Below are 115,343 nucleotides of genomic sequence, written 5' to 3'. Positions count from 1 at the left end.
GGAATGCCCGTCGTGCTCCGTGGAGACCGGGGTGGTGGCGGGGCGCCATTGTTCGCGCCGGCCACGCGTTGATCACCGGCTTGCGGGCCACTGGCGAGCAGACACAGAATCGCATCTGATTGGCACTTCTGATGCGATTCTGTGTCTGCTCGCCGGGCCGGAACCTAGTTGATCAGCGGGTCGCGTGGCATGCCGAGAATCCGCTCGGCAATCTGGTTGCGCGTCACTTCCGAGGTACCACCCGCGATCGCCATGCCGCGGGCGCCCATGACCATCCGGCCGACCGCTACGCCGGGCCCGTCGAGCACCGCGATCTCCGGCCCCAACGAGGCCGCCGAGATGGCCGCCCCCTCCACCATGTGCTCGGCCAGTTTGAGCTTGGTGACGTTGCCTTCCGGACCCGGGCCCGCTCCCTCGACACTGCGCGCGGCACGACGCAGGTTCAGCAGCCGCAACGCGTGATCTTCGGCCAGAAATGCACCAACCCGGATCTCGGCCCCGGCCAACCGGCCCGCTCCCCGTTGCGCCAGCTGCACCAGCCTGGCGGCCAGACCCTCGTAGTAACCTCCACTGCCGCCGATGCTGACTCGCTCGTTGCCCAGCGTCGCCCGCGCGACCGTCCACCCGGAGTTGGGCGCGCCGACGACGTCTTCGTCGGGCACGAACACATCGTTGAAGAACACCTCGTTGAATTCCGAGCCGCCGGTGATCTGCCGCAGCGGCCGTACCTCCACTCCGGGCGACTTCATGTCGATGATCACGGTGGTGATGCCGGCGTGTTTAGGGACGTCGGGATCGGTACGCACGGTGGCCAGCCCGCGGGCACAGTACTGCGCGCCGCTGGTCCATACCTTCTGCCCGTTGATCTTCCAGCCGCCGTCCACCCGAGTGGCCCGGGTCTTCACCGACGCCGCATCCGACCCGGCCTCCGGCTCGGAGAACAGCTGGCACCAAACCTCCTCCTGACGCAGCGCCTTCTCCACGAATCTTTCTATTTGCCACGGAGTTCCATGCTGAATTAGCGTCAAGATCACCCAGCCGGTGATCGAGTAGTCCGGGCGCTTGATACCGGCCTTGCGGAACTCCTCCTCAATCACCAACTGCTCCACCGCATCCGCGGCGCGACCCCACGGTTTGGGCCAGTGCGGCGTCACGTAGCCGGTCTCGATCAACTTGTCCAGCTGGGCGTTCTTGTCCAAGGCGGCGATCTCGACGGCGTCGGCCCGGATCCCGATGCGTAACTCTTCGGCCTCGGCGGGCAGGTCTAGGCTGTTCTCCCGGGTCGCACCCGCGGCGGTGCGCTCGAAGACATCACGCGCCGGTGCGTCACCACCCAACAAGGCCGCATCCACCAGCGCCCGCCGAAGATGCAGATGTGCATCATGCTCCCAGGTGAATCCGATGCCCCCGTGCACCTGGATGTTGAGCTCGGCATTGCGCGCATAGGCCGGGAACGCCAGGATCGCCGCCACCGCTGCGATGAGGCGGAACTGTTCCTCATCCTCGGCTGCCGCGCGCGAGGCATCCCACACAGCGGCGATGCCCGACTCCGCGGCCACCAGCATGTTGGCGCAATGATGTTTCACCGCTTGGAACGTGGCGATGGTACGGCCGAATTGTTGACGCACCTTGGCGTAAGCGACGGCGGCGTCGAGGCAGTCGGTCGCACCACCGACCGCTTCGGCGGCCAACAATGTGCGTGCGCGCGCCAACGCCGACGGTCGCGCCCCGGGCAAGAGGTCACCGGTGGTGACTTTCACGTTGTGCAACCGCACGCGCCCGGACCGCCGGGTGGGATCGAGGTTGTCCGGTACGTCAACCGACAAACCCTCGCGGCCGCGGTCCAACACCAGCACGTCATCCCCGGCGGTGACCAAAAGCAGCTCGGCCAGACCGGCGCCCAATACGATCCCGGCGTCGCCGTTGGCGACACCATCGGCGACCTGAACCTGGCCGTCGAGGCCGATGCCCGCGGTGATCGTCCCGTCGATCAGGCCCGGCAGCAGCCGCGCCTGCTGTTCGTCGCCGCCCTCCTTGACAATCACCGACGAAGCGATAACGGTCGGCACAAATGGTCCGGGGGCCACCGCACGGCCGAGCTCCTCGATCACCACCACCAGTTCGGGCAACCCATAGCCAGAGCCGCCGTGCTCTTCGTCGATGTGCAGACCGAGCCAGCCGAGTTCCACCAGGTCCTGCCAGAACGGCGGCCGCTGCTCATCGGACGCATCGAGCAGCGACCGTGCCGCCCAACGCGCCTTCTGGGTGGTCAAAAACGCGCGGGCCACCTCGGCAAGTTCGCGATGGTCGTCAGTCAGTGCGATACCCATCAGGGCCCTCCTCGCGGCACTGCCCAGCCCACACCGTCGCGGACTTGGCTGATTATCTAAAGAGTGTACTCAAATGGTCGAGGGGTAGTTGGCGGGGTCGACACTTTGGGCGTCATTTGGGCGCGAACCTCTGCCCCGCGTCCAGCCGGAGGCACTGGCCGTTGAGCATCGGGTTGTCCACGATGGCCGCTGCCAGCTTGGCGTACTCGATCGGGCGGCCCATCCGCTTCGGGAAGGCCGCGTCTTTGACCAGTTGGACCGCCATCTCGTCGGGAACCATGGCGGTCAGCCCGGTCAGGAACAGGCTCGGCGCGATGGCCAGAACGCGAATTCCCATCGATCCCAGATCACGGGCCATGGTCAGACACATGCCGGCAATCGCGGCCTTGGCAGCCGTATAGGCGACCTGCCCAATCTGGCCCTCGAAGGCCGCGATCGAGGCGGTGTTGATGATGACGCCGCGTTCTTCATCTTCGGGCTCGTTGTTGGCCATGTGCGCGGCCGCCAACCGGCTGATGTTGAACGTGGCGATCAGGTTGAGGTCGATGACGGATTGGAAGGATTGCAGGTCGTGCGGACCGGACTTGGTCAAGGTCCGCTTGGCGATACCGCCGCCCGCGGTAGTCACCGTGACATGCAGGCCATCGAGGTTGTCGACCGCGCGCTGCAGGGTCTCTTCGGTGCCGGCGAAGTCGGTGACGTCAACCGGATAGAACGCACCACCCACCCCTTCGGCAACGACTTTGCCATCGGAGTTCTCGCGATCGAGCACGGCGACGTGCGCGCCACGTTGCGCCAACAACTCCGCCGTGGCACGACCCATCCCCGACGCACCGCCGATGACGACGACCTTCTTCCCGCTGATCTCCATCCGGACCTCCCTACGTTGTCCTGTGTCGGCTTGTCAGAATCCCAACAATTTGTAACGTTATGTACGCACGCTAGCGTGTCCGCTCGGCGAAGGTGTCGGCGAGTCGTGCCAAGCTGAGGAACCGTGCTCCTTAATGACGTAGCAAACACTTCGCTCAACGTGGGCGGCACCTCGTCGCGCCTGACCAAGGTGGCGTGCATCGCCGACCTGCTACACCGCGCCGCCCCCGACCCCCAGCTCGTCGCCATCATCGTGTCGTGGCTGTCCGGCGAGCTGCGCCAGCGTCAAATCGGGGTTGGCTGGGCGTCGCTGCGGTCGCTACCGCCGCCGGCGGCGCACCCCTCGTTGGCCGTCACCGCTGTAGACACCACCTTCGGCGAGATCGGCGCCGTGTCGGGCAAGGGTTCCCAGTCGCGCCGCGCCGAGCTTCTCTCGGGATTGTTCTCCGCTGCAACCGAAACCGAGCAAGTTTTCCTGGTACGGCTGCTTGGCGGCGAACTCCGCCAGGGCGCGCTGGCCGGAATCATGACCGACGCCGTCGCCAAGGCAGCCGCCATTCCCGCCACCGCGGTGCAACGCGCCGCGATGCTGGGTGGTGACCTACCCGCCGTCGCGGCAGCAGGTCTGTCCGGTGGCGCGGCGGCCCTGGCAGAGTTCACCCTGCGGGTGGGTCGGCCAGTCGGCCCGATGCTGGCCCAGACGGCGGCCAACGTGGCCGATGCACTCGAACGCCACGGTGGTACAACAATTTTCGAAGCGAAGCTGGACGGCGCTCGGGTGCAGATTCACCGGCTCGGCGAGGAAGTCACCGTCTATACCCGAAGCCTCGACGATGTCACCGCACGACTGCCCGAGGTCGTGGCCGCGACCTTGGCCCTGCCGGTGCGCCAACTGGTCGCCGACGGTGAAGCGATCGCCCTACGGCCGGACAACCGACCGCACCGCTTTCAGGTCACCGCGTCGCGGTTCGGCCGATCGGTCGATGTCGCGACCGCTCGTGCCACGCAGCCGCTTTCGGTGTTTTTCTTCGACATATTGCACTGCGACGGTCAAAACCTGCTCGACGCACCCACCACCGAGCGGTTGGCCGCCCTGGATGGGCTGGTGCCGCGGGGCCAGCGAGTCGATCGGCTGATCACCGCCGACGAGGCGGCCGCTGCGAGCTTTCTGGACACGACCTTGGCCGCCGGTCACGAAGGGGTGATGGCCAAGGCGCCGGACGCGCCCTACCAGGCGGGCCGTCGCGGCGCGGGATGGCTGAAGGTCAAGCCGGTCCACACGCTGGACCTGGTGGTGCTCGCCGTGGAATGGGGCTCGGGACGGCGACGCGGCAAGCTATCCAACATCCACCTGGGTGCCCGCGATCCGGCGACCGGCGGGTTCGTGATGCTGGGCAAGACGTTCAAGGGCATGACCGACGCGATGTTGGATTGGCAGACTGCCCGATTTAGCGAACTCGCCATCGGCGGCACCGACGGGTATGTCGTTCGGGTGCGACCGGAGCAGGTGGTCGAAATCGCGTTCGACGGCGTGCAGGCGTCGTCCCGCTACCCCGGCGGACTCGCGTTGCGGTTTGCCCGAGTGGTGCGTTACCGCGATGACAAGGCGCCGACCGAGGCCGACACCATCGACACCGTGCGCGCGCTGTACTGACCACACCATGGGCCGACAGCTCGTCGGCATCGTCACGCAAACGCTGGGTTTGGGCACATCCGCGTCGTGGTGCAAGGATCACCGGGAACGCAGACCATGCGTCAGTAAGGGAGGCGCCGGTGGCCCAGCCGTCCGGAAGTGTCAGCTACATCCGAACCGACGCCGACCTGCCGCCCGTGGCGATCGTCGATCGCTCCCCGATCACCCTGCGACACAGGATCCTTTTCGCTGTGGTTGCGCTGATCGGCGCGATCGCCTGGGCGATCATCGCGGTCATCCGCGGCGAGACCGTCAATGCGGTCTGGCTCGTGGTGGCGGCGGGCTGCACCTATGTCATCGCCTTCCGGTTCTATGCGCGGCTGGTCGAAATGAAGATCGTTCAGCCTCGCGATGATCACGCCACTCCTGCCGAATTTCTTGAAGACGGTATGGATTACGTGCCGACCGATCGGCGAGTGGTGTTCGGACATCACTTCGCCGCGATCGCAGGAGCCGGCCCGCTCGTGGGACCGGTGCTGGCCACGCAGATGGGTTACCTGCCCTGCACGATGTGGATCGTGCTGGGCGCGGTGTTCGCCGGCTGTGTGCACGACTACCTGGTGTTGTGGATCTCCACCCGGCGCCGGGGGCGGTCCCTGGGGCAGATGGTTCGCGACGAGCTGAGCGCCACCGCCGGCGCGGCCGCGCTCATTGGCATCCCGGCCATCATCACCATTGTTATCGCGGTGCTGGCGCTGGTGGTGGTGCGCGCCCTGGCGCAAAGTCCCTGGGGAGTGTTCTCAATCGCCATGACCATCCCCATCGCCGTGTTCATGGGCTTCTACCTGAGATTCCTGCGGCCGGGCCGGGTTGCCGAAGTGTCACTGATCGGCGTGGCATTGTTGTTGCTCGCGGTCGTCTCTGGCGGCTGGGTCGCTGAAACATCATGGGGCGAAAGCTGGTTCAGCCTGTCTCCGGTGGCTCTGTCTTGGCTGCTCATCATCTACGGTTTCGCGGCGTCGGTGCTGCCGGTGTGGTTGCTGCTCGCACCGCGTGATTACCTGTCTACCTTCATGAAGGTCGGCACCATCGGGCTGCTCGCCATCGGGGCGCTCATCGCCCAACCGGTCGTAGTCGCACCGGCCGTCTCGCGGTTCGCCGGTGCCGGCGACGGGCCGGTGTTCGCGGGTTCGTTGTTTCCGTTTCTGTTCATCACCATTGCGTGCGGTGCGCTGTCGGGATTCCACGCGCTGATCTCCTCGGGAACGACGCCGAAAATGCTTGAGAAGGAAGGCCAGATGCGCCTGATCGGCTACGGCGGCATGCTCACCGAGTCGTTTGTGGCAGTCATCGCGCTGCTCACCGCGTCGATTCTGGATCAGCATCTCTATTTCGTCCTCAACGCCCCGGCAGCGCGGACCGGCGGCACCGCCGCCACTGCCGCACAGTACGTCAACGGACTGCGACTGGGGGGCGCCCCGGCCACCGCGGAACAGATCGGCCAGGCCGCTGCCAGCGTGGGCGAGCGCTCCATCGTGTCGCGCACCGGCGGCGCCCCGACGCTGGCCTTTGGCATGTCCGAAATAATGGACCGAGCGTTCGCCGACGTTGGCCTCAAATCATTCTGGTACCACTTCGCGATCATGTTCGAAGCGCTGTTCATCCTGACCACCGTGGACGCCGGGACCCGTGCGGCCCGCTTCATGGTGGCCGACGCGCTGAGCAACCTCGGCGGCCCACTGCGCAAGCTGGAGAATCCGAGTTGGCGCCCGGGCGCCTGGATGTGCAGCTTCGTCGTGGTCGCGGCCTGGGGCAGCACCCTGCTGCTGGGTGTCACCGATCCGCTGGGCGGTATCAACACACTGTTTCCGCTGTTTGGCATTGCCAACCAGCTGCTTGCCGGGATCTCGCTGACGGTCATCACCGTCGTCGTCATCAAAAAAGGCCACCTCAAGTGGGCGTGGATCCCGGGCGTCCCGCTGCTGTGGGACCTCGTGGTCACGCTGACCGCGTCGTGGCAGAAAATTTTTTCCGCCGACCCTGCCGTCGGTTACTGGGCCGAGCACGCGCGCTACCGGGCGGCCCAGGAGGCGGGCAAAACCGCGTTTGGTTCGGCCACCAATGCCGATCAGCTCAACGATGTTATCCGCAATACCCTGGTCCAGGGCTCTCTATCCATTGTCTTCGCCGCCGTCGTCCTCATCGTGTTCGCCGCTGGGATAGTCATGTCCTACAAAGCAATTCGAGGACGCGGCAGTCCCTTGACCGAAGACTCCCCGGTGGCATCGACATTGTTTGCCCCCTCGGGCTTGGTCCCGTCGGCAGTGGAGCGGCGGGTGCAAAGGCAGTGGTCCGCACTACGGGGGTAGCAACCACGGCGCGCCGGGTAAGCAGATGATGCCGAACCACCTTGCACCGCACTAGAATTGTGCGGAATGAAAGTCGGTATCGACTTCGGCACCACCCACACGGTGGCGGCGGTCGTCGACAGAGGCAACTACCCCGTCGTGTCCTTCGACGGAGTGGATGCCTGGCCATCGGTCATCGCGGCGAACGGGTCCGGAGAGTTGCGCTTCGGCGCGGACGCCGTCGCCGTGCGACGCGAACCGGGATGGTCGGTACTGCGCTCGTTCAAACGTCTGCTCAACGACGCCGGACCGCACACCGAAGTACATCTGGCCGGACGCAATTATCGGTTGGCCGAGCTGCTCACCCGGTTTCTCGTTGCGCTCAAAGACGAGCTCATGCACCGCTCGAATGCCGGCCTGACGGCGGGTGAAACTGTCGAGGCCGCGATCAGCGTGCCGGCCAACGCGTCGAGCGCCCAGCGTTTCCTGACGCTGGACGCCTTTGTTGCTGCGGGTTTCCACGTGGTCGCGCTGCTCAACGAACCGTCTGCCGCCAGCCTTGAATACGCCCATCGGTATCGCTCCACCATCACCACCACACGCGAACATGTCCTGATCTATGACCTCGGTGGCGGCACGTTCGACGGTTCCCTCCTGAAAATGACCGGCCACGTCAACGACGTCGTCACCAGTGAGGGCATTCAGCGCCTCGGCGGCGACGATTTCGACGAGGCCATCCTCGAACTGATCGCGTCCCGGATGCCCGCCGTCGCACACGCCGATGCCACTACATACGACGTGCTGCGCGAGGAATGCGCAGCCCGCAAGGAGGCGGTCGGGCCGCAGACCCGCCGCTTCCTGATGGACTTGACGGCCGTGGACCGGCCACCCTTTTCCTGCGATATCGACGAGGTCTATACCGCATGCGCCCCGCTGGTCGACAAGACCATCGAGGTGCTCGCTCGCATCCTGCGCGATCCGACCGCGGCCGGCGGCGGGGTGGCGTGGTCCAAGGTCGCGGGCATCTACCTGGTGGGCGGGACGGGGAGCTTCCCACTCATCTCCCGAATGCTGCGCACGACCTTCGGCGACAAGCGAGTGAAACGCTCGCCGCACCCGTTCGCGGCAACGGCCATCGGGTTGGCGGTCTACCTCAACAACGAAGCGGATTTCGAATTGTCGGAACAGTTCTCGCGCCACTTTGGGGTTTTCCGCGAGGCGCAGGCCGGCGCCGACGTCGTCTTCGATCCGATCGTGCCCAAGGACGTCGCGCTGCCCGCCGACGGGCTTACTCCGCTGATCGTCAAACGAACCTACCGAGCGGCCCACAACATCGGGCATTTCCGATTCGTGGAGTGCAGCCGTCTGGTCAATGGTCGACCCGATGGTGACGTAACCCCCTACGATCCGGTGTATTTTCCTTTCGACCCGGAGCTTTGCGACCGAGGGGACCTCAGACGTCAACCCGTGGGGCGATGCGACGAAGGACCGGACGTCGAGGAGAGCTACGTCGTCGCCCCCAGCGGAGCGGTGGAAGTGACGCTGACGACCCAGCCGAGCGGGTTTAATCGCACGTTCCGGCTCGAACGGCGCGCCGGCACGGTGGTGAGGCAGCGACATGGAGCTCTATGACGTCATGCGAACGACGTTCGCCGCACGTGACTTCACCGACGAAACATTGCCCGACGATGTGCTGCGACGCATTTTCGACAACGCGCGCTTTGCCCCCAGCGGCGGAAACCGGCAGGGGGCCCACATCATCGTGGTGCGTGACCCCACCGTTCGTGGCCGGCTCGCCGAACTCGGCGTGCCAGCCGTCCGTCGCTATATGGCCCAGCTCAAAGCCGGTGAAAGCCCTTGGAATCCAACGCATCCCAGTAAAGTTCCGCAGGACGTCGTCGATGAGACACACGTTCCCGAGCCATTCATTGCGGCCCTGACGCAGGCGTCGGTCGTCCTGGTTGTGTCGGTGGACTTGAGCGTGGTGGCCGCGCTGGATCAAGAGCTGGGGCGCACCGGTGTTGCTAGTGGCGCATCGGTGTACCCGCTGGTGTGGAACATCCTGCTGGCCGCGCGAAACGAGGGTTATGGCGGCACGATCACCACCATGGCGATCGCGCGGGAGGAGCAAGTGCGCCAATTGCTGGGCATCCCCGACACGCACGCGGTAGCCGCGATTGTGCCGCTGGGCAAGCCCGTGCGGCAGCTGACCACGCTGCGCCGTCGCCCGGTCGCCGACTTCGTGACCCGCGGAAGGTTCGACGGCCCGGCGTTTTGAGTGTTGACGCGGTTCGGCAAGGCCAGCGATCCGAAGCAGACTCCGCCATGCCCAGTTGGCCTATCACGGGTTGTTCGACCGGGCTGGGCTCAGCGATCCGGCCGAGGCGGGCGCGGCACCACTACATCGCCTCGCGGCACGCGAGCGCGATGGCCCAATGGGAAAGGTTCACCGCCGGTACCAGCTTCGACCCGAAGGACGCCGTCCCGCGGGCCTCTTGTCACGTTCGGCCGCGACGCCGCCGGGCGTCGAGCGCATACCTACCCGGTCCAGCGAAGACCAACAGGAAGAACCCGAAGCAAAACAGGATGGCCAGAGCTCCACCATTGCCTTCCGGGGGATCACCGATAGGCCAGAGCGTGCGTGGTTGATGGATCCAGAAATACGCGACCGCCATCACTCCGGAGGCAAGAAACGCCGCGGCGCGGGTACACAGGCCGACCGCGACGAGCAATCCGGTGACGAGTTCGATCACACCCGAATACCAAGTCGGCCAGGATCCGGCCGAGACCGGATGCGGCAGGTGGGTGGGCCAGCCGAAGAGGATCGTCGAGCCGAACCCCGCGAACAGCAACCCGTAGACGAACCGAAACAGACTCAGCACGGCCGGCGAATACCGAGCCAGACGGTCGCTGAGATTCGTCGTCATGCCAACCTCCCGGTGTCGCCGATGTGGTCCAGTGTCTCCTATCCCACACCTCGGCCCAGCCGCGCCGGTAGGCCGAGGCGCGCCAGTGATGTACATTTGTACATGTACATTTGTACACATAGGAGGAGTCGTGGCTTATCTGTTGCTGTTGTGCGCAATCTCTGCCGAGGTGGCCGCCACCAGCCTGCTGAAGAGTACCGAGGGCTTCGCTCGGCTATGGCCGACCCTGATCTGCCTGGTCGGCTACGGCATCTCCTTTGCACTGCTCGCCTTGTCGATCGCACGCGGCATGCAGACCGACGTCGCCTATGCCCTGTGGTCCGCGATCGGCACGGCCGCGATCGTGCTGATTGCCGTGCTGTTCCTCGGCTCGTCGATGTCGGTGACCAAGGTCGTCGGGGTGGGCCTGATCGTCGGCGGGGTTCTCACCTTGAACTTTGCCGGTGCCCATTGACCGGGGAGGCCGAGCGCCGTCCCCGCGACCCGGCCGGTCGGCGGCAGGCCATCATCGAGGCGGCCGGACGCCTGATCGCCCGGCATGGCCTCGGCGAACTCACGCACCGCCGGGTCGCGGCGGAGGCCGACGTGCCGGTCGGCTCGACGACCTATTACTTCAGTGACCTTGATGCGCTGCGGGAAGCCGCTCTCGCACACGTCGCGACGAGCACCACCGACTGGTTAGAACAGTGGCGGCGCGAACTCGACCGGAGCGCCGACCTACCGGCCACCCTGGCCCGACTCAGCGCCGAGTACCTGACGGACTTGGACAGCTATCGCACGCTCAACGAGCTGTACGTCGCGGCAAGCCATCGACCGGAGTTGCAATCCCTGGCCCAGTTGTGGTCGCAGGGCCTCATCTCGCTGCTGGAACCACACATCGGCCCACGGGCCGCCCAGGCCGTCACCATATTCCTCGACGGTGCCACGGTGCACGCGCTGATCACCGATACCCCGTTGAGCATCGATGCGCTCATCGATGCTATAGCCAGGCTGTCCGCCGACGCCGGGCCGACCCAACCCACGTAGGCGCGGGTCGGCGCGTAGGCGCGCCCCACAACGACCCGCAGCCGCCACGCCCGAGCCCCGGCCGTGCTATCACCATACATTAGTCTATATATATGTATGTTGATGTCGGTTTCGTCGCTGCCTACTCCTGGTGCCGTCCGCGAAGGCGCCGCCTGAGAGCTCATTTTCCGGCCCAACGAGAAGATTCCCGTCCGGTCGGATCGGGAACTCCTAGGACATGAGCACGCCACGTGAAGTTAGTGAACTCATCGATGCGCTCGCCTACGACGTGTACGACATCTATTACGGCATCGAGCACTCCGGCCCGCGGTATGACCGCGAGCAGGGGGTGGTAGCGGCACGTTACCTGGCCCGCAGGCTACTGCGGCGGGGCTGGCGGAAAACCGACCGAGCCCCGCTTCCCCGCTGCCCGCACGGGACGGTGACTTGCTACGACCCCGAGCCCCACGAACGCTGCGAAATGTAACGCGCACAAATCGCGAACGGCCGAAGTCAGCGCCCAGATCGCTCGCTGCTAGGTGGGCGTGAATTGGGCCAGATCGTATATGCCCAGCGTCTTTTCGATGTCGGCGACTTGATCAACCACATCGTCAAATCCGCGCGCGCCAAATCGCCTGTGCTCTTCCTCTTCGAAAGTCTCGGCCATCGCCCAAAGCTCCGGTGCGGCCACCACAGCGCGTAGGGCAGGAAAGACGACCGTGTCTTCGCGAGCTTCGTGCGGCTCATACATTCGGACGAACGCCATCATGTCTTGCACCGAGTCTTGTAATGCACGCCGATTGAGCGCCGACGCTCCGGTCGCGGAAAGGATCCGATCGGTGAGCGCACGGCCGCGCTGATGCTGAGTGCGCAATACCGCGGTGATATCGGCCAGCTTGCCCACCTTTTCGAGCGTGGGAAACACGTATTGTTCCTCGAGGCCTTCGTGATAGTCCTCGATGAAGCTTCGAATGATGCCGGCGGCGGCGTTCAGCGCTGGAGCCGACCCTTGATCGCCTGCCTGCAGGCGGCCGATCCCCTCGCGGTAGACCAGCAAAACCCGCTTGAGCACCCCGTGCTCGCGCATCAAGTCTTCCGGCGGCGTGACTGGCACTTCCTGCTCCTGCGCGCCCGTCCCACCCGGCTGATGGGGTGCCGGCTTGGACCCCGCACATGCCGACAGGACCAACCCGCCGACGGCCGCGGCCGACATCGCCAAGAGCTGACGTCGTCCCCCGGCGAGCACCACCCGTTCGGTCACGGTCACCGCCTCCTTCGGGCAAAGCAGCTCGGCTTGACGATCAAGTCAACGAACGTGTTCGAACGATATTGCCAGCTATTGGAAGGTAAGACCATGGCACTGCTCGCCGATCCGACTTGTCTGACCACCGCTGGCCCACCGGTCGCATTCCGCGCTGAAATATTCTCTGCCCTGATCCCACTTGGTTTGCGGCACAACGGTTCACTATTGATGTCCGGTGCGCTGGAAGGATGTCTCCAATGAGGATTGACCACACCCCGATCCACAACGCCTCGGGGGCTCGCCTGGGCCCGTCGCACCGGCGGCCAGTTCGGATGGCGCCGTTCGCCTCGTAAACCCGCGGGAAGGCCACCGGGCGGATTGCGCGGTATCGTCATCGCCTGGATCCGTTGTAACGGGAACGCCGGTCCAGGACCCACACCGTTGCCAGCGTGAGGACAACGGCAAACGACGCCAGCGCAACGAGATTCGGGCCGGTGCCGCCGGTGAATGACTCGCGGTAGACGGAGATGGCCGGCAGCGCGGCAGCAAACCGGTCTAGATCCAGGTCGCGCCCCAGTGCTTCGAAGGCGTGGCGGTTGGCGAGGCCAAGACTGATCAACCGTCCCGGGAAAGCCATCTTGTCAACGGGGACGATGGCGCCACCGAACAAGACCTGCGGGAAGCAAAGCATGGGCAGAGCCAGGGCGGCCTGGGCGGCGTTGTGCACGGCGGCCGAGGCGAGCAGGCCCAGCGCCAGCGCCGAGGTCGCTTCGATGACCATCGTGGCGAACAGCAAAGCATAGACGTGCCAACCGGCCGCGGGCAGCCGGCCGAGCACCCGCAACACCGCGAGCAACACCGCATTCATCGCGGCCAGCACCGGAAGCAGGGCGGTGATCTTGGACGCCACGTAGGCGCCCACGCCGAGCCCGGCCAGACGCTCCCGCCGGAAGACGGCGATCTCTCCGACGATCTGGAGTAGACCGTAGGTAAGGCCGAAGAAAAAGCCGTCGAACGCGACCCAGAAAACCATTTGGGCCGGGCCGATGTCGGCAGCGCCACCCGGATCGAACGCGCCGCGTTCGAACAGCGTCGCCATCATCGCCGTGACCAGCACCGGCGAACCGAGCAGGACGGCCACAGTCAGCCGGTTGCGGCACAGCACATCAACATTGCGGCGGGTGAGCAACCACCACTGCCGCACCATGCCGGTGCGCTGGACGCGCGACCGGGTGACTCGGGCTGCCGGGCGCGGCGGCGCCGCGTCGGGCTGGTGTCGTGCCGAACTGATCGCAAATCGCTCCGCCCAGATGACCGGGGTGTGCTCACCAGCCAGCCGCTCGTACACGCCCGCGAGGGTGTCCACACCGAAGTAGCGCCGGGCCTCGGCCGGGCTTCCGCTGAATGCCAGGTGGCCGTCGCGCGCCAGGAACACCACTCGGTCACACCGATCGATGCCCTCCGGTTCGTGCGTGGTGAGCACGACAGTGACCCCGCGCTCGCTAAGCCTGCGCAGCAACCGCATCACATCGGCCGCGGTCGATGGGTCCAGCCCGGAGGTGGGTTCGTCGAGGAAGAAGAGCCGCGGCCGGGTGAGTAGTTCGACGGCGATGCTGGCGCGCTTGCGCTGGCCGCCGGACAGTTCCCTAATGGGAGCCTCGGCCCGATCAGCTAGATCGAGGTCACGCATGGTCTCTTCGACCACACGATCGGCCTCGGCCGCAGATGTGCCGGCGGGGAGCCGTAGCCGGGCCGCGTAACGCAGCGTGCGACGCAGGGGCATTTCGAGGTGGATGATGTCGTCCTGTGGCACAAAGCCGATACGGGTATCCGCATCCGCTCGGGCACCAATAGCGATGCCATGGTGCCGAACCTTCCCGGCCGACGGTGGCTGCAATCCCGCCAGGATCTCCAGCAATGTGGTTTTCCCGGCGCCACTGCCGCCAGCTACTGCAACCAACTCGCCCGGTTCTATCGAGAGTGACAGCGGGTGCACGATCTGCCGCCCACCGACCCGCCGGCTCACGTTGACTGCATCGACCCGCCCGCTGACTGGCGCTGCGGGCAGGCCCGACGACATCGCCGCGAAGTTCTCGATTGCCGGTGGGTGAACCACCAATTCGGTCATGTGGGTAACCCTCCGTGATTCCTGAATCGCGTTGTCAGGACCTGATCATCGGTCGGTGGCCGCACTGATTGCATGAGGCGTTTGCCTCAAAGTCGCGGGCGCCACATGTCTTAGCGCGCGGCAGTCGGCGGGTAAGGCTTTGCTGCGCGTCAGCGGACCGCCTCCGCGTTGACCGGAAAGCCTGCCAAACCCCGATCGATAGCCGCGAGACTGGCCTGCGTGCGGTTGTTGACGCCCAACTTCGCATAGACGCGCTCGATGTGGTTGCGCGCTGTCTTCTCGGCGATAAATAACTCAGCGGCGATGTCACGGTTCGACCGGCCCTGCGCGACAAGTCGGAGGACTTCGACCTCCCGGGCGGTGAGCCCAGCTGACCAGGACATTCGCCTCGCCGGATGCCCAGCCGCCGCCAAGACGGCTTCCACCGACTCGGCGTCGAGGCGTCCGTCACGCGCCTCGCGGCGCAGCTGATCGGCGGCCTGGCGCGGATCGAGAACGGTCCGTTGTGGATGCTGCTCGAGAAGTTGGCGATAGGCCACCGCCGCGGCAAGCAAGCGGTCGTGCGCAGTCAATTCGGCCCCGGCGAGCCCCCGGGGAAACCCGGACCCATCGATGCGCTCCTCCTGCTTAGTAGCGACGGACACCACCGACTCCAGACCATCGACGCCGCTCAGTATTCGTCCGGTCAGATAGGGGTATATCCGTACCCGCTCCCATTCAGCGGGACTGAGCGGCCCCTTCTTCTCCCAGATCTGAGTGGATACGCCTAGCCGGCCGAGGCCGTGGACCAGGCCCGCGCGATACAAACAGTCAATGTCCGCCGAGGGCATACCCCGGCGTCGGGCCGCGGCGGCCGCCAAGTCCGCTATGCTCCTCGAGTAGCCCGGCGAACACGGACACTTGAGATCAACGAAATCCGCTATTGCCCTGAGCAACTCGTCGATCTCATCGCCGACGAGAGTACGGTCGCGATCCGGCGCCTGCGCCAAAGCCGCAGTCCAAACATCAATGTCGAGCAGCCCCTCGACGATTGCGGCGGCATCGCGTTCGAACACGTCGACCACGGCCGGGCTGAACTGCGTGCCACGCCGGGACCGGGCGACCTCGACCGCCTGCGCCAGGCCACCCGTCCGCAGGTGCACCTCGATGACGTCGGACAGGTGAACGATGTGGATTTCGATCGGAATATCCTCTCCGCGAGCGCCATTCGGCATCCCCCGGCCGTCCCAGCGCTCGAAGATATACGCCAATGCCTTTCCGACCTGTTCGGCCAGACCGATCCGATCGGATAGCACCCCGGCAGAAGCGCAATGCGAGCTGATGAGGTTGGCAACCTGGTTGCGTGCGGTGAGCACAAAGGCCGCCGAACGCATGCCGCGCTGCCAACCCGGCAATCCACGCCCCACGTGACTGACCATGAGACGCAGGAACGGCAGCCCGGCCATATCCACCCCGTAGGTGTCGGCGCGGAAGGCGATATCGTCGCCGAACAGTGCCGAAAGCTCGTGGGAATCGGCATGACATCCGATCCATCCCACCAGGTTGGCGTAGTACACCGTTGCGCACTGTGCCGCGTCCAGACCCATCTTCTCGGCGATGCGAGTCGCGATCAGGGAAGACCGAAGCATGTGTTCCATCGGTTGGCCAAGACCGAGGTCGATCGCCAGCGATATGGCCGCCAGCAACTCGGCTTTGCGCAGGCCCTTTTTCGAACCGTGCGGCGTCCGGGTCGGGTGCACGCAATCATTCTGCACCCATGCATGACGCTGTTGAGCCGAATGGCAGCTTGCCGGTAAAACCACGAGGCAAAACGACTGGGCCTCAACGACCGTCTATCGGTGGGTACAGGCGGCGGCGTACCGGGCGGGCGGCAAGTGGCCAAGTACCGCATGACGTCGGTGGTGGTTGTAATGGTGTTTCCAGTCGTTGATGGCCATCCGGGCCTGGTTCAGCGACCAGAAGCTGTTGACGCTGAGGCACTCGTCGCGAACGCGGGAGTTGAACCATTCGACGTAGCCATCGCGCCAGGGCTGACCAGGCGAGATGAAATGCATACCTTTATGTTGGCCAGCCCACTCGGCCATTGCCAGCCGGGCTAATTCAGGTCCGTTGTGACAACGCAACACCGCCGGATAGGTTCCGCGGCCAGCGGCAAGTCTTTCGAGTACCGTGATGAGGCCTTCGGCGGTGACACTGCGGACAATCAGTCCGCCCAGGCATTCGCGGGTGTGCTCATCGACAATAGACATGATCTTGATCGGCCGGCCGTCGATAGTGATGCAGGACAGGAACCCCGCCGCCCACACCCGGTTGGGTCGGTCGGCCGCGGTCCAACGGGGTGCCGTCGAGTTGGAGTGCCGATCGAGACGCCGCCGTTGCGGCACCCGCAGGCCTTCCTCGCGCCAGAGTCGTTGAATCTTCTTGTGGTTGACCATCCAACCCTCAGCAACCGCGTCGCGATAGGCCGGCCGGAACCCGCGTCCGGGATGATCCTTCGCGTAGTCGCGCAGCCAGGCCCGCAACGTCGCATCGGAGTCGGATGTGGTGGCCGTGGGTTGGTGTCGCTGAGTAGAACGGGGCTGCCCGGTAACCCGGCAGGCGAACCGCTCACTGACCCCCAGCACCTGCTGGAGATGACGGACGGCCGCCCGCCGGCGTTCCGGGCTTAGAAGTTTCCCTTCCCGATCTCCTTCAGCGCGATCTTCTCCAATTCGGCGTCGGCCAACAATCGCTTGAGCCTGGCGTTTTCCCGCTCGAGGTTCTTGAGCCGTTTGGCATCATCAGACTTCAAACCACCAAACTGGTTGCGCCATCGGTGATATGTCGCCTGCGAGACACCCAGCTCCCGGCACACCGCCGCCGTGTCCTTACCCTCAGCCAGCAGCCGATCAGCCGTCACCAACTTGTGCACAACCTGCTCGGGACTGTGCCGCTTCCTGGTCGCCACGATCCTATCGAGCCTCCACGCGGGCGGGCTGCTACTGGCCTGACCCCAATCGACTGAGCTAGGGTTTATTTGAGATTCTTGACCCACGATGCACACCATCCAATCGAGAACTGTCAGCCACGGCCGGCGTCGCGAATGCGCTGCCGGATGACTGGTGGTTCGGCTGTGTTGTCGGTGAGGCGCGCCCAGATGTGCCAGCCTGTGAGGGCAGCCTCGACGCCTTGGAGATTCACCCGGGCGGGGAGGTTGTTGGGTTGCCATTCGGTAACGACGGCGATGTTGACCGGCGTTGGCACAGTGGGTGTTTCGACTGAACCGTAGCCGGTAGGGCCGACCCGTCGTGGTAAAGCAAGGCCACAATCAGTGCAAAGTCGAGGTCCATGGTGCGCCTGTCAGATGTCAGCGGTTGACGGCCTTGGCCCATCGGGTGCGGTGAAGCCGGATGCCGTCGATGACGCTTTCGATCGCCGTCCCGATGCGTGCGCTGTCACCGGTTGCAAGAAGGTCGAATTGAAGTCCGCGCATTTGGGCAAGCAACAGCGTTGCGAAGGTACCGGCCTCGTCGCTGGGGCACCCAGCTTCCACAGCATGGTGGCGAATGACTTCGACCCAGCCGCTGACAATCCGGTCAAGGAAAGCGCGGTACTCCTCTGGGTTGCGCACTGCTTGCCCGTAGGCCTCGAAGACCAGTCGAGCCCGGCGGTCAGTCTGTGGCTCGGTCCATCGCTGCCACATCTGCCGAACTAGCGCCTCGACATCGTCAGCGGCGAGGTGATCAGGGATCTGCGCCCGCGACCCGATCGCGCCAAAGATTTCGACTAACAGTTCGTCCTTGGTGCCGAAGTGGTGGCGCAACGTGACGTGCGAAACGCCCACTGCCGCCGCAAGTGTGCGAAACGACATCCCGTTGATCCCGTGATCCAACAAATGGGCCATGACCGCGTCGAGGATTTCGCCGCGCCTGTTCTGATACCGCAGCCGCCGCCCATCCACGCGTTGACCTCTGCGCTCGTTGGACGCCATCGCGTTTGTCCTCACTTCCACGTACCGGCCGGTTCCAATTTAGATCTACCATCTGGTAGGCCAATATTGCTGGAGTTAGGCGTACCAGGTGGTAGATCAATCTGTCAATCGGCCGGCGGCACACCGGGGCCGATCGGGTCTCGGCGCGACTGGTCATGTCGCTATTGCGTCGTTTTGGCCGGTAACCGTCGAAGCACACCGGGAGCTGCCGTCGTCCCCAACGAAGTGGTTGAAAGCCCGATTGGGACCGCGCCGATCCCGACGGTACAGCTCGGGCCACTTCCCCCATGGGCACACAACCCCGTAGGACGGCTCCAACTTCTCCTGGGGAAGCTGGCCGACTGATGCGTGCTAACGCTCGCGACGCTCATCGGGGTCACAGCCGTCAACCGGATAGTCAACCGGGCGCCGTACCACCGAATGCCCGCGACAAGCACGCCGAAAATCTGCCCAGCGCCGGTCAACGAGTTTTACCTGGTGGAGCTAAGGGGACTCGAACCCCTGACCCCCACACTGCCAGTGTGGTGCGCTACCAGCTGCGCCATAGCCCCGAGAAGTTGTGCTCATCGAAGCTACACCACTGGCAAGACCGGTTCAAAGCCGCCGGTCGTAGCCACTACCCAATGACCTGGTTGACGACTTCCCGCGCGGTCTGTTGCACCTCGGCTAGATGCTGGGGCCCTCGGAAGGATTCGGCATAGATCTTGTACACGTCCTCGGTGCCGGATGGACGAGCGGCGAACCAGGCGTTGGCCGTGGTCACCTTGAGCCCACCCAGCGGCGCACCATTTCCCGGCGCTTGGGTCAACTTCGCCACAATCGGCTCCCCCGCGAGCTCGGTGGCGCTGACCTGGTCCGCGGACAACCGAGACAGCCGGGCCTTCTGCTCCCGGTTAGCCGGTGCGTCCACCCGGGCGTAGGTGGGCGCACCGTATTTGTCGGCCAGCGCGTGATACCGCTGCGAGGGTGTGGCTCCGGTGACCGCCAGGATCTCAGCGGCCAGCAACGCCATGATGATGCCGTCTTTGTCGGTGGTCCACACCGATCCGTCGCGCCGCAAGAACGACGCCCCCGCGGACTCCTCGCCGCCGAAGCCGATGGTGCCATCGATCAGACCGTCGACGAACCACTTGAAGCCGACCGGCACCTCGACAAGTTGACGTCCGATACCGGCTACCACCCGGTCGATGATCGACGAGCTGACCGCGGTCTTGCCCACCGCGATGCCCGCCGGCCAGGACGGCCGATGGGTATAGAGGTAGTCGATGGCCACCGCCAGATAGTGATTGGGATTCAGCAGCCCCATGTCGGGCGTGACAATGCCGTGCCGGTCGGCGTCGGCGTCGTTGCCGGTGGCGATCTGATAGCGGTTCGGGTCGCCCTCCATCGTCCGGATGAGCCCAGCCATCGCGTCCGGCGAACTGCAATCCATCCGAATCTTGCCGTCGTGGTCTAGCGTCATAAACCGCCACGTCGCGTCGACCAACGGATTGACCACGGTCAGATCCAGGCTGTGCCGCTGCGCGATCTCGCCCCAGTAGTCCACGCTGGCCCCGCCGAGCGGGTCGGCGCCGACCCGTACGTCGGCCTGTCGGATCGCGGCGACATCGACGACGTTCGGCAAGTCGTCGACGTAGTTGCCCAGGTAATCGTGGCGCTGGGTGGTGCGCAGCGCACGGGCAAGGGGAATGCGTCGCACCGCCGAGGCGTCACGCAGAATTTCGTTGGCCCGCTGGGCTATCACGTTGGTCACGTCGGTGTCGGCGGGCCCGCCGTTGGGCGGGTTGTACTTGAAGCCGCCGTCGGATGGCGGGTTGTGCGACGGCGTCACGACGATACCGTCGGCCAACGCCGCGGTGCGGCCACGGTTGTAAGTCAGGATGGCGTGACTGATCGCCGGGGTCGGCGTGTAGCGGTTGGCAGCGTCGATCATGGCAACCACGTCATTGGCGGCCAGGACTTCCAGCGCCGAGACCCAGGCCGGCTCCGAAAGTCCGTGCGTGTCACGACCAACGAACAACGGTCCGGTGATCCCCCGCGCACGCCGATATTCGACGATGGCCTGTGTGATCGCCAGAATATGGGCCTCGTTAAAGGCGCCGGTCAGCGCCGAGCCCCGGTGTCCCGACGTGCCGAACACCACCTGTTGGGCGATGTCGTCGGGATCAGGGGCTATCGAGTAATACGCCGTCACCAAATGGGGCAGATCGACAAGGTCCTCTGGCTGGGCCAGCTGGCCGGCTCGGGGGTTGACCATGGTTACCAATTCTGCCCTCACCCCACCGCCTCAGAACTTCCCAGGTACCGCCCAGGGTTTACCACCGGAAAGTCCCGCCCTAGGCTGCAAACGCACACCAAGTCGTATGCGGGAGGGATTCGATCAGTGGCACGCCGCGACTACCGGGAGCTGACCGCGATCTTCGCCGGTGGAGCGTTGGGCGCCCTGGCTCGCGCCACCCTGGGTACGCTGGCCGTTCCCGATCCGGCTCGTTGGCCATGGCCAACATTCACCGTCAACATCGTGGGCGCGTTCCTGGTGGGTTACTTCACCACGCGACTGCTGGAGCGGTTGCCCTTGTCGAGCTATCGACGACCGCTGCTTGGCACCGGATTATGTGGCGGGCTAACGACTTTCTCGACAATGCAAGTGGAAACGCTGAAAATGATCGAGCATGGCCATTGGGCTTTGGCGACGCTCTACACGATCGTCAGCATTGCGCTCGGGCTGCTGGCGGTACACCTGGCCACGGTCATGGTCCGCCGTGTGCGGGTGCGCGGATGACGGCGGGCACGGCGGCTGTCTGGGTGGGCGTCATGCTCGTCGGGGGTGTCGGCTCGGTGCTGCGCTTTCTGGTGGATCGCGCCATTGGGCGCCGGATGGCCCGGACATTCCCGCTTGGCACATTGACGGTAAACGTCAGCGGCGCAGCGCTACTGGGGTTCGTCGCGGGCCTGGCGCTGCCGCGAGACGCTGCTCTATTGGCCGGCACCGCGTTCGTTGGTGCTTACACCACCTTTTCCACCTGGATGCTGGAAACCCAGCGGCTCGGTGAAGAACGTCAGCTGGCGACCGCATTCGTCAATATTGCCCTCAGCGTGACGCTCGGGATGGGGGCGGCACTCCTGGGGCAATGGATCGCCGAGCAACTATGAACGACCAAAGCTTGAAGTTGACCGCGTATTTTGGCGAGCGCCAACTCGCGTTGGGCAGCAAGCGGTTTCTGGCCGATGCGATGTTGGATCTGTTCGGCGATCGCGGCGTTGCCACCAGCGTAATGATGCGTGGAACCACCGGTTTTGGGCCCAGTCATCAACTGCGCTGCGACCGTTCTCTGAGCTTGTCCGAGGACCCGCCGGCGGTTATTGCGGCCGTCGACGTCGAGTCCAAGATCCGAGCACTGGTGGATGACGCGACGGCAATGACCTGTCAGGGGCTATTGACACTAGAGCGCGCTCGGTTGGTTACCCGTCACAACGCCAGCGACGCTTTGAGCACCATCGACAACGGCATCGAAGACGCCGCAAAGCTGACCGTGTACACCGGCCGCCAGGCGCGGATCGGTGGAGTCCCGGCCGAACGCGCTGTCTGCGAGATCGTACGCGCACACGGATTCGATGGGACCACAGCATTTCTCGGCGTCGACGGCACCGCATACGGTGAGCGTTTTCGAGCCCGGTTTTTCGGTCGCAACGTCAACGTTCCGCTGATGATCATCGCTGTCGGGTCGGCTCCGCGGGTTTCCGCCGCTGCTGCCGAACTGACCACCTTGTTGCGCAACCCGCTGCTGACCGTCGAGCGGGTGCGGCTGTGCAAACGCGACGGTGTGTTGCTCGGCCGCCCCCACCGGCTACCGGCTACCGACGGCCAGGGCCGAAACCTGTGGCAGAAACTGATGGTGCATACCGACGAAGCAGCCCACTTTGACGGAGTCCCGATACATCGCGTACTGGTGCACCGATTGATGCAATCCGAGGCTGCCCGCGGCGCGACGGCGCTACGCGGCATCTGGGGATTTCGCGGCGATCGTAAACCCCATGGGGACAAGCTGTTTCAGATCGCACGCGGGGTGCCAGTAACCACGATTATTGTGGACACGCCCGAAGCCATCGCCCGCAGCTTCGACATCGTCGACGAGCTGACCACCAGACACGGCCTGGTAACCAGCGAAATGGTGCCTGCGGCAATGGCATTCACCGAGTTTCAGGACGGGCGGCAAGGCACGAGCGAAACCCCGCTGGCGCAGTACAATTATTGATCCGCCGCCGGCTAGGTCTCGCGCACACCGGGCACGTCGTCGAGCGTCCGTGGCAGTACGTAAAGTGCTACCCGCCGATTTGCCACATCGTGCTCGCCGAGAAAGACGCAACCGACGTTGTCGAAAAACTGCCTGGTGCCCTTGCTTCGATGATCGGGGGCGAAAATGATTCGGCGACATTGCGACTCGGCATTCAGCACGCTGGCTACAAAGTGCGGTAGGAGCAGCTGAGCGATTCCCATGTTGATGATGTCCGGGTCGGCGTTTGCGGCGTGGATGCCTAGATCAAAAGGATCCGACTCGTATCGGGTAGAGATGACATCCCTTGCAGCCCGGTATAATTCGAGGTAACCGTGATATTGGCCGTGCAGGCCGCCGACGTACGGTCGCGAGTAGTTGCCGTCAAGCTGAGCCTGCAGGTATCGACGCCATCGCGATGCCGGCCATGCAGATTCCCATGCTCGGGCCAGATGCGGCCTTCTCATCCACTCGGCGATCATCTCAACGTCGGCGCCCGGATCGGCCAGACGAAACGCATACGGGCTGGGCACCTCTGGCGTTGGCGGCGGTGGCACGTTACGGACCTCGTCGCTGAGGTCGGTCAGTTCCCGTGGAAACAGCACGTCGGCGTCACTCATGTCAGCTGGGACCTTACCTAACCTGCACCGCGGGCAACCAGTAATCGGCCAGTGCCGAAGCCCAGTGCGCTACCGCGTCGGCATCCTCCGGCGGCGACTCGACCAGTACCAACTCGTCAACGCCGAGATTGGCCAGCACCGCGACATCACTGGCCTGCGGGTTCCGCAGAGCCACTGACAGCCGTAGCTCCTGACGATCGCGCCCCGATTCGGCACACAAACGTTCCAGCGTGCCGACCCGTTCGCACACCCCGGCGACACCGTCTAGGTTGAACCCGTACCACCCGTCTCCCCAGGCCGCCACTCTCGCCAACGCCGCATCGCTGTTGCCCCCGACCATGACCGGCAGGTGACGATCGCGCACCGGCTTCGGGTTGACGCGCACGGAGTCGAACGCGACGAACTTTCCGGTGAAGGAGGCGACGTCCTCACGCCACAACGTGCGCATCGCGGCGACATACTCGGTGGTGCGCGCGGCGCGCTGCTCGAATGGCACCCCCAGCGCCGCAAATTCTTCCCTGGCCCACCCAATGCCCACACCGAGGGTCAAGCGCCCACCACTGAGCCGATCCAGACTCGCTGACTGCTTGGCCACCACCACCGGGTTGTGTTCGGGCAGCAGTAAGACGCCGGTCGCCACCTCGATCCGGGACGATGCTGCGGCGGCGAAACCCAGCGTGATCATTGGATCCAGCCAATCGGCGTCAGCCGGAACCGCGATGGCGCCGTCGTCGGAGTACGGGTACCGCGAAGTCGGACGATCCACCATCACCACATGTTCGCCCGCCCACAGGGTGGCAAAACCGGCCTCGTCGGCGGCGGATGCGACCGCATCGATCACCGCCCGATCGGCGCCGACTCCGATTCCAAGCGCATGCAATCCCAGTTGCACCCGACGATCGTCTCACGCCGCCGCACCACCGGATCGGTGATGCTCAGCGACGTGCCAGCAGGTTCGCCAGCACCGCGACATGGCTGCCTGCCACTTCGCGGGTGGCGGTGACCAGGGTGACGACACCGCGCTTGGCCTGCGTACGCAGTTCGGCTAGCTCTGGGCTGCCGCAGAGCTCCGCCTCGTAGCGTGCCGCGAATTCGTCGAAGCGCTCGGGTTGGTGTTGATACCACTGACGTAATTCCGTCGATGGTGCGACACCCTTGCACCAGGTGCCCACCCGCGGGTCGTCCTTGCGGATGCCGCGCGGCCAGATGCGGTCGACCAGAACGCGCTGGCCTTCGTCTGGGTCGATGTCGTCATAGACCCGAGCCATCCGGATCCCCGTTGTGCGGCTCATACCGCGAGGGTATCGCCGAGCCCGCTCGCCGAGATGGACGTTTTGCAGGTCTGCTCTCGCACTTTGTCTGCAAAACGTCAATCTGGCCGTACAGGTCGGCAGGTACCGTTCGACCCGGTTACCGGTTCAGTAGTGGTAGGTGTCCGACGGAGCGGGCGAGTGCACCGGCTCGTCCTCGAAGTCCGACGCTTCAATCCCGTAGGAGCGGGCCAGATCGAGGATCTTGGTGGCCCGGGCGATCCGTGGCAAGTCGGACCCGTTGCGGATCTGTCCCCCGTCACGTTCGAACTCAGCGAAAAACTCCTTGGCCCAGCCGATTTCGTCCTGTGAGGGCGACAGTCCTTCGTTGACCACCGAACACTGTTCCGGGGAAAGGCAGATCTTTCCGGTCATGCCGAACTCGACGGAGACCGCGGTGGCCTCGATGAGTTTCAGCGGGTTGGAGCCAATGGTGGGGCCGTCGATCGCGCTGGGCAGGCCAGCCGCCTTGGCAGCGATGGTAAAGCGTGACCGCGCATAGGCCAGGGTGGTGGGATCCTCGCCGAATCCGGTGTCCCGGCGAAAGTCGCCGATCCCGAACGCGAGCCGGAAGGTGCCTTTGGCCGCGGCGATCTCGGTGATGCGCTCCAGCCCTCGCGCCGTCTCCACCAGCGCCACGATCGGCACGTTGGGCAGGCGTCGCGCGGTCTCGGTGACATGGTCCACCGATTCGACCATCGCCAGCATCACCCCACCGACCGATCCCCCGGCCAGGGTGGCAATGTCATCGGCCCACCACGGGGTGCCGAAGCCATTGATACGAACCCAGTCGTTGTTGCCGCCACCGAGCCAACGCATCACGTTGTCGCGGGCGCTGGCCTTGTCTTTGGGCGCCACCGCATCTTCGATGTCGAGGACCACGATGTCGGCGCGCGAATGCGACGCGGCCTCGAACCGGTCGGCATGCGTGCCATTGACCAGCAACCAGCTACGAGCCAGCACCGGATCGATACGCGAGCCAATCTCCGCGGGATCCACGGTGTCGGAGTTGACGTGGTCATACATTGCGTACTCGGCCGCCTGTTCATTGCCGTAGGAGCTAGTAGTGCTTAACGGTAGCGACACCGCAAGGCCGGTGATCAGGCCGCCTGCCCTTTCTTGCTGTCGCTACCGCGCAAAGCGACCGGGCCCATCGGCGGTGGCCGGTGGCGACGCATCCGGTTGCCGGCCATCATCGCGATATCCGCCAGAGGGCAGTAGGGCCGGCCCCACCTGCGCCGATATCGGCGGGCGCTAACCCAATAACCGCGACCGCATCATAAAGCTGCGCGTCATGGTGTTGGATGGCGGAGTGGCAGACATCAGCCGCAGCCGGACCATAGCCGCCCAGCCGCGGGAGATCTGGGACATCCTTGCCGACTTCGGAGCCTTGAGTTCGTGGGCGGACGGCGTCGACCACTCGTGCGTGTTGAACCATGGCCCCAACGGTGCGCTCCTAGGCACCACCCGCCGCGTGCAAGTAGGCGGCAACGCGCTAATCGAACGCATCACCGAGTTCGACGCACCCACCACTTTGGCCTACGACATCGAGGGTCTACCGACACGGCTACGCAACGTAGCCAATCGCTGGACATTGCAGCCCGACGGCGACGCCACGGTGGTGCGTTTGACCAGCACAATCGAGGTCGGCACCGGCCGGCCGGCGCAGATGCTGCAGTGGGTGGCCCTGCGTGCCCTGGCCAAACAGTCCGACGCGATGCTCGCGGGACTGGCGAACCGATTGGAGCAGACACATGCCTGAGCGCCCCGACATCGTCATTGTGATGACCGACGAGGAGCGGGCGGTGCCGCCCTATGAGTCGGCCGGTGTCTTGGCCTGGAGGCAGCGCACCCTGACCGGCCGACGGTGGTTCGACGAGCATGGAGTGAGTTTCACCCGGCATTACACCGGTTCGTTGGCGTGCGTGCCCAGCCGCCCGACGATATTTACCGGTCAATATCCGGACCTGCACGGAGTTACCCAGACCGATGGCATCGGCAAAAGGTACGACGATTCGCGATTGCGCTGGCTACGCCCCGGCGAGGTGCCGACGCTGGGTAACTGGTTTCGCGCGGCGGGCTACGACACCCACTACGACGGCAAGTGGCACATCTCGCATGCCGACCTCGAGGACCCGGCGACGGGTGGCTCACTGGCCACCAACGACGATGACGGCATCATCGACCCGGCCGCTGTGCAGCGCTACCTCGACGCCGATCCGCTGGATTCCTATGGTTTTTCGGGCTGGGTGGGCCCGGAACCACATGGCGCGGGTATGGCCAATTGCGGTCTGCGCCGCGATCCGCTAGTCGCCGACCGGGTGGTGGCGTGGTTGACAGACCGCTATGCCCGTCGTCGCGCCGGTGACCAGGCGGCAATGCGCCCCTTCCTGCTGGTGGCCAGCTTCGTCAACCCGCACGACGTCGTGCTGTTCCCCGCATGGGTCCGACGCAATCCGCTACGACCTTCTCCGCTGGACCCGCCGCATGTGCCTGCCCCACCTACCGCCGACGAAAATCTGGCGACTAAGCCGGCCGCACAGATCGCCTTCCGAGAGTCGTACTACTCGGGGTACGGTCCGGCCCGCCTTATCCGACGCACCTACGAACGCAACGAGCAGCGTTACCGCGACCTCTATTACCGCCTGCACGCCGAGGTCGACGGACCGATCGACCGGGTGCGCCGGGCCGTCACCGAAGGCGGATCCGACAACGCGATCTTGGTCCGCACCTCGGACCACGGCGATCTACTCGGGGCGCACGGCGGGCTGCATCAGAAGTGGTTCAACCTGTACGACGAGGCCACCCGGGTGCCTTTTGTCATCGCCCGGATTGGCGACAACGCCACCACGGCCCGTACCGTTTCCGCGCCGACATCACATGTCGACCTGGTGCCGACGCTGCTCGGCGCGGCCGGCATAGATGTGGATGGTGTGGCCGCAGCCCTCGCGAGGTCGTTCACCGAGGTGCATCCGCTGCCCGGCCGCGACCTGATGCCGGTGGTGGACGGGGCTTCGGCCGACGACGGTCGGGCGGTCTATTTGATGACGCGCGACAACGTGCTCGAAGGCGACACCGGAGCATCAGCGCTATCTCGCCAACTGGGCCGCACCGTGAATCCACCGGCGCCGCTGCGCATCAAGCTGCCCGCGCATGTCGCCGCCAACTTCGAGGGGCTGGTTCTGCGGGTCGACGATTCCGACGCGGTCGGCGGTGGGGGCCACTTGTGGAAGCTGGTGCGTACCTTCGACGACCCGGGCACCTGGACCGAACCCGGCGTACGTCATCTGGCCAGCAATGGCATCGGCGGCGAGGCGTATCGCACCGATCCGATCGACGACCAATGGGAGCTCTACAACCTCACCGTCGATCCCACCGAATCCGACAACCGATGGACCGACCCCGAATTGCACGAGCTGCGACAGCAGCTACGGATGCAGCTCAAGCAGGCGCGCGCGGCATCGGTACCGGAGCGAAATCAACCTTGGCCGTACGCCAATCGACAGCCACCGCAGGCTGAGCCGTCACGGCGCGTCGTCCGTCGTCTGTGGGGTCGGTTCGGGCGCTAATCAGCCTGTGACGGGCGCGCACATGACCGGTTATGGCACCGGCTCGGCGAGCAGCACCCGGGCCAGCTCGATGGGCTCGATCTCGATGCCGGCGAGATCGGCGTTGAAATCGGGCCCCAGCAGGTCACCGCTTTCGTGCATCGTCTTTAGGGGCCCGGCGATGAATTCCTCAAGGTCCAGCGACGCCGCCTCCCAGTCGGCCCATTCCGCGGTGGCGTGCTGACGCGCGTACGCGGCCGCAGAGTAGATCAGATGTACGCGGACTGGCTGATCGTCTTCGGTCACGTACTGATTCGACTGCACCCACGCTCCCCGCAAGTCGGGGCTTACCAGCACCCAGACTTTGCTCGTCTCGCGCACGCAGTCGACAAAGCGCTGATAACGCAGCTCCAAGTCGGCTGTCAGGTGTAAGGCCACACCCCACTCTAACTCCTAGAACGCGAACGACTTTCGATTACGCCGGGTGGTTTGGCGCAAAATTCACCGTGCCGTCGGGCTCGTCGGGGCCGTCGGGGTCTGGGTCAGCTGGTCGAGTTCGGTAACAAGCCGGTCCAGATACCGAAGGGTGTCGTCGCGCGGCTCAGTGGGCAACTCCAGCAGGATTCGCTCGACCCCGAGGGGCAGATAGCCGGCAAGATCCTTCGGTGTCACCTCGCCCCACTGGCACACGGTCACCGGCACGTAACCACCCGCCATGGCGCGCAGTTCGGCGAGCGCGCCGGATAGGACCTCCGCTGACGGGGTTATCGCCATCCACCCGGCATTGAGTCGGGTGATGCGCTGGAAGTTCGCCGGTCCGCCGCCCACGTACAGCGGCGGATGCGGCTTTGTCAGCGGTTTCGGCCAACAGTAGATCGGTTCGAAGTCGACATATTTGCCATGAAACTCCGCCTCGTCCTGCGTCCAGATCTCGATCATCGCGCCCAGGCGTTCGTCGGCGACCCGTCCACGCACCGCCGGATCGACACCATGATTGGCAATTTCTTCGCGCAACCAGCCCACACCGACGCCCAAAAGAAATCGTCCCTGCGACACCAGGTCCAGCGAGGCAACCTCTTTGGCCATCAGGATCGGATCCCGTTCCGGGATCAATGCGATCCCGGTGCCTAGGGCCAGCGTCTCGGTGGCCCCCGCCGCCGCGGTCAACGCCACGAACGGATCCATCGTGCGGTAGTACTTCGGCGGAATCGGCCCACCACCTGGATAAGGACTTCGCGTGTTCACCGGGATGTGGGTGTGCTCGGCCAGAAAGAGTGACTCAAACCCGCGCTCCTCGAGCGCCGCACCCAGCTCCGCAGGGCCGATTCCCTGGTCGGTGACAAAGCTCAGAACGCCGAAACGCATGCCTTCTCCCCCACGCAACTAATCGACGTCAAGGTCCGGCGTGCCCGCCCCGGTGCTCCGTCGCGCGGCACCCCAAAGCCCAACGCCGACGCCGATCAGCGCTCCGCCGAGCCCGATGAGCTGTTGCGAGCGCTTCATCTCGTCGTGCACGCTCATCCCGCCGAGCAGGTCGGCTGCGTCCGCGCCGGCCGACGCAAGAAACCAGCCACGGGTGTTCTTGCTGCGCAGTGCTGCTGTTGCCAGCAGTCCGCCGATCAACGCGTCGCGATATCCCATCGATCGCAACAGCAGCCGCGCCGTCGGCGAGGACTCCTGCGCATCGTCGCCCCACAACCTGTTTGCCCGAACCGGGTCGACCAAAAAGGAGATGCCAGAAGCGAGTCGGATGCTGCCCGCGACCAGCGCGGCACGGTCGATCGACATGACGGGCAGCCTAGGGGGAAATGTTTCGGCAGGGAATGGGGATGGCGCCGATCGCTCCGTAATCTGGGTGAAGTGAGCCTTGCACCAGATATGGCCGTCGCACTGCAGGACCGGTTCTCCCGTGAGCTGCCCGAGATGGCGGTGCGCTGGCAGGCCGACGCACCTCCCGACGCACGGCTATTGGTGCTCAATGAGCCGCTGAGCAAAAACCTCGGCCTCGACCCCAGGTGGCTACGCGGTACCGATGGGGTGCGGTTCCTGGTGGGCAACCTGCTGCCCAGCGGGGCCGCTCCGGTAGCCCAGGCCTACGCGGGGCATCAGTTCGGCGGGTTCGTCCCGCGCCTGGGAGATGGCCGCGCCCTGCTGCTTGGCGAGCTCGTCGACGCCAACGGGCGCGTGCATGACATCCACCTCAAAGGGTCCGGGCGCACGCCGTTCGCCCGTGGCGGCGACGGCCTGGCGGTGGTCGGACCGATGCTGCGCGAGTACGTCATCAGCGAAGCGATGCACGCCCTGGGTATCCCGACCACACGATCCCTGGCCGTGGTGGCCACCGGTCGGCCGGTGCAGCGAGACACGGTGCAGCCCGGTGCACTATTGGTCCGCGTCGCGGGCAGCCATCTGCGGGTGGGGAGCTTTCAGTATGCGGCGATCACCGGCAACGTCGAGCTGCTGCGGCGGCTGGCCGACCATGCCATTGCCCGCCACTATCCCAGCGCTGCCCGGGCGGAGCGCCCATACCTTGCCCTGTTCGAGTCGGTAGCCGCGGTGCAGGGCTCGCTGCTGGCGCAATGGATGCTCGTCGGGTTTGTTCACGGCGTGATGAACACCGACAACATGACGATCTCCGGCGAAACCATCGACTACGGACCGTGCGCCTTCATGGAGGCCTACCACCCCGACACCGTCTTCAGCTCGATCGATCACTGGGGGCGCTACGCCTACGGCAACCAGCCGGTCATCGCGGGGTGGAACCTCGCCCGGTTCGCCGAGGCGCTTCTTCCGTTGCTATCCGACGACACACAGGAGGCGATCGCCCTCGCGGAGCAGTCGTTCCGGGCGTTCCACACCCAGTACGACAGGGTCTGGTCGACCGGTATGCTCGCCAAGCTCGGACTGCCTGGTGTTGTCGACGCTGAAACGGTCAAGCCGTTGGCGGACGAGTTGCTCGAGCTTCTGCAGGAGGGCCGCGTCGACTACACCTCCTTTTTTCGTCACCTCGGCAAGGCAGCCCGTTGCGACGTCGAACCGGCCCGAAGTTTGTTCGCCGACCCGGCGAGCTTCGACTGCTGGCTGTCGCGATGGCAGGCGCTGGGCCCGGACGCCGAAGTGATCGATGAGGTCAATCCGATTTATATCCCCCGCAACCATCTCGTCGAAGAGGCCCTGACGGCGGCGACGGAGGGCGATCTCGATCTCGTGCAGCGGCTCCTGACGGCCGTCACGTCTCCCTACCTGGAACGAGCGGGCCTCGAGCGCTACGCCAGCCCTGCCCCGGAGGATTTCGGCAGCTATCGCACCTTCTGCGGAACCTGACCGGCCCCAGCAAATGCGTGCCCGGCGCTACTGCCAACATCGGGCTGTCGCCCGTGTCAACAACGAAGTAGGCCTGCCTGGCCTCTACGTCGCGGTCCCATCGGCGCCGGCAACGCCGTGGTTGCCCAGCAACCGTCCGCCAGTACCGCCAGTACCACCAGTTCCGGGACTAGCGGGAATGCCGAGCGTGACGTTGCCGCCGCTACCCCCATTGCCGCCGTCGCCAATCTGACCTATGGCGCTGCCGCCGTCGCCGCCATTGCCGCCGTTGGCGCCACCGGCACCGGTACCGCCGTTGCCGCCGAACCCGCCGCTACCGAATACCAACCCGCCGACCCCGCCGTCACCGCCGGACCCGGCGATGCGCCCGGTACCTAGGCTGCCATTTTGGCCGGATCCACCGGCGCCGCCGAATCCGCCAGCGCCAACCAGCTTGGCGTTACCACCGGCACCGCCATTCCCACCGCTGCCGCCGAAGTTGGCACTGTTGCCGCCGTTTCCGCCTGCCCCGCCGTTGCCGCCGTTGCCAAACCAACCGCCCGCTCCGCCCGCACCGCCCGCTCCACCGTCCCCAGTGTTGAGATTGTTGCCGCCGTGGCCGCCGGTGCCACCGGTGCCGACCAGCCCGATGGCGTCACCACCGATCCCAGCGGCTCCCGCTTTGGCACCACCAGCGCCGGCACCACCATCACCACCGAGCCCACCATCGCCGAACACGAGTCCGCCCGCTCCGCCGACACCGCCAGCCCCGCCGGCCTCGCCGAGGGACAAGCCGGCACCGCCGGTACCGCCGTGGCCGCCAGCGCCAAACAACGTCGCGTTCCCGCCGGCACCGCCGGCACCGCCGGTACCCCCCGACACCACCCCGCTGCCGTTGCCGCCAGCGCCCCCATTGCCGAACACACCACCATTGCCGCCACTGCCACCGGCTCCGCCATTGCCGGCGTTGACGGTCCCGCCGGCTCCGCCGACACCCCCGTTGCCGATCAACCCACCGTTCCCGCCGTCCCCGCCGGCCCCCCCGAACCCGCTGAGCCCGGTGTTCGCACCACCGGTTCCGCCGGGGCCGCCACCGCCGTACAGCCACCCTCCGTTGCCGCCGGCCCCGCCGACTCCGCCGTTGGCACCAAAAGCGGTGGCGGCGCCGCCGGCACCACCTGCACCTCCGTAGCCGATCAACCCGGCATTGCCGCCGCGACCCCCGGGCTGGCCGGGATCCGAGCCGGATCCGGCGGCGCCGGAGCCGCCGGATCCGCCGTTTCCGTATAGCAACCCACCGTCCCCGCCGTTCTGCCCGGTGCCTGGTGTCCCGTTGGCGCCGTTGCCGATCAGCGGACGCCCAATCAACGCCTCTGTTGGCGCGTTGATCACGCTGAGGAGTTGCTGAGCCGCGGCCGCCTCGGCGTAGGCATACGAACCGGCAGCGGCATTCAAGGACCGCACAAATTGCTCATGGAACAACGCCGCTCGGGCGCTGAACGCTTGATACTCCTGCGCGTGCTCGCTGACCAACGACGCGATCGCCGCCGATACCTCATCGAAACCGGGCGCCATCACGTTCGTTGTCAGGGCCACCGACGCTGCGTTCGCGGCATTCACTGACAAGGCAATGTTCGCCAAGTCCCTGGCCGCCTCCGTCAGCAGCTGTGGCGCGGCGATCAGATACGACATCTGCCCTCCCTCCCACTGTAGGCACAGCGTATCGGCACACAGAGCACGCCGGACCCATCTTTGACAAATTCTGTCCAGGTCCATGGGGGCCGATTCCCTGCTCACGGTCCGCCCATCCGCTCAGACCGGCATCCGGTCATCATCGCGATTCCCCGAAAGACGTTGAATTACAGGAGAACTCGTTCAGCCAAGGCGAAGTTCACGGGACGCTCCCGCGAGGGGCGATGCGGTGCGGGTGTGCGACGAAGATCCACGCCCTGACCGATGGGCCAGAGGCCCCGGCCGCGGTGTTGATTGCCGGGCAGACGGCGTCGATCCGCAGTAGTCAGTTGCGCTGGACGATTATGGCGGGGCGTGCAGGGACGGGACATGGTATGCCCGCCTAGTGTTCTCCCTACCCGGCTGGACAAAACGGCACCGAGGGATCGAAGGAGCTAACCGATGACATGGGAGATTGTGCTGTTCACCATGTGCTTGATCGTCGCGGGCGTGGCGGCGCTGCTATGGAGGTTCACCGGCGATGAGAAAGCGCGTGGCCGGGGCAAATTCGTGACGATAGCCGCGCTGGCGGCTGCGGTCCTGTTTTTCCTGCTGGGTTGTTTCACCATCGTGGGGACCCGTCAAATCGCGATCGTCACTACCTTCGGCCGCCCTACCGGAGTCAGCCTGAACAACGGCTTTCACGGCAAGTGGCCCTGGCAGATGACCCACCAGATGGATGGCGCGGTGCAGATCGACAAGTACGTCAAGGAAGGCAATAGCGACCAACGCATCACCGTGCGGCTGGGCAATCAATCCACCGCCCTAGCCGACGTCAGCATCCGCTGGCAGCTCAAGCAGGCCGCCGCACCCGAACTCTTCCAGCAGTACAAGACCTTCGACAACGTGCGGGTGAATCTGATCGAGCGCAATCTATCGGTCGCGCTCAACGAGGTGTTCGCCGCGTTCAACCCCTTGGACCCACAGAACCTCGACGTGTCCCCGCTGCCCAACTTGGCCAAGCGAGCCGCCGACATCATGCGCCAGGACGTGGGCGGCCAGGTCGACATCTTCGACGTGAATGTGCCCACCATCCAGTACGACCAAGGCACGGAAGACAAGATCAACCAGCTCAACCAACAGCGCGCACAGACCTCCATCGCGGTGGAGGCCCAGCGCACCGCGGAGGCCCAGGCCAAAGCCAACGAGATCCTGTCCCGCTCGATCAGCAACGATCCGAACGTGGTGGTGCAGAACTGCATTACGGCCGCGATCAACAAGGGCATCAGTCCGCTAGGTTGCTGGCCGGGCAGCTCGGCGCTGCCGACCGTCTCGGTGCCGCCTGTACGGTAGCGGCGAGAGCACACGATCAACATGAGAAGGTTGATCTGATGCAGATCCCGTTTGCCGATGCGCTACTTCGCCGCTTCGGGCGCCACGCGGCCACGTTTGACCTGATCGACGAGATCGACGTTGAGACCCAGGACATCGACAATTCTCTGGACACCGTCGACTTGCCGTCGGCCGAGCCGACGCAGCTGCTGCAAAAGATGGAGAACCGGCTGGTTCGACAACACCTCGCGAACCCGGACGTGTTGGCTATCGAGGAATTGCGCAAACTGCGCTACCTGCTCAACTTCGCCAGACTCACCGACTTCGAGCCAGGTGCCGCGGGTCCTGGCGGCAGCCGTGGTCGCGGTGACGTGTCGGTGGGAGCCGAGATCGCGCCCTGGCGGTCCAGGGTCACCGACCGGCTGTATGGGCCGTTGCGTGAGGAGCCAGATCCGGTGACGGCGCTCAAGGCTGCCCGCGATGCGCTGGACAGCCTGGCGGCCGATCAAAAGGATCAGCGCCAAGTGCTCATCGAACGCCACGGCAATGACTTTTCCGCTGCCGATCTCGATTCCGAGGTCGGCTACAAGAAACTTGTCACCATCCTCGGGGGCGGCGGCGGGGCAGGTTTCGTCTACATCGGTGGCATGCAGCGATTGCTGGCGGCCGGCCAAGTTCCCGACTACATGATCGGCTCGTCGTTCGGGTCGATCATCGGCAGTCTGGTGGCTCGCGCCCTGCCGGTGCCGATCGAGGATTACATGGCCTGGGCGAAGACGGTCTCCTACCGCGCCATCCTCGGCCCCGAGCGTCTGCGCCGCCGGCACGGCTTGGCCGGCGCATTCGCGCTGCGTTTCGACCAGTTCGCCCTTCCCATGCTCAGCCGGGAAGACGGCGTTCGGATGCGCATGTCGGACCTGGCGATCCCGTTCGACATCGTCATTGCCGGAGTGCGGAGGCAGCCTTACGCCGCGCTGCCGTCCCGATTTCGCCGTCCGGAATTGGCGGCCCTCGAGTTGCGGTCGCTGCCCTTCCGCCCGATCGGCATCGGGCCGCTGCTGGCGGCTCGACTGTGGCAGGTGTCCGCGTTCATCGACCTGCGAGTGGTCAAGCCCATCGTGATCAGCGGTGACGATCCGGCCCGAGACTTCGACGTCGTCGACGCCGCGTCGTTCTCATCGGCCGTCCCCGGCGTGCTGCACCACGAAACCAGCGATCACCGCATGCTCTCGCTCCTCGATGCGCTGTGCGCCGACCAGGACATCGCGGCGCTCGTCGACGGCGGTGCGGCCAGCAATGTACCGATCGAACTGGCCTGGAAGCGAGTCCGCGACGGCGTGCTGGGCACCCGCAACGCGTGCTATCTGGCGTTCGACTGTTTCCATCCGCAATGGGACTCCCGACACATGTGGTTGGCTCCCATCACCCAGGCGATCCAGCTGCAGATGGTGCGCAATCTCCCCTACGTGGATCACCTGGTCAGATTCCAACCGACCCTGTCACCGATCAATCTGGCGCCCTCCGCCGCCGCCATCGACCGCGCATGCGAATGGGGACGCAGCAGCGTCGAGGAGGCGATGCCGGTCACGTCGGCGCTGTTGCAGCCCACCTGGTGGGAAGGCGACGGTCCGCCGGCCGCCGAACCCCACCTTGGCGCGAAGTCGGTGGCGTCGTCGATGAGCTCGGTGATGGCGGCGATTCACTCACCCACGGGCCGCGTCGCCAGGTGGCGAAACCGGCACCTGACGTGAGACCCGGCCCGACGAAGACCACCGGCAAACCCCGGCGATGGCTACCATGGCCTTCATGGCCGAGCCGGTCCCGGCTTCTGACGAAACCGCCGCACTCGATGGTGATGAGACCGCGGCAGTTCCGAATCCCACACCCACCGCCGCCGTCGAAACCGCATGGTCGCGCATCGACGACCGCGATGCCGCCTTAGGCACCAACGACCCGGTCGGCCTGGCGGACGGCCCGGTGGACGGCCTGGAGATGGACCGAGAAAACGCAGTCCCGGACGAGCCGGCGGCCGCCGTCCAATCCTGGCGCACCACGGTGGCCAGAGCTATCGCGCTACTGATGATCGGTCTGGGGTTTGCGGCACTCATCGTGGTCGGGGGTTGGGCGCTGACCAGGGAGAAGTCGCCCGACAAGACCGTGGTGCGAGCGTCAGCGGCACCGCCCACGGCGACCGCCACCACCGCACCGCCCACGACGACCATTGCATCCACCCCGGATCAAGACAGCGGTTACATCAAGGCACTCAACGACCGCGGCATCTCGTTCGCCAATCCCGATGCAGCGATATATAACGGCAAGCTGGTGTGCCTGAATTTCCGTCGCGGACTGACCAGAGAACAGATAGTCGCGGCGTTCCGGTCCAGCAATCCCGCCCTTGCCAATCACGCCGACGCCTACGTGGACATATCGATGCGCACATACTGCCCGTAAAGGTTGCGGTAAGCATGACGCGGCCGACCGCACCAGCGCCCATGGGTGTCTGCGACGCGTCCGCTGGGTATCTACGCAGTTATGACGCATCCCAGCGATCCGGGTGCCCGGCGGCCGGCAGACCTCACCAGCCGCTACACCCGCCGACGACACAAGCTTGCCCCGGACCCGGGCATTCGGCGTGCCATTCTGGTGGCCGCATCGATGTCGGTTCGTGAACATGGGGTTCGAGGGCTCAGCGTGGCCACCGTCCTGGACCGGGCTCAGCTGAGCACCCGAGCGTTCTACCGGCATTTCGAATCGAAGGATCAATTGGTTGCAGCGGTGTTCTTGGAGGTGGCGCGCGTTGAGGCGTTACGACTACGGACGAACATGGCCTCAGCCAGCACTCCGGTCGAGGCCGTCGCCGCGTGGATCGACACCCGACTCGACTTGGCCTTCGACGACGCGGTCAAGGCCGATCTGCGCCACCTGTCCATGGATGCTCAATCGCAGCTTCTCAATAGCCCGGAACTGGTTGAGCCCGCGTACGCCGAAACGCTGGAGCCACTCGTCGAGCAGCTTCAACTCGGCTTGGATCAAGACGTGTTCCACGATATTGATCCGGCAATCGAGGCACGGTCCATCCAGGGTGCGGTGTGGGCCAGCACCGAGCGGCAGTGGACGAGGGGCGACTGCGATCGCGATGATGTTCGCGAACGCACGGTTCGCTTCTGCCTGCGAGGGCTGGGGGTCGCGCCCGAGACGATCGCGCAAATCACGGCGTCCAATTGAGTGGGAGACACGATGGACCTGGGCCTTGCCGGATCGAAAGCCGTCGTGACCGGGGGCAGCAAGGGCATGGGTCTGGCAATAGCGGAAACCCTGGCCGCCGAAGGTGCCAGCATCACGGTCATGGCCCGGGGCCAGGCGGCGCTGGACACGGCGGTAGCGAAGCTGTTGCGCGCCGGTGCTCCGGATGCGGTGGGAATCAGCGCGGATATGGCCGATGCCGCCTCCATCACCGCCGCCTTCGATACCGTCTGCGAGCGCTGGGAACAGCTGAATTGCTTGGTACACACGATCGGGCCGGGCGACGGTTATTTCGAAGCGATGGACGACGCGGCCTGGGACGAGGCGTTCACGCTGGGCACCATGTCGGGCGTGCGGTCGATTCGCGCCGCATTACCCTTGCTCCGCGCCGCGGACTGGGCCCGCGTTGTGACCCTTTCCGCACACTCCATCCAGCGGCAGAATCCACGCATCGTCGGCTACACAGCCGCCAAGGCGGCACTGTCCAGCGTCACCAAGAACCTGTCAAAAAGTCTCGCCAAAGACGGCATCTTGGTGAACTGCGTATGCCCGGGAACCATCGTGACCGCCAGCTTCACCGAACGGCTCAAAGACATCCTGGCCGCCGATGGTCTGGATGCCACCGATCCGCACGACGTGATGACCTGGATTGACAAGCACTTTCATCAACCCTGCGATCTCGGCCGCGCAGGGCTTCCTGAGGAGATCGCCTCCATCACGGCGTACCTGGTCTCCCGACGCAACGGCTACGTCACCGGTGCGACGGTGAACGTCGACGGCGGCTCAGACTTCATCTAGCCGGCCGGCCGGAAAGCGAGCCACCGGCACAACAGCAACTCCGCAGTCCTCCTGTTCGACCCGACGCCGCCGCCGACCATCGCCACGTGGCGATCAGCGTTTGGGTACGAGTGAGTACTGAATGTCCAGACGACGCACCTGCGACGCGGGGGCGCACGGCGTATGGGCCGGGGCGAGAATTTCCCGATGAATTCGCGCATAGGACTTGTGCAGCTAGGACGCTGGGGTTTACAGTACATATCGGCACCGCTTCTCGGAAATTCAAATGGAAGCGCCCCGCACCCCCCTCAAAAGGGGGCCCGGATTGAGCCAGCCTGCACCTTCCTCAAAAGAAGGACCGGGCACCCCCGCACCCCCCTCAAAAGGGGGCTCGGACTCAGCAAACCCGCACCTTCCTCAAAAGAAGGACCGGGCACCCCCGCACCCCCCTCAAAAGGGGGCTCGGACTCAGCAAACCCGCACCTTCCTCAAAAGAAGGACCGGGCACCCCCGCACCCCCCTCAAAAGGGGGCTCGGACTCAGCAAACCCGCACCTTCCTCAAAAGAAGGACCGGGCACCCCCGCACCCCCCTCAAAAGGGGGCTCGGACTCAGCAAACCCGCACCTTCCTCAAAAGAAGGACCGGGCACCCCCGCACCCCCCTCAAAAGGGGGCTCGGACTCAGCAAACCCGCACCTTCCTCAAAAGAAGGACCGGGCACCCCCGCACCCCCCTCAAAAGGGGGCTCGGACTCAGCAAACCCGCACCTTCCTCAAAAGAAGGACCGGGCACCCCCGCACCCCCCTCAAAAGGGGGTTCGGACAACGTATATAGCTCGATTCACGATGCGACTTGTCGAATTCCCCCATTCGGGGGAATTCGATTGGTCCAATTTTTGGGTATGAGCTATTTCCGAACCCTTTGGGTGTGCGATGAAAAGTGTCGCCCTCCAGTCGAGTAAACGCCGGAGGAATAGTGACTCGAGACCACGTTGTACCCGCGCAACCGAATATGGGTGCAGGCGGGCCGGACGACAACCCGACCGCCCGCACCTACGAGGTGCGCACCTTCGGATGTCTGATGAATTCTCACGACTCCGAGCGCATGGCGGGGTTGCTCGAAGACGCGGGCTACATCAAAGCCGAACCGGGCGCGCCCGCGGATCTGGTGGTCTTCAACACCTGCGCGGTGCGTGAGAACGCCGACAACAAGCTTTACGGTTCGCTCGCGCATCTTGCCCCCATCAAGGCGAGTCGGCCGGGCATGCAAATCGCGGTCGGCGGATGTCTGGCGCAGAAGGACCGCAATATCGTGCTCGACCGGGCGCCCTGGGTGGACGTTGTTTTCGGCACACACAACATCGGTTCGCTGCCAGTCCTGTTGGAACGCTCGCGACACAACCAAGACGCGCAGGTCGAGATTCTCGAATCACTGCAGACATTCCCCTCAGCCCTTCCAGCGACGCGGGATTCTGCCTATGCCGCATGGGTGTCAATCTCGGTCGGGTGCAACAACAGCTGCACCTTTTGCATTGTGCCGTCGCTTCGGGGCAAGGAGGCCGACCGCCGCCCAGGCGACATCCTCGCCGAAGTGCAGGCTTTGGTGGACCAAGGCGTGTTGGAAATAACCTTGCTCGGCCAAAACGTCAACTCTTACGGCGTCAACTTCACCGACCTGGACCCCTCGCCGGGTCAAGAGCCCCTACCGCGGGACCGCGGTGCGTTCGCGCAGCTGCTACGTGCTTGCGGCCGCATTGAGGGTCTTGAACGAATCAGGTTCACCTCACCGCACCCGGCCGAATTCACTGACGATGTCATCACGGCGATGGCCGAGACGCCCGCCGTGTGCCCGCATTTGCATATGCCCCTGCAATCGGGCTCCGACCGAATCCTCAAAGCGATGCGCCGCTCCTACCGACGCGATCGCTACCTCGGCATCATCGACAAGGTCCGCGCCGCGATACCGGATGCGGCCATCACCACCGACATCATCGTTGGATTTCCGGGCGAATCCGAAGATGACTTCGAGCAAACCCTCGACCTGGTGGCACAAGCGCGGTTCACCAGTGCGTTCACCTTCCAATACTCGCCCCGGCCAGGAACACCCGCGGCGGACATGCCCGACCAGATTCCCAAGGACGTCGTCCAGCAACGCTTCGAACGGCTGGTAGCGCTGCAAGAGCGAATCTCACTCGAGGGCAACCGAGCCCTGATCGGAACCCGGCAGGAGCTGTTGGTCGTTGCCGGCGAAGGCCGCAAGAACGCCGCCACCTCGCGAATCAGCGGGCGCGCCCGCGACGGCCGACTGGTCCACTTCCGCCCGGATCAAGCCGACGGTTCGGTGCGGCCCGGCGATGTGGTGAATGTCGAAATCACCGGCGCCGCACCACACCATCTGATCGCAGACGGACCACTGCTGCAGCATCGCCGGACCCAAGCAGGTGATGCCGCGGAACGTGGCCAGACTCCGACAACTCGCGGCGTAGGGCTCGGCCTACCCCGCATCACCCCGCCGCAGCCCGAACCCGCTAGTTCCTGTAGGCATCCCGATCCCGTTTCCCGCTAGGGACCCGGACGGACCAATGAAACGACCTGCGCCTACCGCACCCGCGCCGGCGGCCACTCCCGCATCCCCGGTTTTCGTGGCGCCGCAATCGACGGTAACCAGATCCAAGACCACAGCTGGCGACCATCGGATGTCAATGTCGGATCAAGTTCTCCGCGAGCTGAGAAGCGATGGGCAAGTTGCGTTTTCAAACAAGGAGGGTGATCGACTTGAGTACTGGTGAGGTAGTAGCCGGCCTAATCGATGAGCGCCGAATGTCTATTGCTGCGCTCTATGACCAAAAGACGCGCGATGCCAACGGACTCAACGCGATGCTCGCATCACGTGATGGATTGTTTTTCAATCACAACGGCATTGACTTGTTGGACAGTCAGCCGCCGGCACGGGAGGCGGATCGGCTCGACTGGTTGCATCGGTCGGAGACCGAATTGGTCAATTTCGGCCTGAAATTCCTTGGCGAGCCACCTTCGGACGGCACTGTCCTGGACGCCGGCTGCGGGGCCGGCGGTGGAGCGATCATGATTCACGAGCGGTTCGGGTGTGCGGTGGAGGGAGTGACGGTGTCTCCCGAGCAAGCCCGGTTCGCCGCCGCAACGGCCCTGGTACGCGGACTGGACGACCGCGTCAGCTTCAGGGTCGGCGACATGCTTGAGGTTGACCACGACTTGGCCGCGGACAAGGACCGCTATCGAGCGGTGTGGGCGTGCGAGAGCACCGAGCACGTCGATGATTTGGCGTCAATGTTCGCGGCGTTTAGCCGGGTGCTGGTGCCCGGGGGACGCATCGTAGTAATCGCGTGGTGCGCCGGCAAGGGTGTTGATGCCGGACGCGTCAAAGAGCTCGTCGATGAACATTACTGTACGAATATTCATGAGCCGGCCGACTACGACCATGCGGCCCGCGAAGCGGGGTTAATCACTTGTGACCGAGTGGATTTGACCGGTTACACGGCACCCTACTGGAAGACCCGGCTTGAGTCCGCGCACGTGACGGGCACCGAAGAGTTGATGTATTCGTCGTTTGCGCAACGCCTGATGACGTACGAGCTGTGGTCGTTGGCTACGCCGGGTGAGCGGTGATCGAGAGGCTCGATCTGGTGGACCGGCCGGCTCACACGTCGGCAAGATGGCGAAGCTCTCACGAGACGGCACATCGGCCGCTTCCCCGTGGACGCCGATGAAGATCTACCACGAGCTGATTGTCCAGCGCCACCGGACAAGACCTAAACTGTCACGCCAACAGCATGATTCGGCCGACGGTAGATGACAAATACCGTGCTGCCACGTTTCGACCCACACGACGAGGGTCTGCGCGACGACCCCTACGCGGTATACGCCAAGTACCGCCAAACGGATCCTGTGCATTGGGGACGGTCTTTCAAGCCCAGCGACGACGGATGTTGGTACCTGTTTCGACACAATCATGTGGCGTCGATGCTCAGGGATCGGCGACTTCGGCGCAAGTTGGTGCCAACCGGCCCGATAACATCCGAACGGATTTCCGATGTTCGCGTCGGTTTCGCGGAGCTGTCGGGCCGGCTGTTGCTCTCCCTCGATCCGCCCGATCATGAACGTCTGCGCTCTACCGTGGCGCCCGCGTTCACACCTTCAGCCATTGAGGCTTACCGAACTGTCACGACCGAGACCGCGGATCGACTGATCGACGAACTCGATGCCGGAGAGGCATTCGACGTGATCGACGACTACGCCGCTCCGCTGTCGATGACATTGATAGCAGCGATCCTCGGTCTGACCGCCGACGAGTTGCACCCAGATCTGCCGCAGTGGGTCGCCGAGTTCGGTGGCGGATTCGACCTCCGCAAGGAGCCGGCGACCATGGCGGGAGCCAACGATGCCGCCACGAACATGTTGCGCTACTTCGATGCCGCCGTCGCCGGTCATGATCGGACGCGGCCGGGTCTGATAAGCACCTTGATCACCGACCGCGATCAAGGCCGGCTAACCCACGAGGAGCTGCTGGTCCTATGTGTCCAGATAATGTTCGCCGGGCACGGCACGACGGTCGCACAGGTCGGCAATATGATCGCCGACCTATGGACGCACCCCGACCAGCTTGCCTTGCTACGGGAGCATCCGGAGTTGATGGCCGATGCGGTGAACGAAAGTCTGCGTTTCAACGGCTCGGTTCAGTCAACCGCGGCCCGCAAACCAGTCGAAGACATCGTGCTGGGTGGAGCGCACATTCGTGCCGGACAACCGCTGATCGCATTCGTGGGCGCAGCCAACAGGGACCCCGAGGTATTCGAGGAACCGGACCGATTCGACATCACACGTGACCACGGCGCGGCGATCGTGTTCGGCGCCGGGATCCATTACTGCCTGGGGGCGCGCTTGGCCCGTCTGGAATGTCAGATCGCGGTAGCAACTCTCATGCGTCGTCTGCCACACCTAGCGCTGACCGAGAGCTTGGCACTACACCGCCACTCCAATATCGTGTTGCCTGCTCTGGTGCACCTAAAAGCGGTGGCGGCGGCGTGATCACACCGCCGCGCCGCTTCCGAATATTCTCCCGGGCGAGGGAAGACGTGGTGCGCCCCCGCTTGTACACGGAGGTGCAGCAGTTCTACGCGCGGCAGATGCGGCTACTGGACTCCCACGACATCACGTCCCATGCGCAGACATTTACCGAGGACGCGACGTTCGAGCACATTCCGGGCGGCGGCCCGGTAGCGACGCGCGCAGCAATCGAAAAATCGCTTCTCAAGTGGGACGGCAAACACCGGGATACGATCCAACGCAGGCACTGGCTATCGATGATCGACGTGGTATCGCTCCGCGCCGACGTGATCGAGGCCTCTGCGTATCTGATCGAGATCAATGTTCGCCCCGGGACCAAACCGACGATCGCCCAAAGTTGCGTGATCGAAGACGAGCTGACCCGGGTCCACGGACAACTTCTGGTCCGTTCGAGGAAGGTGCTGGAGGATCAACTGTGACTCGAGACCTAGCCGAGCCGGTAGGACACACCGCCACCCGCATCTACGATTTGCACACCCATTGCTCTGGGACCGACACCGAGGAATCCGAGCGAATGGCTTGCTTGCTCGAGAACGCCGGACTTGTCACGGCAGCTCACAGCCCTACCTTCAACACCCCCACGGATGGTCGTCCGACGATCTGTGTCTACTGCGCGTCCGGCGCTGACAATCCCGCCGACTTGAGTCTGGCGGCCACCGTCGGCACCGAAATCGGCAGACGCGGATGGCGATTGATCTCTGGTGGCGGCACCGTCGCCATGATGGGCGCGGTGGCGCGCGCGGCCAGAAGCGCAGGAGCTCACACCACAGGTGTAATTCCAAAAATTTTCCTGCAGTCCGAACTCGCCGACCTCGACGCCGACGAACTGGTCGTCACCGACACACTCACGCAACGTAAGCACCTGATGGGCGAACGCGCTGATGCGTTTCTCACCTTGCCCGGCGGACTGGGAACCCTAGAGGAACTGCTCGAAAGCTGGACCGCGGCCAGCCTGGGCATCCATCACAAGCCCGTAGTCCTGCTCGATCCCGCTGGTCATTACCGTGGATTACTCGACTGGCTCGAGGAGCTCCGACAACGTGGCTTCGTGCGGGCCTCCGCAATCGACCGCCTCGTCGTCACCACGGACGTCGACAACGCATTCGAGAACCTCTGCCCAACACCACGATCGACCACCACGGCTCACCGGACGTGCGATACCTCCCCGGTCGGTGCTCGGTTACCGCACGAGGAAGTGCATTCCCCAAAGTAATTGCACTGCTCTGGTATCGCCCACGCGGCGTTCGAAAGCGATATGTTTTCATATGACCGAAAAGGGGTCGGCCCAGCACAATCGAACCGCGCTGGGTGGGCCTCGCGTAGTCCCCTAATATCTTTCACTCGGGCGGCCATTTCTACGCAGCGGGCGATCCTCCGATGGATAGCCCGCTCCGCACGAGATCATCCAATCATGTCGTAATGCGTCGGATTCCTCAGGAACTTGGTAGGTTGGACCACGTGAATCTGACCTTGCCTGCGTTCCGGTACCAAACCGTCATGAGCAACGGGATCGTCGAAAATAAGATTTGCCAGGCATTTTCGGCGACAACGACGTGCGTCCCCGGACCTATCTCCGCCGAAACGAACACCCTTGCGTTGCCCGAATGGAGTCGACTTGTGCAAAACGTAACTCGAACCTCGTTTGTGCAGAGCGTAACTCGAGGGTCATTTGCGATATCACGACGGTACCGCGAACAAGTTCCCGAACTCGTGGAAGCCGTCCCAAAGCCCGCCGACTGGCCACCAACATCGCACGATCCAGATCCCCAGGCGGCCAGCTGGCGTAGCCACTGCTGAAGCCGCGCCATCAACGATGAGCCCCACCAGTATCGGCACCGCCAGATCATGCCGGTACCGAATCGCGCACTGAACCATCGGGATAGCAGTGGCCGGCCGACTTGCGATCCATTCGAAACGAGATCCGGAAATCCAGCCCTTCAATGGAAAAGGATCCCGAGCGGCCGGTAGCGGGGTGGATGCCAGCACACTATTAAGCCATTTGACTGATCCCGGCAAGTTCGCCGAACGCAACTCTTGACATGTCACCGCAAGCGTCCCGCCGTAGGCCGTCCAACACACCCACTCGGAGCGGATCATGGGCCCGCCCAGACGTCACCGAGGTGAAATCAGCAGGCAAAAGGAAGATGAGACCACTAACGATCATCGGACCAACGGGAACCGGCAAATCGAACTTGGCGCTCGAGATCGCAGACCGGCTCAGCGGCAAGATCAGAGTGGAAATAGTGAATGCCGACGCATACCAGCTCTACCGTGGCATGAATATCGGTACTGGAAAGGTGCCCGAGGGACAACGCCAAGGCATACCACACCACCAACTCGACGTCCTTGACGTCACCGAAACCGCCACTGTCGCAGGCTATCAGCAGGCTGCCGCCGCCGATATCGAGGCGATTGCCGCCCGCGAGGCACTGCCGATCTTGGTGGGGGGTTCGATGCTCTACATTCAATCGCTGCTCGATGACTGGGCATTTCCAGCGAAGGATCCAGCGATACGGGCCCGATGGGAGCAACGTCTTGCCGAGGTCGGGGCGGTCAGGCTGCACGCGGAGCTGGTTCGCCGGGACCCGGCCGCGGCCGCGGCCATCCCGATCACCGACGCCAGGCGAACGGTGCGCGCGCTGGAAGTGATCGAAGTTACCGGCCGCCCTTTTGCCGCCTCCTCGCCACGCATCGGCAAGCCCCGCTGGAACACCGCGATCATCGGATTGGAGTGTGACACAAAGGTTCTTGATGAAAGACTGGCGCGACGAACAAGGGCCATGTTCAATGACGGCCTAGTCGAAGAGGTGATCGCACTGCTCGCACGCGGCTTGGCCAAGGGGGTGACCGCTTCGCGTGCGCTGGGCTACGCCCAAGTCATCGCGGCGCTCAAAGCCGGTGGCAGCGCCCAGGCACTGGAGGACGCGCGACATAAGACCTGTCTGGCCACCCGCCGCTACGTCCGACGGCAGCGGTCCTGGTTTCGTCGAGATCACAGGGTGCGCTGGCTCGACGTCACCGCCGCCACACCTGCTCACCGTGCGGCCACCGCCGACGCTGCATTGGCCGTGTGGCAGCAGGCAGAGTGACGGTTCCCCACGCGGGTTTAACCCGGCCGCTGCCGCCCCCCGGGTTTGCGGCAGCCGGTCTGTGACGTCAACGTCCGGAACCCGATCAATGGTCGCAAGCGAAACCGGGATCAATCGGGTTCGCTCGCGCGCTGTCTAGCAGGCAAGGTAACCGCGCCGGTTTGCATGACGCCCTCGGCAAGACCCCGTATCGAGATTGGTATAACCACTGCCATGTCACCGTCGAGCCCGAAACCAGGTGCGCGATGACTGTCGTCCTGGTCGATCCACGTCACCCTTCACTGGTGCCGATGGAAGCCATCAAACTGTTGCGCGACGAAGTGCAGTACACCGAGGAATTGCCGGCCGCCGTGGCTCGGCTGCTACCCGCGGGGCGCCCCGTCCACTCTGGGAACGACGCTACCGTGTTGTTGTCGTCCGATCCCACACATCCCGCGGTTACCGCTCGGCTGGCCGCCGGGGACCGGCTGATCTCGGCGCCACACCCGCGCTGCGGTCAGCGGCTTCTCAACGCAGTTGCGGTGATTGACCAACTGCGCACAGCGGGCCGGTGGGAGGCAGAGCAGACCAACGACTCGTTTCGCCGCTATCTGCTGACGGAGACCTATGCACTGCTGGATGCCATAAGCAGCGGCGATTCAGACCAGATGCGCGAAGAGCTCGCCAACCTCCTACTGCACGTGCTGTTTCATGCTCGGATTGCCGAGGACTCCCTACGACCGCCATTCACCATCGACGACGTCGCCGACGCGCTGATGCGGAAGCTGGGCAACCGGCGCGCGGGCGTCCTCGCTGGTGAATCGCTCTCATTCGAAGAACAGCTAGGTCAGTGGGTGAAAGGCAAGACCGCAGAAAAGCCGCGAAGCTCGGTGATGCAGGGCCTATTTCACCATCAACCCGCATTAGCTCTAGCGCAGAAGGTGATTGAACGAGCCGGTCGAGCCGGCCTGCCCATGGACTTGATCCCGGCCACGATCACCTCCATCGTGATGTCACCCGACGTCGATGCGGAAAGCCAGCTGCGCACCGCGGTTTTGGAGTTCATGGATACGGTCCGCCGTATCGAGGGGGCCATCAACGCCAGCCGCCACCGACCCGATGACACCCAAGGACGGACTCCGCTTGGCGCGATCACCGAGCAAGAGTGGCGGGCTTTCTGGCCGTCCGCCGGTGCCGGACCCGGCGACACCGCCGACCATCCAAGCGAGCACGGTCGAGATGAAGAGCGCGGCGGCGCAGGACCATCACCGGCGCAACGACAATAGACGCACGCACGCGACGAGCGCCACACCAACTACCGCGCCAAGCACCGCCGATACGCCGGTGTTGACCAGCCAGGCCAACACTGCCCCGCCAGAGCCGACAGCGTGGCGCACCAGCTCCTCGAGATGATGAACCATGCTGTAGGGGGTATGCCAGCCGACCTGATCGCTGCCCACCAACAGGATGTGGCCACCCACCCAGAGCATCGCCACGGTTCCCACCGCTGAGATAGCGGACAGCAAGCCGGGCATCCCGGCGACCAGTGCGCGGCCCAGCTTCCGCCCCAACCGGGACGACGTCTGGGCGAGCCGCAGCCCGACATCGTCCATCTTGACGATCGCGGCCACGACCCCGTAGACCGCAGCGGTGATCACCAGCGCGACCACGATGAGAACGACCAGCCGGGGCAGGAAAGCCACGTCGACCACCTCGCTGAGGGCGATCACCATGATCTCGGCCGACAGGATGAAGTCCGTGCGGATAGCCCCGGTGACAACCTGCTGTTCGGCTTGCGGCCGCACAACGCCGGGCCCATGTCCGGCGATGGCGTCCCACAGCTTCTCCGCGCCTTCGTAGCACAGATAGGTAGCGCCGAGCATCAAGATTGGGCTCAGCAGCCATGGCGCGAACTGACTGAGCAGCATCGCGCCGGGCAGGATGAACACGAGCTTGTTGCGCAGCGATCCGCACGCAATGCGTTCGATGATGGGCAACTCGCGCTCGGCGGTGATGCCGCGCACGAATTGTGGCGTTACCGCGGTGTCGTCGATGACCACTCCGGCCGCCTTGGCGGTCGCTCGGCCGGCGGCCGAACCGATGTCGTCGACCGATGCCGCGGCCAGCCGCGCCAGTGCCGCGACGTCGTCCAGGAGTCCGAACAGCCCTGCGCTCATCGCCTCTCCCCCACGGCATAGGAAGCTACCTTCCATCTCTACTATCCCTGGACCAAGGACGCACCGCCGTTCGCTGGCCGTCGGTGCTGTCCACACCGACGGTCAGCGGGTGCCAGACCTTGGACGCGGCGCCGGTTCGGGATACGAATTGGAAAGCGGCATCGACATCCACCGTACGGGCGGCACAGGCATACTGGGCACCCACGGTCTTTATCGGCAGCAAGGTGACGTAACCATGACGCCAGAAGCGACACGCACGTTCGATCGCACCACACTGCCACTGCCCGACACCTCGACCGGCGGTAAGGCGGGACGAACGGTTGCTGAGTCGGTGATGCCGACCATCACTACCATCCGGCCACCGCTGAACGCCCCCAATGTGGTGGTCGTGTTGCTCGATGATGTGGGGTTCGGGGCAACCGCGACATTCGGTGGTCCGGTTCCGTCACCGACCGGCGATGGGTTGGCACAGGAAGGTTTGCGGTATAACAGATTTCACACCACCGCCCTGTGCTCTCCCACGCGCGCCGCATTGCTCACCGGCCGCAACCACCATGCGGTCAACACCGGCAACGTCATCGACTGGGCCACCGGATACGACGGCTACAACAGCATCATCCCCAAATCGGCCGCCACCATCGCCGAAACGTTGCGGCTCAACGGCTACAGCACCGCGGCATTCGGCAAATGGCACAACACCCCGATGTGGGAGGTAAGCCCGGCCGGCCCCTTCGACCGCTGGCCCACGCATATGGGCTTCGAGGAGTTCTACGGCTTCATGGGCGGTGAAGCCCACCAATACAATCCCGGTCTCTATCACGGTACGACGCCAATCGAGCGTCCCGAACACATGGCGGACTACCACCTGACCACCGATCTCGCCGACCGGATGATCGACTGGTTACATCGACAGCGCTCGATCTCGCCGGACCGGCCGTTTTTCGTCTATTGGGCACCCGGCGCGACCCACGCGCCGCACCACGTCGCGCCGCGCTGGAGCGATCCCTTTCACGGCCGTTTCGACCTAGGCTGGGACAGGCTGCGCGAGGAAACGTTCGCTCATCAAAAGCGGCTCGGAGTGATCCCCGCCGATGCCGAATTGACGCCACGCCATGAGTCCATTCCGGCGTGGGACGGCCTCACGGCGGATAGACAGCGCATCGCGTCCCGGCTGATGGAAATCTACGCTGGCTTTCTGGCGCACACCGACCACGAAATCGGGCGGATCGTCACGGCTCTCAAGGACGCATCGGTGTGGGACAACACCCTGTTCCTCTACATCATCGGTGACAACGGCGCGGCCCCCGCGGGCGGAATCTACGGTGTCTTTAACGAGATGATGGCGCTGAACGGACTCGATGAAGACGTCGCCGTGGTGCTGTCGAAGATGGACGAATTCGGCGGGCCCAAGGCCAGCAACGAGTATCCGGTCGGATTCGCCTGGTCGATGTGCACGCCGTTTCAGTTCACCAAGCAGTTCGCCAGTCACTTTGGCGGCACCCGCAACCCGATGATCGTGACCTGGCCGCAGCGAATCGCCGACCGGGGTGGGCTGCGCTCCCAGTTCCACCACGTCATCGACATCGCCCCCACAATCCTGGAGGCAGCCGGCATCCCGGCGCCGACCATTGTCAACGGTGTGACCCAAAAACCTTACGACGGCATCAGTTTGGCGTACACGTTCGATGATGCCGACGCCCAGGATCGCCGTCGCACCCAGTACTTTGAGATCACCGGAACCCGCGGTATCTATCACGAGAATTGGATCGCGTGCACCTACCACAGCAAGATCAAATGGAGCAGGGGCCCACTGCCGGCGTTTTCCGATGACCGCTGGGAGCTCTATGACCTATCCCACGATTACAGCCAGGCCGTGGATCTGTCCGCTCAGCACCCTGACAAGCTCGCCGAACTGCAGGCGCTGTTCGACACCGAAGCCGAACGCAACGGCGTCTTTCCGCTCGACGACCGCGGGCCCGTCCGCGCAATCGGTGCCCGACCCAGCATTCTGGGCGAGCGGACGTCAATCTCCTTCGGCCGCGGCGCTATCCGCATGCCCGAAGACATCATCCGCAGCACGTTCAACCGGTCGTATTCGATCGCCGCGGCAATCGACACCCCCGGGGGCGCACCCGTGGCGGGTGTCTTGCTGGCCGCCGGTGGCTACTTCGCCGGGCTCTCGCTGTACGTGCAGAACGGGCTGCTCAGGTTCACCTACAACTATTTCGGCTCCACCTACACCACCGTCACCGCGGCTGAGCTCCTCCCCGCCGGCAAAGCCACGGTAGCGGTCGAATTCGACTACGACGGCGGCGGTCTAGGCAAGGGCGGGGTGGCCAGATTGGTGCTCAACGGTCGCCATGTCGGCGAGTCACGTATCGAACGCACTGTGCCTTTTGGGTTCAGCGCCGACGAAGGAGTTGACATCGGTCTGGACGGCGGCACGCCCGCGGCGGACACCTATCGGGGCAGCTTCCCGTTCAACGGCACCATCAACGAGGTCACGATCCAGCTGCGATGACCTGGGCAAACCGTCGCAATCCCCAGCATTGGGCCATGACTTCGCGAAATCCGCGTGAGGATGCCCTGCTTTGCGGGTAGTCCTTGCCGTAGCCGTGATCAAGCCGGGCCGCCGGGAGGAACACTGTGGGAGACCGCGTCGATGCGTCGGCACTGGTGCTGGGCCAGGACGATGAGGTGCAACGCAGGCTGTTGCGCAGCGTTGGCGTGCTGCAGCAGATGGCTAGTGCCGGCTGGTTCACCGACCACGAGGACACCATGGGTATGGAGGTGGAACTCGATCTGGTGGACCCGCTGGGCAAGCCCCGGCTGGTCAACAATGCGGTGCTGGCATACCTGGACCGGGCCGACATGCAGCGTGAGCTGGGGCAATTCAACGTCGAACTGAATGTGCCTGCCCGCCCATTGCGGGGTCGCGTGTTGCATACCCACGAACACGTTCTTGCCGACGTACTCAACGGATCCGCGGCGCCGACCGAAGCGCTGGGCGCTCGGCTCATCGCCGTGGGCATGCTGCCCACCCTCAGTGCCGAACACATGACCGCCGAGCGGCTCTCCGATAACCCGCGTTACGCGCTATTGAGCCGGCGCATGCGCACCGCTCGCCACCGCCCTTTCCTCGTGCGCATCACCGACGCGCCCGAGCCGGTGGAATTTGCCACCGATTCGGTAGCTCCGGAGGCCTCCGCGACCAGCCTGCAGCTGCACCTGCGGGTGCCGTGGGATCGATTTGGGGCCTACTTCAATGCCGCGCAGGTGATCGCCGGCACCCAGGTCGCGGTGGCCGCCAATGCACCATTCCTGCTTGGCCGTCGGACCTGGCAGGAGACCCGCATCACGCTGTTGGAGCAGCTGCTCGACTCCCGGCGCCCCGAGGAGGTGCTGGCCAGCGCGCCGGCCCGGGTCCGGCTCGGGGACGGCTGGATCGACGGCCCGGTGGAATTGTTCGACCACCTGGTCCGGGCTTATCCGCCACTGTTTCCGACGCTGGACGATGAGGATCCCGACGCCGCTCTCGAGGCGGGATCCGTGCCGGCGCTGCGTGAGCTTCGGCTGCACAACGGCACCGTTTGGCGCTGGAACCGCCCCGTCTATGACGTCCAGGGCGGCCGCCCGCAACTGCGCATCGAGAATCGGGTGCTGCCAAGCGGACCGACCGCCGTGGACATGGTCGCCAACGCCGCCTTCTATTACGGACTGGTCCGAGCGATCGTCGATAGCGATCAGGCCCCGTGGCAACAGGTCCCGTTCGCGGTCGCCGAGCGCGATCTGCACCGCGCGGCACGCCACGGGTTGGCCGCGCAGCTGAGTTGGCAGGGCGCTGACCACCCGGCCAAGCGGCTCGCCCAGGAGGTGCTCCTGCCCGCGGCCGCGGCCGGACTCGACGCGTGGGGCGTGGATGCGCGCGACCGCGACCGCTATCTGGGCGTCATCGAAGCGCGGGTGCGCAGCGGCCAGACCGGCGCTGTTTGGCAAACCGAGACGGTGTACCGCCTCGAGGAGCGGGGATTGGAACGCATCACGGCGCTGCATGAGATGACCCGACGGTATGTCGAAAACGCACGCACCGGGGCTCCGGTCCACGACTGGCCGCTACCATGACGGCCCGCTTGTCCCACCAGCGGTGTGCCCACGTTTAGCGCCGCCCGCGTGGGTCTTCCACGGTGGCGGACACCCACGCCGATGCAGTCGGCTACCCACTTACCGGGGTGAGCATTTCGACCGGCCCGCCAGGCCGGGACCGCCCAGCTAAGCCGAACCGTTGGTTCCGTCTTCGCCGATAAGCAGGCCACCACTGCCACCGGTCCCGCCGGTCCCGCCGTTGACACCGTTACCGCCATTACCGCCGAAGCCGACGAACGTTTGGGTAAACGTGCCGTCGGCAGTGACCCCGACATTGCCGCCGGCACCGCCGTTGGCCGCCCCGGCACCGCTGCCGGCATTGCCACCGTCGCCACCGATTCCGATGCTGAACAAACCGCCGGCATTGCCGCCGGCACCACCATCGCCACCGGTCCCGGTGAAGCTGTTGCCGCCAAAACCGCCCACGCCGCCGACACTCACCGTCCAGACCCCAGCGCCTTGGCCGCCCTGGCCGCCGGCTCCGCCGACGCTGGTGCCGAAGCCGCCGACACCACCGACACCACCGGTGCCCAGACCCACGATCGCGGCGCCCTGGCCGCCCGCGCCACCGGCACCACCGTCGCCGCCGGCACCACCCACACCGCCGAATCCGCCGACACCCGCGCCGAGCAGCGCAGCGCCGACCCCGCCCTGGCCGCCGTCCCCGCCGGCACCGGCACCAAAGCCGCCGACGCCGCCGGCGCCCGCCTGGCCGTAGCCGACTAGAACGCCGCTGGCCCCACCGTCGCCACCACCGCCGCCGATACCAGCAACATCGGTGGCGGCCCCGCCGGCGCCACCCGAGCCGCCCACACCGAACAGCAGACCGCCGCCGCCCACGCCGCCGTCACCCCCGTCACCGCCGGCGACCTCACCCGTCCCGCCGACACCGCCGGCACCGCCCACGCCGAAGAACCGACCGCCGCCGGGACCGCCGACACCCCCGTCGCCCCCGGTCATGCCCGTTCCGCCGGCACCGCCGGCACCGCCGACGGCCCCGAGGGCGCCGCCCATCCCGCCGGCCCCGCCGGTTCCACCGGTTCCGAGTTGCGAGTCACCGCCGTTCCCGCCGTTGCCGCCCCAGCCCAGCGACGGGGCGGCGCCTCCGGCCCCACCATTGCCACCGAGCTCGCCGGCACCGGTCACCGCGCCTCCGTTGCCGCCGGTGCCGCCGCTACCCGCCAGCCAGCCCCCATTGCCACCGGCACCGCCGGCCCCACCCAGGAAGCCGCTGCCCCCGGCCCCGCCGTTGCCGACCAATCCCGCGGACCCGCCGCTACCGCCGTTTTGCGTGGATCCGCTGGTGAAGCTATAGCCGTTGCCGCCGTTGCCGAACAAGATCCCGCCGGCGCCACCGTCGGGACTGGCCGCCGTCCCATTCGTGCCGTTGCCGATCAGCGGACGCCCGAAAATCGCCTCGGTGGGCGTGTTCAGCGCACCCAGGACACTGCTTCCCAACGTCTGTAACGGCGAAGCATTGGCCGCCTCCGCACCAACGTAGGACCCACCGGCAGCATTCAACGCTTGGACAAAACTTTGATGGAACTCCGCGGCTCGCATACTCAGCGACTGATACTGCACCGCGTAGTCACTAAACAGCGACGCCACAGCCGCCGACACCTCGTCAGCGCCGGCGGACAACACCCCGGTGGTAGACGCTGCCGCGGCCACGTTCGCCGCGCGCATCGATCCACCGATGCCTGCCACATTCTGCGCCGCCGAGGCCAACATGTCCGGAGCTGCGAAAACAAACGACATAGAACCCCTCCGACTACGTCCGGTAATACACGCATTGCAGGTGTATCGGGAGGTTCATTCTATCGAGCGGCTTGTGTCGATAAGCCGGTTCTCGCAATTCAGCCGCGACTACCTGGAGTTCGGCACGCGCGACAATGCCACGGTGCGAAGGTGTTTTTCCAGTGGTGAGCAACACGAACACACATTTACCACTGTGGCGCGGGGTCCAGCATCGCCACATGGTCACTTTGCCACTGGTACCGCACGGTGGTGATCGGTCCCGGACACGCCGTGCACACGTTTCTGCCGTCCTTATAATCCAGCGCCACAGTGTCATCGGTTGTCTTGGCCGCATTCAACGTCGTGAACGCATACGCCTTAGACGTCGCTATTCCCACATAACTGCCATTGTGAAAAAACACCGCCAACTCCGGCGAACTACCGGTAGCCCCCTCCACCGAGATGATCACCGCCGACAACACCGCACACGGATCGTAATTACTACTCGGGTCAAAACTTTGCGGATTGGAATCCCACGGATAACTTTGCGGCAAGCTAGGCAACGACTTGACCGCAGTTTGAATCTCCGGCGCACGCAAATTAAGCCCACACGCCGGCGCCGCCCGCACCGGCGCACACAACGGACTCAACGCCCAACCCACCAGCACCACCACAACAACCCAACCAACCCTGCCCATACCAAACACTGCCTCCTGCTCGGCACCACCAACTCGCAGTGTGTCACCCCCGCACACCCCACTGCCACGACCAGCCACCAACAACACCGCCGCTGGTATCCCCACGTATACCGCTTGTGACCTCACCGAGACCGGTGACCCACCGCGCACCAGCAGCGAGGCGAACCGAATGCCCCCACCCCACTGACCGGCCGGCCCGAGCATCCCCATCTCGGCCTGCTTACCCCAGCGGTGGTGTGACCGCGCCTAGCGCCGCCCGCCCGCCCGGGTCTTCGGCTGTGGAGGGCACGACGGCGATGCAGTCGGCACCGGCCTGCCGGTAGGCGCTCAGCTTGGCCGCGATGTGATCGGCGGTCCCCAACGCACCTACCTGATCGAGCAATTCGACCGGCACGACGGCCGCCAACTCACGGCGAGTCGCGCCGGTCCGGGCCTGGCGCACCAAGTCGTCGAAGCCAAGAGCGCTGAACATTTCTCCGTAGCCGGGCGGGCTGAGATACACCGAAATCTGGGCCGCCAGTTGGCGGTGCGCGGCAACACCGGCGTCAACGGCGACCGGCACCCATACCGTCAGGCGCGGCGCCGCACGACCGGCCACCGCGGCGGCGGCGTCGAGGACGTCTCGTACCTCGGCGACTCGAGCCGGCGTGGCAAGGTTGAGCACAAGCTCATCGGCATACTGAGCGGCCAGACGGATCATCCCGGGCCCGAACGCCCCCACCGCGATTCGGGTATCGGGTAACGCAGTGCGCAGCCGAAAGCCGCGGCTGCTGACATGACGGCCGCTGTAGTCGGCGCGCGCGCCACTAAATATCGTTCGCAGGCATGCAATGGTTTCTCGCATCACCGGTACGTGGTGTTCCCATCGGCGGTCATGCCAGCCATTCACCATCACCGGGCTGGAGGCACCCAACGCTAGATGCACCCGGCAGCCGGTGAGCGATCCGACCGACCTCGTCCCCAGCGCCAGCGCCACCGGACTCCGGACGGCGGCGGCTAGAGGGCCGATCTTTAGGGTCAGTGCCGGCGCACTCAATCCGACCGCGGTCGCCAGGGCGAACGCGTCGTAGGTGGCCATTTCGCCGATCCACACCGCGTCGACGCCGGCGTCGCACGCCGCCAGTGCAACATCGATCGCCTCATGGTCGGGCCGATCGAGCCAGAACGGGAGAGCGACTTCGATTCCGGTCACAGCGTCGATGCGTTGGCGGGCTGATGGAGCAGGATGCGGCCTGGTAGTTCGCGCGATGCCTCATTGACCTGGAAATGGGCGGTCGCTGTGAAAGCGTCACGGAACCGACGCTGCAGCGGGGAATTGTCGTAGATGGCGCTGCCGCCGCCCAGGTCGTACATGCTGCGCACTACATCCGCCGAGGTCCGAACCGCATGGGTGGCCGCCAGGCGTAGCTGGTTGCGCATCGCCAGTGGCACCACGTCACCGGCATGACTGGCCCGCCACGCCGCATCGATCGTCTCGTAGTACAGCGCCCGAGCCGCGCCCAGCGCCGCCTCGGCCGATGCCACTGCCGCTTGGGTCGCCGAGCGTTCCGCCAAGGTGCGTGTCGAGACAAGGCCTTTCTTACTGCCGGCCAGCTCGACCAGGTCGTCGACCGCGGCCCGCGCGTTACCCAATGCGGCGGCACCGATCGACAACGCGAAGAACCCGAACACCGGAAAGCGATACAGCGGTCGATCAATCACCGGTCCGTCGAACACCGAAAACACCCGCCCGGCCGGCACGAACACCTCCTCGGCGACGCTGTCGTGGCTGCCGGTGCCGCGCAGACCCAGCGTGTGCCAGGTGTCGAGGATCTGCAGGTCGGCCTTGGGCAGCGCGACCACGGACGGCACCTGGGCCGCGTCGACGAAGCAACCCGCGAACATCATGTCGGCGTGGTTGATCCCGCTGCAGAACGGCCACCAACCGGACACCACCACACCGCCGTCCACCGACCTCGCCGTACCGCGCGGCGCCCACACCCCCGCGGCGACGCCTTGGCCGCCGCCGAACATTTCCTCACGGCTGGACGCCGGCAGGTACGCGACCAGCAGGGCGCTGGTTATCGCGATCGACACGCACCAGCCCGCCGATGCGTCGCCGCGCGCGAGCGCTTCGGCGCACCGCAATGCCAAACCGGGGGCCAACTCTAGGGCCTCGACCTCGCGCGGCATGGTGGCGCGCAAAAACCCGGCGTCGCCCAGCCGGGCGACCAGCGCGTCGGGGAGTCTGCGGTGGCGGTCAATCTCCGCCGACATCTCACGAGCCGACAGCGCGATTTTCGCGGCGAGGGCCTCAAGCTCGGTCTCGCTGGTGTCCGGGTGATTCATCGGCGCTCCTGGTGACAGTGACAGTTCAGTCAAATTACCACCAGGGTTCAATTATTGAACCGGTACAGTAGATGAACCATGACCGAAGCCGATCTATCCCACCGCTTCGCAGGGGAGTCGGTGGGTCGCGCCCTGGAGTTGGTGGGCGAGCGCTGGACTCTGCTTATCCTGCGCGAGGCGTTCTTCGGCGTGACGCGTTTTGGTCAACTCGCACGCAACCTCAACATTCCGCGGCCCACGCTGTCCGCCCGACTACGGATGCTGGTCGATGTCGGCCTGCTTGACCGGGTGCCGTATTCCCAGGATCCGCAGCGCCACGAGTATCGGCTCACCGAGGCAGGCCACGAACTGTTCGCCGCGATCGTCGTTCTGATGCGCTGGGGCGACGAACATTTACCCCACCCCGACGGGCCGCCGATTGTGTTGCGCCATCATCCCTGCGGCCAGTTCGTCGATGCCCGCCTAATCTGCACCCACTGCGGCGATCAGATCACCGCCCGCAATGTGACACCCGAGCCCGGGCCCGGCGTTGGTACCAACTTGGCATCGCCCGCCGCCTCGCACGACGAGTCGCTCGGACACCGGTGACCGCGACGCGGCGACCCGATGTGCCGCCGGCGGCAGCACGGAATCCCTAACCCGCTCAACGGGTCAGGACTCGTGTCGCACCACCCAGTTGCGGATTCGTCGGCGTACGATTGGTGTTACAGCCGGCCGTCAAGGCGATGGGATTGATCGACAACATAACAATCCCAGCGTCATGCTGTTGCGAATCGATAAGCAACGCGAAACACGTTGCTTAGCAGCGCCATACACATCCGCCGACGAATCTATGGTCTCTCTGTGCACCGTCGAACCGCTCTGAAACTGCCGCTGCTGCTGGCGGCGGGCACGGCGCTGAGTCAAGCGCCCCGCGCCAACGCTGAGCCCGGCCGGTGGCCGGCCGACCGCGCCCACCGTTGGTATCAAGCGCAGGGCTGGCTCGTCGGCGCGAACTTCATCACCTCCACGGCAATAAACCAACTCGAAATGTTTCAGCGGGGCACCTACGATCCTCGGCGCATCGACAGCGAGCTGGGCGTGGCCCGTTGGCTCGGGTTCAACACCGTCCGGGTATTCCTGCACGATCAGCTGTGGGCCCAGGATCCGCGCGGCTTCCAAGGCCGTCTCGCACAGTTCGTGACCATGGCGGCGCGTTATCGCATCAAGCCACTCTTTGTCCTGTTCGACTCCTGCTGGGATCCTCTCCCGCGGCCGGGACGGCAGCATCCGCCGGTACCAGGGGTGCACAATTCCGGCTGGGTCCAGAGCCCGGGCGCCGAACATCTCGGCGACCGCCGCTACACCAGCATCCTGTACGACTACGTCACGGGAGTGTTGAGCCAATTCCGCAACGACGATCGTGTCTTGGGCTGGGACCTGTGGAACGAACCCGACAACCCCGCCAAGGTGTATCGCAAGGTGGAGAGGAAGGACAAGCTGGAGCGCGTCGCAGAGCTGCTGCCCCAAGTGTTCCGGTGGGCGCGTACCGTCGATCCGAGCCAACCCCTGACAAGTGGTGTCTGGCAGGGAAATTGGGGAGATCCCGGCAGCCGCAGTGCGATCGCCAATATTCAGCTCGACAACGCCGACGTGATCACCTTCCACAGCTACGCCGCGCCGTCCGGCTTCGAGGCCCGGATCGACGAACTGTCTCCCTGGGGACGGCCGATCATTTGCACCGAGTACCTGGCCCGGAATCAGGGCAGCACCGTTGAGGGCATCCTGCCAATTGCCAAGCGGCGCAACGTCGGTGCGTTCAATTGGGGATTGGTTGCCGGAAAGACACAGACATACCTGCCGTGGGATTCGTGGGATCACCCCTACCAGTCGCCGCCGAAACCCTGGTTCAGCGACCTGTTGGAACCCAACGGGCGGCCCTATCGAGATGGCGAGATACAAACCATTCGCGATTTGGCGGGCCTAGCCAAGCAGGATTGAAACCGGACCTGCCCAAACTAGGACGATCCGTCGGCGCCTGCGGACAACATCCCGCCGGTAGACGCGGCGGCGGCCACGTTTAGCGCGCTCCTCGACTCGCCATATCCCTGCGCCGGTGGCGACCAACATGTTCGGAGCATGTCTGGAGCTGCGAAAACACTAGACATTGAATCCCTCGATGAGTGGGTGTTTGTGCCCACCACTGTGGCGCGGGGTCCAACATCGCCACATGGTCACTTTGCCACTGGTACCGCACGGTGGTGATCGGGAGCAATTGTCAATACTTGTGGATGATGTTCTTCTGAGAATGCTAGCCAGAAGTCAATGGTGCCCCTGATGACGATCGGCGGTTCTTCCCGCTGTGCACCCTCACCGAAGTGATCAACACGGAGCTGCCGGACGCCCATCCTGAGCTGACCAACGAGGGTGAGGCTGAGCCTGAACGCCAGGGTGGACAACGACGGTGACAACGTCGCAGGGCTGACGCGCATTCAGCAACCTCACAGCTGTAGCACGGCCGAGCTTCGGGCTTGTCACTTAACCTTGCCGAAGGACGGTGCCGTTCCGTGCCGTGCAACCACTGGATAGGAGCTCGCGATGAACATCAGGACGATCGCTGGTGCTGCCGCCGTGGTGGGTGCCCTGGGACTTGCCACGGTCGGGTTGGGAGCAGGCATGGCCAATGCCGAGCCACTCAGTCAGGTGCCTCAGGTCACCTACCCTCAGGTGACGCACTCGCAGGTCGCTCCGAAGCAGCGGGTAATCCTTACCGGAGTCAACGACAACAGCCGAGCAGAATACGACAGGAAGGACACGAATGTTTGAGCTTCCTGAGTTTCATTGTCTGCCCAGGGCGAAACGTTCCGAGCTTACCGAGCTGTCCTGATCGGCCAAGCGAACCCGAAAGACGAAGTCACACAAGCAATGCTGCGCTATGATCCGGGAGAACCGATCTCCGGAATGTGCGTTCGCCGCGGTGTGGTCGAGGGGCAGTGCGCCGCTACAGCGAGGCCGCTCAAGCTCGGCGATAATGGATCCCGCTTCTGGGGGCAAGGTTAACCTCACCGGAGGCGTGCCGATCTGGCCGGGCATGTAGGTGGAATCGATTCCGCCGTACCCGAGAAATCGTCGAGACCAGTGGATCGGGGTGTGTTTCAGGCGACCTCCGTCCCAGTGTGCTGATCGCCGCCTGATGGCGGCGTCGGTGGGGTGATGTCGGTGGCCGTTCGAGCAGTTTGCCTTTGCGGAAGACCGCACCGGCACCGACGAGGACGACCAAGTGTGAGGCGTTGACGGCCCGCCAGCGGTCCTGAGCGGCGTCGATCAGCTTGTAGGCCATCGCCAGCCCAGCTGCCCGCGATCCCGGGCCCTTGGCGACCTTCATGCGCAGCTGCAGGGTGGCGAACGTGGCCGCACACCCCGCTGCCACGACCAGCCACCAACAACACCGCCGCTGGTATCCCCACGTATACCGCTCGTAACCTCACCGAGACCGGTGATCGACCCACCGATCGCGAGCACCGGCGGCAACCCCTTCGCTACCCTTCGTGCCAACACCAAGAATGGAGGCGAGTCGAATGCCCTTACCTCGCTGGCTGGCCGGCCTGAGCATCCCTGTAATGGCTGGCGTTGCCCTGATGGGTAGCGCCGGGATTGCGACTGCCAGTCCGGCCGATGACGACTACCTCGCACAGCTGCGCGCGGTCGGCCTCACGTGGCCGGCCGGGAAGGAAGAGGCACTAATCGGGGAGGCGCACCTCATCTGTTACGACCTCACCTGGGGTTGGACGCCGCAACGGATTGCCGACGATATTCACGCCCACCTGGACGCGAGAGGCGTTACGTTGCTGGACGTCGGGACCATGGTCAACGCCGCACACTCGGTTTACTGCCCGGGCAATGTGTGCGACGCTCCCACCCTTTGCACCTGAACCGAAGCGTCGCAACACATTTGGCCCACCCACCGCCGTTGCGGGCAACGGCCCGCTGTCTGGATCAATCGACGTTCAGCGTCGGACACACCGCGTCGTGAGCCGCATCGATCATCGCGTCGGCGCGTTGTGCAGCCTGAACGACACTAAGACCGGTCAGATTCATATCGTTCGCGTATTCCGCAGCATCGACAATCTGGGCGCGGGACCAACCCTGGGCGAGGGCAGCACATATCGTGTGTTGGGTTTGGTCCGGATGATCCGGCCAATCGGGCTCGAAGGCGATCGGTTGAGCCTGAGCCGTGGCGACAATGCCCGACATCGCGGCCGGGCCGATGACCGCGATCATCAGCGCCATAGCTGACAGCAGTTTCTTCATGGCCGACAGGCTACCGGCCGAGGCATGAGCGCTGACGAACTCTCACATCGGCCCAGGGCCCGCCAGCACCGCGGTGCCGCTGTCCGCGTGTTGGCCTAGCAACCGCTACCGCCAACGGTTACAACATGGAGTTGATCATCATTGCGGCGTCGTTGTCCGAGTGCGTGGAGGAGTCGCCATTTTGGGTGAACACGATGAACGCCGACTGATGGCTTGAAGTGCTCAGCAATTCGTAGAAGGCGCCGATGACGGGAATATCGCCCATCCGTGAGGATCCGTCCGCGCTGTAGTTGATCGAGGCTTCCTGCTGAAATCGTCCGCCTTGCAGGGTGTCGGCATCGGGGGCACCCATATCGTGGACGTTGGTCAGACCCGTCGCCGACACGGTGGCCAACTGATCGATATCGGCTTGGAGCAACGCGACCGCATCCGTTCCGTTGGCAGGTTTGACCCTGATCTCCATCTCGGCGGTGGAGTAGGTGTTGTGCAGTGTCACCCAGCCAGGACCCTGGTCACCGATGCTCCAGCCCGGCGCGGGGGTGACCGAGATGCCGGCCCCGATGTCGATCGCGTCGCCCGCAGCCAGGGTCACCGCTGGTCGGTTGATGATGCCGGTCAGGGTTATCGCCGCGGTCACCGCCGCCGCGAGCGCGACCACCCGCAGCCCGGAGCCCATTCGTCGTCCCCAACGACGGCGGCGGTGCACTGACGCGGAAGTCTGGATTGGCGGCACTGTCGATCTGGTTGCGGCCCCTGGCGTCGACGAGGCGTGCATGGGCTAACTCCTCTGCTGGATCGGGTGCTGGATTGAGCTGTAAGGGAATTCAAGGTCTGGTTCCCATTTCACTCCGCGGTGCCAAAGCTGTCCATGACCAACTAGTTATGGTCCGATAAATCTCGCCTATTGACCGGTAACGAAACCGTGGACGCATGGTGTATCGCCCGCTTTCGCCAAACTCCCGGTGCACAACTAGGCGAGGCTTTTCGCCGCCGTTGCGACCAATAGAAGCCGCCGTTGCAACCAAGAGAAGCGGCCGTTGCAACCAAGAGAAATGTGCCGACCCGCCACGAGCGCCCTTGGTGAGGTTTTCCACCAAGGACCATCCATTACCCGGGCCGGGTCGAAGTTGGCGTATCCAGCGAACCTTCCTGGTACTGGATGTAGTGGGCTGGAAGGTTGTCTTCGCCGATGCTCTTTATCAGGAGTGCCTCCAACTTCTTCCGGCGTTGCTCGCCGCCCTTGGCTCCGGCATCGAATACGTCAGCGATGTCCTGGTTCTTGAGCATGTACAGGATCGCCATCGCAAAGGTGGGCTTGGTGGCGAGATGCAGATCCTGTGCATCTTCGATAAAGCCGGCCTTCCAGACGACGATCTTCTTGTTGCGGTCAGGCTGGCTCTGGTCCAGAGTCGGAGCCAGTCCCTCGATCTGCGCTTGCGTCGACATCAGCTGGTTATAGGTGGCAGCGAGATAGTTCCATTGTGCGGAGAACCTGGTATAAAGCGCGACGTAAATCGCACCAAAGGTTGCTCCGAGCCAAGGGAGGTGATTGCCCATATCGCGCAAGAATTGCACACCGTCAAAACGCAAGGGCCAAGCGGCGTAGCAGAAGGATCGAAACCAGACGGCGACCAGCCAAGCCGTCAACGCGACCTGTACCGATCGAAAGAAGATAACCGTCCCGCCGTTAACGCGCCCTTTGAGCATCCACTCGCCGGATGCAATGTGTACCGCGAAGTGAGCAGCAAGGAACGCTCTGCGCTCCCCCCGCCACCATTTACCGATTCGTTTTAAAAAGCCGGTATCGCCGCGGCCATCCGGCAGGGCGGCCCGCTCGTCCGGCGGAACGGGAGATCGCGATGGAGTAGAACTGCTTTGGTCATTATCCATTAGAACGTCTCTCACGGTATTCCTAGATGTCCAAGTAGTTGACCACATGCACAGTCGTTGCAGGGCTAGTTGCCGTCAATGCGTGCACGCATCAGGCGGCATTTCATCCGGAGCTACCACCTCGATAGCAGCTTTCGGGTCACCCACTTTCTCTTCATCGTCGGCCTAGTCTGGTCAGAGGAAGACCACGCTGCTGAACGCCGGGACAAGGACAAGCGCCAATGAACATCGAGGACGACGCCGTCACCACGCTGGAGGACCTCAAGGGCGACCTGGCGCAACGGTTCAAGTGGACGCCCAGCGGTGGCGGCTCGATTGAGGGTGCAATCGTCGACGCCGACATGGCGGCCCTGGACCGCGACGGCTACGTCATTTGGGAGAACCTGCTCGGTGACGAGCAATGCCAGCAAATCCGCGAAATCGTGCGACCCTGGCTGGGGCATACCGGGCGCAACACATTCGAGGGCCGGCATACCCAGCGCATCTACAGCGTGCTGAGCCGCACGCGGGTGTGCGACCGGCTTGTCGACCATCCGCGGGTGCTGGCGGTGCTCGACCGGTTGCTGATGCCCAATTACCTGCTTTCGGCATTGCAAGCCATCAACATATTGCCCGGCGAGACCGCGCAACTGGCTCACCATGACGACGGGTTCTACCCGGTTCCGCGCCCCCGGGCACCGCTGGCCGCGGCGACGATCTGGGCGATCGACGACTTCACCGCCAACAATGGCGCCACGGTGGTCATACCCGGCAGCCAGCGCTGGGGCAAACGCCGGCCGGGCCCCGACGATCGCGCGCTACCCGTCGTTATGCCCGCCGGCTCGTGCGTCTTTTTCGTGGGCACCCTGTGGCACGGCGGAGGCGCGAACACCAGTAGCGGGGAGCGCCTCGCCGTCACCGCCCAGTACTGTGAACCGTGGTTGCGGCCGATGGAGGCCTTCTCCTTGTCGGTGTCACGTGAGATCGCTCGAACGGTCTCCGAGGACATTCGCCGCATGCTCGGCTACAGCATCCATCCGCCGTTTGTCGGCGCGGTCGACGGCCTGCACCCACTGCGGCTGTTGGAAACCGAGCCGAACCTGTAGGCCCTAGGCGGCCCGGAAAAGGCCCGATTGCCCGGTACCGTCGTTGACGGCGCCCGAGTCGTTGCTGCCGTGGTTTACCGATGCCGAAGTCGGTGTTCCAATAGCCGTGTTTGTCCTCGTCGGAAACGAGTCGGCCCGCAAGCTAGGCGGCACTCCGTAGTTGCGTTGCAGTCAGGCCGCGATACCGAGTTCCCGGTTGATCTGCGGCCAGTAACGCGGACCGTCCAGGGTGAGCAGAATCCAGTCATGAATTTGACTGTTGGCCAACACAAAATTGATCGGGGCCCCGACCGCTGCGGCTTCGTGCTGCAGGACAAACACGTCGGGCGAAAGTATGTCCAAGTTGCCCGAGTAGACATACGTCGGCGGGAGTCCGTTGAGTGACCCATACAGCGGACTCACCAGCGGGTCGGTCACCGCAAGATTGCCTGCCCACACCTTGCCGATCTGTTGCGCAGGGCCAACCGGAAGCAAGGGGTCCTGGACGAACGCAATATTGGGATTGGTCATCCCGACGTCCAGCCACGGAGACAACAGAACCATCGAACTTGGCACGGGTAGGGCCTGGCTCACCAGATATTGGGTAGCTGCGAGCGCGAGGTTGCCACCCGCGGAGTCGCCGATCACGCTGACGTTAGAGGACCCGTGTTGGGCGATTTGGGAGGAGATAAGGCCGGCCATCTGGGGCACCACCGTGGCGGCGGTACCTCCCTCTTGCAGCAATGGATAAATCGGCACCTGAACCGTCGCGCCGGTTTGGTGAGCCATCACCGAGTAATTGATCCAATGGAGGAACGAGGGCGGAATGATAAACGCGCCCCCATGAATAGCGACCACGTATTCCCCCGTGGGGTGAGCCGGCGTAATCTGCACCACGCTCATCCCGTTGTAGGTGGTGTATTGCACCGTTTCTCCGAGCAGCAAGTTCAACAACGGTGGCGGGGAGTTGCCGATAAACCACGACAGCGGCGGGATGTCACTGGCAATGAGCGCCAATAGCGGATTACCCGGCACGGCGAGTTGAGTTTCGAGTCCGGATAACGACAGCAGGGGTTTCACCGGCGCCAACGCAGCGATTTCAAGTCTGGTTGCCAGCGACGGGGTGCCGGTGAAGGTCCCAGTCTGCGTTGCCGGGAAGGGCGGATCGGCCGGTGCACCAAAGATTCCGGTAATAATCGTGTTGGATATCTGGGTAAAGCCGGTGGCCAGCGTCGTTGGGGCCTGCTGAATTTCCAGCTGCATACCTAACAGCGCTTGCTCAAGGGCCACCAACGGCGACACGTTGGCCGCCTCGGCGGCGGCATAGGCCTCGCCGGCGCCGACCAACGTCTGGACAAATCGCTGCTGAAACGCCGCCGCCTGGGCGCTAAGCGCTTGATAGCCCTGGCCGTGGGCGGAGAACAGGGCCGCGATCGCCGCCGACACCTCGTCCTCGGCAGCTGCTAGCACCCGCGTCGTGGCACCTGTCACGCTTTGGTTTGCCGCCGCGACCGCCAAACCGATCGACTCCACGTCGGTGGCCACCGCGGACATCGTCTCGGGCCACGCAAAGACATAGGACACAGCGTCGCTCCCACCACATCAGGGCGGCCTCCCAAGCCGCCCACCAATTCCGATCGCCGAGTAGCCGGAGCGTATGCCGGCGTCGGCGATGCACGTGGCGGTTTGCCCGAATTACCTCAGTCGGCTTTGTGTGCAATTCGGCGGTGAACCGGCGGGAATCCGCTTCGCACTGACGTTCGGCGGGTACAGCTACCGGTATGACCTATCCTCACCAGTTTGGCTTGGCGCAGATCGTCCTGGCGGGTGTCGCCATTGCCGCAGTGGTGATGTTGTTGTCGTCGGTGGTCGGGCGACGCCAGAAGGTACATTCCGGCGACGGGTCGCCGGAGTCGACGGCACGGGGACGCCGACTGCGATTGCGGCCCGGACGAGCGGTCACCGGCGTTACGCTGCTTGTTGTTTCGATTCTGGTGCTCTGGTTCGCCACGGTGGTCCAGACGTACTTGGGGCTGACCGGCGAGGTGAAAGCCGCCCACGTGCTGGCCACCCCGGTGAGTAACTCCGCGCATGAACTCACTGTGGATCTCACGCTCTACGACGATGACGGCAAGGCATATAGCCGCCACACCTATCAGGTCGAGGGCGACCTGTGGGTGCTGCAGGCCGACATTGTCGAGCTGCACCACTGGGTAAATGTGCTGGGCATGCATTCCGGTTACAAGGTGACCCGGCTTTTTGGTGAACGCCTCGACGGGGTTTCGCCGACACAGCACCAAATCTTTCTTAACGGCGGTGACGGAGACTTTTTCGCCGACATGCGCGGTGGCAAGTGGTGGACCCGACCGTTCGTGCGGTCGGCCTACGGCAACGCGGTCATCTCGGCGCCCGGCGAGTTCGACGTTTACATCTCCCAGGACGCGATCAAGGCCCGCGCCAGCAACGGTTAGCGAGCCCACCCTCACCCGGGTTCACCCGACCCGATCGATCAGGCATGCTGAGTGCGTGTTCGACGCTCTCGACCACGTCATTCTCGCGGTGCACGACCTCGGTGACGCCACCCGGCGCTACGCCACGCTGTTGTCCCGCGGCCTGTCGCGGCGCGGAGATCATCCCGGATGGGGTACGGCGAATGCACTGTTTCGGCTGAACAACACCTACCTCGAGCTGATCACACCGCACGGCGATGGTCCCCTCGGGCGCACTGTCGCGGCGCAGTTGGATGAACGAGGCGAGGGCCCGATCGGGCTCGCATTCGCCACCGCTGATCTCGACCTTGCACACGCACAACTCGTGGCCAACGGTCTCGAGCCCTCGCCGGTATCCCCCGGTCTCGGCCGCGACACCGAAACCGGGCAAGTCCGGCGCTGGCGCAGCGCACTGCTACCGCAATCCCGTACCCGCGGCGTGTTAATGGTCGCCATCGAGCACGAGGCACCCGATCGCCTTCCCGAGGCGCCACCGTCCGGATCCAACGAGGCGGTGATCACCGGGATCGATCACGTAGTGCTCACGACCTCCGACGCGGATGCCGCGATTGCGCTCTACCGCGATCGACTGGGCCTGCGTCTTGCGCTGGATCGCAGTTTTGTGGACTGGGGCATGCGGCTGGTGTTCCTGCAGGTGGGCGGAGTCACCGTTGAGATCGCGGAGCCGTTGAGCGACGCGCAGCTCCCGGCTCGAACCGATCAGCTCTGGGGGTTGTCCTGGCGCGTTGCGAACGCTGACGCCGCGCGGACGCGGCTTGCCGAAGCCGGGCTCGACGTCTCCGACGTTCGCCCGGGGCGCAGGCCTGGCACGCGCGTGGTCAGCGTGAAGAACGGTACGTGCGGCGTGCCGACGCTGCTGATCGAGCCCGCCACCCCCGCGTAGCACCGAGATCGACCGCGGTCTTCCACAACGCGATCAGACAGCCTTGGTAGAGCCGACGTAGGACAAGACCACGTCGGATTCGTCGGTGATACGGGTCAAGGTCGAATACGAGCGGACAAACGACTGGCCAACGCAGCCGTCGATCTTGAGATGGAAGGCGCTGATCATGATCCAGGGATTGGCTCCCTTGAATTCTTTTCTGACCACCGGCACCACGACGACGAATCCGGGCTTGAGCCCCACGCTGACCAGGTTGTTGTACTGCCCGGTCACCAGTGGAATGAGAATCGGCGGCTGGCCCGGCCCCAACGGAAGCTCGGCGCCGATCGATGGAGCGACACCGCCGCTGTTTGCCATGACGAAGCCGTTGGAAGTGCTCATGTCGATACCGCAGCCAATCTCGTATCCGACCTCGAGGATGCCCCGAGGAGTTTCCGGCCCGGTCAGCGACGCGCCGAAGATCCCGCTGGAGAGGTATTCGCGAGAGGACAGCGCGGTGGTCAGCGGCGCCACCGGTACGTGCTTCTCGTCCTTGGCGCCGAGAGCCAGGCTCCAGCCGTCAGGAGTGGTGATCCTGGCGGGTGTGCCCGGAGGCACTGTCCCGTCGTCCGGCGGCACAGCGCCGGGCGGGGGTTGGGCGTCCGGTTGCGCACCTGCCGACGGTGCGGTGACCGACACGACGAGGCACACAGCCAGAACCGCGGCCCGTCGAAGGACCGCGGAAAGCGGCATCACAGCCGATACGCTAAGCACCACCCGATTGCGCCGACGCCTTTGCTGGTTAATGAAATCTGAGTTGTTTCCCGTTTGTAGCTGGTTTGCGACGCAGCTAAGTCACTCTGGACACAACCCGCGCGGCCGATAGCGGTTCGTTTGCCAGATCGTTCACGGCTGCGATTGTCGAGTAGGCTTCAGACTCAGCCGGCAATCCGTCGCAGGCCGCCGAGAGGTTGACCAATGCCACTTCGCAGAATCGCCCACGCAGCGTCGGCCATCCTGATCGCGGTGACCGCTCTCGCGAGCGGCAGTGGCATCGCTCATGCAGACCCCGAAGATGCGACGCCGCCGATAATCGACGATTTGCTCATCCTCATCCAGCCACCCCTGCAGGATCCGCGCGAACAGCATGCGAGCCACCCCGAGGGCGTACTTGAAGGCCAGGGCCGTATCGGCATGGTCTGTCAGAATCGAAATATCAAATGCCAGAAGATGGGCTTTTAAGGCCGAGTTGGGCACATTGGAGACAATCACCGCCATGGATTCGGAAACCCCGCCCCCGAGCGCGCCGAAACCGCGGCGCGTGCACGTCGCGCCCGAGGACTTGGACAGGTTCGGCGACGAGGATCTGATTCGGCGGGCCTCCAACGACGAATGGCTGCGCGATGAGGCTCCACCGCACCACCGTGAGTGAATCGCCGCACCGATCGCACCCCTGGTCACCGAGGCCGCGCTAGCGGGGCTGGTTCGGTACACCGGGAAATAGCTGCTCCGTCGGCCCCGAAGTCACCCAGCCGCCCAGCTTGGTCGCGAGGTGCGGTGCAAAAACCGCGCCGTAGAGCAGGTTTCCGATGACAACGACGGCGCCGACGGACAGCAGCGACAACTGGAGACGGCTCGTTGACCGCTTGTCGGCCCACATCTCGATGACATTTCGTCCGTCGGAATCCGTCCTGCCGAGCAAGTAGGTGAACACCATCATCTGAAAGCCCAACGCCAAGGAGTCATAGATCGGGTACTGGTGCTTGGTGCCCTCGAAGACCGCCAGCCCGGGGATCACGTAGCCGTAGAAAAAGACGCCGAGCCGGGCGCCGACAAACGCGTTGAAAACGAAGGCCCAGCAAAAGCCCACGACAAGGCCGACGGATAGCAGGGTCAGCGGTCGACGCCAACCGAACCGCGCGCTCAACCGTCGTCCGAGCGCGGCGCCGATCACCGCGGGTAGCACGAAGTAGCCGATGTAGCCGACCGGCACCGACGACGGCAGTCCACCCCACGTCATGTTCAACGGCCACCACGGTGGCATGCGGGGCAGAGCGGGTGGGAACTGCGCGTACATCGCCCAGTCGTAAGGCGCCTCGATCCAGGAGAACGAAATTGCCGAGATGCACAGCAACAATAGTGGGTGCAGGCGGCCGCGGCGGATGCTCAGATACGCCCCAATTGCGGTGAACACGATGCCGCTGCCCCAACCGAAGATCACGGCCCCGGTCAGCAACGGCGTCAGCTCGGTGCTCATCGCCGCCGACCTGCACGCGTTTCGGGACGCGCTTCGGGGTCGAAGTAGTAGACCGCGACGAACACCAGGGCAATCAGCCCAAACAGCATGCCGAGCATGATGGCCGCGCCCATGATTCACGCCCCTTCTGGAACCTTTTTAGAGTGGACACCGTTGGCAACGGGAAGGTCAAGGCCGACTGGCGTGATGTGCCGCCACCAGCGGGCGCGGGTCATGAGTGAATAACATTGTCACAGCGCCGTTTACCGCTCATCCATAGGCACGACTGGGCGTCGCTGACGCCGAAGCTTCGGTAGCCAATATGCGTGGGGAAAGACGGGACGGCTGCCCAGCTCACCGGAATGCGATAGCACGCTGCGTCGTTTCACGAAGATGTTTCCGAACACACCGGCCGCCGCAGCCGCGCTGACGGTGGCAAACCGCTGCTATACACCCTCGCTTCGCGACCACTGCATCCGCTCTTACCTGTGGGGTGCGCACTACGCCGCGACCCATCGCATCAACTACGACGACGAGCTGTTGTATGTCTCGGCGATGCTTCACGACATGGCGCTCACCGACGTGTTCGACAGCCACACAGTGCCGTTCGAGAACGCCGGTGGTGAACTGGCCTGGGTTTTCGGTATTGCGGCTGGCTGGACCCCGGAACGCGCCGCCAGGGCCGCGGAAATCATCGTGCTGCACATGCGTGACGCCGTAGCGGCCGACGTCGATCCCGAGTCACACCTTCTTCAGGTGGCCACAGCCTGGGATGTCGTTGGCCTGCGCCCGGAGGAATTCCCACTCGAGACCCGGGCCGAGGTGCTTGCCCGCTACCCGCGGCAAGACTTCGTCAACGAGTTCCTAACGTGCTTCGAAAATCAGGCCGCGCGCAAGCCGGGTAGCGCTACCGCTGTGTCCGTCTTCGACCACAAACTCGCCAGTCTGATCACGACCAACCCACTCGACTAGCACCCCACTCCGTGTCTAACAGCATCGGGTGAATTATTTCCCTTTTCGCCATGACTTTGTCGCGCCTTCCGGCCACAACGTGGGCATCAGACCCCTTAAACCATGACCCAACCGATCGGGGTCGACCTACTGGTTTTGTCGCCAGAATTTATTCACCGACGACCGCTGAAATAATTCATCAGCCCGCTGCATAATTCGCAGGGCTGGGGGCGGACACCGAGCGGCCCAGCCCCATGGGTGGAGCCGCTGCAGCGCACCCCGGAATCGCTCCGAATAGTGCCGGTAGAGCTGAAACGATCGTGCCGGCAATCGGACTGGCGGGCACGGTTGGCGGCCTTTAGGGTTGCCACCGCGGCAGCGCCGCTACGATCGGCAAAAATCATCGAAAGTTGATAAGGAAATTCATTCCACAGCAAACCCCTTGAATGAATGCACCAACTGCGGTATATGTGTCCCACCAAGGGATTAAGAAACGAATGCGTGCTGGTGCAAAGAAGGATCGAGCGCATGATTGCACAACTAGTGTGCGACACTTCGCCGTGGATTTCTACTCAAGACGTCATATTTGCGGGCGCGCGTTCGTGACGATGAGGCAAATTAACGATCCCGGGCCTGCCTGTCTGGCATGCGCGCCAGCGGGCCACCGGTCGACGAATGCGGAAGCGCCGTGGGCGGGCAGGTGGTACCAAGCACGCTGCGAACGCGTGCTCGCGTTGATCCAGCGGCATTCTTTGGTACCGCACGACGCCCATTCGATGCCGCGAGGCGGGGCTGTGACCACGACCGGCGGGTGCCCCGTCAAGATGTTCGCCCAACCGGAGATGCCTTACCCAACGGAGGGATTCGGCAATGCCCTTACCGCCACTGAGATGCGACCCGTCCATTCTCGAGTCCGTAGCAGAAGAACTGGCTGCCGACGCGCGTAGCTTGCCGCCAGCCCCACCACCATTGGTCATGGTCGGAGAGGATGCGGCGTCGGCGGCGATCAACGTGGCGATGCCGACCATCTACTCAGCGGTGTTTACCTTGCTGCCAAGCATCAGAGCAGGTCTAGGGGAAACAGCCTCGAAGATAGCGTTTGCGGCGCTCGCATACGCGAGTAGCGACCGGAGACGAGGCACTCAACTCGCTCGCCAGTAGTTTTCCGGCGACCGCCGATGGACCCGGAAACCCGCTGCGGCCGAGCCGATGTGACCGGCGCGCCTAAGAACGCAGCAGGCCCAATCGAAAGGTACCAACAGTTGAAAGGCCGTGGGCGATGACCTTGATGAGGCCGATGGGTCCCTACGCTGAATTGATGCTCGACCCTGGCGGGTGGCCTGACGTTGACGAGGACCACTTGTATCAGCGGTCACGGGAATTGATGGAAATGCACGCGCAGGTTTGCCACGTGTACGAGACCTGCCTGCTGTTGCAGTTGCGGATCTTCGAGCCTAGCGTCTGGTCGGGGGCGACCGCCGACGCAGCCGACGGCGAGCTACAGAGGTGGATGAGGCGAATAGCGTTGCTGACAAGGCAGCTTCAAGAGCTATACGTTTGGCACGAAGAGACCGCCACGGCAACGCTGGAGCTCAAAGACCAGATCTACGAAATGGTAAGCGCGGCACAGTACGAGATCGAAGGCCTTGAGACCCAACCCGAGGGTGTCGAACTGATCGAGGAATTGGTCATCTTCACACACGAGGCGAATGTGGCTATGGTCGAGCAGCTGGGAGCCCAGATTGGCAGCGGAGCAGTGCTATTCCCGGAGTGCGACCTTGATGGTAATGTCCGGCTCCACCCTGCTGACGTTCCCAGCGTGCCATCCGCCTGATCGTTCGAAACACTCCCCGGTTCGTTTCGGCCAATGCACGCGGCCCCCAGCAACCCGACCGAGATCCGTCCGCCCCCGGCGGACCCCTTTCAGGCGTTGTAATCGAACTCGTCTGCGCCCGGTGCCCCGTCATGGCCCCGGCACTTCATAGCCGGCGTGTTCCCGTGAATGAGTACGGCCAGATTTGCGTCCATACGGAAGCGCTTCAGGCCCACCTAGTCCCAAGTATTTACTGCGACAACGGCATTGGCTTGCGCCGCCGCCCCGGCGGCATGTCGGCTGCCGAGCTAGCACAGAAAAAGTACTTGGCCGGACCTTGCCGCGCTGGCCAGCTATCAACGGGTCGCTTCCTCAGCGGTTGCGGATCGGGCCTGACTGTCCGCCCACGTGTCGTCGATTGAGACCCGCGCGGGTGGGATCGGATGAACTGCAAGTCGTACTTGCTCAGCTACGGATTATGGCCCGTCGATCGCAGGGCCTTGGCGCCCAACTCGCCGCCGAAGCGTTGCCGCCAGCATCCGGCCAGCCATTCACGCCACCACGGCGGCCGTGAGCGTTATTAACTCGGCAATCGGCCCCAGTCACCCAGCGTGGCCGTGTAGTACGCAGGGTCGGGTATTGATGCCTGCTGCCAGTGGTCTTCACCCGCTCTGAAATATGGTCCGATCTGCAATCTTTTCCGTCTATGTGTCTCGACTAGAAAGTGTCGAGTGACCGAACGCTTGCACAATATGGTGCTTGAACAGCATTCTTCAGTGGAGCTGCCGGGAATCGAACCCGGGTCCTACGGCATTCCCTCAAGGCTTCTCCGTGCGCAGTCCGCTATGCCTCTGCTCGGATCTCCTGGTCACGCGAACTAGCCAGGATGACAATCCCAGTCGCTGTTGATGTCCCGATGAGTCCCGCGACCGAACTCATCGGTGGATCCCTCTAGCTGATGCCGGGGTCCGGGGCGAGGGCGTTCCCGGTCCGACAGACTAGCCGTCGCTTAGGCAGCGAGAGCGTAGTCGCGCTGATGTGAATCGGCGCTTATCTAGTTGCAGCGACGCTTACGGTGGTCTCTTGCCTGCACCGGCACGCTTCCCTTGATTCGATGCGCGAAGTCGAAACCGTTCAGCCCCATGTCTTCGAACATCCCCGCCGACTTTCGGCAGGACAACCCATCGTACGCCGCTATCAACAAGCGGCAACCGAATTAACTTCCCGATCAGATCACGAAGTTGAGGTGCTCGACGATGTTGGCGGCCATGGCCTGGTCACCGCCCAGTTCAACATCCTGGGCACGGGTCGGGCACTTTGGGCGCCCGCCGGCAAGCCTGGTGAACTGCAGCCCATCGATCCGGATCGTCGCGGTCGGATCCTGACCGCCGAAGTCGTCGACCACCTGCGCCCGGCCGTCGACGCTGACGCGCATGGTGCGGGCCACCGGGCCCGTCAGTTCGAACAGGACGCGTGAACCGTCGGGTGCTTTGGCGAGCTTGCCGACGATGAATCCCATGGTGGACGAGATCTCGTCGAGAGACAGCCGCGAGGCCGGTCCAACCAGCTCGTCGTCGGACGACGGACGCTGCACCCCCGCACGGATGTCCTGCTCGTGCATCCAGCAGTCGAAGACGCGGATCCGCATGAATCGCCCGTAGGTGTCGGGACCGGTCGGTGTGGTGGTCGCCGCGTTCCATTCCTCGTCGGAAAGGTCCGTGAGGGCCTTGCGCCGCTTGGCGGCGACCTCGCGGAACCGCTCGAGCAGGCCACTGCCCGATTCTTCGCTGAGGTGCCGCACCCAGCATTCGTTCATCACGGCGATGGGGTTGTGTACATGCCCCAGCGCCGAGACGTCGATGTCGGGCTCGGGTGGCGCCACACCGAGCAGAAACGACTCGGTGCCGATGATGTGTGCTACCACGGCCTTCACGTTCCAGCCGGGCAGCGGACTCATCGCCTGCCAGTCCGTCTCGGACAGCCCGCTCAGTAAGGCGTCCAGCGAATCCCACACGGCGAATAGCCCTGCCAGTACGTCGGACTTGTCGAGCTTGGTCAGAGGACGTTCGGCCATGGTCGGATCCTAGGCCGGTCAGCGGCAACCGCTGAGGCCGACCTCGTTCAGCCCATGCCTTTGGCCCGGCGACCCAGCTCACGAATCACTTCGCGCTGGGCATCGCGTCGGGCCAGGTCCTGGCGCTTGTCGTGGGCGTGCTTGCCGCGCGCCAGCGCGAGTTCGACCTTGACCTTGCCGTCGGTGAAATACAGCGACAACGGCACCAGCGCAAAGTTGCCCTCACGAATCTTGCCGATCAGGGTGTCAATCTGGCGGCGGTGCAGCAGCAACTTGCGGGTGCGCCGCGGTTCGTGGTTGGTCCAGCTGCCGTGCTGATATTCCGGAATGTGCAGGTTGCGCAGCCAAATCTCGCCGTCGTCGACGGTGGCGAAGGCGTCCACCAGCGAGGCGTGCCCTTCGCGCAGGCTCTTCACCTCGGTCCCCTGCAGCGCGACGCCGGCCTCGAACACTTCCAGGATCGAGTAGTTGTGCCGCGCCTTGCGGTTGGTGGCGATGATCTTCTTACCGCCGCCCTTACCGACCGCCTGCTTTGACTGCCCGGCCACCGCTACCGCCGTACGTATAGGCGCAACGTCGCGTATGCGGTTAGCCCGGCCATCGCCACCCCCAACGCCAGGAGCCACGGGGAGATATACAAGATGTCGGCGTAGTCGACCCGGGCGATCAGATTGGCTTGGTAGAACTGGTTCAGCGCGTTTTCCAAGAACATCGCTCGCACCAAAATCAAGCCACCAACGGCGATGGCCACGCCGACCGTCGCGGCCAGCATCGCCTCCACCAGGAACGGCAGCTGGGTATACCAGCGACTGGCGCCGACCAATCGCATGATGCCGATCTCGGTGCGTCGGGTATACGCGGCGACCTGGACCATGTTGGCGATCAACAAGATTGCGCCCACGGCCTGAACCAGCGCCACCGCAAACGCGGCATTGCTCAAGCCGTCCAACACCGCGAACAGCCGATCGATCAAGTCTTTCTGATTGAGCACGGAAAGCACGCCCGGCTGGCCCTGCATCGCGGAGTCGAAGTCCTTGTGTTGCTCGGGGTTTTCCAGCTTGACGATGAACGATGCAGGGAAGGAATCCTTGCCCGCGACGTCCTTGTATTGGGGGAACTTCTTGATGGCGTCGTCGTAGGCCTGTTGGCGGTTGAGGAATCGCACCGCCTTGACGTCCGATCGTTTTTCGATCTTCTCGCGCAGCGCCTTGCACGGGTTGGCATCGCAGGTCGGGTCATTGGCCGAGACGTCGTCGGTGAGGAACACCTGGGTCTCAACCCGGTCGAGGTAGATGGCTCTGGAGTTGTCCGCCAACCGGACCACCAGCAGACCGCCGCCGAACAGACCGATCGAGATCGCGGTCGTCAGGATCATCGCGATGGTCATGGTGACATTGCGACGCAGGCCGGTTAGGACCTCGTTGAGCAGGAAGCCGAAGCGCACTTAGCGATCCATCCCGTAGACACCGCGCTGTTCGTCACGAACCAGCCTGCCCAGCGACAACTCGACCACGCGTTGCCGCATCGAGTCGACGATGTGGTGGTCGTGGGTTGCCATCAGCACCGTCGTTCCGGTGCGGTTGATCCGCTCCAACAAATCCATGATGTCCTTACTGGTCTCCGGGTCGAGGTTGCCGGTGGGCTCGTCGGCCAGCAGTACCAGCGGCCGGTTGACAAATGCGCGGGCGATCGCGACCCGCTGTTGTTCGCCGCCAGACAGCTCCCCCGGCATGCGGTTGGCCTTACCGGACAGCCCCACCGTCTCAAGTACGTCGGGCACTACCCGGTTGATCGCGTCGGTGCGCTTGCCGATCACCTCGAGGGCGAAGGCAACGTTTTCGTACACCGTCTTTTGCTGCAGCAACCGGAAGTCCTGGAAGACGCAGCCGATCACCTGACGCAGCTTTGGCACATGACGGCCGCGCAGCTTGTTGACATGGAACTTCGACACCCGCACGTCTCCGGAGGTCGGCGCCTCCGCTGCCAGCAGCAGCCGCATGAACGTCGACTTGCCCGAGCCCGACGGTCCGATCAGAAAGACGAACTCACCCTTGTCGATCTTGACGTTGATGTCATCCAGCGCCGGGCGCGCCGACGCCTTGTACTGCTTGCTGACATGGTCCAGGGTGATCATCACGGCACGCCAGTGTAGCGGTGGGGTTCGCCTACAGGCGAAAATCAACTGGCCGGTGGTGTCGCGATGGGTGCTGGGCCCGGCCCCGGCCGGGGTGACTGCGGGGACGGGCCCGTTGGCTCCGACGGCCAGGTCGGCCCCGATGGGGTCGACGGGATCGAAGGTGCCGACGGAGTCGTGGGAGCCGGGCAGAACGGCGGCGGCAACAGACACGGCGGCGACGACGGCTCCGGCCCAGTGGTGGTCGGCTCCGCCGGTGGCGTCGTGGTGGGCGTTGGTTGCGGGCTGGTGCTGGGTGGCTGCACCCTGGTGCGCGGCACCCAGGTGTAGTTCGGGTCCGGCACGAAACCGGGCGGCACCACCTGGGTGGGTGGTGTGTTCTTGCTGGCCGGCTGCTGCGGACTATAGGTGTCATACAGCCACCACACCACCAGGAACGCCACCATCAGTACCAGCGTCGACGTGCGGATTCGCCCGCCGAACAGGTGCCGTGGGGTGTCCCGCTGGCGGTCGCCGTCGCGCGGCGTGCGTGCGAACGTGAACTTCATCACTGCTGCCCCGAGCCCTGGCTTTGGCCCTCGGCCTCGGCCGGCACCGCATGGACGGTGGCCCCCACACCGGACTGGTCATCGGCCGCGGTGGCGATGCCGGCGCGCCCAAGTGCGCGGATCACCAGCACCCGCAGCTGTCGTCCGGCCTCGAACTGCTTGCCGGGCAGCGTGCGGGCCACCAACCGGAGGGTGACGGTATCGACTTCGATGCGCTCCACGCCCATCACCGTGGGCTCGTCCAACAACAATTCGCCCAGCACCCGATCGTCGCGCGCCCGCTCGCATTCCTGGTGCAGCACCTCGTTGACCCGGCTCAGGTCGGCCCCGCTGGGGACGGGCACATCCACGACCGCGCGCGCCCAGTCCTTGGACAGGTTGATCGATTTGACGATGTTCCCGTTCGGGACGGTGTACACCTCGCCCTCGCTGGATCGCAGCTTGGTCACACGCAGCGTGACCTCCTCTACCGCGCCGGCCGCGTTCTCCGGCGACCCGATCATGCTCAGCTCGACCAGGTCACCGAAGCCGTACTGCTTCTCGACGATGATGAAAAACCCGGCAAGCAGGTCCTGTACCAGCCGCTGGGCGCCGAAGCCCAGCGCCGCTCCCAGCACGGCCGCCGGCCCCACCAGCGACCCGACCGGAAAGGGCAGGATATCGACGATCTCGTAGAGGACGATGACATAGATCAGGACGATCGCGACCCAGGAGATCACCGAGGCGACCGCCTGCTGATGCTTAGACGCCTCCGAGCGCACCAAGGCGTCGCTTTCGGTGAATCCCAGATCGAGGCGGCGGGTCACCCGTTTGGCAACCCAGGACACGAACCGCGCCGCCAACACGGCCGCGATCAGCACCATCACGATGCGCAGACCCCGGGTAATGATCCATTCGCCGATCTGGCCGCGCCAAAAGTCGTGCCAGCGCTGGGTCGGCGAAGCTGCAGCTACGGCAAGAAGTGTCGTGTTAGTCGTCATCTTTTCGGTTGCGCCACCGGATCCCCGCTTCCAGGAACCCGTCGATGTCTCCGTCTAGGACGGCTGCCGGATTGCCCACCTCGTACTCGGTCCGCAGATCCTTGACCATCTGATAGGGGTGCAGAACATAGGACCGCATCTGATTACCCCAGGAACTGCCCCCGTCCCCCTTCAACGCGTCAAGTTCGGCGCGTTCCTCTAAGCGCTTGCGTTCCAACAACTTTGCCTGAAGAACCCGCATGGCCGCCACCTTGTTCTGTAGCTGCGACTTTTCGTTCTGACAGGTGACCACGATGCCGGTCGGGATGTGGGTAAGTCGCACCGCCGAGTCGGTGGTGTTCACCGATTGGCCGCCGGGACCGCTGGAGCGGTAGACGTCGACCCGCACATCGCCCTCCGGGATATCGATGTGATCGGTGGTCTCCACCACCGGGAGTACCTCGACTTCGGCGAACGACGTCTGCCGGCGGCTCTGGTTGTCGAACGGGCTGATCCGCACCAGCCGATGGGTGCCTTGTTCGACCGACAAGGTGCCATAGGCGAACGGCGCACGCACGCTGAACGTGGCGCTTTTGATGCCGGCCTCTTCCGCGTAGGAGGTGTCGAACACCTCAACCGGGTATTTGTGTTGTTCGGCCCACCGGATGTACATCCGCAGCAGCATTTCGGCCCAGTCGGCCGCATCCACGCCGCCCGCGCCGGAACGAATGGTCACCAGCGCCTCACGCTCGTCGTATTCTCCCGACAGCAGCGTGCGCACCTCGGTGGCCTCGATCTCGCTGCGCAGCGCCTTGAGCTCGGTGTCGGCTTCGGCGAGGGCGTCGGCCTCATCCTCTTCGGCCGCGAGTTCGTAGAGCACAGGTAGGTCATCGAGGCGTTGCCGCAATTCCTCGATCCGACGCAACTCCCCTTGAGTGTGGGACAGCTCACTGGTCACCTTTTGCGCACGGGCCTGGTCGTCCCACAGGTTCGGGTCGGATGCCTCGTGCTCGAGCTTCTCGATCCGGCTCTTCAGACCCTCGACGTCGAGGACCCGCTCCACCGTGGTCAGGGTGGAGTCGAGGGCTGTTATCTCGGCTTGTCGGTCGGGTTCCACAGCCGACCACGTTACCGGGAGTCGCTGGCGACAGCGTTTAGCATCAGGTGACCATCATGTGCACCGCGCGACTGCGGCGATACCGTTGACAGCCCTTTGACGCTGCAGCCGGGCACGAACAGAAGGCTTACGCATGCGTCCGTACCACATCGCTATTGTCGGCTCCGGGCCATCCGGATTCTTTGCCGCCGCGTCCCTGCTGAAGGCCGCGGACTCCGCCGGCGAGATCGGCGTGGCCGTGGACATGCTCGAGATGCTGCCGACGCCCTGGGGGCTGGTGCGCTCCGGTGTCGCGCCGGACCACCCGAAGATCAAGTCGATCAGCAAGCAGTTCGAGAAGACGGCCGAAGATCCCCGCTTCCGCTTTTTCGGCAACGTGGTGGTGGGCGAGCACGTCGCGGCGGACGAGCTGGCGGAGCGCTACGACGCGGTGATCTATGCGGTCGGCGCGCAGTCGGACAAGCCGCTGAATATTCCTGGTGAAGATTTGCTCGGCAGCATCGCCGCCGTCGATTTCGTGGGCTGGTACAACGCTCATCCCCATTTCGAACAGGCAACGCCCGACTTATCGGGTGCCCGCGCCGTCGTGGTGGGCAACGGCAACGTCGCGATCGATGTCGCTCGCATCCTGGTCACCGATCCCGAGGTTTTGGCCCTCACCGATATCGCCGATCATGCGCTGGAGTCCCTGCGTCCGTGCGGCGTCGAAGAAGTGGTGATCATCGGCCGGCGCGGGCCGCTGCAGGCCGCATTCACCACGCTGGAGTTACGTGAGCTAGGCGAGCTGGAAGGGGTCGACGTGGTGGTCGATCCAGCTCAACTGGACGTCATCAGCGACGAGGATGCGGAGGCGGCCGGCAAGACGATCAAGCAGAACATCAAGGTGCTGCGAGGCTACGCCCAGCGCGCGCTTCGCCCCAACCATCGGCGAATCGTATTCCGGTTCATGACCTCCCCCATCGAGATCAAGGGCGACGGCAGGGTGGAGCAGATTGTGCTCGGGCGCAACGAGCTGGTCGCCGACGAGGACGGGTGGGTGTCGGCCAAGGACACCGGGGAGCGCGACGAATTGCCGGTCCAGTTGGTGGTGCGCTCGGTCGGCTATCGCGGTGTGCCCACTCCCGGGCTGCCGTTCGACGACAAGCGCGGGACCATTCCCAACACCCAAGGACGGGTAACAGGCCGCCGCAACGACTACGTCGTCGGCTGGATCAAGCGCGGGCCGACCGGAGTGATCGGCACGAACAAGAAGGATTCGCAGGACACCGTCGACACACTGATCGCCGACTTGTCCGCTGGCGGGCTCGCTGATTTTCCGGCCGACCACGCCGAGCGGCTGGCCGGCTGGCTGGCCGCACGCCAGCCGAAGCTGGTCACAACCGCGCATTGGAAAATCATTGACCACTTCGAGCGGACCGCCGGCCAACCGCACGGCCGGCCCCGCGTCAAGTTGCCCAACGTGGCCGAGCTATTGCGCATCGGGCACGGCTAGTCAGCGATCGAACAGCACCCCAGGATTGAGAATTCCGGCCGGGTCGAGTTCGGACTTTGCCGCACGCAGGGCCGCCGCGAACGGGTCCGGACGCTGGCGGTCGTACCACGGCCGGTGGTCGCGGCCGACGGCATGGTGATGCGTGATGGTGCCGCCGGTGGTGCTGATCGCCTCGGACACAGCGGCTTTGATCTCATCCCACTGCGTGTGCAGCGAACCCCACCGGCCGCCCGCATAGATGCCGTAGTACGGGGCCGGGCCGTCGGGGTAGACATGAGTGAACCGGCAAGTCACCACGCCGGTTCCGCAGACCTGCTCAATCGCGGCCCGGGCAGCTGTCCTCACCGCGTCATGCAGCTCGTCGAATCCTGACCAGGTGCACGCGGTTTCAAACGTCTCGGCGATAACGCCGCGACGGGCCAGCGCGTCTCGTTGGTAGGGCATCCGCAGGAACGCCGAGCGCCACGCTTGGGAAGCATCGGACTTGCCGTCCTGCGTTGTCTCGGTTGCGGTTTCGCGGGCACGCCGCGCGGTTACGGCGCCGCCGACATCGGTTGCTATTGCCACCGCACGCTCCAGCCAGGCGTCGATCGGGTGATCGGCCGACTCGAAGGCCAGCACCAGCAGACCGCCACCGACCGTCGCACCGGCGTTGAGGAACGCTTCGGCGGGGTCTAGCAGGCGGCAGTTGGCCGGGTAAAGGCCCGCCTGCGCGATCCTCCTGGTTGCGCTGACCGCAGCGGCCCAATCGTCGAATGCAACCGACGTGGTGAGCTGCCAGCGCGGACGGTCCTGCAGCCGCATCCACGCCTCGGTGATGATGCCCAGGGACCCCTCAGAACCAAGGAACAGCCGGTCCGGGGACGGTCCGGCGCCGGAGCCGGGCAGCCGGCGAGACTCGCTGATTCCCGCTGGGGTGATCACCCGCATCGATTCGGTCAGATCGTCGATGTGGGTGTAGAGCGTGGCGAAATGGCCACCGGCTCGGGTCGCCAACCAGCCGCCGAGGCTGGAAAACGCGAAGGACTGCGGGAAGTGGCGCAGCGTGAGATCGTGCGGGCGCAGCTGATCTTCGATCGACGGCCCGAGCGCCCCGGCCTGGATCCGTGCGGCCCGGCTGATCCGGTCGATTTCAAGCACCGCGCCCATCGTGCCGACGTCGATGGTGACGGCCGGCCGGTCGAAGCGGGGCTCAACACCGCCGACCACCGAGCTACCGCCGCCATATGGGATCACCGGAATCCCCTCGCGTGTGCACCAATCCAGTACATCGACCACGTCCCGCTCGCGGCGCGGTCGCACGATCAGGTCCGGCACGCTATCCAACTGGCCCTGCAGGTTGCGCACGACGTCACGAAATGCCTTGCCGCGCGCGTGCCCCGCCCGATCCACCGGGTCGGCCGAACACAGCCCGGCCAGTGCCGCCGGCGGCGTGATGCGCGCACTCACCAGCCCGAGCGCGGCCGGGTCCGGCGGCGGGTGGTCTGTCAGGTCATGGCCGGGAAGCAGCGCGGCCACACGCGACGTCAGCGCGTGGGTTTCCTGCTCCGACAGAGCGTCCTCGACGTTGCCCCAACCCCACCAGGACCGCATGCGGCCAGATCAGCGTTTGCGGACGACGAGTACTCCGCCGACAACCAGCACCACCAAGGCTGTCACGATGGCCCAGCCGGCACCCGCCAGCCACCAAATGGCGGCCAACAACGCCAGCACAGGCGACAACGCGAAAAGCACCATTGCGGGGTGTTGCTTGATCACGTCGAGCGCACTGGTCGCCCGGACCCGATCGATTTCCTTGCCTGCCATCAGTTCAGGATGCCAGACAATCGCGCGTTCAACCTCCCTCGCCGTCTTCGCTGTCGCGTAGGAGTTTTTCGGGGTGGTGGTAGGTGTTGGTTCTCGGTTGGCCATGGTCTTGGTGTGGGGGTGGCAGCCATTCGGTGGTGCCGTGTGCGTTCTTGCGGGTGGTCCAGCCGTTGTCGAGCAGTTTGTGGTCGGGCCCGCACGCCAGGGTGAGATTGTCGATGTCGGTACGGCCGCTGGCGGCCCACGCTGTGACGTGATGGACCTCGCATTGATAACCGGGCACGTCGCAGCCCGGGCGCGTACAACCACGGTCTTTGGCGTAGAGCACTATTCGCTGCCCGGGGGACGCCAGCCGCTTGGTGTGGTACAGACTCACGGCTTTGCCCTGGTCGAAGATCGCCAAGTAGTGGTGAGCATGGCGGGCCAGCCGGACATCAGTCATGGGCAGCAGCGTTCCCCCACCGGTCAATCACCGACCGGCGCCGGCTTCGAGCTCCCCGAGCGTGGTGGCAACGATGATGGTGGCCGGTAATCCGTTGTGCTGGCCCAAGTCTCCGGAAGCCAAGAGCGCCCGCAGTGCGGAGTTGAGCCCATCGTGGTTACGCTGACTGGTCGAGCGGGTGTCACGCTGGACGGCTTGTTCGCCGGCCGCGCCATCCACGACCGGGGACTCGTCGTCGGGGTTGCACATGCCCGGGGCGGCCAGTTTGGCCAGCACCGCATCCAGCCCAGCGCGCGCTTCCGGGCTCAGCCAGCCACTGATCCGCGACATCCCATCGAGGCCCTGCTTGCCCAGCGTCAGTCCGCGTCGCCGCGCTCGATCCTCGTCGCTGTAGCTGCCATCGGGATTGACACAATCCATCAACCGACCCGCCAGCTTGGCCAATTGATCGGGACGGAACCGGCCCGCCAACCCCGCCAGATGGGCTTCGGCCTTCTCCTGGGTTTCGATGTCCACCTCGGCGGGCAGATGCCGAAAAAGTCCCGGATCACCCGCACCTGCCCCTCGCCGAGGCGTCCGTCGCGCTGGGCGGCCGCCGTCGCGGTCAACCGCGGCGCCAGCGCCTCACCGCTCAGCGCGCGCCGCGGCCCCAGATCGGCCGCCTCGGCGATACGCCGAGCGGCCTGAGCACGGGTGATCCGTAACCGACGCGCCAACACCGCGGGCAGCGTGCCCCCGAGCTCTTCCTCACCGGCCTGCTGGCTCGCCTGGTTAATCAGCGAGTGCCCCACCACCGGCAACCGCCGAGCTTCCCGTTCGAGTCGCTCCAAGTACACCAACCGCTCCGGGGTGGTCAACACCTCGAACGACAGCCCCAGCACCCGCGAGACCACCACATCCAGCTCCGCAAACGCCTCCGCAATCTCCTCACGACTACTCGAACTCATGTTCGCATACTATGCCGGGCCACCGACAAAAATGCCGCCGCGGATTCCCATGAAGCCATGGCGCACAAGTGATTTCATCCCGTTCTCGTCGTGCCACGACTTTGAAAGCGCACGCACGCAATACATTTGGACCAGATGACGAATGACCCTATTGAGGCTTGTGCGGTCACCCTAATGTCGATGTCGTGGATATCGAGGCGCTCAAGAACGCCGTCCTGCTGGCGTCCAGAGCGCCGTCGGTACACAACAGTCAACCCTGGCGGTGGGTGGCCGAATACGGTGCGCAAATAACCCTGCGGTTGTTCGTTGATCGCAACCGAACCGTCCCGGCCACAGATCGGTCCGGCCGACAGGCGCTACTCAGCTGCGGCGCAGTACTCGACCACTTCCGGACCGCCGCGGCAAGCGCGGGTTGGTACGCCAACGTCGTCCGTTTCCCGAACCCGAACGACTCAGCGCAGCTGGCCACCATCGATTTCGGCGCCACCGAACACGTTACGGAAGCTGAACGAAGGCGGGCCGATGCCATGCTGCGGCGCAGAACCGACCGGCTAGCGTTTGACCGTCCCAGGTACTGGAACCTCGTCGAACCGATCCTGCGCGGCATCGTCGACGAAGACGTTGCCATGCTTGACGTCCTGACCGATCACCAACGACCACAGTTGGTGGAGGCATCACAGCTCAGTGCGGCTCTGCGGCGCGACGATCCAACGTATCATGCCGAACTCGATTGGTGGACTTCACCATTCGCCCTAGTCGAAGGCATACCACCAAGCTCGCTGCCCTCCGACACCGAGCGGCACCGGGTGGACGTCGGCCGCGAATTCCCGGTCCGGGGCCACCAGAATCGCCGAGCGGAAGTCAGCGCGGACTTCTCCAAAATCCTAGTGCTGTCGACCCGCACCAACACCCGCAATGACGTATTGCGATGTGGAGAAGCGCTGTCCCGCGTGCTGCTGGAATGCACTATGGCCGGCATGGCGACGTGTACGTTGAGCCATTTGATCGAATCGGCGGAAAGCCGCGAGGCAGTCCGAGAACTCATCGGCCGCCGCGGCGACCCACAAGTCTTGATCCGGGCCGGGACCGCACCGTCGATCGACGATATTCCGGCCCCAACCCCGCGAAGATCCATAGACAGTGTCTTCGAAATTCGCTATGCCCCAGGAAAAGTTGATTAGGTGGCCGACGAGCCAGTCACGTATCTCTCCGACGACCAGAGTTGGGATCTACGCAGCGGTGCCGCGCTGGGCCGGTTGGTTACCAGCATGGCCGGCGAGCCGGAGATCTTTCCGGTCAACTACGTGGTGCAGGACCGTACGGTGCTATTCCGGACCGCCGAGGGCACGAAATTGTTTCTCGCGGCGACTAGCAGCCCTGTCGCTTTCGAGGCCGACGACCACACCTCCGTCGAGGGCAGGAGCGTGATCGTCAAAGGACGGGCACAGGTTCTGGAAACAGATGCGGAAATTCAGAAAGCCGAACGAGCCCACCTCATCCCATGGGTTGCAACGTTGAAACTCCACTACGTGCGGGTAATCCCGTCCGGAACTGCCGGTCGACGCTTCAGGTTTGGACCCGAACCGGACCGTCTCGACACCTTTGCGTGATGGCCATGGCGCGGATTGGCGTGCATCGCCGGACGGAGCAGGGCCGAAGGTCCTTCGCTGCCGATGGCTTCGTCCTCTGCCACCACAACGCGGTGCGCGCAGATCCTTAATTCATGACGCGCGTCGTCCACCGGAAGGCTTGTCTGACCGGAAAGGCAGCCATGGAACCCCAATTCCCGGATGTGGGCACCCTCCGAACGGTACTCACGCTGGCAACTCGTGCACCCTCCATCCACAACACGCAACCGTGGCGCTGGCGGGTGAGCACCACCACGCTGGACCTGTTCTCCGAACCTGATATGCAGTTGCACAGCACCGACCCGGACGGGCGCGACCTCATCATTAGCTGCGGCGGTGCCCTGCATCACTGCATGGTCGCCTTGGCGTCGTTGGGCTGGCAGGCCAAGGTGAGTCGCCTTCCACACCCAGATGACCCCTGCCACCTCGCGACCATCGAGGTCCAGCCCCACGTTCCCGATCAGGCCGACATCGCGCTCGCGGCGGCGATACCGCGGCGGCGGACCGACCGCCGCGCCTACAGTTCCTGGCCGGTGGCCGCAGGAGACATTGCCCAAATGGCTGCCCGGGCGGCCCGCGGTGGCGTCATGCTCCGCCAGGTCGATGCGCTGGAAAAGATGCGAGCCATTGTGGCCCAAGCTGTCTGGGACCACGCCAGCAACGACGAGTACATGCGTGAACTCACCACCTGGAGTGGCCGGTACGGGGCCGTGGCCGGGGTTCCGGCCCGCAACACGCCACCGTCCGATCACCACTCCCCCATTCCGGGTCGCGTGTTCGCCGGGCCGGGATTGACCCAACCCGCCGGGGTATCCCCCTCGGACGACAGCGCGGTGATCCTGGCGTTGGGCACCGAGGAGGACGACCGGTTGTCGCGGCTTCGTGCCGGCGAAGCGACCAGTGCGGTCCTGTTGACGGCGACGGCTATGGGGCTGGCCTCCTGCCCGATCAGCGAGCCCTTGGAGATTACGAAAACACGCGAGGCCATTAGAACCGATGTGTTCGGCGGTAGCGGCCACCCCCAGATGCTGCTCCGGGTGGGTTGGGCACCGATCAACGCCGACCCACTGCCGGCAACGCCGCGACGCAACCTGTCCCGGGTCGTGCAGTGGCCCGAGGAACTACTGGAGTAGCGGTGCTGACCAGCGCAACAACGTGCCGCGACCGGAATCCGCGGGTTGCATGCTGAAGCGACCGCCCGCCTCATCGGCACGGCGGCGTAGGTTTGCCACGCCGCTGCCGGTGAACTCATCGGGCATCCCGCGGCCGTCATCGCTGACCTCGATACACAAATCGTCGTCGACGATGACGCGCACCGTCAACGTGGTGGCGTGCGCGTGACGAACCGCATTGCTGACCGCTTCGCGCACCACCGCCTCGGCGTGCTCGGCGAGCGTGTTGTCAACCACCGAGAGCGGCCCGATGAATTGGACAGAGGTACGCAAGCCGGACCCGGAAAACTGGGCGACGGCAGCATCGATTCGCTGCCGAAGCCGGGTACTGCCCCCCGATGCCCCGTGCAGGTCGAAGATGGTTGTCCGGATTTCCTGGATCACACCCTGCAAATCGTCGATCGCTTCCGAAAGCCGCCTCTGCACTTGGGCTTCGCGTGTTCGTGGCACGGTACCCTGCAGCGCCAGGCCAATCGCGAATAGACGCTGGATCACGTGATCATGCAGATCGCGGGCGATGCGGTCCCGCTCGGACACCACATCCAGTTCGCGCATCCGGCGCTGGGAAGCCGCCAGTTGCAGAGCCAGCGCAGCCTGATCGGCGAAAGCCGCCATCATCTCGAGTTGCTCGTCGCTGGCCGAGCCTGGACTGTCGTGGTGCACCAACACGACGATGCCGGCGACGGCATCGGCCGAGCGCAGCGGCAGCAACAACGCCGTACCCGAGACCTCCAGACCATCCACATCGATCTCGTCAACCTGCCGCGGAGTGTTGTTGACAATGACATCTTCGAGCGCGGTGCCGGTCACCGGAATGGTTTGCCCCTCAGCGGAAGCCACAGTGCTCCCCACTGTTTCGATCACCAATAGCTCGGCCACATCGGCCGCCGAGACGGATTCATCCAACGGAACTGCAACCAGAGCCGCGTCCGCCCCGGTCAACTTCAACGGCTCCTCGGCAACACGGCGGAACACAGTGGTGGGTTCGGTGCCGGACAGCAGTTCGGTGGCAATGTCGCGTGTCGCCTCCATCCACAGCTGGCGCACCTTGGCCTGCTGGTAGAGCCGGGCGTTCGCAATGGCGATGCCCGCGGCCGCGGCCAGGGCCTGAACCAGCAGTTCGTCGTCGTCGCTGAACGGCTGTCCGTTGGTCTTGTCGGTCAGGTACAACGTGCCAAGCGAAACGTCTCGCACTCGAACCGGGACCCCGAGGAAGGTCCGCATCGGCGGATGGTTCAACGGAAAGCCAACGGATCCCGGATGCAACGAAATATCGTCCAACCGTAGGGGTTTGGGTTCGTCGATGAGCAAACCGATGATGCCTTTGCCTTGGGGAAGGTGGCCGATGCGCCGAACGGTCTCCTCGTCGACACCCTCATATACGAAATGCAGGACACGGTTATCGCGATCGTGCACCTCTAGAGCGCCGTACCGGGCATCGACGAGATTGGTTGCCGATTGCACGATCGTGCGCAGGGTAGCGTCCAGTTCCAGCCCGGAAGTGACCACCAGCATGGCTTCCACGAGTCCGTCCAGGCGATCACGGCCCTCGACAATCTGCTCGACGCGGTCTTGCACCTCGGCCAGCAGCTCACGCAGCCGTAGTTGGGAAAGGGTATGGCGCAGCGGACGCATGCCCTCGTTCTCGGAGGCATCCGCTTTGACGGGACGAGCGTCGTCGATCATGATCGCGCATTATCGGGCGACCGTGAGCGTTTCAGTTCCGCTGCGAATACGGCCGCCTGGGTGCGCCGCTCCATTCCCAGTTTGGCCAGCAGCCTCGACACGTAGTTCTTTACCGTCTTTTCGGCCAAGAACATCCGGTCGGCAATCTGCTTGTTGGTCAGTCCCTCACTGAGCAGGCTCAGCAATGTGCGCTCCTGATCGGTGAGACCGGACAGAGGATCCGGCTTCTCGACGTTGCCGCGTAGTTTGGACATCAACGCCGCCGCGGCCCGATTGTCGAGCAACGACCGCCCCGCCCCCACATCCTTGACGGCGCGGGCCAATTCCATTCCCTTGATGTCCTTAACGACATATCCGCTCGCACCGGCGAGGATCGCATCCAGCATCGCCTCGTCGGAAGTGTATGACGTCAGGATCAGACAGCGCAGATCCGGCATGCGGGACAACAGATCACGACACAGCTCTATGCCGTTGCCGTCGGGCAACCGGACGTCGAGCACCGCCACGTCGGGGTTGGCCGCCGGAATCCTAGCCATCGCTTCGGAAACCGAACCCGCTTCACCGACCACCGAAAGTTCTGGGTCCGCGTCGAGCAGGTCGATGAGGCCACGCCGAACCACCTCGTGATCGTCGACCAGAAAGACCGTTACCACGACACCACTCCCGATTTTGGCTGCCTACAGGTTGCCGATGCGTACCGTCAGTACCGAACATGCCGCGCTGTAGACGTTGCATACCTGCGCTGCATGGGAGTCAGCAACATACAGCTGGTCCGGCTTTGCATTGGCGGCCAGATAGGTGCAGGCATGTCCACGGATCACTTCTGAGTCAACCTCCACATCCGGATACAGCCGCGTCCACCGGGCAAGCCGGCGCTCCAGTTGCTTTTTCGCCAAACGGTTTCCGTCATCAACGTCGGACGCCGTCGTCAATCCTGAGGAGATGGCCAGCAGTGGAACATCCCGTAACCTCGCCTCCTCGAAAGCGTGCCGCAACACCGACCCGTTTCCCACCTCCGCCACGACACCACTGATGGCGGGTACCGCCGCTCCCCCGGCAGGCGCCTGGATCACCGCCACCGGACATAGCGCCGATCCGGCCAGGGTGCCCGCCACCGAGCCTTCCCCTCGCCGTGCGTGGTTAAGCCCGATGGACCCAACACAGACCATGACCGCCGACCGGGACTCGGCCATCAGCTTGGTGAGCGGCCTGCCCCACAGAATCTCGGTTTCGATCTTGACCGGGCGCCCAGTGGCGTCGACCGCGCGGTAGACGTCGTACAACGCTGCATGCGCCGCTCCTTCCTGCGCAACATGAGCACCGCTGCCCGCCGGTTCCAGGTGATCGACGACGTACACCAGGCGCAGTGGAATGTCTCGACTGACAGCCTCGTCGATCGCCCAAAGGGCCGCGTAGGTTGCCGCATGCGACCCGTCAATTCCGACGACGATTGCCGGGGCTGACTCGTTGCTCATTCGCGTCTCCTCTATCGAGCCCTTCGGCCAGTCAGCACGCTATCGACCGAGCACCCGCAACCCCCAGAGCCCTAGGTCCCAAATCGGGTGTCTTTGGTCCCTACAGATAAATGGCGAAATCCTGTCGTCGCAGCCGCCGGACCGCAATTTGGATGTTCATGAGCACATGGCGATACCGCCCGTCGCCCACACGAGAGGTCCTGGAATGACAGCTCAGCCGACATCGTTACCACCAGATTCAGCGCAGCAATCGGCGCGCCCGCTGGTTGGCAAGGGATGTTCAGGGGATAGTCCCTGGTGATGCTCTTCGGCTTTCTGGTGATAGGGATCCTCGCCTACCGCACCTACACCGCGGCAATGCCGCTGCCGGACAAAGTAGTCAACGACGCCTCGGCGCCGTGCCAGCCGACCTTCTGACGCCAGCGGTCATAGCTGGCGAACATGATCCCGATGCCGCCCAATGGCGCGACCGGCAACCGCGCCGACCACACGCGGTGCGCGATCTGTGACGTCGCGACCGCGTAATTCTCCACCGCCATAATTGCTTTCAGGGGGTCGGTGACCTGGAACATGACAACCGCATTGACCTGGACACGCTGCTGGCACAACGCGATGACTTCAACAACGATCCGCGGGCGGTAATCGAAAACATGACCGAACCGTGTGGCGCGCAGGTTCGGGTGGTGGAGATCAAGGACGTCGAGATCCCCGAATCAATGCAGCGAGCGATGGCCCGCGAGGCCGAAGCCGAGCGGGAACGTCGCGCCAAGGACATCAACGCCCGAGGAGAGCTGCAGGCATCAGAGGAGCTGCGGGAGGCCGCCGAGACGCTCTCAAGGAGTCCGGCATCGCTGCAGTTGCGCTACTTGCAAACCCTTTTGGAACTCGAAGCCGATCAGAATTCGACAGTGGTATTCCCGGTGCCGGTTGACATCATCACGCCCTCCCTGCCGCGGCCGGACGCAGTGCGGAATGCCGCCACGCCCGGGAAGACACCTTTGACCACGGCGGCGAACCGAACCCCAGGAAGCCACCCGCCGATGAATTCTCAAGAAGGCCAGCACAAATGAGTTAGAATCGCCGTGACTCAAAGTCGCGGATTTGACCTCAACCGGCCCGGGGACACCGCGCAGCAATGTGTTGACCAGGTACGCAGCTTGTCCGCCGAGCCGTTTCCTTGTCCAATCACTCGACGTCGCCATGGTTCTCACCATGCGACAAACGGCGGGCGACTATACGCTAAGCCCGCCGCGACATTCCACAGTTGTTGACGCTTACCAAAGAGGGCGGCCCTCAGCGGTTCCCGCCGCTTGTGACGATCACGCGAGCCAGCGCCGACTCGTGCCTTCGCCAAACGCCGATAAGGCCACAACAGTCAAAAGGGGCTGTGGAGTAATGGATTACGCATTCCTGCCACCCGAAGTCAACTCGGCGAGAATTTACAGCGGCCCCGGCCCTGCCTCGCTTTTGGCGGCCGCGGGCAGCTGGGATATGGTAGCCGTTGAATTATTGTCGACCGCCGAGGGCTACGACTCGACGATCTCGTCGCTGACCGCCATGTACTGGTGGGGCCCCGCATCCGCGGCGATGTTGGCAACCGCTACACCATTCGTGGACTGGCTGCAGGCGACCGGTTTGCAAGCCAAGGAATCGGCCAATCAGGCCAGAGCGGCCGCGGCTGCGTTCGAACAGGCTTATGCGATGACGGTTCCGCCCGCGGATGTCACCGCCAATCGGGCCCAGCTGCAGGTCCTCATTGCATCAAACTTCTTCGGGCAGAATACGGCGGCCATCGCGGCCACCGAGGCACAGTACGCCGAGATGTGGGCCCAGGACGCCGCCGCGATGTACGGCTATGCAGCCAGCTCGGCGGCCGCGACAATGTTGACACCCTTCTCCTCCCCTCAGGACATCATCAATCCAGCGGAATCACCCGCTCACAGCGTTGCCCCCGGCCCGGCCGAAAGCGGCTCACCGACGCAGTCGGTGTTGTCGCAGTTGTCTGCTGCGATTCCCCAGGCCCTGAAGACGACCCAGTCGTGGTGGCCGGGCATTATCCCAGATGACTTCACCGTCCTTGACGCCATATTCGCGTTGTATTCGACGGTCGGCATGTGCCAGGACGTCGAGGCTTTTGCCGCTGGGATCATCTCGGCGGAAAGCAGTCTGGGTCTCTTCAGTAGCAACGCGGTAAGTCCGGCCGAATTGCTGCCGGCCGCGCTCGCACCGCAATTGACTGCGGCCGGCAGCGCCGGCGCAGCGCCCAACGCCGTCACCGTCAGCATGAGCCGGGCGGGTTCGATCGGGCCGATGTCCGTACCGCCATCCTGGTCGGCTCCCTCGACCGGCGCCGTCACGGCGATGTCCGGCACCGGTTTGACAACGATCCCGGGTACCGAGGTATCCGACCAGGGCGCGCCGGGAGTTCCCGGGATGCCAGTTGGCACCGGCAAGCGCAGCTCGAGCGTGATCCCCCGATACGGGGTCCGGCTCACCGTGATGTCGCGGCCGCCGGCGGCCGGGTGACATACCACTAGGCAAGCGGTGGCTCCGCTAAACCGAAAAGCGTTTCCCACTTTCTCGGCCATGGATTCGGCAATCCTTTTATCCGAAGGCAATCCGTAGGCAATCCAAAGGCAACAATTTGCGGTAAGTAGTCGCCCATCGAGAATTCACTGGACCATTACCAGGAATTTACTTTGCTGTGCGGAGCCGCCGGCTAGGTCTTGCGCGTTTAGGGACCCGCCCCAACCGAGGGCCGCCATGCACCCTGTTCGCGTGACCTGCCAGCGCCGCATCGGATTTCGGCCGCCGGTACCGCTGTGCGGCCACGTGTCCCCGTACTACCGCAACGGGCAAAACATGACCTGATTCACACAATTTTTATCTGAATCCTCCCACCGCAAATATCAGAAATCCTACATTTCTACTGACCGCGCCAAAGCAGCGACCGTAGGTGTCGACTTCGGCGCGGTTTCACCACATCCGCCGATTAAAGGAGCTGTGTACCAATGGACTTCGCCATATTTCCGCCGGAGGTCAACTCTGCTCGGATGTACGCCGGCCCCGGCTCGGGGTCACTTTTGGCCGCCGCGGCCAGCTGGGATGCACTGGCCGCCGAGTTAGCCACCACCGCCGAGACCTGTGGGTCGATCCTTACCGGCCTCACCAGTTTGAATTGGCATGGCCCGGCGGCCGCGTCGATGGAGGCAAGCGCCACCCCCTACGTGGGCTGGTTGCACGCGACCGCCGAACAGACACTGCAGGTCGCGATTCAGGCCAGGGCGGCGGCGATGGCCTACGAGCAGGCCTACGCCATGACCGTGCCGCCGCCCGTGATCGCGGCCAACCGCATCCAGCTGCTGTCGCTGATCGCCACCAATTTCTTTGGCCAGAACACCGCCGCGATCGCAGCGAACGAGGCACAGTACGCCGAAATGTGGGTCCAGGACGCCACCGCAATGTACGGCTATGCGACCAACTCGGCGGCGGCGGTGCAGCTGACACCGTTCACCTCCCCACAGCAGCCCACCAACCCGGCCGGGCTGGCGGCGCAGAACAGTGCGGTCACCCAAGCCAATGCCAGCGCCGCCGCCGCCGATCCGGTGTCACAGCTGATTTCTTCGGTGACCCAATCAGTGCAGGCACTGCAGCAAATACCCAACATCATTCCGGACGACTTCACCGTCCTGGACGGCATATTCAGCGTCTATGCGACCATCGGCGTCACTCAGGATCTGGAGTCGTTCTGCGCCGGGATCATTGGAGCCGAAAACAACTTGGGCATTATCGGCGCCGGTGCGGAAAATCCGGCCGAGGTGGCGCCCACCGACTTTGGGCTCGGCTCGTTCGCGTCGAGCACCAGCGCTGCACCTACGACGTCGAGCTTTGGCAGCGGAGTGGGCAACACGGTGTTGGCGAGCGCGGGTAGGGCGGGGTCGATCGGCCAGCTGTCGGTGCCTCCGAGCTGGGCGGCGCCCTCGGTGCGCACCGTAGCGGCGTTGTCACCGGCGGGTTTGACCACACTCCCGGGCACCGAGGAGGCGGCGGCGGCGCCCGGGATTCCGGGGATGGCCATGCCCGCGCCGGGGCGAGCCTCGGGCGTGCTGCCCCGATACGGGGTCCGGCTCACGGTGATGGCACACCCGCCGGCGGCCGGTTGATGCCGCGCGCTAGCCGTCTGCGGACTCCTCTGGCACCAAGCTCCAATTGTCCGGATTCTTGGGCGAGTACACGACCGGAAGCACTTGCCCAGTGACCGGCCATTGGTCGACGTGGACAGCCAGCCGCCGATATACGGCGTGCTCGTTGACCGTCGGTCCGTTGATGACGCCGGAGATGGTGACAAACTGCACGCCGGTCTCGTCCGGCCGCGGGCTGACTCCGGTCACCAATAGCGTGCCGCTGGCCAGCGCACCGCGCGGACCGACCGGGATGAACCGGGGAGCAAGAAACACCAGGGCAACCGCGACGAGTACAAGCAGTACGCCAAATTCCCATCCCACGCCGCCATGGTAGGACTGCTGGCATGAATCAGGCGGACCTACTCCTCGCGCTGGCGCTGGCCGACCGCGCCGACACCGTGACGCGCGCCCGGTTCGGGGCGCTCGACCTGCACGTCGATACCAAGCCCGACCTGACCCCGGTGACCGACGCCGATCGCTCCGTTGAAGCCGAAATCCGTCAGACTCTCCAGCGCGAGCGGCCCAGTGACAGCATCCTTGGCGAGGAGTTCGGTGGGACAACCGCCTGGCACGGACGGCAATGGATCATCGACCCGATCGACGGCACCAAGAATTTTGTTCGCGGGGTGCCGGTGTGGGCCAGCTTGATCGCGTTGCTTGAAGATGGGGTTCCGCGCATCGGTGTGGTGAGTGCACCCGCACTGCAGCGGCGGTGGTGGGCGGCACATGGCCAGGGCGCGTTCGCGTCGGTCGACGGGACGACGCCACGACGACTCGCGGTTTCCGCTGTCACGGAGCTGGATTCGGCGAGTCTGTCATTCTCCAGCCTATCGGGATGGACCGCGCTGGGGTTGCGAGAAAATTTCCTCGGTTTGACCGATGCCGTGTGGCGCGTGCGCGCCTACGGCGACTTCTTGTCTTACTGCCTCCTCGCCGAGGGCGCCGTAGATATCGCCGCCGAACCGGAGGTTTCGGTGTGGGATCTGGCCGCGCTCGACATCCTGGTGCGCGAGGCGGGCGGGCAGCTCACCAGCCTGGATGGCACCTCGGGCCCGCATGGCGGCAGCGCCGTGGCAACCAATGGCTTATTGCACCCTCAGGTGCTGCGCAGAATTCGCTCCGATCTCGTGTGAATTAGCTAACACGACCCTATCTATCTTACTCCGGAGTAAGATACGGTTGTCGCACCGCCCCAACGACAGAGGCCTGCACATGACCGACACCCTTCCTGCTGCTACCGCCAAGCGATCCCGCGCGCGCAACCCGCGACGCGGTCGCCAGACCGCAATCGGAATGCAGCCGCACAAGCGAACCGGGATCGACTTCGCTATCGCGTTCCTGACCCCGATCGTCGGCCAGGAATTCCTCGACAAATACAACCTGCGCGATCCGCTGAACCGGACCCTGCGCTACGGGGTGAAGACCATGTTCTCCACCGCCGGCGCCACCACCCGTCAGTTCAAGCGGGTGCAAAGCCTGCGCGGCGCCCCGGCCCGACTCAAGTCCAGCGGCCGCGACTACTTCGACCTAACGCCCGACGACGATCAGAAGATGATCGTCGACACCGTCGATGAATTTGCCGCTGAGATACTGCGTCCCGCCGCTCACGACGCCGACGAAGCGGTGACCTACCCGCCCGATCTCATTGCCAAGGCTGCGGAACTGGGCATCACCGCCATCAACATTCCCGAGCAGTTCGACGGCATCGCCGAACATCGCTCCAGCGTGACCAACGTGCTGGTGGCCGAGGCACTGGCGTACGGAGACATGGGCCTGGCACTGCCGATCCTGGCTCCAGGCGGGGCGGCATCCGCGCTAACCTACTGGGGCAGCGCGGGTCAGCAGGCGACCTACCTCAACGAGTTCGCCGGCGAGCATGTCCCCCAGGCCTGCGTTGCCATCGCCGAACCCCAGCCTCTGTTCGACCCGACCCGACTGAAGACCACTGCGGTGCGCACACCATCGGGCTACCGGCTCGACGGCGTGAAGTCACTGGTGCCCGCGGCGGCCGATGCCGAACTGTTCATCGTCGGCGCGCAGCTGGACGGCAAGCCGGCGCTGTTCATTGTCGAGTCCTCGAGCAAAGGACTCACCGTCAAGGCGGACCCGAGTATGGGCATTCGTGCCGCGGCGTTGGGCCAGGTCGAACTGTCCGGGGTAGCGGTCCCGTTGAGCGCCCGGCTGGGCGAAGACCAAGCCACCGACGCCGACTACTCGGAGGCCATCGCCCTGGCTCGGCTGGGATGGGCCGCGTTGGCCGTCGGCACCTCGCACGCGGTCCTTGACTACGTCGTCCCATATGTCAAGGAACGCCAAGCCTTTGGCGAGCCGATCGCCCGTCGGCAAGCCGTGGCGTTCATGTGCGCCAATATCGCCATCGAGCTGGACGGGCTGCGGCTGATCACCTGGCGCGGCGCATCCCGCGCCGAACAGGGCCTGCCGTTCACCCGCGAAGCCGCGCTGGCCAAACGGCTCGGTTCGGACAAGGGCATGCAAATCGGCCTGGACGGCGTCCAGCTGCTAGGCGGCCACGGTTTCACCAAAGAGCACCCGGTTGAACGCTGGTACCGCGACCTGCGGGCCATCGGCGTCGCCGAGGGCGTGGTTGTCATCTAGCTCATCCCCCAGGTTTCCCTAGCGAAAGATCAATCATGGCAATCAATCTGGAACTACCGCACAAACTGCAGGCAGTCCTCACCAAGACCCATCAGGGCGTCGCCGAGTTGGTTCGGCCAATCGCCCGCAAGTACGACCTGAAAGAGCACGCCTACCCGGTCGAGCTCGACACCCTGATCACGCTGTTCGAGGCGGCATCTGAGTCCTACAGCTTCGCCGGGGCCGATGCGCTCCGCGACGCCGAGGAGATCAAGGACAACCACAACGGTGCCAACATGGCCGCCCTGCTGCAAACGCTGGAGGCCAGCTGGGCCGATGTCGCGATGATGCTGACCATTCCCTATCAGGGACTGGGCAATGCCGCCATCTCCGCGGTCGCCACCGATGAACAGCTGGAACGCCTCGGCAAGGTATGGGCGGCCATGGCGATCACCGAACCGGGTTTCGGGTCGGACTCGGCGGCCGTGTCGACCACCGCGACCCTCGACGGCGACGAGTATGTGATCAACGGCGAGAAGATCTTCGTCACCGCGGGTTCACGCGCTACCCACATCGTGGTGTGGGCCACGCTGGACAAATCCAAGGGGCGTGCGGCCATCAAGTCGTTCGTCGTGCCGCGCGAGCATCCCGGCGTCATCGTCGAACGGCTTGAGTACAAGCTCGGCATCAAGGGTTCTGATACCGCGGTGATCCGCTTCGACAACGCACGCATTCCCAAAGACAACTTGTTGGGCAACCCGGAAATCGAAGAAGGCAAAGGCTTTTCCGGGGTCATGGAAACCTTTGACAACACCCGTCCGATCGTTGCTGCCATGGCCGTCGGCATCGGCCGCGCGGCCCTGGAGGAAATCCGCAAGATCCTGGCCGACGCCGGCGTCGAGATCGACTATGACAGACCCGCACACGCGCAAAGCGCCGCCGCGGCCGAGTTTCTGCGGATGGAAGCCGACTGGGAGGCCAGCTACCTGCTATCGCTGCGCGCGGCATGGCAGGCCGACAACAACATCCCCAACTCCAAAGAAGCGTCGATGAGCAAGGCCAAGGCCGGCCGGATGGCCAGCGATGTCACCCTCAAGGTTGTCGAATTGGCAGGCACCACAGGCTATTCCGAGCAGACCCTGCTGGAGAAGTGGGGTCGCGATTCCAAGATTTTGGATATCTTCGAGGGCACCCAACAGATCCAGCAGTTGGTGGTCGCACGTCGACTACTTGGTCTGTCCTCGGCCGAACTCAAGTAGCGGGATCGATGCCCGTCCGCCAATTTCAGTCGTATAACTGCGAGAAAATCCTCGGGTAGTCCTAGCCGCTGCCACGGTGTCGGAGGACGGCCCCGACTGGCGGTTCGCACTCGCGCCGGCCGGAAAGCGATTCGCCGCCGGACGGCAGACCCTACCCCGCATCGGCGCGGACGTCCGAACCGCGAACGCCCGGGGCCACGCGCCAGCCCCGATTTGCGCGCAATAACTGCACGCTCGGCGAGCACGCTTTGCCATGCGACTGCGTTCGGCCGCGCGCGGTGAGGTTAGCGTAAGACGCTATGGACACGTTTCACGCGCTGGTCGCGCACCAGAAGGGGGATCAGATCACCGCGTCGATCCGGACGCTGACATCGTCAGACCTGCCACCGGGCGACGTGACGATCCGTGTGCTCTTCTCGAGCATCAACTTCAAGGATGCGTTGGCGTTGACGCCCGGAAGCGGTGTGGTGCGTAAATACCCGGTCGTGCCCGGCATCGATCTGACCGGCGAAGTCGTCGAATCCCAGTCACCGGAATTCGCCGTCGGCGACAAGGTCCTGGCCCACGGCTACCAGATCGGCACCGGCCACCACGGCGGCTACGCCGAGTACGCCCGGCTGCCGGCCGAACAGGTGGTCGCCCTGGGCACCTTGAGCCCGCACGAGGGCGCGGCGATCGGGACGGCCGGCTTCACCGCGGCGATGAGCGTTCAGGCGCTGGTCGACTGGGGTATTGCTGCAGACGCCGGACCCGTCGTCGTCACTGGCGCATCCGGCGGCGTCGGCTCGATCGGCGTCGACCTGTTGGCAGCCGCCGGCTACCAGGTGGTGGCCTCGACCGGAAAACCCCAGGCGGCCGAGCTGCTGAAATCGTTAGGGGCCACCGAGGTCATCGGTCGTTTGCCGGCGGATCCCGATGCGCAAGCGCGACCATTGGCCGCATCACGCTGGGCCGCGGGGGTGGACTGCGTCGGCGGCGCGACGCTGGCCGACTTACTCAGCGCCGTCAACTACGGCGGTGCCGTGGCCGCCAGCGGCCTCACTGGTGGCGCCGCGCTACACACCACGGTGATGCCGTTCATCCTGCGCGGCGTTGCGTTGCTGGGGATGGACTCGGTGCTCATGCCTATCGACCGCCGCCGAGACCTGTGGGCACGTCTCGGCGATGCGCTGCGACCACCTCACCTGGCCGAAGTCACCACCGACGTCGATATCAAAGACGTGGTCGGTGTGCTCGATCAGCTGCGCGCAGGGGAATTCACCGGCCGGGCTGTAGTGCGGGTGGCCGGCGCGTTCTAGATTGAGGCGCGACTTTGACAACCGTCGGCATTGGAGGTGGCATGCGCGCGATAAGGGTGACTCGGCTCGATGGTCCGGACGCGGTAGAGGTGGCCGAGATCGACGAACCCACCGGCGACGGGGTGGTCGTCGAAGTGCACGCTGCCGGCGTGGCCTTCCCCGATGCGCTACTCACCCGCGGCCTCTATCAGTACAGACCGCAGCTCCCCTTCGTCCTCGGAGCCGAGATCGCCGGGGTGGTTCGGTCCGCACCGGATGGTTGTCACGTGGGCGCCGGCGACCGAGTTGTTGGCCTGACCATGCTTTCCGGCGGCATGGCCGAGGTCGCGGTGCTCTCCCCCGATCGGGTATTCAAGCTGCCCGACAACGTCAGCTTCGAAGCCGGGGCCGGATTGCTGTTCAACGACCTTACGGTGTATTTCGCCCTGAACGTCCGCGGCCGACTACAGCGCGGCGAGACGGTGCTGGTGCACGGCGCGGCCGGTGGGATCGGAACGTCGGCGCTGCGGCTGGCGCCCGTGCTCGGGGCCGCTCGCACGATTGCGGTGGTGAGCACCGAGGACAAAGGCACGATCGCGACGGCCGCCGGTGCCACCGACGTGATCTTGGCCGACGGTTTCAAGGACGCGGTCAAGGAGCTCACCAACGGTCGGGGCGTTGACGTGGTCGTGGACCCGGTCGGCGGTGACCGCTTCACCGATTCGCTGCGCTCACTGGCCCCCGGCGGACGACTGCTGGTCATTGGCTTCACCGGTGGTGAGATACCAACGGTCAAGGTAAACCGGCTGCTGCTGAACAACATTGACGTGGTGGGCGTCGGCTGGGGTGCCTGGGCCGGAACTCATCCGGGCGCGCTGGCCGAGCAATGGGCCGCCCTCAATGAGCTGCTGAGTTCGGGCAAGCTACCGCCACCCAAACCGGCGGTCTACCCGCTGCAGCGGGCGGCGGCCGCGGTGGCATCGCTGGAGAATCGCTCCGCCCGGGGCAAGGTGGTTTTGCGGGTCCGGGACTAGGCGCGACCTCGAGCGGCTCAAATGACGCCGGGCACAATCTGGTTGAAGGCATACAAGTAGGCATAAAGGTTAAAGCCGGCCAGCAGTGTGAGCAGCGCCACATTGGCGGCGACCGGGGCGCCGAGTGCATAAATGAAGCCGGCGGGATCACCATTGAGCACCTGCAGAATCCCGTCCAGGAATAGCTTGAGATCGTAGGCGGGGAGGGTCGTGACCATCGCGTTCACGACATCTGCGGTGGGTAGCAAGGTTGCGTACGCCGTACTGGCATCGAATGAGATGGTTTTGGCGATGTCGGTTGTCGCAGTCTGGATCGCCTTAATGGCGTTTTCGATCGATGACACCGACAGCGTCGGCAAGGTCACGTCGCCAAGTGCCGACAACGGATCTGAGCCAAGCGCGTCCGAGATGCTCGACAGCGAAATGTCGGGCACCGACGGCAATTGCCACGCACTGATATCGGCGGCGGCATCGTTAATGCCTTGTTGAGTGCCGGCAACCAACGCGTCGAATACCGTGCCCGGGTCGACATCGGGGAACAAACCAAACGGGGTCGGCACATTGGCCGGTCCGGTCGAATAGCCATAGTTGGGGTCGCCGTAGCCCAGGTTCACGATCACCTTCAGGTTCGGTTGGACCAGGTCCGCCAGGGTGTTCCCGATGAACGGCACCCCACGCAACGGCTCCAGCAGCGGCAGATTTTCGGTCGGAATCAAGTAGTAGTCGGTCATCGTTGATCCCTCCGTCGGCAAGGTGATAGCCGTGGCGACTTGCGCGGCGGTGAGAGTCGGATACTGGGTGTGCACGTAGTAGATGCCCATAATGGCGTTGAGGTCGGACACGAAATTGAGCGGGTATTGGGGAAAGTCGGCGAAACCGTCGTATTCGAGGGTGTACATCGCCGTCGGATAGTAATTATCCGGGGTCGCGCCCCAAAACGTTTTGCCGAGACTTGGTGAAACCAAACCCGCGAAGCGCTCGTACAAGCCGCCGTTGGGGTTCATGGCATTACCGACCAACGAAAAGCTTACCGAGCTAGGCGACACACCCGCCGCCTTGAGGTTTTCCATTTCTAGCGATGCAATCCCAGCGCCCTGGGAGTAGCCCTGAACGACAACGTTGTTTCCGGCGGCCAATTGCTCCTTGATCGCGGTGTCCAGGATGGTCAGGCCTTCCGCCCACGACGCGTCCTCGGTCATGGTTTTAATACCGGTAATCCAATACGACTCGGCAGGGGTAAACAGGGAGATCGCGTTGCTTACAGTAAAGGCGGGGAAATTGGGAGTGACGAAATTGTTCACGACATTTTCGACGTAACTTTGCGAAGGTATCGGGTAGCCGCTGCCACCTATCACCAACGTGACGTCGGTTGCCGCCGCCGGTAACGCCGCATCCGCCGCTGTCACGGCGGTGGGGCTGATCGCCGCCGCGGCGGCCGCCGACGTCCGTTCCAGGGCCCCGGCCACCTGCCGCGGCACGCTCGACAACATTTCCTGCCATGGCGCGAGCTGCGAGAGTGCCTCCGAGACGCCGGCGTGGTAGCCAAACATGGCGCCCACATTCTGTGCCCACATCTGCTCGTACTGCGCCTCGATCGCCGCGATCGCCGGCGCGTTGAGCCCAAAGATGTTGGACGCCACCATCGACATCAACGCAGACCGGTTCGCCGCCACCATTTCCAGCGGAACCGTGGCCGTGCGCGCGGCCTCGAACACTGCGGCCGACGTCGCGGCTTGACGCGCGGTCGCGGCCGCGCCGGACGCCGCGGATCCCAGCCACCCCACATACGAGGCGGCAACATTGGCCATCGCCAACGCCGACGGGCCCTGCCACGCCACCCCGGTGAGCTCCGACGTCAGCGACGAGAACGCGTTGGCCGCCGAGGACAACTCATCTCCGATGCCATCCCAGGCCGCTGCCGCGGCCAGAAGCGGCCCCGGTCCCGGACCGCTAAGAATTCGAGCCGAATTCGCCTCTGGCGACAGGACCGCAAAGTTCACCTAACCCACCCCGTTCAACCGCACCGAGTAATGACCGCAACCTATAAGTGGATGGCGGGAACGTTAGTCGATTCCGCCGAATCAGGTTGGCGTTTTGGCTCGAATGTCGCTGCGATAATGTCCGAGCGCCGCTCTCAGAAGTGCGCATTGACTTCGTAAACGAGCATTTTCGTCTGCCGCAGCAGTTTGCGGGCGCGCCGTCGAAGTTCCGGGCGCTGCGGGGTTGGTTGCACACCGCACGCCGCCGCCGTAGCCGCGGCTCGGCGGCGTTGACCTGGGGGCGAAATGTAGCTCCGTGGAATGGTTTCAGAGGACAGCTACCGCCATCGGCCCGCGTCGGAGCGAAATCCCCAGGTGCGGACCGGTTCGGGGCGTGGATCGCCGATGCCGCCCGGTCGCACACCAACCGCGCTACAGCGCGCAGTTCCTGACCCGATACCGGCAGGCGCAGATCGACCGCAACCGGCGTATCACCGCATGGGTGAAAGACAAGCTCGCCGAGTTGCAGGGCGCGGGACGCCCACAGGATGAGTTCTGTTTCGTCGTACACGGCACCATGGCCGACCCACGCTGGCTGGATCCGAGCGTGGACCCCAACGAACGCACGCCGGGCACCTGCTATCTGGGTGATCCGCGCGTGGTGAACATGAGCCCGGTCGGGTTGGCCCGGTTCTGCACGCTGCGCAGCTGGTTGTCGCAATGGAGTTACGACGACGCCCGTGGCGACGGCGTGGCGTGCGGGCAGGACCTCGCTGTTCCTGCGCTGGTGATCGGTAATCTGGCCGATGACGCCTGCACACCCAGCCATGCCCGACGACTCTTCGATGCCATCGGACACGCCGATAAGGAGATGTACGAAATACCTGGTGCTACTCACTATTACGCGGGCCCCGACCAACGCGACAAGCTGGGTCAGGCCGTCGAGATTGTCACCGACTGGCTGATCCGCCATGACTTCGCGAGCGCCGGGTGAGCGGGACCGGGCCGCTGGACGGTATCCGGGTGCTCGAGCTCGGCACCCTGATCGCCGGGCCGTTCGCGGGCCGGCTGCTCGGCGACATGGGCGCCGACGTAATCAAGGTGGAGCCGCCCGGAGCCCCGGACCCATTGCGCACCTGGGGGCAGGCCGAACTGGACGGGCAGCATGTGTTCTGGACGGTGCATGCGCGCAACAAGCGCGCCATCACACTCGACCTGCGCCGGCCGCGGGGCCGGGAGTTGTTCCTGGAGCTGGTCGAGAAATCTGACATCGTGGTGGAGAACTTCCGCCCGGGAACGCTGGAGAAGTGGAACCTGGGTTATGAGGTGCTGGCCGACCGCAATTCCGGGATCATCCTGGTTCGGGTATCGGGTTACGGGCAGACCGGACCCGATGCCCACAAGGCCGGTTACGCGTCGGTGGCCGAGGCGGCCAGCGGACTGCGTCACCTCAACGGTTTCCCCGGTGGACCCCCACCTCGGCTGGCGCTGTCTTTGGGTGACAGCTTGGCGGGCATGTTCGGCGCCCAGGGTGCGCTGGCCGCGCTGTACCGCCGCAGCATCACCGGCAAGGGTCAGGTGGTCGATGTCGCATTGACCGAATCCTGTTTGGCAGTCCAGGAGTCCACCATTCCGGACTATGACGTGGGCGGGATAGTGCGTGGGCCGTCAGGCACCAGGCTGGAGGGCATCGCGCCGTCCAACATCTACCGCAGCGCCGACGGATCGTGGGTGGTGATCGCGGCCAACCAGGACACTGTGTTTGCCCGCCTGTGCCACGCGATGGGATGCCCGGAATTGGCCACCGACGACCGCTTCGCCAACCACGGTGCTCGCGGTCGCAACCAAGATGAACTCGACAAGATCATCGGCGACTGGGCCGCCCAACGCAAGCCTAGCGAGATTATCGAAACGCTTTCTGCCGCAGGCGTGATAGCCGGGCCGATCAACACGGTGGCAGAGGTAGTCGACGATCCACAACTGCGTGCGCGCCGCATGCTGGTCGAACACTTCGACGAACGATTCGAGCGGCCGGTACTGGGGCCGGGAATCGTGCCGGTGCTGTCAGAATCCCCGGGCAGCATCCGCAACGCCGGTCCGGCACGCCCGGGACAACACAACGACGATGTGTATCTCGGGCTGCTGGGCAAGGCCGCCGAGGAACTCGAAGCATTGCGGGCCGAGAAGGTGCTGTGACCAATCATGTCGACATCCGCGAGGTAGCGTTGCGCGACGGCCTGCAGATCGAGCGCCCAATCCCGCTGTCCGCCAAGCTGGAATTGCTGACCGCGGTGGCCGCCACCGGAGTTCTCGAGGTCGAGGCAACCGCATTCGTGTCGCCGTCGAAGGTGCCGTCGATGGCCGACGCCGCCGAGCTTGCCGCGGAACTGGATAACTACCCGGACATCGAATTCTCCGCGTTGGTGGCCAGTCCCAACGGCGCCCGACGAGCGGTCGCCGCGGGGCTGCGCGCCATCGAATATGTGGTATCGGCCAGCGATTCATTCAGCATGGCCAATGTCGGGCGTACCACCGCGGAGGCCACCCGTCAGATCGGTGAGATCCTCGCCATCGCCCACGACAGCGATGTCACCGTCGAGGTCATCGTGGCCACCGCGTGGGATTGTCCGTTCGACGGGCCAACCCCGCCGCAGCGAGTCGTTGAGATCGCTGCCGCCGCCCGGGAGCAGGGTGCGCACCGCTTCTCGATTGCCGACACCATCGGCACCGCAACCCCGGGCCGCGTCAGTTCCCTCGTCGCACAGCTCAGTCCGGTGATCGGTGACATTAGGCTGGGTGGACACTTTCACAACACCCGTGGCGCGGGGCTGGCCAGCGCGTATGCGGCCGTGCGCTCCGGTGTTACCCGACTGGACGCCTCGGTCGGCGGGCTCGGCGGCTGCCCCTTCGCCCCGGGCGCCACCGGCAACATCGCCACCGAGGATCTGGTGTATCTGCTTACCGACAGCGGCTACCATGTCGATGTCGACTTGCCCGCCGCCATCGCAGCCGCCGAGGTTGCGAAAGCGATTGTCGGCCATGATCTGCCGGGCGCTTTGCTACGCGCAGGAGACCGGATCCGAATCTGATGCCCGCTCCGGAAGCCGCACGAGAACTCAGTTCCAAAGGCCGCCAGACTCGGCAGGCCATCGAGCAAGCCGCGCGGAAGCTGTTCGCCGAGCGCGGCTTCCACGGGACCACCCTGGCCGACATCACCTCCGCCGCCGGAAAGTCATCGGCGGTGTTTTATCGGTACTTCACCGACAAGGAAGACCTGTTGGCCGCGCTGGCACAGTCGTTCTTGCACGACGTAGTGGCGCCGTCCGGGCTGAGCCTGCAGCTGCCGGAATCTCCGGACGACGACGCGTTTTTCACCTCGGTGGTCACCGGCTACTGGAATATCTTCAAACAAAACATCGGCATCATGATCGCGGTTGCCCAGCTCGCGGCCACCCAGCAGCGCTTCGCCGCCGTCCAGAACCAATTCCGGCGCTTCGGCATGGAAATCGTCGCCGCCTCGGTTCGCCACGCGCAGGGCCAGGGCTTCGGAACCGAACTCAACCCGGACCACACCGCAGCGGCCATCGCGCTGTTGTTCGAGAACTTTACGACCGTCTTTGTGGGTCCGTCCGGGCTGGGAATGGATGTCACCGACGAGGATGCCATCAGGACCCTGTCAACGGTCTGGAAAAAGACCTTGTACGGCGCGTAGGGAGACCGCTAAGGAGATTTCCGTGGATTTCACTTTGCCAGAACACCTGCCAGGACTGCTCGCCGAGATGGACGCGTTCATCGAGGCCGAGATCAAGCCGCTGGAACACGAACACATTCACTATTTCGACCATCGTCGGGAGCACGCCCGCACCGACTGGGACAACGACGGTATTCCCCGCCGGGAATGGGAAGACCTGCTGGGTGAGATGCGAAGGCGTGCCGACAAAGCGGGTTGGCTACGCTACGGGCTGCCCGCTCAGTTCGGCGGCCGCGACGGGACCAACCTCGATATGGCCGTCATCCGCGAACACCTGGCGCACAAGGGACTCGGCCTGCATAACGATCTGCAGAACGAATCCTCGATCGTCGGCAACTTTCCGCAGGTCATCATGATGGACCGGTTCGGCACCGAGGCGCAAAAAAAGGAATGGACCGAGGCGCTCATCACTGGAGAACGGTCGATGGCGTTCGGACTGACCGAGCCACGGCACGGGTCGGATGCCACCTGGATGCAGACCCACGCCGAACGAACCGGTGACAGTTGGATTATCAACGGCGCCAAGCGGTTCAACACCGGTGTGCACCGCGCCACCCACGATCTGGTGTTCGCTCGAACCTCGGGTGAACCCGGCCAGGCTCGAGGCATCACCGCGTTTCTGGTGCCGACCGATGCCCCCGGCTTCACCGTGCCGTACTACTGGTGGACGCTGAACATGCCCACCGACCACGGCGAGGTGGAGCTCAATGACGTCCGAGTCCCCGACGGCGCGGTGCTTGGCGAAGTGGACCGGGGCCTTGAGGTCGGGCAGACCTTCTTGCACGAGAACAGGATTCGCCAGGCGGCCAGTAGTCTGGGTGCCGCCCAATACTGCATTGACCGGGCCGTGGCCTACGCGGGCGACCGCACGGTGTTCGGCAAGCCGCTGTCGGTGAACCAGGCCGTCCAGTGGCCCCTTGTCGAACTGCAGACCGAGGCGCAGATGGTGCGGCTACTGGTGTACTACGCCGCCTGGCATTTGGACCGAAACCACCATATGGAGGTTTCCGACAAGGTGTCGATGGCCAACTACCGCGCCAATCGACTGGTGTGCGAAGCAGCCGACCGGGCCATGCAAGTGTTTGGCGGTGTCGGTTACAGCCGTCACGAACCGTTCGAGCACATCTATCGCCATCACCGTCGCTACCGGATCACCGAGGGCGCCGAAGAAATACAGATTCGCCGGGTTGCCCAGCGGCTATTCAAGTTTGGCAAGAAATGACCCAACTGCTCGACAATTTGACCGCCGTGTTGCGCCCGGTCCTGGGCGCCGAGGTGACCGTCGACAACCTGCGCACGCTTACCGGCGGAGCCAGCAGGACCACCTGGGCATTCGACGCCAGCACCGACCGCGGACGCAGGTCGCTCATTCTGCGCACCGGGCCACCAGACGATGTACACGCCGGAATGGAACTCGAGGCACGCGTCCAGGCCGCCGCCGCGGCTGCCGGTGCGCCCGTGCCCCGCATCCTGATCGCCAGCGATTCCGCTGCAGCACTTGGCAACCCGTTCCTGGTCTGCGACGCGATCGAAGGCGAGACCATTGTCCGGCGCATCCAGCGCCAGCTCGACGAAGCGGGCCGGCGGCGCCTGCTGCGCCAGTGCGCGCAGGCGCTGGCCGCCATCCACCGAGCCGACTCGGCCGATGCCGGCTTGGCCCGCGAAGACCCGGTGGCACAGTGGCGCGAGCGACTCGACGCCATGGGTGACACCACCGCCACCTTCGAATGGGCTTTCCGCTGGCTGGCCGCCCATCGGCCGGCCGAGCCGGCGGCGGTTCTGGTGCACGGCGACTACCGGATGGGAAATCTCATCGTCGACGGATCCGGGCTTGCCGCCGTTTTGGATTGGGAGCTGGTGCATGTCGGTGCGGGATACGAGGACCTGGCCTGGTTCTGCGTGCGCGCCTGGCGGTTTGGCGCTCCGGCCAGCCACGCGGCCGGCGGCCTGGGCGGCATCGAAGATTTCCTGCGGACCTATGAGGATGCCAGCGGGACCGCCGTCGACCGAGCCGCCTTTCGCTGGTGGCTGGTGCTGGCCACACTACGTTGGGGCGTCATCTGCCGATACCAGGCGGAGCGACATTTGAGCGGGCAGGCCAGATCGGTGGAGTTGGCCACGATCGGCCGCCGGGTCTGCGAGAACGAATGGGACCTGCTGGACCTACTCGAAGGAGCCAGATAATGACCGCCCGCTACGGCCGTCCGACCGCGGCCGAACTCGTCGCTGCCGTTGCCGAGTTCCTGGAGGGCGATGTCCGGGCGACAACCACCGGGCAGGTCAATTTCCATGCCAGGGTGGCCGCCAACGCGTTGCGCATCGTGCAGCGTGAACTGCTCTGCCCCGGTGATTCCGACGTCCGCGCGGCGGTGAACAGCCTGGGCTTCGCCGACGAGGCCCGCCTGGCCGCCGCTATCCGGGCTGGGCACCTGGACGGCCGCGCCGCCGAGGTGGTTGCCTGCCTGCGCACACTGGTACGAGATCGGTTGGCGGTCGCCCACCCCGGATACGACAGCGAATAGGAGCCGGGCCTATGCCCTCTTATCCCGCCGAGTCCATCGTCGAGGTGGCCGATCGACTGTTCACTGCCATCGAAAACAGCGACCTGGCCACGGTCAATCGAATGTGGAGCGCCAACATTGCGGTGTGGCGTGTCGGCGCCCACCGGGACAACGACAAGGATCGCGCACTGCGGGTGATCGAGTGGTTCGTCGCGGCAACCACCGAACGTCGCTACCGCATCCTGGACCGTCAGGTATTCGACAGGGGCTTTGTCCAGCAGCATGTGCTACATGCGGCCGGCCAAGCCGGCCAGTCGATCGCCGTGCGGGTGTGCATCGTGATCAAGCTGGACATGGATGGTCTGATCAACCGCATCGACGAGTACTTCGACCCCGCCGAACTCGCGCCCCTGCTGGATGAGCCCGACCGAGCTCGATAGCCATGAGGAGCTGGAAAACTATTGAGGAGCCACGATGACGACCCTGGAAGCATTGCTAAGCGATCCCGACGCGCAAGGAGCGTGGCACCTCGTTCCAGAACAATCGACCGTCACCTTCAAGATCAAGAACATGTGGGGCTTGCTAACCGTCAAGGGCGAGTTCACCCAGTTCAGCGGCTACGGCGAGCTGGCTAGCGACGGCGCGGTCTCCGGACACCTGGAAATCGAGGCCGCCTCCCTGCAGACCGGGATCGGCCGCCGCGACAAGCACCTGCGCTCGGCCGACTTTTTCGACGTCGAGCATTTCCCCCAGATCCGGGTGGTGGTCACCACGCTGCACCCGACCAAGGGCAAAAACGCCGACCTGCGCGCCAGCTTCACTATCAAAGGCATCGCCGACCCGGTGCCACTGCCGGTCACGATCAGCGAGTTCGGCGACGGCTCGGTGCGGATATCGGGCCAGGCCGACATCGACCGAGCCCAGTTTGGTCTGGATTGGAACAAATTCGGTGTGATGGCGGCGACGGCCACCGCGTCCGCCGAACTAGTCTTCGCGCCGGCCCGGGCCGGCTGATCCGGCAGGAAACCACGGAGTCCCGCGATGAGGTGGCCGTGGTGCCACCCGCCGCTTGACGGCCCGGGACCAGTACCATCTGGACCGTGCCCGACTCCAGCCAGGACCTGCGGATCCTCGTCTACAGCGACAACGTCCAGACCCGCGAACAGGTGATGCGAGCATTGGGTAAACGGCTGCATCCGGATTTGCCCCAATTGACCTACGTCGAAGTGGCCACCGGTCCCATGGTGGTGCGGCGGATGGACGAAGGCGGCATCGACTTGGCCATTCTCGACGGGGAGGCAACACCCACCGGGGGCATGGGTATCGCCAAGCAACTGAAGGACGAACTGACCAGCTGCCCGCCGATCGTGGTGCTCACCGGGCGCCCCGACGACGCCTGGCTCGCCAGTTGGTCACGAGCCGAGGCCGCGGTGCCTCATCCCATCGACCCGATCGTGCTGGGGCGGACGGTGCTGAGCCTGCTCCGCACACCCGCGCTCTAGCGGCCGGGTCAACAGGCGCCACTCGGAATTCCGCGAGCAGGCCCGGTTTCCTGGGAGGGCATGATCTGCGGGAAGGGCACCCGATAGGGGATTCCCTGCGGTGACCCCGTGAAAGGATTCGGGTTCAACCCTACCGTGCCCAACCACACGTTGGGCACGCATTGCGGCAGTTTCGGCAGGGCCTCGAGCAGGGGGTGGCTCAAATTCGGTCGCGATGAGTTGGGTGGGACGGCGAAATTGAAGGTCGAGGTCATATCGCCAACCGTTCCGTCGCGCCAGGCGGTGAGGTTGGGCACGGGCACTCCAAATCGCTTGCTGACCAGCTTCAGCTGCGAGGTATGGTCGAACACGTCATGGACCATCAGCGGGCCCCGGCTGTAGGGCGAAATGATGAAACACGGGACACGAAAGCCCAGTCCGATCGGCCCGCGTATGCCGCTGGACCCCGAAACGGCGTTGATATCCGGCACCGTGAGATATTCACCCGGCGTCCCCGCCGGGGGGGTGGGCGGAACGACATGGTCGAAAAAGCCACCGTTTTCGTCATAGGCGACGATCAGCGCGGTCTTTTCCCATACCGCCGGGTTGGAAAGCAGGATTCTGAGCAGATTGACGATGCCGATGGCTCCGATGGCCGGCGGAAATGCGGGATGCTCGGACTCGGGGGTATTGGGCACGACCCACGAAACCTGGGGCAGTCTATTGGCTTTGACGTCCGCGGCGAAGTCCAACGGATAGGTCGGAGCGATGCCAAAACGGGCCAAGTCCGAACGCGGGTCCTGCGCCTGCCTGAAATACATCATTATGCGGTCGTAGGTGTAGTTGAAGTAGTTGCTGCCGACGGCGCCAAGCGATTTGCTGCGGTACAGCTTCCAGCTGACGCCGGCGGCGCTGAGGTTCTCCGGCATGGTGGTCCAGCTGAACTGGCCAAGCGGTTCGGTAGCGGGGCTAGTCAGCTGCGGCCCACCCTGAGTACCGTCGGCACCGAGGTTGGCACTTAGCCAGTACAACCGGTTCGGCAGGGTGGGGCCCAAAACCGAGGAATAGTACCGATCGCACACCGTGAACGTGTCGGCCAACAGGTAGTGAATCGGGATGTCTTTGCGTGTGTAGTAACCCATGGTCACCGGGACGTTGGCGAAGCCCGGCACCGGACTGTGGCCGACCTGTGCGGGCAGCCAGTTGTCGTTGGCGCCGCCGTTCCAGGAATCGTGCATCGCCTTCCACGAGTGGTCGGGGTCGCTAAGACACTCGCCATCAAGCACGAAACGGGTGGTATCGAAGCGGTAGGGCGAGGTAATGCCCGCCGGATCGAGTGCCTGTGTCTTCGGGTTCCAGCCCTTTTGCTGGAACAACGGCGACGCGGTGTTGTACCCATCGGTGCCGGAGAGGGTGCCAAAATAGTGGTCGAACGACCGGTTCTCCTGCAGAAACAACACGATGTGCTCGATATCGGTCAAATGACCAGAGCACGGACCAGCGCCATAAGCCTTTTCTATAACCGGGCCGGCGATGGACATCATCGCCCCGGTGCTGGCCGCGATGGCTTTTGCCAGAAATGCCCGACGCGACATGTCGTCGAGTTCGGTTCGACTCACCGCCATGAGCCCCTCTCACGTATTGCTCGTCAAGCTAAGGGACCGCGGTACAACTCCTCGCGGCATAGACTGGCGTGTCGTCGCGAATTTGTACTGTTTACCGTTTGGAAATCAGGCAGACGATTAATGTTTCCGAAGGCCATTCTGGGGTTTGCCGGGCCGATTCGGACGCCGGCCGAGCAATGCGCATCGTGACCGGCAATTCAACGATGGGTGGCTTATTTCAAGTCCGACGCCTGCGCGCACCCTCGGCGCGACCGCGCATTCCAATTACTCGCGACGGCGTTAATCGGGTTGATCAATGCACGCTTCGGCGGCTCAGCCACCCCGCACTTGGACTTTCGGTTCTTGGGTTGCCCTGGGCCGCAATTCTCCCGCCACCGCATCCGGCCGTAGCGGCACCGCCATCTCCTCGGCCGCTTCAGCATCGGCAACTTGCCGATCCTCGGCAGTGGCTGCGGACGTTCGCGACGGCCGCAGTTTCGACGCGGGAATTCCCGCACCACCCGCCCGCGCGGCCTGTGGTTTCGCGTCCGGAGCCGCCGTCGCCGCGATTTCGGGAGCCGCCGTTGGCAACACCTTCATTTGTGGGGCCGGCTTTTCGGCTTCCGCAGCCCTCGGGACCGGCACTTCGGGCGCCGTCTCGGAAGCGGCGCCCGTTTCGGCGGTCGACTTTGCGCTGGGCGGCGCAGCGTGCTCAGCACCGGCGGAACTCGCACTGCTGCCGCCGGCCCCAGCCATCATCGGAACGGGCACAAACCCCATCGCGGGGCCCCCAACACCAGGGCTGGCAGCGACATGGCCGCCAGCGCCGATACCGGAATTCCCGGAATATGCCGCGGCGGAGGTCGCATCGCCCTGCGGGTATGCAGCTCCGGTGTTTCCACCGCTGGCGGCACCCGCGTAACCGCCAGTGCCGACAGCGCCGCCGCCGCCCCCAACCCCGCCCGTTCCGGCGCTGGCGTCGCCGCCTGCCCCGGCGGTCGCGGTGCCGCTGCCGGCCGACGAGCCGGCGCCGTTTTGGCCGCCCACATAGGCTCCGCCGGTGGCGCCACCACCGCCCGCGCCGAGCGCACCGCCACCCAGACCCGGGAGACTTTTCAGCACGTTCTGCCACGGCACCACCTGCGCGGCCACCGCCGACACCCCGGAGTAGTAGCCGGACATGGCGGCCACGTCAGCGGCCCACATCTCTTCATAGATAGATTCGGCAGCGGCTATCGCCGGCGCGTTCTGACCGAACAGATTCGACATCACCAGCTGGACGAAGGCGTTTCGGTTGGCCGATATTGACGCCGGAAGCACCGTCGCCGCCTGGGCCGCCTCAAACATGCTGGCCACGGCTCGGGCATTGCCCGCTGCCCCGAGGGACTGAGCCGCAGCCGCAGCCAACCACCCGGCGTAGGGTGCCGCCGCGTTGGCCATCGCCATTGCGGCCGAACCCTGCCATGCCTGCCCGGCCAGCCCGGCCGTCACCGAGGCAAATGATTGCGCCGCGGTGCCCAACTCTTCGGCCAGCCCCTGCCAAGCCGCGGCCGCCTCCAGCATCGGCGCTGTTCCCGCACCGATGAACATTCGCAGGGAATTAATCTCCGGTGGCAGCGTAAAAAAGCTCACAGCTCTAATCCTCCCAGATCACCGACCGGTTGGCGCTGACTTTCAGGAAGTCCGGCCAATACCGAAGGCGGCATAGCGTAACAATAATCGATCTACGTATCCGCTGGTTAGCCAGATATTCATAGAATCCCACCGTCGCGCTGATCGTGGTGCAGATCATCGAGTCCGCTCGATGACCCCGCCGCTGCGAGTGCATTCACAACTTGAAGCCACCGGGGGAACCGGCGGCAATGACCGCGCCACGTGCGTCGTCGGCGGCCAAGTCGGCATATCCGACATCGGGGACCGACATCGGGCGCCGACATCGGACACCGACGGGCTCGTTTCGGATGTTCCACAGGTTGACCCCCGGGCATGTGCTTCGGCCCCCGCGCGACTATGTTGAAGGTCACTGTGACGGTCCACAAGCCCGGTCGGTCACAGCAGCCTGGTCACCGCCCGGCCGCAGCCCTGGCGGCCCGTACGACGGATCATGGAGCAACGTGAACGCCTACATACCCATCCTGGTGCTGGCGACGCTTGCCGCCGCCTTCGCTGTGGTCTCCGTCGTGATCGCCAGCCTGGTCGGGCCGTCACGCTTCAATCGGTCGAAACGCGCCGCCTACGAATGTGGGATCGAACCGACCGACACCGGGGCCAGTTCCGGAGCCATGGGCCCCGGAACGACCAGCGGCCAGCGGTTCCCGGTGAAGTATTACCTGACCGCAATGTTGTTTATCGTCTTCGACATCGAAATCGTGTTCCTCTACCCATGGGCGGTCAGCTTCGATTCACTGGGGACGTTCGCGCTCGTCGAGATGGTGATATTCATGCTGACGGTTTTCGTGGCCTACGCATACGTGTGGCGCCGCGGTGGCCTGACGTGGGATTGAGGTAAGACGTGGGACTGGAAGAACAGCTACCCGGCGGGATCCTGCTGTCGACAGTCGAGAAGGTAGCGGGGTATGTCCGCAAAAACTCACTGTGGCCGGCGACCTTCGGGTTGGCATGTTGTGCAATCGAGATGATGGCGACCGCCGGACCGAGGTTCGACATCGCCCGTTTCGGAATGGAACGTTTCTCCGCCACCCCACGGCAAGCCGATCTGATGATCGTGGCCGGGCGGGTCAGCCAGAAAATGGCCCCGGTGCTACGACAGATCTACGACCAGATGGCCGAGCCGAAA

General features: G+C 64.5%; 107 protein-coding genes, 1 tRNA gene, 1 other RNA gene and 6 pseudogenes (2 of these 115 cut by a window edge). 65 read left to right on the top strand and 50 right to left on the bottom strand.

From position 1 onward, the window contains the following. On the top strand, positions 1–72 hold the final stretch of the coding sequence (locus MB901379_RS06900) for a Zn-ribbon domain-containing OB-fold protein (protein WP_158015936.1). 279 nt of this gene lie to the left of the window's left edge; the window shows 72 of its 351 coding nt (coding positions 280–351); its start codon lies beyond the left edge, outside the window; its stop codon occupies positions 70–72. Positions 73–164: 92 nt separating this feature from the next. On the opposite strand, the gene MB901379_RS06895 is transcribed toward MB901379_RS06900, so the two are convergent. Both MB901379_RS06895 and MB901379_RS06890 read right to left on the bottom strand, forming a co-directional pair. Further along, entirely contained in the window at positions 165–2,330 is a 2,166-nt protein-coding gene (locus MB901379_RS06895; protein WP_158015935.1) for an acyl-CoA dehydrogenase, read from the bottom strand. A gap of 112 nt (positions 2,331–2,442) precedes the next feature. Continuing rightward, positions 2,443–3,201, bottom strand: a complete 759-nt coding sequence (locus tag MB901379_RS06890; RefSeq protein WP_158015934.1) for an SDR family NAD(P)-dependent oxidoreductase — start codon at positions 3,199–3,201, stop codon at positions 2,443–2,445. Between the two features lie 123 nt (positions 3,202–3,324). On the opposite strand from MB901379_RS06890, the gene MB901379_RS06885 reads away from it, so the two are divergent. The 4 genes from MB901379_RS06885 (at position 3,325) to MB901379_RS06870 (ending at position 9,459) form a co-directional block, all read left to right on the top strand. Further along, positions 3,325–4,854, top strand: a complete 1,530-nt coding sequence (locus MB901379_RS06885) for an ATP-dependent DNA ligase (RefSeq protein WP_158015933.1) — start codon at positions 3,325–3,327, stop codon at positions 4,852–4,854. 119 nt (positions 4,855–4,973) lie between these two features. After that, complete coding sequence (locus tag MB901379_RS06880) at positions 4,974–7,202, top strand: carbon starvation CstA family protein (RefSeq protein WP_158015932.1); 2,229 nt, start codon at positions 4,974–4,976, stop codon at positions 7,200–7,202. Between the two features lie 66 nt (positions 7,203–7,268). Beyond that, complete coding sequence (locus MB901379_RS06875) at positions 7,269–8,813, top strand: Hsp70 family protein (protein ID WP_158015931.1); 1,545 nt, start codon at positions 7,269–7,271, stop codon at positions 8,811–8,813. Then, positions 8,800–9,459, top strand: coding sequence for a nitroreductase family protein (locus MB901379_RS06870; protein ID WP_158015930.1), 660 nt, complete (start codon positions 8,800–8,802; stop codon positions 9,457–9,459). Before MB901379_RS06875 ends, MB901379_RS06870 begins: the two co-directional genes overlap by 14 nt. A gap of 220 nt (positions 9,460–9,679) precedes the next feature. On the opposite strand, the gene MB901379_RS06865 is transcribed toward MB901379_RS06870, so the two are convergent. Beyond that, a complete protein-coding gene (locus MB901379_RS06865) occupies positions 9,680–10,108 on the bottom strand; it encodes a DoxX family protein (RefSeq protein ID WP_158015929.1) in 429 nt (142 codons plus the stop codon). Positions 10,109–10,238: 130 nt separating this feature from the next. Between MB901379_RS06865 and MB901379_RS06860 the strand changes: the two genes are divergently transcribed. From MB901379_RS06860 to MB901379_RS06850, 3 genes are all read left to right on the top strand, one after another. Beyond that, a complete protein-coding gene (locus MB901379_RS06860) occupies positions 10,239–10,562 on the top strand; it encodes a DMT family transporter (protein ID WP_158015928.1) in 324 nt (107 codons plus the stop codon). Further along, on the top strand, positions 10,559–11,134 hold the full coding sequence (locus MB901379_RS06855; protein WP_158015927.1) for a TetR/AcrR family transcriptional regulator: 576 nt from the start codon (positions 10,559–10,561) through the stop codon (positions 11,132–11,134). Before MB901379_RS06860 ends, MB901379_RS06855 begins: the two co-directional genes overlap by 4 nt. Before the next feature lie 217 nt (positions 11,135–11,351). Beyond that, a complete protein-coding gene (locus MB901379_RS06850; RefSeq protein WP_158015926.1) occupies positions 11,352–11,600 on the top strand; it encodes a hypothetical protein in 249 nt (82 codons plus the stop codon). A 48-nt stretch (positions 11,601–11,648) separates the two neighbouring features. Here MB901379_RS06850 and MB901379_RS06845 read toward each other — a convergent pair whose 3' ends face one another. The 8 genes from MB901379_RS06845 to pgm form a co-directional block, all read right to left on the bottom strand. Next, on the bottom strand, positions 11,649–12,326 hold the full coding sequence (locus MB901379_RS06845) for a hemerythrin domain-containing protein (protein ID WP_158019006.1): 678 nt from the start codon (positions 12,324–12,326) through the stop codon (positions 11,649–11,651). A 421-nt stretch (positions 12,327–12,747) separates the two neighbouring features. Next, the gene (locus tag MB901379_RS06840) at positions 12,748–14,436 is read right to left on the bottom strand and encodes an ABC transporter ATP-binding protein/permease (protein ID WP_232022089.1); all 1,689 of its coding nucleotides are present in this window, start codon (positions 14,434–14,436) and stop codon (positions 12,748–12,750) included. A 197-nt stretch (positions 14,437–14,633) separates the two neighbouring features. Further along, the gene (locus MB901379_RS06835; protein WP_158015924.1) at positions 14,634–16,223 is read right to left on the bottom strand and encodes an HD domain-containing phosphohydrolase; all 1,590 of its coding nucleotides are present in this window, start codon (positions 16,221–16,223) and stop codon (positions 14,634–14,636) included. Positions 16,224–16,316: 93 nt separating this feature from the next. Next, positions 16,317–17,434 (bottom strand): IS3 family transposase gene (locus tag MB901379_RS06830; protein WP_174237076.1). Its coding sequence is split into 2 segments (ribosomal slippage): positions 16,317–17,167 and positions 17,167–17,434, totalling 1,119 coding nucleotides; the frame shifts between segments, so codons are not numbered across the junction. A gap of 110 nt (positions 17,435–17,544) precedes the next feature. Next, positions 17,545–17,727: a hypothetical protein gene (locus MB901379_RS23880; RefSeq protein WP_232022013.1), complete on the bottom strand. Its 183-nt coding sequence runs from the start codon at positions 17,725–17,727 to the stop codon at positions 17,545–17,547. 103 nt (positions 17,728–17,830) lie between these two features. After that, entirely contained in the window at positions 17,831–18,454 is a 624-nt protein-coding gene (locus tag MB901379_RS06825) for a TetR/AcrR family transcriptional regulator (RefSeq protein WP_158015922.1), read from the bottom strand. Positions 18,455–18,929: 475 nt separating this feature from the next. Next, positions 18,930–19,005: transfer RNA gene (locus MB901379_RS06820), tRNA-Ala, on the bottom strand. Between the two features lie 65 nt (positions 19,006–19,070). Then, positions 19,071–20,711: a phosphoglucomutase (alpha-D-glucose-1,6-bisphosphate-dependent) gene (pgm, locus tag MB901379_RS06815; protein ID WP_158015921.1), complete on the bottom strand. Its 1,641-nt coding sequence runs from the start codon at positions 20,709–20,711 to the stop codon at positions 19,071–19,073. Positions 20,712–20,837: 126 nt separating this feature from the next. Between pgm and crcB (MB901379_RS06810) the strand changes: the two genes are divergently transcribed. From crcB (MB901379_RS06810) to MB901379_RS06800, 3 genes are read left to right on the top strand one after another with little or no spacing between them, the layout of a single operon-like run. Continuing rightward, positions 20,838–21,236: a fluoride efflux transporter CrcB gene (gene crcB / locus MB901379_RS06810; protein WP_158015920.1), complete on the top strand. Its 399-nt coding sequence runs from the start codon at positions 20,838–20,840 to the stop codon at positions 21,234–21,236. Beyond that, positions 21,233–21,607 (top strand): fluoride efflux transporter CrcB, encoded by a 375-nt coding sequence (gene crcB, locus MB901379_RS06805; protein ID WP_158015919.1) that lies wholly within the window; start codon positions 21,233–21,235, stop codon positions 21,605–21,607. The genes crcB (MB901379_RS06810) and crcB (MB901379_RS06805) overlap by 4 nt, the downstream gene beginning before the upstream one ends. Further along, positions 21,604–22,710, top strand: a complete 1,107-nt coding sequence (locus MB901379_RS06800) for a DUF190 domain-containing protein (RefSeq protein ID WP_158015918.1) — start codon at positions 21,604–21,606, stop codon at positions 22,708–22,710. Before crcB (MB901379_RS06805) ends, MB901379_RS06800 begins: the two co-directional genes overlap by 4 nt. Positions 22,711–22,721: 11 nt before the next feature. On the opposite strand, the gene MB901379_RS06795 is transcribed toward MB901379_RS06800, so the two are convergent. The 4 genes from MB901379_RS06795 to MB901379_RS06780 all read right to left on the bottom strand — a co-directional run bounded on the left by MB901379_RS06795 (position 22,722) and on the right by MB901379_RS06780 (position 25,684). Further along, a complete protein-coding gene (locus MB901379_RS06795; protein ID WP_158015917.1) occupies positions 22,722–23,348 on the bottom strand; it encodes a GNAT family N-acetyltransferase in 627 nt (208 codons plus the stop codon). Between the two features lie 13 nt (positions 23,349–23,361). Then, a complete protein-coding gene (locus MB901379_RS06790) occupies positions 23,362–24,240 on the bottom strand; it encodes an LLM class F420-dependent oxidoreductase (RefSeq protein WP_158015916.1) in 879 nt (292 codons plus the stop codon). Positions 24,241–24,283: 43 nt separating this feature from the next. After that, the gene (locus tag MB901379_RS06785) at positions 24,284–24,640 is read right to left on the bottom strand and encodes a DUF488 domain-containing protein (protein WP_158015915.1); all 357 of its coding nucleotides are present in this window, start codon (positions 24,638–24,640) and stop codon (positions 24,284–24,286) included. Positions 24,641–24,766: 126 nt separating this feature from the next. Further along, a complete protein-coding gene (locus MB901379_RS06780) occupies positions 24,767–25,684 on the bottom strand; it encodes an HpcH/HpaI aldolase/citrate lyase family protein (RefSeq protein WP_158019005.1) in 918 nt (305 codons plus the stop codon). A gap of 268 nt (positions 25,685–25,952) precedes the next feature. On the opposite strand from MB901379_RS06780, the gene MB901379_RS06775 reads away from it, so the two are divergent. Further along, positions 25,953–26,420 carry an SRPBCC family protein gene (locus tag MB901379_RS06775; protein WP_158015914.1) on the top strand — a complete coding sequence of 156 codons (468 nt, stop codon included), beginning with the start codon at positions 25,953–25,955 and terminating at the stop codon, positions 26,418–26,420. Next, the gene (locus MB901379_RS06770; protein ID WP_158015913.1) at positions 26,413–28,227 is read left to right on the top strand and encodes a sulfatase-like hydrolase/transferase; all 1,815 of its coding nucleotides are present in this window, start codon (positions 26,413–26,415) and stop codon (positions 28,225–28,227) included. Before MB901379_RS06775 ends, MB901379_RS06770 begins: the two co-directional genes overlap by 8 nt. Positions 28,228–28,257: 30 nt before the next feature. Here MB901379_RS06770 and MB901379_RS06765 read toward each other — a convergent pair whose 3' ends face one another. From MB901379_RS06765 to MB901379_RS06755, 3 genes are all read right to left on the bottom strand, one after another. Further along, the gene (locus tag MB901379_RS06765; protein WP_158015912.1) at positions 28,258–28,644 is read right to left on the bottom strand and encodes a DUF2750 domain-containing protein; all 387 of its coding nucleotides are present in this window, start codon (positions 28,642–28,644) and stop codon (positions 28,258–28,260) included. Between the two features lie 63 nt (positions 28,645–28,707). Then, a complete protein-coding gene (locus MB901379_RS06760; RefSeq protein ID WP_158015911.1) occupies positions 28,708–29,571 on the bottom strand; it encodes an LLM class F420-dependent oxidoreductase in 864 nt (287 codons plus the stop codon). Positions 29,572–29,589: 18 nt separating this feature from the next. After that, a complete protein-coding gene (locus MB901379_RS06755; RefSeq protein ID WP_158015910.1) occupies positions 29,590–29,994 on the bottom strand; it encodes a DUF4267 domain-containing protein in 405 nt (134 codons plus the stop codon). Positions 29,995–30,084: 90 nt separating this feature from the next. On the opposite strand from MB901379_RS06755, the gene MB901379_RS06750 reads away from it, so the two are divergent. Further along, positions 30,085–31,530: a protein adenylyltransferase SelO gene (locus MB901379_RS06750; protein ID WP_197717889.1), complete on the top strand. Its 1,446-nt coding sequence runs from the start codon at positions 30,085–30,087 to the stop codon at positions 31,528–31,530. A gap of 84 nt (positions 31,531–31,614) precedes the next feature. Here the strand turns inward: MB901379_RS06750 and MB901379_RS06745 are convergent, their stop codons facing one another. Further along, entirely contained in the window at positions 31,615–33,201 is a 1,587-nt protein-coding gene (locus tag MB901379_RS06745) for a PE family protein (RefSeq protein WP_158015908.1), read from the bottom strand. A gap of 441 nt (positions 33,202–33,642) precedes the next feature. Here MB901379_RS06745 and MB901379_RS06740 point away from each other — a divergent pair, with 441 nt between their 5' ends. The 12 genes from MB901379_RS06740 (at position 33,643) to MB901379_RS06685 (ending at position 47,988) form a co-directional block, all read left to right on the top strand. Further along, positions 33,643–34,533 carry an Rv3090 family protease gene (locus MB901379_RS06740; RefSeq protein ID WP_158015907.1) on the top strand — a complete coding sequence of 297 codons (891 nt, stop codon included), beginning with the start codon at positions 33,643–33,645 and terminating at the stop codon, positions 34,531–34,533. A 38-nt stretch (positions 34,534–34,571) separates the two neighbouring features. Continuing rightward, positions 34,572–36,263 carry a patatin-like phospholipase family protein gene (locus tag MB901379_RS06735; protein WP_158015906.1) on the top strand — a complete coding sequence of 564 codons (1,692 nt, stop codon included), beginning with the start codon at positions 34,572–34,574 and terminating at the stop codon, positions 36,261–36,263. Positions 36,264–36,309: 46 nt separating this feature from the next. After that, the gene (locus MB901379_RS06730) at positions 36,310–36,963 is read left to right on the top strand and encodes a DUF732 domain-containing protein (RefSeq protein WP_158019004.1); all 654 of its coding nucleotides are present in this window, start codon (positions 36,310–36,312) and stop codon (positions 36,961–36,963) included. An 81-nt stretch (positions 36,964–37,044) separates the two neighbouring features. After that, positions 37,045–37,737: a TetR/AcrR family transcriptional regulator gene (locus MB901379_RS06725; protein WP_158015905.1), complete on the top strand. Its 693-nt coding sequence runs from the start codon at positions 37,045–37,047 to the stop codon at positions 37,735–37,737. A 12-nt stretch (positions 37,738–37,749) separates the two neighbouring features. Further along, on the top strand, positions 37,750–38,553 hold the full coding sequence (locus tag MB901379_RS06720) for an SDR family NAD(P)-dependent oxidoreductase (protein WP_158015904.1): 804 nt from the start codon (positions 37,750–37,752) through the stop codon (positions 38,551–38,553). A 951-nt stretch (positions 38,554–39,504) separates the two neighbouring features. Then, entirely contained in the window at positions 39,505–41,097 is a 1,593-nt protein-coding gene (gene miaB / locus MB901379_RS06715; protein ID WP_408632366.1) for a tRNA (N6-isopentenyl adenosine(37)-C2)-methylthiotransferase MiaB, read from the top strand. 200 nt (positions 41,098–41,297) lie between these two features. Continuing rightward, entirely contained in the window at positions 41,298–42,176 is an 879-nt protein-coding gene (locus MB901379_RS06710; protein WP_158015903.1) for a methyltransferase domain-containing protein, read from the top strand. Positions 42,177–42,359: 183 nt separating this feature from the next. After that, positions 42,360–43,595: a cytochrome P450 gene (locus tag MB901379_RS06705; RefSeq protein WP_232022011.1), complete on the top strand. Its 1,236-nt coding sequence runs from the start codon at positions 42,360–42,362 to the stop codon at positions 43,593–43,595. Beyond that, the gene (locus MB901379_RS06700) at positions 43,592–44,053 is read left to right on the top strand and encodes a nuclear transport factor 2 family protein (RefSeq protein WP_232022010.1); all 462 of its coding nucleotides are present in this window, start codon (positions 43,592–43,594) and stop codon (positions 44,051–44,053) included. Before MB901379_RS06705 ends, MB901379_RS06700 begins: the two co-directional genes overlap by 4 nt. Before the next feature lie 179 nt (positions 44,054–44,232). Then, entirely contained in the window at positions 44,233–44,847 is a 615-nt protein-coding gene (locus MB901379_RS06695) for an LOG family protein (protein ID WP_232022088.1), read from the top strand. A gap of 931 nt (positions 44,848–45,778) precedes the next feature. After that, positions 45,779–46,723, top strand: coding sequence for a tRNA (adenosine(37)-N6)-dimethylallyltransferase MiaA (gene miaA / locus MB901379_RS06690; RefSeq protein ID WP_158015901.1), 945 nt, complete (start codon positions 45,779–45,781; stop codon positions 46,721–46,723). Between the two features lie 245 nt (positions 46,724–46,968). Then, entirely contained in the window at positions 46,969–47,988 is a 1,020-nt protein-coding gene (locus MB901379_RS06685; RefSeq protein ID WP_158015900.1) for a nucleoside triphosphate pyrophosphohydrolase, read from the top strand. Here the strand turns inward: MB901379_RS06685 and MB901379_RS06680 are convergent. Then, the gene (locus MB901379_RS06680; RefSeq protein WP_158015899.1) at positions 47,968–48,879 is read right to left on the bottom strand and encodes a DUF808 domain-containing protein; all 912 of its coding nucleotides are present in this window, start codon (positions 48,877–48,879) and stop codon (positions 47,968–47,970) included. The genes MB901379_RS06685 and MB901379_RS06680 overlap by 21 nt on opposite strands. Positions 48,880–48,988: 109 nt before the next feature. Here MB901379_RS06680 and MB901379_RS06675 point away from each other — a divergent pair, with 109 nt between their 5' ends. Together MB901379_RS06675 and MB901379_RS06670 are read left to right on the top strand one after the other, a co-directional pair. Beyond that, entirely contained in the window at positions 48,989–51,400 is a 2,412-nt protein-coding gene (locus MB901379_RS06675; RefSeq protein ID WP_232022009.1) for an arylsulfatase, read from the top strand. A 125-nt stretch (positions 51,401–51,525) separates the two neighbouring features. Continuing rightward, positions 51,526–53,001, top strand: coding sequence for a glutamate--cysteine ligase family protein (locus MB901379_RS06670; protein ID WP_158015898.1), 1,476 nt, complete (start codon positions 51,526–51,528; stop codon positions 52,999–53,001). A 147-nt stretch (positions 53,002–53,148) separates the two neighbouring features. On the opposite strand, the gene MB901379_RS06665 is transcribed toward MB901379_RS06670, so the two are convergent. From MB901379_RS06665 to MB901379_RS06650, 4 genes are all read right to left on the bottom strand, one after another. Beyond that, positions 53,149–54,780 (bottom strand): PE family protein, encoded by a 1,632-nt coding sequence (locus tag MB901379_RS06665; protein ID WP_158015897.1) that lies wholly within the window; start codon positions 54,778–54,780, stop codon positions 53,149–53,151. A 185-nt stretch (positions 54,781–54,965) separates the two neighbouring features. After that, positions 54,966–55,667, bottom strand: a complete 702-nt coding sequence (locus MB901379_RS06660) for an LppP/LprE family lipoprotein (protein WP_232022008.1) — start codon at positions 55,665–55,667, stop codon at positions 54,966–54,968. A gap of 10 nt (positions 55,668–55,677) precedes the next feature. Then, entirely contained in the window at positions 55,678–56,649 is a 972-nt protein-coding gene (locus MB901379_RS06655) for an LLM class F420-dependent oxidoreductase (RefSeq protein ID WP_158015896.1), read from the bottom strand. Then, positions 56,646–57,785, bottom strand: coding sequence for an acyl-CoA dehydrogenase family protein (locus MB901379_RS06650; protein WP_158015895.1), 1,140 nt, complete (start codon positions 57,783–57,785; stop codon positions 56,646–56,648). Before MB901379_RS06650 ends, MB901379_RS06655 begins: the two co-directional genes overlap by 4 nt. 78 nt (positions 57,786–57,863) lie before the next feature. Between MB901379_RS06650 and MB901379_RS06645 the strand changes: the two genes are divergently transcribed. The 4 genes and pseudogenes from MB901379_RS06645 (at position 57,864) to MB901379_RS06630 (ending at position 60,590) form a co-directional block, all read left to right on the top strand. Then, complete coding sequence (locus MB901379_RS06645; RefSeq protein ID WP_158015894.1) at positions 57,864–58,373, top strand: winged helix-turn-helix transcriptional regulator; 510 nt, start codon at positions 57,864–57,866, stop codon at positions 58,371–58,373. Positions 58,374–58,628: 255 nt separating this feature from the next. Beyond that, a complete protein-coding gene (locus tag MB901379_RS06640) occupies positions 58,629–59,765 on the top strand; it encodes a cellulase family glycosylhydrolase (protein WP_158015893.1) in 1,137 nt (378 codons plus the stop codon). 338 nt (positions 59,766–60,103) lie between these two features. Continuing rightward, positions 60,104–60,254 (top strand): annotated as a pseudogene (locus tag MB901379_RS25170) (glycine betaine ABC transporter substrate-binding protein); the annotation flags it as partial. 108 nt (positions 60,255–60,362) lie between these two features. Next, positions 60,363–60,590 (top strand): hypothetical protein, encoded by a 228-nt coding sequence (locus MB901379_RS06630; protein ID WP_158015891.1) that lies wholly within the window; start codon positions 60,363–60,365, stop codon positions 60,588–60,590. Between the two features lie 329 nt (positions 60,591–60,919). Here MB901379_RS06630 and MB901379_RS06625 read toward each other — a convergent pair. Then, positions 60,920–61,176 (bottom strand): annotated as a pseudogene (locus MB901379_RS06625) (IS256 family transposase); the annotation flags it as partial. Between the two features lie 208 nt (positions 61,177–61,384). Here MB901379_RS06625 and MB901379_RS06620 point away from each other — a divergent pair. After that, a complete protein-coding gene (locus tag MB901379_RS06620) occupies positions 61,385–61,696 on the top strand; it encodes a DUF732 domain-containing protein (protein WP_158015890.1) in 312 nt (103 codons plus the stop codon). 64 nt (positions 61,697–61,760) lie between these two features. Here the strand turns inward: MB901379_RS06620 and MB901379_RS06615 are convergent, their stop codons facing one another. From MB901379_RS06615 to MB901379_RS06605, 3 genes are all read right to left on the bottom strand, one after another. Further along, positions 61,761–62,075 (bottom strand): hypothetical protein, encoded by a 315-nt coding sequence (locus tag MB901379_RS06615; RefSeq protein WP_158015889.1) that lies wholly within the window; start codon positions 62,073–62,075, stop codon positions 61,761–61,763. A 118-nt stretch (positions 62,076–62,193) separates the two neighbouring features. Beyond that, positions 62,194–62,751 (bottom strand): hypothetical protein, encoded by a 558-nt coding sequence (locus MB901379_RS06610; protein ID WP_232022007.1) that lies wholly within the window; start codon positions 62,749–62,751, stop codon positions 62,194–62,196. A 431-nt stretch (positions 62,752–63,182) separates the two neighbouring features. Then, the gene (locus tag MB901379_RS06605; protein WP_232022006.1) at positions 63,183–63,965 is read right to left on the bottom strand and encodes a hypothetical protein; all 783 of its coding nucleotides are present in this window, start codon (positions 63,963–63,965) and stop codon (positions 63,183–63,185) included. Positions 63,966–64,186: 221 nt separating this feature from the next. On the opposite strand from MB901379_RS06605, the gene MB901379_RS06600 reads away from it, so the two are divergent. Then, the gene (locus MB901379_RS06600) at positions 64,187–65,050 is read left to right on the top strand and encodes a phytanoyl-CoA dioxygenase family protein (protein WP_158015887.1); all 864 of its coding nucleotides are present in this window, start codon (positions 64,187–64,189) and stop codon (positions 65,048–65,050) included. A gap of 171 nt (positions 65,051–65,221) precedes the next feature. On the opposite strand, the gene lipY is transcribed toward MB901379_RS06600, so the two are convergent. Further along, positions 65,222–66,613, bottom strand: a complete 1,392-nt coding sequence (gene lipY / locus MB901379_RS06595; RefSeq protein WP_158015886.1) for a triacylglycerol lipase LipY — start codon at positions 66,611–66,613, stop codon at positions 65,222–65,224. A gap of 197 nt (positions 66,614–66,810) precedes the next feature. Here lipY and MB901379_RS06590 point away from each other — a divergent pair, with 197 nt between their 5' ends. Next, entirely contained in the window at positions 66,811–67,500 is a 690-nt protein-coding gene (locus MB901379_RS06590) for a hypothetical protein (RefSeq protein WP_158015885.1), read from the top strand. Positions 67,501–67,555: 55 nt separating this feature from the next. Then, positions 67,556–68,422: a VOC family protein gene (locus MB901379_RS06585; RefSeq protein WP_158015884.1), complete on the top strand. Its 867-nt coding sequence runs from the start codon at positions 67,556–67,558 to the stop codon at positions 68,420–68,422. Between the two features lie 33 nt (positions 68,423–68,455). Here MB901379_RS06585 and MB901379_RS06580 read toward each other — a convergent pair whose 3' ends face one another. Then, positions 68,456–69,154, bottom strand: a complete 699-nt coding sequence (locus MB901379_RS06580) for an MspA family porin (RefSeq protein WP_174237075.1) — start codon at positions 69,152–69,154, stop codon at positions 68,456–68,458. A gap of 225 nt (positions 69,155–69,379) precedes the next feature. Here MB901379_RS06580 and MB901379_RS06575 point away from each other — a divergent pair, with 225 nt between their 5' ends. Both MB901379_RS06575 and MB901379_RS23960 read left to right on the top strand, forming a co-directional pair. Further along, complete coding sequence (locus MB901379_RS06575) at positions 69,380–69,643, top strand: hypothetical protein (protein ID WP_158015883.1); 264 nt, start codon at positions 69,380–69,382, stop codon at positions 69,641–69,643. 34 nt (positions 69,644–69,677) lie between these two features. Next, positions 69,678–69,833 (top strand): hypothetical protein, encoded by a 156-nt coding sequence (locus tag MB901379_RS23960; protein ID WP_174236998.1) that lies wholly within the window; start codon positions 69,678–69,680, stop codon positions 69,831–69,833. Positions 69,834–69,872: 39 nt separating this feature from the next. Here the strand turns inward: MB901379_RS23960 and MB901379_RS06570 are convergent, their stop codons facing one another. Further along, positions 69,873–70,658: a spirocyclase AveC family protein gene (locus MB901379_RS06570; RefSeq protein WP_158015882.1), complete on the bottom strand. Its 786-nt coding sequence runs from the start codon at positions 70,656–70,658 to the stop codon at positions 69,873–69,875. A gap of 372 nt (positions 70,659–71,030) precedes the next feature. Here MB901379_RS06570 and MB901379_RS06565 point away from each other — a divergent pair, with 372 nt between their 5' ends. Together MB901379_RS06565 and MB901379_RS06560 are read left to right on the top strand one after the other, a co-directional pair. Then, on the top strand, positions 71,031–71,609 hold the full coding sequence (locus MB901379_RS06565; RefSeq protein ID WP_158015881.1) for an HD domain-containing protein: 579 nt from the start codon (positions 71,031–71,033) through the stop codon (positions 71,607–71,609). 1,258 nt (positions 71,610–72,867) lie between these two features. Further along, complete coding sequence (locus MB901379_RS06560) at positions 72,868–73,422, top strand: hypothetical protein (RefSeq protein WP_158015880.1); 555 nt, start codon at positions 72,868–72,870, stop codon at positions 73,420–73,422. Positions 73,423–74,175: 753 nt separating this feature from the next. Here the strand turns inward: MB901379_RS06560 and ssrA are convergent. From ssrA to prfB, 8 genes are all read right to left on the bottom strand, one after another. After that, positions 74,176–74,543: a transfer-messenger RNA gene (ssrA, locus tag MB901379_RS06555) on the bottom strand. Positions 74,544–74,629: 86 nt separating this feature from the next. Beyond that, entirely contained in the window at positions 74,630–75,475 is an 846-nt protein-coding gene (locus tag MB901379_RS06550; RefSeq protein ID WP_158015879.1) for a maleylpyruvate isomerase family mycothiol-dependent enzyme, read from the bottom strand. A 47-nt stretch (positions 75,476–75,522) separates the two neighbouring features. Then, positions 75,523–76,023 (bottom strand): SsrA-binding protein SmpB, encoded by a 501-nt coding sequence (gene smpB, locus MB901379_RS06545; RefSeq protein WP_158015878.1) that lies wholly within the window; start codon positions 76,021–76,023, stop codon positions 75,523–75,525. Between the two features lie 2 nt (positions 76,024–76,025). Further along, entirely contained in the window at positions 76,026–76,919 is an 894-nt protein-coding gene (gene ftsX, locus MB901379_RS06540) for a permease-like cell division protein FtsX (protein ID WP_158015877.1), read from the bottom strand. Further along, complete coding sequence (gene ftsE / locus MB901379_RS06535) at positions 76,920–77,609, bottom strand: cell division ATP-binding protein FtsE (protein ID WP_158018996.1); 690 nt, start codon at positions 77,607–77,609, stop codon at positions 76,920–76,922. It abuts the gene before it with no gap. Positions 77,610–77,653: 44 nt separating this feature from the next. Then, positions 77,654–78,157, bottom strand: coding sequence for a hypothetical protein (locus tag MB901379_RS24485; RefSeq protein ID WP_232022005.1), 504 nt, complete (start codon positions 78,155–78,157; stop codon positions 77,654–77,656). Then, positions 78,157–79,137 (bottom strand): mechanosensitive ion channel family protein, encoded by a 981-nt coding sequence (locus MB901379_RS06525; RefSeq protein WP_158015875.1) that lies wholly within the window; start codon positions 79,135–79,137, stop codon positions 78,157–78,159. Before MB901379_RS06525 ends, MB901379_RS24485 begins: the two co-directional genes overlap by 1 nt. Further along, on the bottom strand, positions 79,127–80,233 hold the full coding sequence (gene prfB, locus MB901379_RS06520; protein WP_158015874.1) for a peptide chain release factor 2: 1,107 nt from the start codon (positions 80,231–80,233) through the stop codon (positions 79,127–79,129). The genes MB901379_RS06525 and prfB overlap by 11 nt, the downstream gene beginning before the upstream one ends. Before the next feature lie 133 nt (positions 80,234–80,366). Between prfB and MB901379_RS06515 the strand changes: the two genes are divergently transcribed. Beyond that, positions 80,367–81,725: an FAD-dependent oxidoreductase gene (locus MB901379_RS06515; RefSeq protein WP_158015873.1), complete on the top strand. Its 1,359-nt coding sequence runs from the start codon at positions 80,367–80,369 to the stop codon at positions 81,723–81,725. Here MB901379_RS06515 and MB901379_RS06510 read toward each other — a convergent pair whose 3' ends face one another. From MB901379_RS06510 to MB901379_RS06505, 3 genes and pseudogenes are all read right to left on the bottom strand, one after another. Further along, a complete protein-coding gene (locus MB901379_RS06510; RefSeq protein WP_158015872.1) occupies positions 81,726–83,318 on the bottom strand; it encodes an FAD-binding oxidoreductase in 1,593 nt (530 codons plus the stop codon). A gap of 9 nt (positions 83,319–83,327) precedes the next feature. Further along, positions 83,328–83,531, bottom strand: coding sequence for a hypothetical protein (locus MB901379_RS23955; protein WP_174236953.1), 204 nt, complete (start codon positions 83,529–83,531; stop codon positions 83,328–83,330). A gap of 28 nt (positions 83,532–83,559) precedes the next feature. Further along, positions 83,560–84,920 (bottom strand): annotated as a pseudogene (locus MB901379_RS06505) (HNH endonuclease signature motif containing protein). Between the two features lie 191 nt (positions 84,921–85,111). Between MB901379_RS06505 and MB901379_RS06500 the strand changes: the two are divergent. The 3 genes from MB901379_RS06500 to MB901379_RS06490 all read left to right on the top strand — a co-directional run bounded on the left by MB901379_RS06500 (position 85,112) and on the right by MB901379_RS06490 (position 87,681). After that, positions 85,112–86,101, top strand: a complete 990-nt coding sequence (locus tag MB901379_RS06500; RefSeq protein WP_158018995.1) for an Acg family FMN-binding oxidoreductase — start codon at positions 85,112–85,114, stop codon at positions 86,099–86,101. Next, complete coding sequence (locus tag MB901379_RS06495; RefSeq protein WP_158015871.1) at positions 86,102–86,530, top strand: pyridoxamine 5'-phosphate oxidase family protein; 429 nt, start codon at positions 86,102–86,104, stop codon at positions 86,528–86,530. It begins immediately after the preceding gene. Between the two features lie 161 nt (positions 86,531–86,691). After that, positions 86,692–87,681, top strand: a complete 990-nt coding sequence (locus MB901379_RS06490; RefSeq protein WP_158018994.1) for an Acg family FMN-binding oxidoreductase — start codon at positions 86,692–86,694, stop codon at positions 87,679–87,681. Here MB901379_RS06490 and MB901379_RS06485 read toward each other — a convergent pair. The 3 genes from MB901379_RS06485 to MB901379_RS06475 are packed head-to-tail and all read right to left on the bottom strand — an operon-like array spanning position 87,670 to position 90,881. Further along, positions 87,670–89,406: a GAF domain-containing sensor histidine kinase gene (locus MB901379_RS06485; RefSeq protein ID WP_158015870.1), complete on the bottom strand. Its 1,737-nt coding sequence runs from the start codon at positions 89,404–89,406 to the stop codon at positions 87,670–87,672. The genes MB901379_RS06490 and MB901379_RS06485 overlap by 12 nt on opposite strands. Beyond that, entirely contained in the window at positions 89,403–90,059 is a 657-nt protein-coding gene (gene dosR, locus MB901379_RS06480) for a hypoxia response regulator transcription factor DosR/DevR (protein WP_158015869.1), read from the bottom strand. The genes MB901379_RS06485 and dosR overlap by 4 nt, the downstream gene beginning before the upstream one ends. Before the next feature lie 24 nt (positions 90,060–90,083). Beyond that, the gene (locus tag MB901379_RS06475; RefSeq protein ID WP_158015868.1) at positions 90,084–90,881 is read right to left on the bottom strand and encodes a universal stress protein; all 798 of its coding nucleotides are present in this window, start codon (positions 90,879–90,881) and stop codon (positions 90,084–90,086) included. Positions 90,882–91,086: 205 nt separating this feature from the next. Between MB901379_RS06475 and MB901379_RS25165 the strand changes: the two are divergent. Continuing rightward, positions 91,087–91,271: pseudogene (locus MB901379_RS25165) on the top strand (hypothetical protein); the annotation flags it as partial. On the opposite strand, the gene MB901379_RS25275 reads toward MB901379_RS25165, so the two are convergent. Beyond that, a complete protein-coding gene (locus tag MB901379_RS25275; RefSeq protein WP_408632404.1) occupies positions 91,226–91,453 on the bottom strand; it encodes a hypothetical protein in 228 nt (75 codons plus the stop codon). The pseudogene MB901379_RS25165 and the gene MB901379_RS25275 sit on opposite strands and share 46 nt — an antisense overlap. Before the next feature lie 6 nt (positions 91,454–91,459). Between MB901379_RS25275 and MB901379_RS06465 the strand changes: the two are divergent. From MB901379_RS06465 to MB901379_RS06455, 3 genes and pseudogenes are all read left to right on the top strand, one after another. Then, positions 91,460–91,864, top strand: a pseudogene (locus MB901379_RS06465) (SPFH domain-containing protein); the annotation flags it as partial. A 412-nt stretch (positions 91,865–92,276) separates the two neighbouring features. Further along, a complete protein-coding gene (locus MB901379_RS06460; RefSeq protein WP_158015867.1) occupies positions 92,277–93,407 on the top strand; it encodes a PPE family protein in 1,131 nt (376 codons plus the stop codon). A gap of 485 nt (positions 93,408–93,892) precedes the next feature. Next, the gene (locus MB901379_RS06455; RefSeq protein ID WP_158015866.1) at positions 93,893–95,044 is read left to right on the top strand and encodes a PPE family protein; all 1,152 of its coding nucleotides are present in this window, start codon (positions 93,893–93,895) and stop codon (positions 95,042–95,044) included. A 9-nt stretch (positions 95,045–95,053) separates the two neighbouring features. Here MB901379_RS06455 and MB901379_RS06450 read toward each other — a convergent pair whose 3' ends face one another. Then, positions 95,054–95,386: a hypothetical protein gene (locus MB901379_RS06450; RefSeq protein WP_158015865.1), complete on the bottom strand. Its 333-nt coding sequence runs from the start codon at positions 95,384–95,386 to the stop codon at positions 95,054–95,056. 23 nt (positions 95,387–95,409) lie between these two features. Between MB901379_RS06450 and hisN the strand changes: the two genes are divergently transcribed. The 5 genes from hisN to MB901379_RS06425 all read left to right on the top strand — a co-directional run bounded on the left by hisN (position 95,410) and on the right by MB901379_RS06425 (position 101,230). Further along, the gene (gene hisN, locus MB901379_RS06445; RefSeq protein WP_158015864.1) at positions 95,410–96,198 is read left to right on the top strand and encodes a histidinol-phosphatase; all 789 of its coding nucleotides are present in this window, start codon (positions 95,410–95,412) and stop codon (positions 96,196–96,198) included. A 79-nt stretch (positions 96,199–96,277) separates the two neighbouring features. Continuing rightward, the gene (locus MB901379_RS06440) at positions 96,278–97,681 is read left to right on the top strand and encodes an acyl-CoA dehydrogenase family protein (protein ID WP_158015863.1); all 1,404 of its coding nucleotides are present in this window, start codon (positions 96,278–96,280) and stop codon (positions 97,679–97,681) included. A gap of 35 nt (positions 97,682–97,716) precedes the next feature. Next, positions 97,717–98,919, top strand: coding sequence for an acyl-CoA dehydrogenase family protein (locus tag MB901379_RS06435; RefSeq protein ID WP_158015862.1), 1,203 nt, complete (start codon positions 97,717–97,719; stop codon positions 98,917–98,919). A gap of 299 nt (positions 98,920–99,218) precedes the next feature. Next, positions 99,219–100,217: an acrylyl-CoA reductase family protein gene (locus MB901379_RS06430; protein ID WP_158015861.1), complete on the top strand. Its 999-nt coding sequence runs from the start codon at positions 99,219–99,221 to the stop codon at positions 100,215–100,217. Between the two features lie 41 nt (positions 100,218–100,258). Further along, complete coding sequence (locus MB901379_RS06425; protein ID WP_158015860.1) at positions 100,259–101,230, top strand: NADPH:quinone oxidoreductase family protein; 972 nt, start codon at positions 100,259–100,261, stop codon at positions 101,228–101,230. A gap of 17 nt (positions 101,231–101,247) precedes the next feature. On the opposite strand, the gene MB901379_RS06420 is transcribed toward MB901379_RS06425, so the two are convergent. Beyond that, the gene (locus tag MB901379_RS06420) at positions 101,248–103,230 is read right to left on the bottom strand and encodes a PPE family protein (RefSeq protein WP_158015859.1); all 1,983 of its coding nucleotides are present in this window, start codon (positions 103,228–103,230) and stop codon (positions 101,248–101,250) included. A gap of 400 nt (positions 103,231–103,630) precedes the next feature. Between MB901379_RS06420 and MB901379_RS06415 the strand changes: the two are divergent. The 10 genes and pseudogenes from MB901379_RS06415 to MB901379_RS06370 all read left to right on the top strand — a co-directional run. Next, a pseudogene (locus MB901379_RS06415) lies at positions 103,631–104,203 on the top strand (alpha/beta hydrolase family protein); the annotation flags it as partial. Next, the gene (locus tag MB901379_RS06410) at positions 104,200–105,405 is read left to right on the top strand and encodes a CaiB/BaiF CoA transferase family protein (protein ID WP_158015858.1); all 1,206 of its coding nucleotides are present in this window, start codon (positions 104,200–104,202) and stop codon (positions 105,403–105,405) included. The pseudogene MB901379_RS06415 and the gene MB901379_RS06410, both read left to right, overlap by 4 nt. Beyond that, positions 105,402–106,298: a hydroxymethylglutaryl-CoA lyase gene (locus tag MB901379_RS06405; protein WP_158015857.1), complete on the top strand. Its 897-nt coding sequence runs from the start codon at positions 105,402–105,404 to the stop codon at positions 106,296–106,298. Before MB901379_RS06410 ends, MB901379_RS06405 begins: the two co-directional genes overlap by 4 nt. Beyond that, positions 106,298–106,921, top strand: a complete 624-nt coding sequence (locus MB901379_RS06400; RefSeq protein ID WP_158015856.1) for a TetR/AcrR family transcriptional regulator — start codon at positions 106,298–106,300, stop codon at positions 106,919–106,921. The genes MB901379_RS06405 and MB901379_RS06400 overlap by 1 nt, the downstream gene beginning before the upstream one ends. 22 nt (positions 106,922–106,943) lie before the next feature. Further along, positions 106,944–108,182: an acyl-CoA dehydrogenase family protein gene (locus MB901379_RS06395; protein WP_158015855.1), complete on the top strand. Its 1,239-nt coding sequence runs from the start codon at positions 106,944–106,946 to the stop codon at positions 108,180–108,182. After that, complete coding sequence (locus MB901379_RS06390; protein ID WP_158015854.1) at positions 108,179–109,144, top strand: phosphotransferase family protein; 966 nt, start codon at positions 108,179–108,181, stop codon at positions 109,142–109,144. The genes MB901379_RS06395 and MB901379_RS06390 overlap by 4 nt, the downstream gene beginning before the upstream one ends. Further along, the gene (locus MB901379_RS06385; protein WP_162334337.1) at positions 109,144–109,482 is read left to right on the top strand and encodes a DUF6285 domain-containing protein; all 339 of its coding nucleotides are present in this window, start codon (positions 109,144–109,146) and stop codon (positions 109,480–109,482) included. The genes MB901379_RS06390 and MB901379_RS06385 overlap by 1 nt, the downstream gene beginning before the upstream one ends. A gap of 11 nt (positions 109,483–109,493) precedes the next feature. Then, a complete protein-coding gene (locus MB901379_RS06380; RefSeq protein WP_158015853.1) occupies positions 109,494–109,901 on the top strand; it encodes a nuclear transport factor 2 family protein in 408 nt (135 codons plus the stop codon). 34 nt (positions 109,902–109,935) lie between these two features. Beyond that, positions 109,936–110,475: a YceI family protein gene (locus tag MB901379_RS06375; protein WP_158015852.1), complete on the top strand. Its 540-nt coding sequence runs from the start codon at positions 109,936–109,938 to the stop codon at positions 110,473–110,475. Between the two features lie 86 nt (positions 110,476–110,561). Next, positions 110,562–110,963 carry an Rv3143 family two-component system response regulator gene (locus MB901379_RS06370; protein WP_158015851.1) on the top strand — a complete coding sequence of 134 codons (402 nt, stop codon included), beginning with the start codon at positions 110,562–110,564 and terminating at the stop codon, positions 110,961–110,963. An 8-nt stretch (positions 110,964–110,971) separates the two neighbouring features. On the opposite strand, the gene MB901379_RS06365 is transcribed toward MB901379_RS06370, so the two are convergent. Both MB901379_RS06365 and MB901379_RS06360 read right to left on the bottom strand, forming a co-directional pair. Beyond that, entirely contained in the window at positions 110,972–112,567 is a 1,596-nt protein-coding gene (locus MB901379_RS06365) for a phospholipase C (protein WP_197717869.1), read from the bottom strand. A 312-nt stretch (positions 112,568–112,879) separates the two neighbouring features. Continuing rightward, on the bottom strand, positions 112,880–114,178 hold the full coding sequence (locus tag MB901379_RS06360) for a PPE family protein (RefSeq protein ID WP_158015850.1): 1,299 nt from the start codon (positions 114,176–114,178) through the stop codon (positions 112,880–112,882). Between the two features lie 482 nt (positions 114,179–114,660). Between MB901379_RS06360 and MB901379_RS06355 the strand changes: the two genes are divergently transcribed. Continuing rightward, entirely contained in the window at positions 114,661–115,050 is a 390-nt protein-coding gene (locus MB901379_RS06355) for an NADH-quinone oxidoreductase subunit A (RefSeq protein WP_158015849.1), read from the top strand. 8 nt (positions 115,051–115,058) lie between these two features. Further along, a protein-coding gene (locus tag MB901379_RS06350; RefSeq protein ID WP_158015848.1) for a NuoB/complex I 20 kDa subunit family protein crosses the window boundary here: on the top strand, positions 115,059–115,343 show its 5' portion. It continues 270 nt past the right edge of the window; the window shows 285 of its 555 coding nt (coding positions 1–285); it begins with the start codon at positions 115,059–115,061; the stop codon falls past the right edge of the window.

It is taken from the genome of Mycobacterium basiliense (genome assembly GCF_900292015.1).
GTDB lineage: Bacteria > Actinomycetota > Actinomycetes > Mycobacteriales > Mycobacteriaceae > Mycobacterium > Mycobacterium basiliense.
The sequence above is the reverse complement of the archived record's forward strand: the minus strand, read 5'-3'. Positions and strand labels throughout refer to the sequence as shown.

What these genes read in the sequence shown, in the direction of transcription:
- MB901379_RS06895 (WP_158015935.1), bottom strand. Translation starts at nt 2,330, where the DNA reads ATGGGTATCGCACTGACTGACGACCATCGCGAACTTGCCGAGGTGGCC.
- MB901379_RS06890 (WP_158015934.1), bottom strand. Translation starts at nt 3,201, where the DNA reads ATGGAGATCAGCGGGAAGAAGGTCGTCGTCATCGGCGGTGCGTCGGGG.
- MB901379_RS06875 (WP_158015931.1), top strand. Translation starts at nt 7,269, where the DNA reads ATGAAAGTCGGTATCGACTTCGGCACCACCCACACGGTGGCGGCGGTC.
- MB901379_RS06870 (WP_158015930.1), top strand. Translation starts at nt 8,800, where the DNA reads ATGGAGCTCTATGACGTCATGCGAACGACGTTCGCCGCACGTGACTTC.
- MB901379_RS06865 (WP_158015929.1), bottom strand. Translation starts at nt 10,108, where the DNA reads ATGACGACGAATCTCAGCGACCGTCTGGCTCGGTATTCGCCGGCCGTG.
- MB901379_RS06850 (WP_158015926.1), top strand. Translation starts at nt 11,352, where the DNA reads ATGAGCACGCCACGTGAAGTTAGTGAACTCATCGATGCGCTCGCCTAC.
- MB901379_RS06845 (WP_158019006.1), bottom strand. Translation starts at nt 12,326, where the DNA reads ATGTCGGCCGCGGCCGTCGGCGGGTTGGTCCTGTCGGCATGTGCGGGG.
- MB901379_RS06840 (WP_232022089.1), bottom strand. Translation starts at nt 14,436, where the DNA reads ATGTCGTCGGGCCTGCCCGCAGCGCCAGTCAGCGGGCGGGTCGATGCA.
- MB901379_RS06825 (WP_158015922.1), bottom strand. Translation starts at nt 18,454, where the DNA reads ATGGCGTCCAACGAGCGCAGAGGTCAACGCGTGGATGGGCGGCGGCTG.
- pgm (WP_158015921.1), bottom strand. Translation starts at nt 20,711, where the DNA reads ATGGTCAACCCCCGAGCCGGCCAGCTGGCCCAGCCAGAGGACCTTGTC.
- crcB (WP_158015919.1), top strand. Translation starts at nt 21,233, where the DNA reads ATGACGGCGGGCACGGCGGCTGTCTGGGTGGGCGTCATGCTCGTCGGG.
- MB901379_RS06800 (WP_158015918.1), top strand. Translation starts at nt 21,604, where the DNA reads ATGAACGACCAAAGCTTGAAGTTGACCGCGTATTTTGGCGAGCGCCAA.
- MB901379_RS06795 (WP_158015917.1), bottom strand. Translation starts at nt 23,348, where the DNA reads ATGAGTGACGCCGACGTGCTGTTTCCACGGGAACTGACCGACCTCAGC.
- MB901379_RS06785 (WP_158015915.1), bottom strand. Translation starts at nt 24,640, where the DNA reads ATGAGCCGCACAACGGGGATCCGGATGGCTCGGGTCTATGACGACATC.
- MB901379_RS06780 (WP_158019005.1), bottom strand. Translation starts at nt 25,684, where the DNA reads ATGTATGACCACGTCAACTCCGACACCGTGGATCCCGCGGAGATTGGC.
- MB901379_RS06775 (WP_158015914.1), top strand. Translation starts at nt 25,953, where the DNA reads ATGGTGTTGGATGGCGGAGTGGCAGACATCAGCCGCAGCCGGACCATA.
- MB901379_RS06770 (WP_158015913.1), top strand. Translation starts at nt 26,413, where the DNA reads ATGCCTGAGCGCCCCGACATCGTCATTGTGATGACCGACGAGGAGCGG.
- MB901379_RS06760 (WP_158015911.1), bottom strand. Translation starts at nt 29,571, where the DNA reads ATGCGTTTCGGCGTTCTGAGCTTTGTCACCGACCAGGGAATCGGCCCT.
- MB901379_RS06755 (WP_158015910.1), bottom strand. Translation starts at nt 29,994, where the DNA reads ATGTCGATCGACCGTGCCGCGCTGGTCGCGGGCAGCATCCGACTCGCT.
- MB901379_RS06750 (WP_197717889.1), top strand. Translation starts at nt 30,085, where the DNA reads ATGGCCGTCGCACTGCAGGACCGGTTCTCCCGTGAGCTGCCCGAGATG.
- MB901379_RS06745 (WP_158015908.1), bottom strand. Translation starts at nt 33,201, where the DNA reads ATGTCGTATCTGATCGCCGCGCCACAGCTGCTGACGGAGGCGGCCAGG.
- MB901379_RS06740 (WP_158015907.1), top strand. Translation starts at nt 33,643, where the DNA reads ATGACATGGGAGATTGTGCTGTTCACCATGTGCTTGATCGTCGCGGGC.
- MB901379_RS06735 (WP_158015906.1), top strand. Translation starts at nt 34,572, where the DNA reads ATGCAGATCCCGTTTGCCGATGCGCTACTTCGCCGCTTCGGGCGCCAC.
- MB901379_RS06730 (WP_158019004.1), top strand. Translation starts at nt 36,310, where the DNA reads ATGGCCTTCATGGCCGAGCCGGTCCCGGCTTCTGACGAAACCGCCGCA.
- MB901379_RS06725 (WP_158015905.1), top strand. Translation starts at nt 37,045, where the DNA reads ATGACGCATCCCAGCGATCCGGGTGCCCGGCGGCCGGCAGACCTCACC.
- MB901379_RS06720 (WP_158015904.1), top strand. Translation starts at nt 37,750, where the DNA reads ATGGACCTGGGCCTTGCCGGATCGAAAGCCGTCGTGACCGGGGGCAGC.
- MB901379_RS06705 (WP_232022011.1), top strand. Translation starts at nt 42,360, where the DNA reads ATGACAAATACCGTGCTGCCACGTTTCGACCCACACGACGAGGGTCTG.
- miaA (WP_158015901.1), top strand. Translation starts at nt 45,779, where the DNA reads ATGAGACCACTAACGATCATCGGACCAACGGGAACCGGCAAATCGAAC.
- MB901379_RS06685 (WP_158015900.1), top strand. Translation starts at nt 46,969, where the DNA reads ATGACTGTCGTCCTGGTCGATCCACGTCACCCTTCACTGGTGCCGATG.
- MB901379_RS06680 (WP_158015899.1), bottom strand. Translation starts at nt 48,879, where the DNA reads ATGAGCGCAGGGCTGTTCGGACTCCTGGACGACGTCGCGGCACTGGCG.
- MB901379_RS06665 (WP_158015897.1), bottom strand. Translation starts at nt 54,780, where the DNA reads ATGTCGTTTGTTTTCGCAGCTCCGGACATGTTGGCCTCGGCGGCGCAG.
- MB901379_RS06660 (WP_232022008.1), bottom strand. Translation starts at nt 55,667, where the DNA reads ATGGGGATGCTCGGGCCGGCCGGTCAGTGGGGTGGGGGCATTCGGTTC.
- MB901379_RS06650 (WP_158015895.1), bottom strand. Translation starts at nt 57,785, where the DNA reads ATGAATCACCCGGACACCAGCGAGACCGAGCTTGAGGCCCTCGCCGCG.
- MB901379_RS06645 (WP_158015894.1), top strand. Translation starts at nt 57,864, where the DNA reads ATGACCGAAGCCGATCTATCCCACCGCTTCGCAGGGGAGTCGGTGGGT.
- MB901379_RS06630 (WP_158015891.1), top strand. Translation starts at nt 60,363, where the DNA reads ATGAACATCAGGACGATCGCTGGTGCTGCCGCCGTGGTGGGTGCCCTG.
- MB901379_RS06620 (WP_158015890.1), top strand. Translation starts at nt 61,385, where the DNA reads ATGGCTGGCGTTGCCCTGATGGGTAGCGCCGGGATTGCGACTGCCAGT.
- MB901379_RS06615 (WP_158015889.1), bottom strand. Translation starts at nt 62,075, where the DNA reads ATGAAGAAACTGCTGTCAGCTATGGCGCTGATGATCGCGGTCATCGGC.
- MB901379_RS06610 (WP_232022007.1), bottom strand. Translation starts at nt 62,751, where the DNA reads ATGGGCTCCGGGCTGCGGGTGGTCGCGCTCGCGGCGGCGGTGACCGCG.
- MB901379_RS06605 (WP_232022006.1), bottom strand. Translation starts at nt 63,965, where the DNA reads ATGGATAATGACCAAAGCAGTTCTACTCCATCGCGATCTCCCGTTCCG.
- MB901379_RS06600 (WP_158015887.1), top strand. Translation starts at nt 64,187, where the DNA reads ATGAACATCGAGGACGACGCCGTCACCACGCTGGAGGACCTCAAGGGC.
- MB901379_RS06590 (WP_158015885.1), top strand. Translation starts at nt 66,811, where the DNA reads ATGACCTATCCTCACCAGTTTGGCTTGGCGCAGATCGTCCTGGCGGGT.
- MB901379_RS06580 (WP_174237075.1), bottom strand. Translation starts at nt 69,154, where the DNA reads ATGCCGCTTTCCGCGGTCCTTCGACGGGCCGCGGTTCTGGCTGTGTGC.
- MB901379_RS06575 (WP_158015883.1), top strand. Translation starts at nt 69,380, where the DNA reads ATGCCACTTCGCAGAATCGCCCACGCAGCGTCGGCCATCCTGATCGCG.
- MB901379_RS23960 (WP_174236998.1), top strand. Translation starts at nt 69,678, where the DNA reads ATGGATTCGGAAACCCCGCCCCCGAGCGCGCCGAAACCGCGGCGCGTG.
- MB901379_RS06570 (WP_158015882.1), bottom strand. Translation starts at nt 70,658, where the DNA reads ATGAGCACCGAGCTGACGCCGTTGCTGACCGGGGCCGTGATCTTCGGT.
- MB901379_RS06565 (WP_158015881.1), top strand. Translation starts at nt 71,031, where the DNA reads ATGTTTCCGAACACACCGGCCGCCGCAGCCGCGCTGACGGTGGCAAAC.
- MB901379_RS06560 (WP_158015880.1), top strand. Translation starts at nt 72,868, where the DNA reads ATGACCTTGATGAGGCCGATGGGTCCCTACGCTGAATTGATGCTCGAC.
- MB901379_RS06550 (WP_158015879.1), bottom strand. Translation starts at nt 75,475, where the DNA reads ATGGCCGAACGTCCTCTGACCAAGCTCGACAAGTCCGACGTACTGGCA.
- ftsE (WP_158018996.1), bottom strand. Translation starts at nt 77,609, where the DNA reads ATGATCACCCTGGACCATGTCAGCAAGCAGTACAAGGCGTCGGCGCGC.
- MB901379_RS24485 (WP_232022005.1), bottom strand. Translation starts at nt 78,157, where the DNA reads ATGAAGTTCACGTTCGCACGCACGCCGCGCGACGGCGACCGCCAGCGG.
- MB901379_RS06525 (WP_158015875.1), bottom strand. Translation starts at nt 79,137, where the DNA reads ATGACGACTAACACGACACTTCTTGCCGTAGCTGCAGCTTCGCCGACC.
- MB901379_RS06515 (WP_158015873.1), top strand. Translation starts at nt 80,367, where the DNA reads ATGCGTCCGTACCACATCGCTATTGTCGGCTCCGGGCCATCCGGATTC.
- MB901379_RS06510 (WP_158015872.1), bottom strand. Translation starts at nt 83,318, where the DNA reads ATGCGGTCCTGGTGGGGTTGGGGCAACGTCGAGGACGCTCTGTCGGAG.
- MB901379_RS23955 (WP_174236953.1), bottom strand. Translation starts at nt 83,531, where the DNA reads ATGGCAGGCAAGGAAATCGATCGGGTCCGGGCGACCAGTGCGCTCGAC.
- MB901379_RS06490 (WP_158018994.1), top strand. Translation starts at nt 86,692, where the DNA reads ATGGAACCCCAATTCCCGGATGTGGGCACCCTCCGAACGGTACTCACG.
- MB901379_RS06485 (WP_158015870.1), bottom strand. Translation starts at nt 89,406, where the DNA reads ATGATCGACGACGCTCGTCCCGTCAAAGCGGATGCCTCCGAGAACGAG.
- MB901379_RS06475 (WP_158015868.1), bottom strand. Translation starts at nt 90,881, where the DNA reads ATGAGCAACGAGTCAGCCCCGGCAATCGTCGTCGGAATTGACGGGTCG.
- MB901379_RS25275 (WP_408632404.1), bottom strand. Translation starts at nt 91,453, where the DNA reads ATGTTCCAGGTCACCGACCCCCTGAAAGCAATTATGGCGGTGGAGAAT.
- MB901379_RS06460 (WP_158015867.1), top strand. Translation starts at nt 92,277, where the DNA reads ATGGATTACGCATTCCTGCCACCCGAAGTCAACTCGGCGAGAATTTAC.
- MB901379_RS06455 (WP_158015866.1), top strand. Translation starts at nt 93,893, where the DNA reads ATGGACTTCGCCATATTTCCGCCGGAGGTCAACTCTGCTCGGATGTAC.
- hisN (WP_158015864.1), top strand. Translation starts at nt 95,410, where the DNA reads ATGAATCAGGCGGACCTACTCCTCGCGCTGGCGCTGGCCGACCGCGCC.
- MB901379_RS06440 (WP_158015863.1), top strand. Translation starts at nt 96,278, where the DNA reads ATGACCGACACCCTTCCTGCTGCTACCGCCAAGCGATCCCGCGCGCGC.
- MB901379_RS06435 (WP_158015862.1), top strand. Translation starts at nt 97,717, where the DNA reads ATGGCAATCAATCTGGAACTACCGCACAAACTGCAGGCAGTCCTCACC.
- MB901379_RS06430 (WP_158015861.1), top strand. Translation starts at nt 99,219, where the DNA reads ATGGACACGTTTCACGCGCTGGTCGCGCACCAGAAGGGGGATCAGATC.
- MB901379_RS06425 (WP_158015860.1), top strand. Translation starts at nt 100,259, where the DNA reads ATGCGCGCGATAAGGGTGACTCGGCTCGATGGTCCGGACGCGGTAGAG.
- MB901379_RS06400 (WP_158015856.1), top strand. Translation starts at nt 106,298, where the DNA reads ATGCCCGCTCCGGAAGCCGCACGAGAACTCAGTTCCAAAGGCCGCCAG.
- MB901379_RS06390 (WP_158015854.1), top strand. Translation starts at nt 108,179, where the DNA reads ATGACCCAACTGCTCGACAATTTGACCGCCGTGTTGCGCCCGGTCCTG.
- MB901379_RS06385 (WP_162334337.1), top strand. Translation starts at nt 109,144, where the DNA reads ATGACCGCCCGCTACGGCCGTCCGACCGCGGCCGAACTCGTCGCTGCC.
- MB901379_RS06380 (WP_158015853.1), top strand. Translation starts at nt 109,494, where the DNA reads ATGCCCTCTTATCCCGCCGAGTCCATCGTCGAGGTGGCCGATCGACTG.
- MB901379_RS06375 (WP_158015852.1), top strand. Translation starts at nt 109,936, where the DNA reads ATGACGACCCTGGAAGCATTGCTAAGCGATCCCGACGCGCAAGGAGCG.
- MB901379_RS06365 (WP_197717869.1), bottom strand. Translation starts at nt 112,567, where the DNA reads ATGGCGGTGAGTCGAACCGAACTCGACGACATGTCGCGTCGGGCATTT.